Origin of the sequence: Priestia megaterium (assembly GCF_046599315.1) — a bacterium.
Lineage (GTDB): Bacteria > Bacillota > Bacilli > Bacillales > Bacillaceae_H > Priestia > Priestia megaterium_F.
The window spans coordinates 288,358-403,700 of sequence record NZ_JBKIKC010000004.1; the positions used below are offsets into that span (position 1 = coordinate 288,358).

Sequence of the window (115,343 nt, forward strand, 5' to 3'; positions counted from 1 at the left end):
TCCTAAAAAAATGAAATTTATCTATCATACAAATGCCGGAAAGAACTATTCAGGCGCTCAAATTAGCTCAAATGCAGTGGCTAAAATCAATGATCAGATTAAAGAAGCGGTCACAAAGCAGTATGCTGAAACGGTATTTGACAGTTTTAAGCAAGTAGCGGACGGTCTTCAAAAAGCAAGTGACGGTGCAGGAGAGCTAGAAAACGGCTCAAAAACGCTGCGAGATAACATGAAGAAATTAGCAGACAGCACGGTTACGTTTGAAGACGGTACAGCTAAATTGGCAAACGGATTAACAGATGCACGAAAAGGAGCAACAGATTTAAATGCTGGTGCAGCTAAGCTACTAAACGGTGCGGATAAAATTAATGAAAACTTAGGCAGCCTAAACAGCGGTTTAGGGAAGTTAGAGAGTGGAAGCGGGCAGCTGTACGCGGCTTCCAAAGAACTTGAAACAGGTGCAGGAAAGCTTAGCACTGGATTAGGGCAATTACAAGATGGGACTGCAAAACTGCAAGGCGCGACACAACAGCTCAATGAAGGAACAAAGACACTTCAAGGGAAATTACCGCAGTTTACAAGCGGTTTAAATCAAGTAGACGCTGAAGTGAGCAGCGTTACGCAGCAAATCAATCAAGCAGAGCAGGAAATTACGCAGATTAAACAGCAGGTCGATTCAAAAAAATCAGAGTTTGAACAGCAGCAACAAGCTCTCATTGACAGCATTAACAGCAACGAGTCCATTCCTGATGAGCAAAAACAAACGCTGATTACAGGAATTAAAAAGTTGACGTCACAGCAGTTTATGGATGAACAGCAGCAAAAAGCAGAACAGTTAAAAGCAAAAGTAGATAAAGTGCAAGAGCTATCTGCGGCTCTTCAAAAGCTTTCTAAAGGCGGGGAAGATATTCAAAGCGCCATTAATAAAATTGCTGATGGGCAAAGTCAGCTGTACAATGGTCAAACAAAACTATATAACGCCCAAACTCAATTATACAACGGTGCTGTGAAATTAGCAGAAGGAGAAAAGCAGTTCAATAATAAATTTGCAGAGCTAAACAGCGGTATTGCTGACGCTCATGCAGGAGCTGGAAAGCTTGCTGACGGGCAGCAGCAAATTGTAGATGGACTTAAGAAGTCTGAGCAAGGAAGCGCAGCGCTAGCAAATGGTTTAACACAGCTAGAAAACGGAGCAACTAAGCTAGCAAATGGTTCTAAAGAGTTAACGAATGGTTCGTCCAAACTATATGATGGTTCATCTAAATTATCAGATGGAACAAGCGAGCTTCATTCCTCTTTAGCAGATGGTGCAAAAGACGCAAAAGATGTTAAAGCGGATGATAAAACATATAGTATGTTTTCAAATCCAACGGATTTAAAATCAGATAAACAAAACAACGTAGATAAGTACGGTGTCGGGCTGGCTCCATATATCTTATGTATTGGTTTATTTGCAGGAACGTTAATGTTCTCATCTGTTTATTCTTTAAAAGAACCGTCTATTCAACCAACTTCAGGAATTTCATGGTTCTTAAGTAAGTTTAGCGTTATTACTATCGTAGGTATACTACAGGCAGCGATTGCGGTTACAGCTCTTTTATGGGGCTTGCATTTAAACGTAACAAGCGTTTGGCACTTCTATATCTTTACGATGATAACAGGTGTGACGTTCTTTACGCTTATCTTGTTCTTAACAACAGCGTTAGGAAAAGTAGGGCAGTATTTAGCCTTTATTATTCTGCTGCTTCAAATTGGCGGCAGTGCAGGTACATTCCCTAAAGCACTTGTGCCGGAATTCTTCCAAGCAATCAATCCATACTTGCCTATGACCTATGCAATTCGCGGGTTCCGTGAAATCATTTCAATTGGTGATGATTTCGGCTATGTATGGCATCAAGCTGGCGTCCTTGGAATCTTTGCAGCAATCTTTATTGTTCTTTCATTAATAATGTTTTATGTTAATGCAAGAAAAGAGCAGCACTATACAAAAGAAGAGTCAGCAGCATAATTTATTTAATAGAAAAAGAGAGTTCCAGTTTAAAAAAGAACTCTCTTTTTCTTTATGTTAGTATAGGTTTACGTATAAAAGAGGGGAATGTGAATGCATGCAGCTTACAAAATTTTCGGTATATGAAAGTGATCAGGTGAAAAAGTGGCAGGAAGGGCTAAAAGAGTGGGACGGTTCAATATCGGAACGGATGATAAATGACCGAGCTGAAGATGAGTTTTGGCAGCAGTATTTAGAAAAAAAGTCTTTTAGTTCAGAAAACGATCCTGTAGTAAAACAGCTTCAACAAGAACTTCTTGCTTTTTTGAATCCAAGTGACTCTGTTATGGAAATTGGCCCTGGGTGGGGAAATTATACGTTTTCGATTGCTGATTATGTAAAAGAACTTACGTGCATGGATTGTTCGCCAAGCATCATTCGCTATTTACGAAAACAATCGGGTGCTCGCACTAATCTAAGGTTTATAGAAGGAAAATGGGAACACGAGCGTCTAATGGATAACTATGATGCAGTAGTAGGGATAAACTGCTTTTACCGTATGCATAATATTGTTGAAGGTCTCCTAAATATGAATAATTCGGCTAATCGCTTGGCTGTTATTGGCATGACAACAGGTCCAGAAAAGCCTCATTACCTAGAGCTACATAGAAAACTTGGGTACGAGATTAAATGGCGCCGTAAGGAATATATTGACTTATTAAATATTTTATATGAACTGGGCATCTACGCAGACTGCAAGCTGATTCCTGTAACCAAAACGGTAACGTATGAGACATACGAAGATCTCATCAGGAAGAACTCGACAAAGGTGCTTTCTAAACAGATTGACAGGCTAGAAACTGAGAAGATTATTTTACAGCATGTAAAGAAAGTGAATGATACATATGAATATACGTATCAGTATCATATGGCTTTTATTTATTGGAAACCCATAAAAAGAACCCGTTGATTTTTATTCAACGGGTTCTTTTTAGCAGTGATAAAGTTGTGGTTTAGGATAAGTAATATTAAAATCGTCGCCTCTTAGAAGAACTTTCAATTCCTGTTTCTTCACGGTATTTAGCTACTGTTCTTCTTGAAATTTGAATCCCTTCGTTGGAAAGAAGCGACATGAGCTTTTGATCTGAAAGAGGCTTTAATTTATTTTCTTCGGCAATTAATGTTTTAATTTTTTCTTTTATAAAGGCAGTAGAATGGCTTTGTTCACCATCGGTTCTTTCTAAAGAATTGATGAAAAAGTATTTTAATTCAAACAGTCCCCGTGGCGTTTGAATATACTTTCCGTTGGTCGCACGGCTTACCGTTGATTCGTGACAGTCTAATTTTTGAGCAATATCTTTTAAGGTAAGCGGCTTTAGCCCTGAGATACCTACTTCGAAAAAATCCTGCTGATGTTCCACAATGGCCTTAGACACGTTGTAAATCGTTGCATTACGCTGCTCAATACTATTGATTAGCCAAGTAGCTTCATTCATTTTTTCCTGCACGTATCGATCGGTTGTTACGCATGCAGAGCGATGAACAAGCTTTTGGTAGGTGCTGTTAATTTTGATGGGCGGAAGTAACTCGCTATGAAGAATGACATGGTAACGGCTATCAATTTTTTGTACCGTTATATCAGGTGAAATGTACTTCGTAAGCGGGATGTGGAAATTTCCTGCTGGACGAGGATTTAATGTCCGGAGGCAGTCCACAATTTCTTGTACTTCACGCATTGAAATAGAGTATTTTTTTGAAATGTTCCGATATTTTTTGCTGGCAATATCTTCAATATCATGTTTTACCACATCGTATAAAAAAGGAGGCTTCGACTTTTTGGCCTTAATTTGAATAAGCAGTGAATCGACAAAGTTTTGGGCGCCCACTCCAATCGGATCAAAGCTTTGTAAAACGTGGATCATATCGTTGACTTCGTCAATTGAAGCGTTCAGCAGTTCGGCTGCCAGCTTTGGCTCAATTGCTAAAAAGCCGTTTTTATTTAAGTTTCCAATTAGAAATTGAACGATATGTTTTTGGTGTGAGTGTAAATGATTTAACATAGAAAGTTGCTCCAATAAATGGCTTTCTAACGTCACAGTTTGATCAGATATATAATTAAACGGATTATACTCGTCATCAGTATGACCTTTGGAATACGAACGCTGCTCCCGATTATAAAATGAATCTTTTTGCTGAGAGTCGCTAGCAGACAGTTTAATTACAGGGTTTTCATTGACTTGCTGATGAAGATAATAAACTAAATCGGCCGTAGAATAATTTAAAATGTTGATAGACTGACGTAATTCAGGTGTCATGGCCAATTTTAATAGTTGTTTTTGGGATAAATCTAAACCTAATTGCATCATTGAATCACCTATCATTCTTGAGTTTTATTCCGACAATTCTGGCTGCATCATTCGACATCATCATATCTGAAAATGTCAAAGAATTCTATAGTGTTGTCAGATGTTCTTACACAGGGGCAAATCGCAAGAAAGAGTAGGAAAATAGATAAAACAAAAACGAATAGCTCCTCACAACAGCTATTCGTTTGTTTCGGCAGAGCCGCTAGGAGAAATTAGTTGCAACTTGAGTTGTTTCCCATTCTTCTATCTCCCCATGCGCACATCATGTTTAAAATTTCTCGTAAGGTTTCGCCTTCTTCACTGAGTGAGTACTCTACTTTAGGCGGAACTTCATTGTATACTTTTCTATTAACTATACCATCTTTTTCTAATTCCTTCAGCTGTTGGGAAAGCATTTTTTTTGTAATAGCAGGCATAGCTCGCTGAAGTTCACTGAAGCGCTTTTCGCCTTCTTTTAATAGGCATAAAATAACGACTTTCCACTTCCCGCCGATTACTTCAAGCGTTGCTTCAACAGGTATATTATATTGGGTTGCTTTCAACGTTAATCCTCCATTCATAAACAGGTATGAAATATGGATATAATAATTTGGTATCCATATACCTAGGTTACCGAGACGGTACCTGGTTACACGAAAGTGCCGTTTTTGTATATAACTTGTATTTATTATACTGAAAAAGAACTTTTAATTGAAGGAAGAAATTTAAAAGGGGAGATCTTGATGAAAGCTTGGGAAGGATCTTGCTTTTAATGATCAAATTGCATTTATCGCAGGACCGCCTAATGTAAACGATGCGATTTCGTTTGCGCATCCGCTATCGTTTCATCAAGTTGCATTAGGGAGTGTACATCAGTCTAATAGCGTAAAAGAATAGCAAAAACTTGCTGACATGGGAGATAGAATGCTTTTGCTTTTACAAGAAAATAAGCTAAATGCTCTCGTGGAAAAAGTTATTTCACTAGACGAAGTGCCGGCAGCATTAGATGAACTGGCGACTCGTCGAGTAAAGGGGAAAATTGTAGCTGTGATAGATAAATAATAGAATGAAAAAGGCAAACACAATGAATGTGTTTGCCTTTTAAATGGTAAACTGCTGCGTGTAAAGCTTGTGGTAAAAGCCTTGTTGCTCTAGAAGCTCGTGATGGTTTCCTTCTTCAATGATTTGTCCGTCTTTTAAAACAAGAATTTGGTCCGCATTTTCAATCGTTTTGAGGCGATGGGCAATCACAAAACTTGTTTTTCCTTTTAATAGATTACTCATTCCTCTTTGAATATCAATTTCTGTTTTTGTATCAATATTGGAAGTAGCTTCGTCTAAAATTAAGATATCGCAGTCAGAAAGCATGGCTCGAGCAATTGATAAAAGCTGCTTTTGGCCTTCACTTAAATTTCCTCCGCCGGCTGAAATAACGGTGTCGTATTGCTGCGGCAGGTGCTTGATAAAAGAATGAGCATTTGCCATTTTTGCTGCGCTTTTAACTTCTTCATCACTGGCATTCAACCTGCCAAATCGAATGTTATCTGCAATCGTACCAGAAAATAAATAGGTATCTTGGAGAACAATGCCGATTCGGTTTCTTAAATCATGGATTTTATAGTCACTAATGGAGCGGCCGTCAATTTTAATTTCTCCGTTTGCGATGTCATAAAATCGTGTGAGTAAATTAATGATCGTTGTTTTACCGGAGCCTGTTGGACCGACTAACGCAACCATTTCACCTTTTTTTGCTGCAAGTGTAACATTTTTTAAAATCATTTTTTCATCGGTATAGCCAAATGATACGTTCTCAAAAGCGACGTCCCCTATAAATTTTGTAACAGAAAGAGCGTTTGGCTTGTTTGTAACGTCCGGCTGCTCATCCATGATTGCAAACACGCGCTCTGCGCCGGCAATAGCCGAAAGAATGGTGTTTACTAAGTTTGCCATTTGACTGATTGGGCGAGAGAACTGACGTGAGTAGTTAACAAATGAAGCGATCATCCCAACTGTAACGCTACCTTGAACAGCCATAAATGCTCCTGCCCCAATCACTAGCGCTAAACCTAAGTTATTAATGAAGTTTGTGACAGGACCTAAAAAGCCTGAAAATGTTTCTGCTTTTGTTGCTGAACTTCTTAGCTGTTCGTTTCGTTCATTAAAAACAGTTAAAAAATCTTTTTCCTTACTAAAAAGCGTGACAACTTCTCCTCCAGAGATTGTTTCTTCTACAAAGCCGTTTAGCTCACCTAAGTCTTTTTGTCGTTTGACAAAATTTTCACTGCTTCTTTTTAATATTTGTCGAACAATTATAACCATTAATGGAATAACAATTAGCGTGATAATTGCAAGAATCCAGTTGAGCGAGAACATTGCGATGGTAATGCCAATTAAAGACAAAATAGAAGACAGAGCTTGAATAACACTTTGACTCAGAGCGTTGTTTAGATTATCAATATCATTCGTGACTCTGCTCATTAACTCTCCGTGAGCTCGCTTGTCAAAGAAGCGGAGGGAGAGAGTCTGAAGCTTTGCAAACAAATCTTGGCGGAGCATTCCAATAGTCGTAAACGAAACGTTCACCATTAAATAGGTTTGTAGCCATGTTAATAAAGATGTTGTAATGTAAATTCCTGCTAGAGTGAGTGACATTCGTACCGTTCCGCTGATATCTTTAGGAATAATATGCTCATCAATAATAACCCCAATTAAATAAGGGCCTAATAAATTAAGCAGGGAAGTCACAATGACTAAGATAATCGCCGCCACAAGCGGAGGTTTTCGTTTCCCCATATATGACCAAATTCTGTGCAGTGTTTTTTTAGCATTCTTTGGCTTAACTACAGGGCCTTTCACCATTCCTCTGGGACCGCGAATAGAGCTCATTTGATTTTTGCCTTGATTATTCACTAGGCAACACCTCTTTTCCGCCTTGTGCAAGATAAATGTCGTAATAAAGAGAGCGATGGCGAAGCAGTTCTTCATGAGTCCCTTGTTCAGCAATTTTTCCTTCATCCATGACGATAATATGATCAGCGTGGAGAAGAGACGAAATTTTAGATGCAATGATAATGACGGTCGCATCAGCAAACTCTTCTTTTAAATGTTTTAGTACCTGCGCTTCTGAGACAGCATCCAACGCCGAAGTTGCATCATCAATGACGAGAATAGCAGGCTTTCTAACAAATGCACGAGCGATTGAAAGGCGCTGCTTTTGCCCTCCTGATAAATTGGTAGCTCCTCGCGTTAAAGGATACTCATATTTCTCTGGGAGTTTTTCAATAAACTCCGTTGCGCATGCAAAAGCCGCAGCATCTTCAATTTCTGAGGAAGAAGCATGATCTTTTCCCATTCGAATATTCATATCAATCGTACCGGTAAACAGCGTAGCTTTTTGAGGAATAAACCCAATGGATGAGCGAAGCTCTTTTACGTCATAGTCCGTAATGTTTTTTCTATCTACGAAGATTTGGCCGTCATCAGGATCATATAAGCGAGAAATAAGCTTTGCAAGCGTGGATTTTCCGCTCCCAGTAGAGCCGATAATGCCAATGGTTTCCCCATGTCTAGCAGTAAATGAAATATCTTTTAAAACGTTTTCGCCATTTTTACTGTAGCTGTATGTAACGTTTTGAAACGATAGATCACCTTTAAGTCTGTTGATTTGAGCAGCAGAGTTTGCTGGAGGAATGTCTATCTTTGTCTTTAAAACATGATCGATTCGTTCAGCTGAAGGGAATGCACGTGTAATTTGCATCAACACCATGCTGCTTGACATAAGTCCGTTTAAAATAATCGTTAGGTAATTGATAAAAGCTAAAATCACACCTGCTTCAATTTTGTCTGCCTCAACTTGAAGTCCTCCGAGCCATAGAGTAGCTACCATTCCGATATTTACCACAAATAAAATAACGGGGATTAAAAGAGAGATAAGTTGAACAGCACTCATATTAGCTCGTGTCAAGGAGTTGTTTGCTTCTTTAAACTGATTGATTTCATATGATTCTCTTACATACGCTTTTACTACACGCATCCCTGATAAATTCTCTTGAACTTTTGTGTTTACACGATCAACTCTTTGCTGAACTTTTTTGAAAAGTCTTCCAGATTTCGTGATTACAAACCAAATGCATAAAAATAAAATAGGCACGACCACGACAATGATAGGAAACAAAGAACGAGCGGTTAATAATACAATAACGATACTTCCTGCAAAAAGTAGAGGACCTCTAACTAATACTTTTAGCGTCATATTCAATGCGTTTTGAACACTCGTTACATCATTTGTCATGACAGTAATTAAGTGACCAGTCCCTAGTTTGTCTCTGTTGCTGTTAGAGAGGTTTTCAATCTTTTCAAAAAGCGATTTGCGAATATCAGTAGAAAAGTTTACTGCCGCTTTTGTACTAAAGATGGCGCAGGCGATACCAGCAGCTAAGCCGACTATAGCTAACATGAGCATAAGGATGCTTCGAGTAATAACATAAGTTTGATTGTTGTTTGCAATGCCATAATCAATGATATGCTGCATGATAGTAGGCTGAAGAAGGTCAGCTAACACTTCAATTACCATCAATAGCGGGGCAAAAAGCGCGAGCCATTTGTAAGGTTTCAAGTAAGGGTACAAAGATTTAATTGTATTCACACATTGTGGCACTCCTTTCTGTAAAAAATATGGTAACATAGAATAAGTTTAAAAGTTTGTTTCAAGCACCATTAATTATACGCCAGTGCAAGCAGAAATCCACTTTTTGAGAGGGTCAGATATGCAATGAGTCAAACATTACGAGTACACCATCCACTTTTTGGATCTTTGTTATATGACTCGGGCTGGGTTGGAGAAAAACAGGTCACTTTCTTTGGACAAAAACAACACGTGTTGTTGACAATTGATGGAGATAAAGAGAAGCCATTTCAAAAACAACAAGAAGAGGCCTTTAAAGGATTTTGGCTTCAAGGTGAATTATTGTTAAAGAGGACAGAAAAAGCTCTTTTTGATTATTACCAACAGGTACGAGATGAGTACAGAACTCAAGTTGAAAAAGACGTGGTAGACTTACTAGTTCCGAATGTTGAAAATCGAAAAGACATCGGTGTTTTGGTTGAGTGTATTCAAATTTTTGTACCTGAAGTACCTCATGATACAAGAGAACTTGGGCTGTTTTTTGAATGCACGTGGGAAGAAGAGCATATGTTAGCTGTAAAGTTTAGAAATGAACAAATTGCCGCTGCTGGCTTGCAAGAGGATTTATTCTAGTAAAAAAAGCCTTGAAGCAAACTGCTTCAAGGCTTTTTCGCAATTAATGTTTAACGGGCTTTTCGATTCCCATACCTGTATTTGCTTTTACTAAAATCTCATCAAATTTCTTTTCGTCTGCTTTTTTAGAGGAAAGAAGTGTTCCTATAAAAGCAGCTAAGAAGCCTAGAGGAATAGAGATAATACCAGGATTTGTTAGCGTGATGAGCGGTTCACCTACAAAGATAGCGGCTCCCGGCTCAGGTGCCCACACATTTGGACTAATGGCGACTAAAAACAATGAGCTGAATAGCCCAACTAACATGCCGGTAACTGCTCCTGCTGTATTAAAGCGTTTCCAAAAAATAGTGAGGAGAATAATTGGCAAGTTAGCGCTCGCTGCTACTGCAAACGCAAGTGCCACTAAAAATGCCACGTTCATGTTTTGAGCAAATAATGCAAGAATAATAGATAGGATGGATACCCCAATAGAAGCCCATCGTGCCGCTACTACTTGTTCTTTTTCAGTAGCAGCTCCTTTACGCAAAATATGGCTATAGAAGTCATGCGCGAATGCTGAAGCTGCTGAGAGCACTAGTCCAGCTACAACAGCTAGAATCGTGGCAAATGCTACAGCTGAGACAAATGCAAAAAGAAAATCTCCACCAAGAACTTGAGCGAGAAGAGGAGCTGCCATATTTCCTGCTGCATTTGCTTTGATAATATCATCGTATCCTACGAATGCAGCAGCTCCGAATCCTAAAAAGATCGTCATAATGTAAAAGGCGCCAATGATCCACGTTGCATAAATAACAGACTTTCGTGCAGTGATGGCATCTTTTACTGTAAAGAAACGAATAAGAATATGAGGCAAGCCTGCTGTACCAAGAACAAGAGCTAAATTCAATGAAATCATGTCTAGCGGATTTTTGAATTTATTGCCCGGGTTTAAAAAGCCGTCACCAAGAGGAGTTGCGGTTTTCATCTCCGAAAACATTTTTGCTAAGCTAAAGTCAAATTTTGAAAATACAATAATGGAAATAATGAACGTGCCAACCATAAGAAGCAAGGCTTTGACAATCTGTACCCAGCTAGTCGCCGTCATTCCTCCAAATACAACGTAAACCGTCATCAGAACGCCAACGATCAAGACAGAGTACACATAATCTAGACCAAGTAATAAATGAATTAATGCTCCTGCTCCAACAAGCTGCGCAATCATGTAAAAAATGGAAATGGTAATCGTGTTTAATGCAGCAACTCCCCGAACTTTCTTTTCGTTAAAACGGGCTGCTATCATGTCTGCCATCGTGTACTTTCCTAAGTTGCGGAGTGGTTCAGCTACAATGTATAACACAACCAAATAGGCAACTAAAAAGCCAATGCTGTAAAAAAAACCGTCAAATCCAGAAAGCGCTACCATTCCTGCTATACCTAAAAATGATGCAGCAGACATATAATCTCCAGCAATCGCCATTCCGTTTTGCCAGCCGCTTAAACTTCCGTCTGCTGTATAAAAATCACTGGTCGTTTTTGTCCGCTTTGATGCCATATACGTAATAATTAGTGTAAGACCTACGATGGCTAAAAAAAGTGAAAAAGCTAGTACGTTCATTCGTTCAACCTCCTATTCAATTTGCGGCTTCTTTTTTAATTGTGTTAACAAGTTCATCAAATTTTGCGGCTCTTTTTGTGTACAAGATGCATAGGGTCCAAGTCATTACAAACTGTGCAAAAGCAAATACCCATGCCCAAGTCATAGAAGCAAAAGCTGGTTTGTTTAAGACAGTTGTGTAAGCCGTTAAGATAGGCAGAGTAAAATAAAAAGCAAGAAAAAACAGAGAGAGCGGTAAAATAAAATTGCGCTTTTGTTTCAAAAGCTTTTGAAAAGAAGCAGACTGTACAATTTCTGTGTAATCAGGAGAGGAAGAAGCAGTGTTTACCTTCTTTAAAGAATTTTCATTCATCGCCAAGCGAAATTCCCCCTTTGATAATAAATAGATGAAGCTAAATGCTTCATGTCACTTGAATTATATTATTTTCGGAATAAAAAGTAAATTCTGTCTTTTTACGAGAATGGTAACGTTGGAAGTTTTTTAATTTACTAAAGGTTCAAACTAAATAAATACTACCATAATAAAAAACGAACAGCATTCAATATAAAAGAAAAATCATTTAAAAAAGGAATGTTTAAATTAATTCTTAGTTTCTTCTACATATAAGGCTTCTCGTTATTATCTAAAGGTTATTTTTTTATTTAGTCTTTTGAAAAGTAAGAGAAGATGATGATAAAATCATAAGCACCCAATAATGTTAGATAGGAAATGAGTAGAGAAAATCCAGTGTTCTTTTAAAATGGTTATAAATAGACAAGGTATTATGAAAGATTTTCATATGGATATCATTTACAATAAACAAACGATGTGACTACTTATATAAAAGAGAAAAGGTGAAATAATGGCATTTGGAATCAAACGCTCAGAACTAAACGCATGGAAAGCAGCTGTTAAGCGAGGAGAGATTGCATTTTTAACTCATTACTGGCTTGATGAGCGTTTTCCAAATGCAACTACTGTAACAAAAGTAGGTTGCGGTGACTTAAATAAGCTGATTAAGTGGGGAGAAAAGTATGATATTCCCGCTAAGTATATCGATAATCGATCCGGCTACCCTCATTTCGATCTACTGGGTGAGCGTCAGAAAGAAATTATGAAAAAGGAAAATCAGCTGGAGCAGCTGAAGCGATTTGAAGAAGTTAACGAGTGATATACAAGGAAATGTAAAAAAATTCTATTGTTAATTTTTTTTTATGTTTAAATAGAAAAAACAGTGGAATAGATTAGAAAGAACAATTACGTCATATATTCTCTCATATAGGGAAATGAACTTAAAAAAGATTCCTTATTTGATACAATAAAAAGCTCTGTTTTATAATAAAATTGTTGTTCGGATAAAAGGAGGAAGAAGGGCATGTCCGAGGTTGGAACTTTAAAAAAAGGATTAGATATCTTCTCTTTGCTTTTAAACCGTCCGAATATGACTATTCCAGAAATGATGGAAGCGCTCGGTTTTAATAAGAGTACGATGTATCGTCTAGTAAGCACGCTCGAACAAAACGGATTTATTGTAAGAAACCCGTCTAACCGCTATACGGTTTCACCACAATTGGTATTGACACTCGTACAAAATACGATGCATACGAACTATGAAATGAATTGGCTCTCTGTCCCTGCTATGCAGAAGCTGAGTGAAGAGACCAATGAGACTATTTACGCGGGAATTCTCCATCATAAACAAATGGTTACAACTCAGGTGGTGAATGGGCAATATAGCACTCGTACGCATTCTGAAGTAGGAAATAAAAAGCCGCTTCATGCAAATGCTATTGGTAAGTGTATTCTTGCTTATCAAGAGGGCAGCGTGCAAAAATCTATTCTTAACGAACTTTCGCTTGAAGCATATACCAATCGAACAATCACCGAATTGGACGAGCTGGAAGCTGACTTAGCTTTAAGTAAGGAAAGAGGCTATGCGATCGACAATGAGGAAAGGGAACTTGGCGTTCGCTGTATTGCAGCCCCTATTTTCAAAAAAGGAAAAATAATGGCCGCTATTGCTTTATCAGGTCCATCTGTTCGTATTTCACAAGAGAAAGACGAAGAACATGCTGCACTTGTTAAACAATGCGCAGAACAAATTTCACAAGCAATTACTCTTTATGAATAATTCAATAATAAAAAAGGAGCTGAACAGTAACATGGAAAACTTACAGTCAACCACGACTTTAGCAAACGGCGTTAAAATGCCTTGGTTAGGTCTAGGCGTTTATAAAGTAGAAGATGGTCAAGAAGTTGTAGATTCAGTTAAATATGCAATCAAAGCTGGATACAAAAGCATTGATACGGCTAAAATTTATGAAAATGAAGAAGGCGTTGGACAAGCCATCAAAGAATCAGGCGTTTCTCGCGAAGAATTATTTATTACATCAAAAGTGTGGAATGCAGATCAAGGATATGACACGACTCTCCAAGCGTTTGAAACAAGCTTAAATAAATTAGGTCTTGATTATTTAGATTTATACTTAATTCACTGGCCGGTTGAAGGTCAATATAAAGATACGTGGAAAGCACTTGAAAAGCTTTATAAAGATGGGAAAATTCGTGCAATTGGGGTGTCGAACTTCCAAGTTCATCATTTAGAAGACTTAATTGCAGACGCAGAAATTAAGCCGATGGTAAACCAAATTGAATTTCATCCACTTTTAACCCAAACAGAAGTGCGTGAATACTGTAAAAAACAAGGAATTCAAGTGGAAGCTTGGTCACCGCTTGCACAAGGTGAGCTACTTGATAATGAAGTGTTAACTCAAATTGCTGAAAAACACGGAAAATCAACTGCTCAAGTTATTTTACGTTGGGACTTGCAAAACGAAGTAGTAACCATTCCTAAATCAACAAAAGAACATCGTATTATCCAAAATGCAGACGTATTTGATTTTGAATTAAATGCAGAAGAAGTTGAAAGAATTAACGCATTAAATCAAAACCATCGCGTAGGTCCAGATCCGGATAACTTTGACTTTTAATTTTAAAACAAGAGTAAAACGTTTCATAAGATAAATAATAAACAAAGCGCTATTGTTACTCATGCAGTAGCGTTTTGTTTATTAAAAAAGTAAATGTGATGGTTGAATGAGGAGGAAGAGTAATGAAAATGTCAGGAAACACCATTCTAATTACGGGCGGAGCGTCAGGGATTGGGCTGGCGCTCGCAGAACGGTTTTTAAATGAAGGAAATCAAGTTATTATTTGTGGCAGACGAGAATCAAAGCTCCAAGAAGCAAAAGAAAAATTCCCTTCACTACATACAAAAGTGTGTGACGTATCAATAGAAGAAAGCAGAGTGGAGTTAGTAAAATGGGCGACCGAAACATTCCCAAAATTAAATGTTATCGTTAATAATGCAGGTATTCAGCAGCGCGTAAATCTTTTACGCATGCAGGAAGAGTGGCAGTACTATGAAAAAGAACTAATGAGTAATGTGAGTGCACCTATTCATTTGACTTCGTTATTGCTTCCTCATTTCGTTCAACAAGAACGTGCAGCGGTTATTAACGTAACGTCCGGGCTGTCTCTAACACCTGGAGTATGGGTGCCAATCTACAGCGCAACAAAAGCGGCGTTAAGGTCGTTTACGATTAGTTTAAGACATCAAGTAGAAGAAACAAATACTGATGTAATAGAAATTCTTCCTCCAGCCGTGAACACGGATTTAGGAGGACCGGGACTTCATACATTTGGAGCACCTCTTGCTGACTTTGCTGATTCAATATTTGAAGAACTGAAACAGGGTAAGGTCGAAATTGGCTATGGAGATAGCGCTAAGAGGCTTCATGCTTCCAAAGAGGAAATTGAGAAAGCTACAGCACAGGCTTGGAGAGGATTTTTGAAAAATAATCCTGAATTTTAAAGGTAGGAAACAATCAGGGTTTTAAACCCGTCAGTAGCAGGTAATAAAAAGCGTGCGTCCATAAAATAAATGAACACACGCTTTTTATCATTAATGATCCATAGTTTGTCTAATTCGTTTTTCCATTTTTTCAAGCATGCGAAGGTACTCATCCTGTTCTTCAGGAGTTAGAGCAAAAAGCATGTCTTGCCAAAATAAATTTCGCTGCTCAATTACATAGTTCACTAATGTTTCGCCAGCATTTGTTAATGATATCCATACAATTCGGCGGTCTTTTTGGTCGCGCACGCGCTTAATGAGTGCATCATCTTCTAATTGATTTAATAAAATGGTAGTAGCGCCCGAGGTTAGCTTTAGATTGGAAGAAATTTCGGCTACCATACGTTTAGAGCTGACTCCGATAAATTTTAGAATTAAAAATTTGGTAATGGTTAAATTATAGGGCTGCTCACTGATTTTATCTTCCAAGAGCTTTCGCTTGAGTTCAAATAATGAGGTTTTAACCTGGTCAAGCTTTTCTAGTTTATCTATTAACTGCTGATCCATCATAATCACCTTTTCTTTTTCATTATAGGTGTTAAACAATTACTGCTAGTTACCTATTGTGGTTTATGTATATAGGGAGTTTGTTCCAAAAAAAGAGCTGTTTTTGCGTATAACCCTATGCTTATATATCTAACTTTAAAGTAAAGTAAAGTACTTGTAAAGAAACCAAAACTTTTAAGTTGTATTTCAGTTAAATATGTAGTAAAGTATTCAGTCGGGAAAACTTTATGAAACATAAATGTTTAGTTTTTAAAATAAATTAAATTCAAAGTTATTTACAATTAAATATCTTTGTGATAAAGTTATCTAGCGTAATACTTAACTGAATGAAATATTAAGGAGGTAAAATAAATGTCAAGAGGACGTTTAATTTTAATGAACTTTATCGGAATTATTGTGGTATTAGCTTTAATTATTGGTGGGGGATACTATTATATTCAAAAATCTAATTATGTATCCACAGACAATGCAAAAGTGTCCGGCGACCTTTATACAGTAGTATCGCCAGCGGCAGGTAAAGTAGCAAGCTGGAATATTGAAGAAGGTAAAGATGTTTCAAAAGACGATGAAGTAGCTAAAATCCAATCAGAAGATGGAGAAAAAACAGTTACAGTACCAGAAGACGGTAAAATCATCAAAACACAGGTGAAAGAAAATCAAATGGTTCAAGCTGGTCAACAAATTGCTAGCGAAGTAGATATGAATAACTTATTTATCATTGCAAACATTAAAGAAGACAAATTAAAAGATATTGAAGCTGGTGATGACGTTGATGTAACAGTTGACGGAGATACTAAAACAACAATCGATGGAAAAGTAGAAGAAATCGGTTATGCAACAAACTCAATTTTCTCATTAATGCCAAGCTCTAATTCAGACGGCAACTATACAAAAGTATCACAAACAGTTCCTGTTAAAATCTCTATTTCTAACTACTCTGAGAACGTACTACCAGGTATGAATGCGGAAGTGAAAATCTCTAAAAACTAATCACGTATATGGTGAAGAAGAGAAGAAAGGAGGAAGGAACTGATGTCAGCAAACACGATACAAACAGAGGAAAGCTCAGTTAAAAAGCATATCCCGCTGCTAATCGTACTTATGCTTGGATTATTCTTAGCAATTTTAAACCAAACGCTGCTAAACGTTGCGATTCCGCATCTGATTACAGAATTTGGCGTTACGGCTAATACGGCACAGTGGTTGCTTACAGGGTATATGCTTGTAAATGGTGCACTTATTCCATTGTCAGCCTATTTAATTGAACGTTTTGGCGTTCGTCGCTTATTCTTATTTGCAATGGCCTGCTTTACTATCGGGGCACTTGTCTGCGGAATTGCGCCTACTTTCTCGATTATGCTAATCGGACGTCTTGTCCAAGCAGTCGGAGGCGGCGTACTAGCACCTCTAGTTATGACCATTATCGTATTTATTTTCCCTCCTCATATGCGCGGAAAAGGAATGGGTATCTTTGGTTTAGCCATGATGTTCGCTCCGGCAATTGGACCGACGCTTTCAGGATGGGTTATTCAAAATTATGACTGGCACATTTTATTTACGGGAATGGTGCCACTAGGCGCGCTCGTACTTATTATTGCAGCTTTTAAATTAAAAGATATTAAACCACCTCAACATGTAAAAGTAGATCTAATTTCTGTAATTACATCTCTTGTAGGTATGGCTTTACTTTTATACGGCTTCAGTGAAGCTGGAAATGATGGTTGGACGGATTCAGTTGTATTATCAACGATGATTGGCGGTATCGTCTTATTAATCATTTTTGTTATTCAACAGCTTCGACTTAAGAGTCCTTTACTTGATGTGAGGGTATTCAAATACAATATTTTCTCATTATCTAACATCATTAGTATTGCCATTACAATTAGCATGTATGCTGGTATGTTCTTATTGCCAATTTACTTACAAAACATTCGTGGCTATTCAGCGTTTGACTCAGGTTTATTAATCTTGCCTGGTGCACTTGTTATGTTAGTCATGTCACCAATTTCTGGTACGCTGTTTGATAAATTAGGACCGCGTCCACTAGGGATTGTTGGGATGTTGATTACGGTTGTAACAACATTTGAATTTACAAAATTAACGCTAGAAACACCATTTAGCCATATTGTTATTATTTATATGATCCGTGCATTCGGTATGTCATTATTGATGATGCCAATTATGACAGCTGGTTTAAATCAGCTGCCGGCAAAATTAAGCAGCCACGGTACATCAATGTCGAACACGCTTCGTCAGGTTAGTGGTTCAATCGGTATCAGTTTAATGACTACAATCTTTACAAATCGCACAACATATCATGTAAATGAAATGAGCAGTTCAATGAATACATCTGATCCATTCTTTATGAATAACTTCCAGGTATTTGTTCAAAAGATTGCTCAAACGCTTCACCTTTCTCAAACAGAGGCGCAAAAACAAGCTTTAACAACTTTAGCTGGAAAAGTTCAAGCACAAGCAACTGTACAAGGAATTAACGACGCGTTTTATTGGACAGTTATTATTGCCATTATTGGATTGATTTTAAGTTTCTTCCTACGTGATGTTCGTAAAGATGCGGTAGTAGAAGTAGAAGAGACAGAAAAAGAAAAAACAGACGATATTCGTATGTTACCGGCACCAAAAGATATGAACTCATAAGCAACGGAGGGATAAAGGATGAAAATTTGTATCGTATATGATAGTGAAGGCGGACATACAGAGGCATTAGCAAAAGCAATTGCTTCTGGCGCTGAGCTGTCTGGAGAAGCAACCGTATATGTAAAGCATGTAGAAGAAGCAGATGTACGTGAACTGCCTGAAATGGATGCTATTATTTGGGGCTGCCCAGGGCATTTTGGGACAATTAGTTCAGGGTTGAAAACGTGGATTGATAAATTAGGTTATCTATGGGCAGAAGGTAAATTAATTAATAAAGTAGGTGCGGTGTTCTGTACAACAGCTACAACGCACGGTGGCTTAGAAGCGACGCTTTTAAATTTAATTACACCGATGCTTCATCAAGGTATGATTATTGCCGGCTTACCAGGTAACATTCCAGAAAATGCGCTGTACGGTACTTATTACGGTGTTGGAATTACTTGTCCAATCGAAGGTGACGAATTATTAACAGAGAACGACCAAGCGCTGGGTAAAGCGTTAGGAGAACGTGTTGTTCAAGTGACTAAACGAATGACACAAGGACAGTAGGTGACGGTATGTTAGGTATTTTACTGATCGTTGTAGCTGTGATTCTGGTTGTACTAATTATTACAATGAATGCCAAAGCATCATCTTCTAAGCGGCAGCGTACAGTTCCACCTAAAAAAGAAGCGGCTGCTTCAAATGCTCCTAAAGAGTCAAAAGTAGAAGAGAAAAAAGCAGCAGAAAAACCTGCAGCACCAAGAGAAGAGCCAAAAGAGCCGCAGGCGAAGACGGAAACAAGAACATCTAGACATAAGAGAGAAAAAGGTGTCATGAATGATGATATGTATCGTCAAGTGCTACAAAAGTTTAGAGAAGGCGAAAAAGACGACACGGTTTTTACAAAAGAAGAACGTGACGTTATGAATGATGACGCTTTTCGTAAAGCTTTAAGATCGTTTAAGAAAAACGATAATGAATGAGTTTCTTCTATTATAACAGTACGGAATAAAATAGATAGAAAATAGGTTATAAGCATTCTGCGAAACCAGCCGCTCTCCCCAGGTTCGGTTTCGCTTGGAGTGCAACAGGGGGCTGACATGTTACAATCGACTCCCTGATTATAAGAAAGGGGACGTCAAAACATGGAACAGCTCACATTTATTGAAGAGGTCCAGAGAATTTCGATATCCCTTAACAAAAAGGTAATGGCAGAGATAAAAGAAAGGTTACTTTCACAAGGGATTACACCTTTTCAATATCATATCTTATTAATTATCGGTAAATGCAGTCACATTGGAGTAACCAAGCTGGCAGAAGAGATGCGCGTAAAGCCTAGCGCAATTACTCCTGTTATTAATCGTTTAATAGACTTGGAGTTAGTTTCACGCTATCACTCTAAAGAAGATCGCCGTAAAGTAAACATTGAGTTAACAGCTAAAGGTGAACAAGTGATTGAAGAAGCAAATGAAATTGTGCAAAAGATGATTGCTCATTTCTTTTCTTGCTATGAACCGAAAGATCAAGAGCAATTTTTGAAATTATTTAAGAAACTAGACGCTAATATCTAATGAAAGAAAAATCACTTCTTAATGGAGTGATTTTTTTTTGATAAAAAGATTGTCAACTTCATTTTTCCATGTTATTATTTGTGTAAACGGTTACATACATAAAAGGAGGGAAATAAAGTGGTAACAATTCGCGATGTAGCAAAAGAAGCAGGCGTGTCCGTTGCGACCGTTTCACGCGTTTTAAACAGTACAGGATATGTAAAAGAAGACACGCGTGTGCGAGTAATGAATACAATTCAAAAATTAAACTACAGCCCTAACGAAGTAGCCCGTTCTCTTTATACACGTGAATCACGTTTGATTGGTCTCCTCCTTCCAGACATTACAAACCCTTTTTTCCCTCAGCTTGCACGAGGAATAGAAGATGAAGTACATAGCCATGGATTTCGTTTAATTCTTGGCAATAGTGATGAGCAGTTAGAGAAAGAGTTAACCTATCTCCAAACGTTTACGCAAAATCATGTAGTAGGAATGATTACGGCAACGACAAGTCTAGCTCAAAAACTATATGAAGGTCTTACGTTTCCCGTAGTATTTTTAGATAGAAGTTCTAATCAGTATCCATCTGTTTATGCTGATGGTTTTGAAGGTGGGAAACTTGCTGCAGAAGAAATAATCAAAAGAGGAAGTAAAAGAATTACACTTATCAAAGGTCCAGTAAATGTAAAGCCTGCCCAGGAACGTTTTCAAGGTTCTCTGTCTGTTTTGAGTCAGTCTGATGCAGACTTTTACGTATTAAATACAAATTCTCTAGCGTTTGACGATGCGCAGAAATGGGCAAAGGAGATCTTTCAAAAGTATCCTGAAACAGACGGAATAATTGCAAGTAATGACATTGTGGCCACAGCTGTTTTACACGAAGCGTTTCGATTAGAAAAAAGCGTGCCTGATGATCTACAAGTGATTGGTTTTGATGATATTCCGCAAAGCCGCTTTTCGTTTCCAGCGTTGTCTACAATTCGTCAGCCTGCTTATGAAATGGGCAAGCAAGCAGCAGGGTTGTTAATGAAGTGCATTAAAAAAGAACCTTTAATTCAAAAGCAAGTACAATTACCCGTTACGTTTATTGAACGAAATACGACACGAAAGGTTGAGGAACATGGCTAAAGTAACTGTGATTGGGAGTTCATCAATGGATTTAGTAGTAACATCAAATATTCGTCCTGGAGCTGGAGAAACAGTATTAGGAGAATCATTCAAAACTGTTCCAGGAGGAAAAGGAGCCAACCAAGCTGTTGCAGCAGCCCGTCTTGGAGCTGATGTAAGTATGATCGGGTGTGTGGGCGAAGATCATTATGGAAAAGCAATTGTAGATAATTTTAAATCAAACGGTGTATCTATAGAAAATATGAAACCGGTTACAGGTTCGGATAGCGGAACAGCCCACATTATACTTGCTGAAGGTGATAATAGCATTGTAGTTGTCAAAGGTGCAAACGATTATATTACGCCCGATTACGTAGAAAAAGCAAAAGAAAAAATTAAAGAAGCCGATATCGTGCTTATTCAGCAAGAAATTCCAGAAGAAACGGTTGAATATGTTGCTCAGCTGTGTAAGGAATTAAACGTACCGCTTTTATTAAATCCAGCCCCTGCAAGACCATTAAAAGCAGAAGTGATTGAACAAGTTTCTTACATCACTCCAAATGAACATGAAGCAGCCCTTTTATTTGAAGGAAAAGAAAAAGTAGAAATGTTAAAACAGTATCCAAATAAATTGTTCATTACAGAAGGAAAACAAGGTGTACGCTATTTTAACGGCGAGAAAGAAGTGTTGGTTCCTTCTTATCAAGTAGAAGCGGTTGATACAACAGGAGCAGGAGATACATTTAACGCAGCGCTTGCTGTGGCACTTGCCGAAGGAATGGGTTTTGAAAAAGGAATTCAATTTGCCAATCGCGCAGCTTCGCTATCTGTCACTAAATTTGGTGCTCAAGGCGGCATGCCGACTCGAAAAGAAGTGGAGGAGAGCCTGTAAATGAAACGACATGGAATGATTAACAGTCATATTACAAAGATACTAACAGATTTAGGTCATACAGACACAATTGTCATTGCGGATGCAGGGTTACCTGTTCCTAGTAATGTACCTAAAATTGATTTGTCTTTAAAGTTAGGAGTGCCTAGCTTTGAAGATGTAGTAATGGCTGTATTAGAAGATATGGCTACAGAAAAAATAGTGATTGCAGCTGAAATGAAAGAAAGAAATCAAAAGGCTTACGAGTTAATGGAAAAGCAAAACATCTTAGTAGAAGAAGTATCGCATGAACAATTAAAAATGCTAACAAGCAAAGCAAAAGTGGTAATTCGTACAGGAGAAGCAACTCCTTATGCAAACTGCATTTTACAAGCGGGAGTTATTTTTTAAAAGAGGTGAACAGCATGCATATTGCAATGAGAGGGATTCATAAAGCCTTTGGAGCAAACCGTGTACTACGGGGTGTGGATTTTGAATTACATGAAGGTGAAGTTCACGCACTAATGGGGGAGAATGGAGCAGGAAAATCTACGCTGATGAATATTTTAACCGGCCTTCATAAAAAAGATGAAGGGCAGATTCTGATTGATGGCAAAGAAACATATTTCCAAAATCCAAAAGAAGCAGAACAAAATGGAATTACTTTCATTCATCAAGAGCTAAACGTTTGGCCTGAAATGACGGTGCTTGAGAATTTATTTATCGGCAAAGAATTAAAAACATCTTTAGGTTTTTTAAAAACAAAAGAAATGAAAGCGTTAGCAAAGGAGCAGTTTGAAAAATTAGCGGTTACCATTCCTCTTGATCAAGAAGCGGGACTTTGTTCGGTCGGACAGCAGCAAATGATTGAGATAGCCAAAGCGCTGATGACGAATGCAAAAGTCATTATCATGGATGAGCCAACAGCAGCGCTTACTGAAAGAGAAATTCAAAAGTTATTTGACGTGATTAATGCATTGCGAAAACAAGGTGTATCGATTGTCTATATTTCACATCGTATGGAAGAGATCTTCGCTATTTGTGATTCCATTACGGTCATGCGTGACGGACAGACAGTGGATAAAAAGCCGATTCCAGAAACCAGCTTCGATGATGTCGTTCGTAAAATGGTAGGAAGAGAATTAACGGATCGATTTCCTGCTAGGACTTCTACTAAAGGAGACGTTGTATTTGAAGCAAAAGGCCTGGAGAGAAAAGGTGTATTTCAAGACATTCATTTTTCAGTGCGATCAGGAGAAATTGTTGGCGTTGCAGGGTTGATGGGAGCTGGCAGAACGGAAATTATGCGAGCTATCTTCGGACTTGATCCGTTAGAAAAAGGTGAAATTATATTAAATGGCAAACGGGTCAACATCACAAAGCCCGATCAAGCCATTAAATTGGGTCTCGGGTTCATTACAGAAGACCGTAAAACAGAAGGGCTCGTCCTAGATTTTTCTATTCGAGAAAATATTGCGCTTCCAAGTCTATTCAGCTTTTCGCCTAAAGGCTTTATTGAACAAAAAAGCGAACAGCAATTTGTAGATTTGCTTATTAAACGCTTAACGATCAAAACCGAGTCGTCTGAGACGAGTGCAGCTAACTTATCGGGAGGAAATCAGCAAAAAGTAGTTATCGCCAAGTGGATTGGCATTGGACCAAAAGTGCTGATTTTAGATGAACCAACTCGAGGAGTAGACGTTGGAGCGAAGCGTGAAATTTATCAGCTTATGAATGAACTCACAGACAGAGGCGTGGCCATCATTATGGTGTCTTCAGAGCTTCCGGAAATACTCGGTATGAGCGATCGCATTCTTGTTGTGCATGAAGGAAAAATAACAGGTGGACTGACAAATGAAGAAGCAACTCAAGAAAAAATTATGACATTTGCAACAGGAGGTCAGTAAAATGAAAGCAAACACAGCGATAAAAGAAAGTCGTGTTGATAACATGATGCAAAAGCTAGGTCCATTACTAGGTCTATTTATTCTTATTGTTATTGTATCGATTTTAAATCCAAGCTTTTTAGAACCTTTAAATATTTTAAACTTGCTGCGTCAAGTAGCCATTAATGCCTTAATTGCATTCGGTATGACATTTGTCATTTTAACAGGCGGAATTGATTTGTCAGTTGGCTCTATACTTGCTCTATCAAGTGCTTTAATGGCAGGTATGATTGTGTCAGGTGTAGATCCTATTTTAGCTATTTTAATAGGGTGTGTGTTAGGAGCTGTAATGGGTATGATTAACGGTTTACTTATTACAAAAGGCAAAATGGCGCCGTTTATTGCGACGCTAGCTACGATGACAATTTTTAGAGGGTTAACGCTTGTTTATACAGATGGAAATCCAATTACCGGCTTGGGTGAAAATTATTACTTCCAATTATTTGGTCGCGGCTATTTTCTAGGTATCCCTGTTCCGGCGATTACGATGGTACTAGCATTTGCTGTCCTATGGGTGATTTTGCATAAGACGCCGTTTGGCCGTAGAACATATGCAATCGGGGGAAATGAAAAAGCGGCATTTATTTCAGGAATCAAAGTGCCAAAAGTTAAGGTTATGATCTACTCACTAGCAGGATTATTGGCAGCGCTATCAGGAGCGATTCTGACTTCTCGTTTGAACTCTGCTCAGCCAACTGCAGGTACATCTTATGAGTTAGATGCTATTGCTGCAGTAGTACTAGGTGGAACAAGTCTTTCTGGAGGACGTGGACGCATTGTTGGAACATTAATTGGTGCGTTGATTATCGGAACGTTAAACAATGGCTTAAACTTACTTGGCGTTTCGTCATTTTATCAAATGGTCGTAAAAGGAATTGTTATTTTAATCGCGGTATTAATCGATCGCAAGAAATCAGCTTAGGAGGGGAAAACATGAAGAAAATTTGGCTCGTGCTATTATCATTTTCATTATTACTGTTAGGGGCTTGTTCACTTCAGCCTCCTGAGTGGGCGAAACCATCTCAAAGTAAAAATTTAAAAGATATTAAAATTGGTTTATCTGTTTCTACATTAAATAATCCGTTCTTTGTCTCGCTAAAAGAAGGAGTACAAAAAGAAGCAAAAAAACTAGGTATGGAAGTAGTTGTAGTAGATGCTCAAAATGATTCAGCAAAACAAATTAACGATGTAGAAGATTTAATGCAGCAAGGTGTTAACATTCTGCTTATTAACCCAACGGATTCAGCTGCTATTTCAACAGCAGTACAATCCGCTAATAATGTAGGTATTCCAGTTATTACGCTAGATCGTTCAGCAGAAAAAGGGAAAGTGGAAACATTGGTAGCTTCAGATAATGTAAAAGGTGGTCAAATGGCTGCTGATTACATTGTGAAAAAAGTGGGGGAAAAAGCTCAAGTAGCAGAACTTGAAGGCGTGCCGGGAGCTTCAGCAACTCGTGAACGAGGAAAAGGGTTCCACAACGTTGCAGATCAAAAGCTAGATATTACAGCTAAACAATCAGCTGACTTTGACCGTACAAAAGGGTTAAACGTCATGGAGAATGTTCTTCAAGGAAATCCTGGTATCAAAGCCGTATTTGCCCATAATGACGAAATGGCATTAGGAGCTATTCAAGCTATTAACAGCTCAGGAAAAGATGTGTTAGTAGTAGGGTTTGATGGAAACGACGATGCAATTAAAGCAGTAAAAGAAGGGAAACTAGGAGCAACTGTAGCTCAGCAGCCTGTTTTAATTGGTAAACTTGCCGTAAAGTCTGCTAAAAATGTTCTTCAAGGCAAAAAAGTAGATAAACAAATTCCTGTACCTTTAAAACTAGTAACCTCTGAAAAATAACGTAGTTATACGTGTTGAGAAAAAGACGCTCATTCGATTTATGGGCGTCTTTTTGTTTATATAAGGTGTGAAAAAGAAGTGAAAAAGTCACACCTTTATAAATAGTATAGGAATTACGTATGTGGAATTTATGTAATAAAAAGTAAAAAACACCGAAAAAAGACGGAAAAAGACATAACTTTCTGTGAAAAATTTGTAATATATCTGTAATAATGAGCGCTTATTTCTATTTTTGAAGGGGGATTTTGCTTTGTTTATGACAAAAATATATCTTTTTCAATAAACAGTAAACCTCTCTATCAAAGCATTATGGTGGTAAATTCCCAGAAAGAGATTCTTGGTTATACAGATTATGGGAAATTTTTAACTGTATTGTAACATAAACAGGTAGTTTTTTATGGTATAACTATGTCTATGAGGAAAGGGGACTATTACTTTATGAAAATTTTTAAGCGTATGACTCTTGCAGCAGTCACAGGAATTTTCTTCATGACCGGCATTACAGAGACTCACGCCCAATCGAATGAAGAAGCGCTCCAGAGTACTGAGAATAAAATTAAAGAAGCAGAAAAGGCTGTTCAACAAAAAGAGAAAGAGAAACAGTCTATCAATTCAGATGTTCAAAACATTCAATCACAATTAAATTCATTACATACGGTAATTTCTAACAATAAAAAAGAGTTGGCATCAACTGAAAAGCAAATCTCAGAAGCGAACAAAATGATTGAGAAAAAGAAAAAAGAGATCGTTGTGCTTCAGGAGAAAGTGTTAAGTCGTAAAGATATTATTGAACATCGACTAGTTGCTTTACAGCAGGATGATAAAACAAGCGTTGTTATTGATACATTAATGAATGCTGATAACTTTGGAGATTTTGTTGCACGTATGGGTGCTGTAACCACTCTATTGTCAGCAGATAATGATATTCTAAAGCAGCATCAAAATGACTTAAATCAAATTGAAAAAGATAAAAAAGAAATTGATAAGCAAGAAAAAGTACTAGAAGCAGCAAAAGGTAGCTTAGCGGCTAAGCAAGCTGAATTAGATAAAAACGTTGCAAAACAAACAGCAACGTTAACAACTATGCAAGAAAAATACAGCACGGTCGTAAATGAAATTGATGCAGCTTCTTCAGAAAAAGCAAATCTTCAGTCTGAATTAACAGGCATTCAAGATAAGATTGCAAAAGAAAAAGAAGCAGCTCAAAAGCAAGCTGAGCAAGTGGCAAAACAGCAGGCAGTTGAAAAGGCTGAGGCTGATGCAGAAGCAAAGCGTCAAGCTGAGCTAGCGACAGCTAAAAAAGAAGTAAAAGCAGAGCCAAAACTAGAAGTAAAAACAGCTGCAGCTACAGAGAAGAAAGCAGCCGTTTCTTCAGAAGCAAAAGAAACGAAAAAAGAAGAAAGCACACAAAAACATTCTGGAAAAGAAATGTATGTAGAAGCAACAGCTTATACAGCTAATTGTGCAGGTTGTAGCGGCGTAACAGCTACTGGACAAAATGTAAGTTCAGGTACCCATAAAATTATTGCTGTAGATCCATCGGTTATTCCATTGGGCTCAAAAGTATATGTAGAAGGATATGGAGTGGCAACAGCAGGTGATACGGGCGGTGCGATTAAAGGATATCGAATCGACGTATTAGTACCTTCTGAATCAGCTGCAAAAGCATTCGGACGTCGTACAGTGAAAATTACGGTGTTAAATTAAAGAAAAGCAGATACGTATGTATCTGCTTTTTTGCATGTTGGTGAGCAAGTTGCTAGCTAATCTATGCTCTTTTCGTTACCATACAATAAAGTAAGTGGAAGAAAAGGAGTGAGGAAGATGAAAGTAGTCGATCCGGCCGTACAAAGTGCAAAAGACAATTATCATTTACTAACAGGTGTCGTCATTCCTCGGCCTATTGCGTTTATTACAAGTCAAAATGACGACGGTGTAGTAAATGCCGCGCCGTTTAGTTTCTTTAATGTAGTTGCAGCAGAGCCTCCGCTGATTGCCGTTTCCGTTTCGAGAAGTGAAGGTCAAATGACCAAAGATACAGCCAACAATATTAGTATGTCTAAGGAATTTGTGGTCCACCTTGTAGACGAAAACTTAGTGGAGCAGGTGAATCAAGCAGCCTCTTCTTATCCTTCTTCCGTGAGTGAAGTTGAAGAAACGGGTTTAACACTAGCACCAAGTAAAAAAGTGCAGGTTCCAGGAATTCAAGAAGCCAGTATTCGAATGGAATGTAAACTTCACCAAATTGTTCCATTAGGAACGGACCAGGCATACAGTTCAGATTTGTTTATTGGTGAAGTTGTGATGTTTCACATTAGTGAAAGAGTAATAGAAAACGATCGAGTTTCTGCAGAAAGAGTAAAGCCAGTCAGCCGACTTGCGGGTTCTAATTATAGTAAACTAGGGCAATTATTTTCCTTAGAACGTCCCAAATAAGCAAGAAAGTGTTACTTATGTAGCAAAAAAATAGTATGCATTGGATTTTTTTAATAAGCGGATGTATTCTGTTTCAACAACGAGAGTACATTCGCTTTTTTTCGTGAACGAAAAAGTTAATAGAAACCATAATAACAAAATCAATTTAGAAAAAGGCAAAAATGTAAGGCTTTTGCCTTTTATATTTACCATTGAGTAAAAGGATATTCATTCATATAATTTAGATTAAGTAAAATGTATGCGCTTTCAATATACAGAATTATTTTTCAATAATTCTCTCGAGAGAGAAAGAGATATGAGCGTTTACAAAAAAACTTGCCACACTAGGAGACGAGATTATAGGAGGGGTATTCATTGAAACGTTGGTTTAGTTTAATCAGTTTTGCACTCATTTTAACCCTAGTACTTGCAGGATGCGGAGGAAAGTCCGCTAATGAAACAAGTGGTAGCGGTGGAAAAGAAGTTGTTGCGTGGGCTTGGAATATTAACGTACCGGTATTAAAGAAAGCAGCAGCAGAATATCAAAAAGAGAATCCAGGTTTTAAATTAAAAGTAGTGGATATGGGACGTGAAGACGTTTATTCAAAACTAACAACAGGGTTGCAAGCTGGTGGAAAAGGCCTTCCTGATATTGTCTTAGTAGAAGACGATCGTTTCCAAGGATATTTGGATGCATTTCCAAAAGCGTTTCTAAACCTATCTAAAAAAGGGTTTGATAAACAAGAAGATAAGTTTCCAGAGTTTAAGAGAGCCCTTTTATCAAAGGATGGGGATATGTACGGCTTCCCGTTTGATGCAGGTCCAACCGGCGTTTTCTATCGCACAGATTACTTTGAAAAAGCAGGCGTAGACCTAAACAGTATTAAAACATGGGATGATTACATTGCGGCTGGTAAGAAAATTAAAGAAAAAGTTGGCGTTGATTTACTAGGTTTAGATTTTAACAACGACGATGGCCTATTCCGAATAGCGCTGACACAGCAAGGTACCTTCTATTTTAATAACAAAGGAAAGCTAAATTTAACTTCTAAAGAAGCGAAAAAGGCAATGGAATTAAATAAGAAGTTAAAAGAAGCAGGTATTGTTAAAAATACAGTCGGCTGGGATGCTTCAATCAGTGCTTTAGCAGAAGGAAAAGTAGCAAGCTCACCATCCGGTGCTTGGCTATCCGGTTCAATTACACAGCAGGCTCCGGATTTAAAAGGAAAATGGGGAGTATTTTTATTACCTTCGTTTGAAGAAGGAGGCAACCGTGCTTCTAACTTAGGAGGAAGCAACTATGTGATTTCAGCAAATAGTCAAAAAGTAGATGAAGCATACAAATTTATGGAGTATTTCTCAACAACGGATAAAGTTCAAGAAGAAGCGATGAAGGGCGGATTATTTCCATCATTAAATACCGTATATTCTTCAGAATTATTTACTGCACAAGATGAGTACTTCAGCAATCAGACGATTTGGAAAACATTTGCAGATGAAATGAAAGATATTAAACCAGTTAACTATACAGGCAATTACTCAGTTGCAAACAGTGAAGCAGTCAAAGCTGTTTCAGAAGTAACGAATGGTAAGGGCGTTACAGAATCGCTTGAAGCAGCTCAAAAACGCTTAGAAAATCGTATTAAAAAATAATTAAGAAGCATAGAGAAGGTGATTTCTAGAAAATTGCCTTCTATCTCTTCTTCTTGCGGTACTAGGAGGTCATCATGAAGACAAATAAATCGTTGCCTTACTTATTTATTGCTCCAGCACTTTTGCTGTTCGCGCTGTTTACGATCTACCCTATTTTTTCATCATTTTTTCTAAGCTTTCAGAGTATGGAAGGCGGAAAGTATGAATTTACTGGCTTATCCAACTACACACGGTTGTTTGGAGATGATATTTTCTGGAAAGCGCTTGGAAATACGGGTATTATTTTAATCGTTCAAGTGCCCGTTATGATTTTGTTAGCACTTGTACTAGCTAATGCATTAAACAGTCAGCTTTTAAGATTAAAAGGTTTTTTCCGAGTTTCATTTTTCTTGCCGGCTGTAACGTCACTAGTTGCCTATTCTATTTTGTTTTCAATCATTCTTCAAGATGAAGGAATTATGAATACTATTTTAGAGTTTTTCGGTATAGATGCTATTCAGTGGCTGGGGGATCCTTTTTGGGCTAAAGTCTCGATTATTGTTGCAATGACTTGGAGATGGACAGGCTATAACATGGTTATTTTTCTAGCAGCTCTTCAAAGTTTATCTCATGAAGTTTACGAAGCAGCTGATTTAGACGGGGCAAATCGTATTCAAAAGTTTTTCCACGTAACGGTTCCACAATTAAAACCTGTTATCTTGTTTGCTACTATTTTATCAACAATTGGCACGCTTCAATTGTTTGACGAACCTTTTAACTTAACAAAAGGTGGCCCTGCTGATTCCACGATGACGCTAGGCTTATATATTTATCAAAATGGCTTTGAATATTTTGATTTTGGATATGCTTCAGCCATTGCGTACGTTGTTGTATTATTAGTTGGTATTTTAACGTTCTTCCAATTTAAATTTACGGGTGATAAATCATGAGTGTATTAGAGAGAGTAGAAACAACGGCAGTAGCTACCGTTCCTAAGTTCAAAAAGAAACGTCACATCATGCGTAAAATAGGATTATACAGCTTGCTTGGACTGTTTACGATTATCTCCATTTTTCCTTTTTACTGGATGTTTATCGGCGCTACGAATGAATCAGGGAAAATGTTTACAAACCCTCCAACACTGAAGCCTGGCGATCAGTTTATGACAAATCTACAAAACTTAAATGCGTCAATTGATTTAGGGCGCGTCTTCTTTAACTCAGTATTTGTTTCAGCAGTGTACGTAATTGTAGCTTTAATGGTCTGTTCTACAGCGGCATATGCACTATCTAAATTTGAATTCAAAGGCCGTAACGCAATTTTTACTACGCTTTTATTGTCCATGATGATTCCATATCAAGCAACGCTCATTCCGCTTTTTCAGCTGATGTCTAATTTTAATTTGCTTGATACGTATTTTGCTCTTATTGTTCCGCAGCTGTGCTTTCCGTTTGCTATCTTTTTATTACGTCAGAACTTTTTAGCTTTTCCAACGGAGCTTATTGAAGCAGCTCGTTTAGATGGAGCTGGAGAAATGAGAATCTTTTTAACCATTGTGCTTCCTTCTATGAAGCCTGCTATGGCTGCAGCGGCTATTTTCTTATTTATGACACAGTGGAATAACTTTATGTGGCCGTTAGTTGCGACTACATCAAACGAAATGGCTACACTGCCGGTTGCTCTTTCAAGCTTAATTGGTCTATCGATTATTGATTACGGTCAAGTAATGATGGGGGTAACGATTGCGACCATCCCAATTATTGTCTTCTTCCTAGCGCTTCAGCGTCATTTTATTTCCGGAATGCTTGGAAGTGCAGTAAAATAAAAGGCAGAAGCTCCTATTATAGGAGCTTTCTTAATGAATAGGGGGAGAGAAGATGAGAGAAATACCTGTAGGAGTTCAGCTTTATACATTACGCGAAGAAACGAAAAAAGACTTCAAAGGAACTCTTCAAAAAGTAGCAGCATTAGGATATCAAGGGGTAGAGTTTGCAGGTTATGAAGGACATACAGCGCCAGAAGTAAGAGCATGGTTAACTGATTTACAGCTGCAACCAGCTTCTAGTCATGTTCCGCTTGAACAATTAGAATCTAATTTAGAACAGGTAATTCACTTTGAACAGCAAGTTGGAAATTCACATATCGTTTGTCCTTTTTTAATTCCTGAGCGACAAACTGAAAAAGGATATTACGAACTTATTGACTCTTTAAATGATATTTATACTTATTGTAAAAAAGAAGGCATGTCGTTTAGCTATCATCATCATGATTTCGAGCTGAAGAAATTGTCAGCTGGAAAGTCCCCTCTCCAGACAATCTTAGAAGAAACTGAGGTAAACGTAGAGTTGGACATTTATTGGCTGACCAAAGCGGGTGAAGACCCAGTGGAGTGGATGAAGCATTATCGAAATCGTACGCCTTTTATCCATTTAAAAGATATGACTACAGATGGCGAGCAATTTTTTGCTCCTCTTGGTACCGGAGGAGTAGATGTAAAGGCTGTAATGCAAGAAGGAAATAAAACAGGTGTAAAATGGTGGATTGTTGAACAAGACCAGTGCAAAGAAAATCCTTTCAGCAGCATTGAAAAAAGCTTAGCGTATATAAAATAAAAAACGAACAGACGCTGTCTGTTCGTTTTTTATTGATAAGCTGGAGTCCATTCAATCTCTCCGCACTTATTCGTATAATCAATATTTACCTCAAAGTTATGTTTTTCGTAAAAATGAATTAATCTTTCGAGATGATCCCAGTCACGCTCAGCGATATCTCCTTTAATGAGATGAACATTTTGATCGACTGCTACTTCTTTTAGATAATTCATACATACAGAGCCATATCCTTTATTAGCAGGACCTTTAATGTCACCAATAAAAATAGTGTGATTATCTTCATATACGCCATCGATGGCAAAATCCCAAGCGCCTTTATAAGCTTTCGTACATTCATTTAGCATAATTTTACATGCATTTCCGTCATTTTGTGCCGATACAATAACTAACTGATTGTCTTCAGGCTGATCGACTCCAATAACTTCATACTTTTTAGCAATTTCTTTTACATTATCCTGCATGCGAAATAGCTGAAACTCTAAATCATCAAGTGTTTCTTTTATTTCTTCTGCATTGTGCTTTTTTTCTGTAAGCTGAGTAAACATTTTATACTCCTTTCCGTCTGTTTTCGGTCTAAGTGCGCCTATGACAAAGAGGACACGGTGTATAAAGCGAAACTTTATTTGGTAAAGTATCTACCTTAGTAAAAATATAAAAAGGAAAGAACCTGATTTGATTGGTTGTTCATCAAAACGGCCGCTTTCCTTATCATTCACTTTTAAGTTTTTCACAACGTGTATAAGGGTAACAAAGACTCACTAACCTTGTCAATAAGGTTGTGGCTCTATTCATGAAAGAACCGATGAGTCATTTTGCTTAGTGTAGAGAAAAATAATAGGTGGAAAAAGAATCATTTTAAAGTAAAATCATTTAAGGAAAAATATGGTTAAAGAATAATTACTTTTCATTTGGAAAAAACATAATTAAAATACAATCGGGAAAATATTCCATTTGCTTACGAAATATTATATAAACTGGATGGAGTAATATGGGATTAGTGTTAACTATATCGAACAAAAGGTGTATAAGATGGATAAATACCAAATTGCATTATTTAGGAGATCGTTCCCGCGAGTTAATGGAAGCTGTTGAAAAAAACAGAAAAAAACCTGGGATTATACAGAGTTGAATACTTTTTTATTAGATATTATTAAAATTTCTTATCAAGATGAAATTCAATCGGTAGAAGATATAAATAAACCGATCGAAGTCAGTGAAAAAACAGCTAATATTTTACTTGTGGACGATGATCTTTCAATGCTGATGTATTTAAAAGAACAGTTTGAAAAACAAGGCTGGTACGTATTAGCAACAGCCTCTAAAGAAAAAGTAATTACGGCTTTTTACGAATTAAAGCCGGATTGTTTCGTTGTAGATGTACATATGAAAGACTGTACGGGCTTTGACATTCTTTCATTTTTGCGTGATAAAACAAAGCAAATGGTTCGTTCCGGTTGTCATGATAAGTGTTGATAATCAAAGGGAGAGACGTTTGCAGGCGTTTAAATTAGGGGCTGATGACTTCTTTGTTAAACCTCTTGATATGGAAGAAAGCCTACTGCAAATTGGGCACCATATTGAGCGAAAGAGGATGTTTAACTCTTTTTCAATGTTTGATGAATTACCAGGAGCCTATAACCGGACGTATTTAAAAGAAATTTATAGTCAGCAGTTATCTAGCTACGCCCGCTCAAAAGAGTCTTTTTGTTTAGCTCTTTTAGATCTAGATTTATTTAAGGGAATAAATGATCAATACGGGCATCTTATGGGAGACCAGGTGCTGCAAGCATTTGTAGAGTATATGAAGCGTGAAATTCGTCCAACAGATCACATCTTTAGATATGGAGGCGAAGAGTTTATTCTTTTGCTACCAAAAACCAATGTAAAAGAGGCAGAAACGGTATTAAACAGACTGTTGGAGTCTTTTTCGAAAAAAATGTTCACACACAAAAAGAGTTCCTTTTATTGTAGCTCTTCCGGTGGAGTTGTAGAAGTTCATAACAATGAATGGCTGTTAAACAAAGCGCTTCATCAGGCGGATGAAGCATTATATGTGGCGAAGGAGTTAGGACGCAAAAAAATTGTCGCTTCTTCTCAAAGTAAGCTGGTTAAGAGGCGAACACTTCGTATGGCCATTATTGATGATGATTCTATCATTCGAACGATGTTGAAAGAGCTTTTAAGTAAGATTGATGTAGGAGATCGTTATGAAGTGAAGATAGAAGTGTTTAAAGATGGCATCGAATTTTTTGAATCTGAATGGATTCACTCTAGCGATCAGTACTTTGTTATTTTAGACGGAATGATGCCTAAAATGGATGGCTTGGAAGTTCTGCAAAAATTGCGCCAGCAGAAACGTCATGATCAGTACACGGTTATTATGCTTACATCGCGAAACAGCGAATAAGATATTCAAAGAGCATTAGAGCTTGGAGCAGACGATTACATGACAAAGCCATTTAAATTAATGGAGCTTGAAGCTCGCGTACGTCATTTAATGAAGAAGGTGAAGTAAGTGGCGATATCAATTCAAGTGGTATATGTCTTATTTGGCGGATTGCTATTGCTTTTAGTCTGTTTTTTAAGTTATTTACTTATCCAAAAAGCGCGTTTAAATGCTTTTCGAGCAAAAGTAGAATCCTATAAAGATAGTATGAAAGAATCCTTTTCATTTACTTATACAGAAAAGATGAAGGACATCGGGTCGAGCCTAAAAATAAAAGAGAGCGGTTTTCACGTTCGGTATTTTAACAACGGAGAAGACGCATTAAACTCTATTCATCAGCAAAAGCCGGAAGTCGTTGTTCTAGATATCATGCTAGGAGAAAATAAGTTGGACGGCTGGGATGTTTTAAGACATCTGAAAGAAAATACTGAGACAGAAAAAATTCCTATTTTAATCTCATCTGCTTTAGATGAAAGAAGCAAAGGATTAGAGCTTGGCGTGTGTGAGTTTCTTATCAAACCCTATCAGCTAGTAAATTATCTAAAACGATTCTCCAGCTGCTTTTGAAAAAACAAGAGCATGAAGGAGAAATTATGATTCCTTCGGATAAAGAAGAGTAGAAATTTAGTGGGGCTTCGTTATTTCTACGGAGTCTCATGAAATGAAAAATTAGTAAAGTAATATAAAAAAATATTGAAAACGTTATCAAAATATGGTTTTATAGAAAGTAGGCATAACATGATGACCTTAGAATTACCTTTTTCCACCTCCTTACATGCGTAAGGAGGCTTTTTTGTATAAATATAGTAAGATAAGATAACAAAAGCCGACACAGAATCGTTAATTGGATTTAAGCAGGCTAGGAAGCTGCTCAAGAACGTTTGATACTGAAAGGCATGGAGGTCTGGCAATTATTTTGCAAAGGGAAGGTGATCTAGCTAAGAAGTGATGGTAGTTCAATTTTTACAATCATAGTATAATAAAAAATACGGTTGTAAAAGCTGTGTTTGTTATACATCTTTTACATAGAAGGTAAAATTGAATTTTATATTTCCTTAAAGGAGGCCTTTCCTTGGATATTGCGTATATAATTGCTGAAGAAAGAATTCGACAAGCAATAAAAGACGGTGACTTTGATAAGCTGCCTGGAGAAGGAAAACCATTAAAGTTAGAAGATTTATCACATATACCTGAAGAACTGCGCCAAGCGTATAGGATGTTAAAAAATGCAAATATGATAACTGATGAACAAGAGCTGAAACGAGATATGGCGACAATAGAGGAATTAATCTCTGCATGCGCGGATAGCAGTGAAGAACAAAAGCTAACAGAGATGCTTACGGAAAAGCGTTTGCGCTTTGAGCAGCTCGTAGACAAGAAAAAGATGACAAGTTCTGCAGCTTACAGGACGTATCAGAATAAAATTCACTCCAAATTTTTTTATTGATGGGTGTAATAGACGAGACGATCGGAGGGTGAGAACTTGCGGTTATTGATTTTATTGATTAGTATCATATTATTTATTTCACTTTGTTTTTATATTTTTGCCCCACAAACAAAACGAGGTGCCCAATCGAAAAATGTGCCGGTTCTATTTATTCATGGCTATTTAGGAAGTCAGAAAAGTTTAGGAAAAATGATTAAACGATTTGAACAAAACGGATGGGGAACTAAAGTAGCTTACTGTGTCGTTCAAAAGAATGGAGCTATTCAGTGGAAGCATATTATGAAAGCAAAAGATGGAAAGCTTCCGCTTGTTCATATTGTCTTTAAAAAGCCAGATGCCAGTATTGCACAGCAGCAAAAATGGATCGAAGCTATTATTCAAGATGTACGTGATACATATAAAACATCTTCTGTTGATTTAGTTGGGCATAGTATGGGAGGAGTAACAGCTGCAGCTGTTAGTTTGTCTAACCCTCGGTATATTCAAAAATTAGTTACGCTAGGGTCGCCAATTCAAGGGTTAGATTATAAGGAATTAATGGAGATGTACCCTCATGCACGCAATCACATTGAATCTATAGGCGCTCGTGATTTAGCTTTTCACTCTACAGCGTTGAACAGCCTATATGAAAGTCGTCAAGATTTCTCAAAAGAAATCGACGTTTTTTCAGGAGCAGGAGACGTGGGAGATAAGACCGATGGAGTGGTAACAGTAGAAAGTGCATACGGGCTGCAAGAGTTTACCGAACATATTCATCTCCAAACGTTTCATGAAGCCCATTCGGATTTACACGAAAGCCCAGAGGTTGATAAAGCTGTTTATCAATTTTTAAAACGAGATTAAAGGGGGATTACGATGCTTTACTTAATTAGACACGGTCAAACAGATTGGAATAAAAACAAACTCATTCAAGGACACGCCGATATTCCGCTCAACGAGGCGGGAAGGCAACAGGCCAAACGCGTAGCGGAACGTTTTCGAGATATCCATATTGATGTAGTCTACACAAGCGATTTGCTCCGTGCGCAGGAGACGGCTAGGGAAATTGCAACAGTTGCTAAAGTAGATAAAATCGAGGTTTGTGAGCAGCTGCGTGAGCGCTCTTTTGGAGAACTAGAATCAAAAAATGTAAAAGTGCTGCATGAACTTGTACCAAGCTATGCGACAAATTGGGGAGAAGAACCTTTATATAATATCGAAACGCTCGAAGCCGCTCAAGAACGAATGGTTCGACGGTTAACGGAAATTATGAAGGAGTCTATCGGAAAGAAAGTAGCAGTTGTTAGTCACGGGGCGGCAATTAATACATTCATCCATCATGTAACAAGCGGAGAACAAGGAACAGGGACTACTAGTTTGCAAAATACATCCATTACAACGTTTGCTTATGAAAACGGAAAATGGCGTCTCGAAACAATCAATGATGCCAAACATCTTGAATAAATATACTTAAAGAGGCTGGGACAGTAGTATTTTAGTTGAAGAAAGATCCGAACGATGAATCGAGATTCTTGATTGAGAATCCAACTCGTTCGGATTTTTTTATGGTTATCGTGAACGTAGGTTTCATGTATGCAGCTGCTTCTAGCTGTTGATTGGAGGGCAAGGAGAAGACTCCAGCGGGAAAAGCGGAATAGGTGAGACATCGCAGGGACGTAAGCGGAGAGGAGGCTTATGGGCTGTCCGCGGAAAGCGAAGTCTTGCACGGAAATCAACAGCGATGTAATAAGTGATCCCCACTAGCTTATGTATCCAATTTGTTCGTCTTTAGGTTGGATTGATTTAGTTATGTCTCAATCTCGATTTTTATGATAAATAAACAAAAAGTAGGGGAGATGAAAAGACAATATATTAATTTCAAATATAAATATTTATACAATTGATTTTAATAAAAATGCATAGTAAAATAAGTTTTATTACTATTCTATTAAAGCGTTTAGTATAACTGGATTTCCTAATATTGTTTAATAAGTAACTATATTTCAGAATAAGATTAATTGATTTGGATAATTTCAAGGAGGATGTAGTATGTCAAAAGATTGGAGTCATTTATTTGAAAGAATGCCTGAATTGCTAGCACCGACGATGGCTAAAGACCATCCGAATTTGCCCGTTGTGAAAGAAGAAGGATGCTATTATTACGGGCTGGATGGTAAGGAATATCTCGATTTTACTTCCGGAATTGCTACGACAAATGTAGGACATAGACATCCGAAAGTAGTAAAAGCCATTAAAGATGGAGCAGATCAATTATTACATGGTCCTTCAGGTGTTATTATGTACGAATCGATATTAAAGTTAGCTGATGAGTTAGGGAAGGTAACACCGGGCGATTTAGACTGTTTTTTCTTTGGGAATAGTGGCACGGAAGCAATTGAAGGAGCCTTGAAATTAGCGAGACATGTGACTAAGCGTCCGTACGTTATTTCTTTTTTAGGTTGTTTTCATGGCCGTTCCATGGGAGCTTTAAGTGTTACAACATCCAAAAGCAAATATAGACAATTTCAGCAGCCATCGGGACTGACTTATCAAATTCCATATGCAAATCCAAAAGAGTGTCCTGCAGAGCTAGATAGCGATATATACTTTACTGAAAAGCTTGAAAAAGATTTTGAAACCCTGTTTAAGCACCAAGTGACGCCTGAAGAAGTGGCTGCGGTTATTTTGGAACCAGTATTAGGAGAAGGCGGCTATATTATTCCTCCTAAAAGTTGGATGAATAAGTTAAGAGAAATTTGTGATCGACATGGAATATTACTTATTTTTGATGAAGTGCAAACGGGTTTTGGACGCACCGGCGAATGGTTTGCTGGACAAACGTTCGATGTCGTACCAGATATCATGGCTATAGCAAAAGGAATTGCTTCTGGAATTCCACTTAGTGCAACGGTAGCTTCTCAAGAATTAATGAAGCAGTGGCCGCTTGGCACACATAGTACAACATTTGGAGGGAATCCTATTGGATGTTCAGCAGCGCTTGCAACCCTTGAAGTAATGAAAGAAGAACAACTGCTGGATAATACGAAAAAAATGGGTGCTTATGCGTTAGAAAAGCTACATCTTTTAAAGGAAAAACATTCAGTGATTGGTGATATCCGTGGTTTAGGACTTATGATTGGAATTGAAATTGTTGATCCTTATACGGGAGAAGGAGATGGAGACGCCTTATTTGAGATTTTAGATCTAGCTTTAGAAAAAGGCGTGTTATTTTATTTTTGCGGAAATGCAAGTGAAGTTATTCGTATGGTACCTCCGCTTACTGTAACAAAAGAACAGATAGATGATGGCATTCGCATGTTAGATGAAGCTATTACTTCTTTTGAAAAAAAGTCAGTTGTAAAGGCATGATTACAAAAATATAAAAAAATTATATATTTGTAACCTAGTTGTCATAGTAATGGTAGCGATATCATAGTTTTAGAGGGAAAACAATTTTCTGAAAAGTAGTTGACATCTGTTTGTGCAGCATGTAACATAATACTTATCTTATCAACAATTATCAACAAAATTCGACAAACTTCTTATCAAGAGAGGTGGAGGGATAGGCCCTGTGAAACCTCGGCAACGGACTTTATAGAACCGTGCCAACTCCCACAAGCAGTGCTTGAAAGATAAGAAGAGACCAGGCTTACTAACAATTGTGATCCCAACCTCTTCTTACAGGCACTTAGACACTGTAAGTGGAGGTTTTAATTTTATGACAAGAGTATGACATTAGATAAAAAACAGCAGGTAATTTCGCCTGCTGTTTTTATATGCTGTAAAACGATAAATAACCTACCAGAATTCCTAGTAAAAGTACTCCGATTGTAATACCAACAATCCACCATATCATTTTTTTCATCATTTATTCCTCTTTATCAATTAACTGTAGTTGTAGATCCGCCGGAGGCGCCGGAAGCTGTACCGTATGCAGTTTGTCTTTTGATTCCGGCATCTTTAGCCGCAACTTTCCACTGCCAGTCAATGCGCCCGTAGGCTCGGTTATTTTGCACCCAAGATTTTGAATTTTTTTTTGAAATAGATACAAGGGGATTTACATTTTTCGTTACGACGCCTCGTGCATTTTTGACTGAAGTCACCGATGAGTTTTTCGTGTAATAATCTACATATACAGTTAGTTTTGTGGTTGTAAATCCAGCTGCTTTATAAGAAGCCGTGTAAGCTGCTGTTTTGAATAAAGGCGAAGCCGTTTTTGCTTTATATGCTGCTGTACTTGCAGCTTCAACCGTGCCGCTGCTCTCTTCAATATCCAATTTTAATAAAGATGGATTGTTTAGGGATTGTACAACTTTTTGTTTTTGTTGACGTGACAGTTTAGAAAATTCATACAGTGTACTTTTATCACTTTGCGCTTTCAAGAACTGAGTGTAAGAAACAACTGTTAAACGGGCAGGTTTTTCACTAGCTAGAACAGAGTTTGGTACGACTAATATGCAAAACAGTGCACTTATCAGAAAAAAAGAAAAAAACGTTCTTTTTGTAGCCATATTTATATAAATCCTTTCTATTATTCTATCTTTATAAGCAAATTAAGAAGTAATTTATCGTTTTGAAGAAGGACTATGTGCTGCCATATTAACCGTCATCACGACACGAGCTTGCTGCACAGATTCAATAAAACATTCGTATAAAGAAGAGAATACTTTTTCCACATCTCCTTCTAAAGCTGTTGCAAAAGGCACGGTTTCCGCAAATACTTCCTGTTGTTTAACTGCGCTAATTCCGCTTTTAATGATGTCTACATAATGCGGCGTATCTAATGGATACAAAGAAAATTGAGTGGATACAGGGAATGAAGCACAAAGCTGGTGGTTTGAAGACATGTTTTCTTTTGGTTTCACTTTTTCTTCTTCGAAATATTCTTCGTGACATCCTGTTGAAAAGGTGGCATTTAACACAATATGCTTTCCTGATTTTCCAGCACTTTTATAAATAGCTTGTACAACTTCAAACACGTCTTTGGCAGTTCCTTCAATAAACGTACTAACACGGTCTGTTTTTCGCTGAACTTTAGACATGTCCACTTCGTTTAGTGCGCCTAAAATAATATCGATGAAGTTATCACTCATAACGGAAAGTGTAAAACGACAGCCAACATTTGTTTTTTCCAAACTAATCACTCCTAAAATATAGATTTGTAGTTTTTTTATCATACAAATCATAAAATAACTTTTCTGTTTTGTATAGAAACAGAAGATGAATTCTATACTTTTAGGAAATATTACATAGAAGAAACGAAAATAAATTGCATAACATGAAAAATAAGGGTGTTAAGAAAAGTCACATAATGAGAAATAATAAAAAAACAATGTTAGAACTTCTGACAAAAAGCTGGTGTATAGACTGAAAACACCATATTATATATACAAGATCACATTATTCTCCTGCGATTTCGTATAACCTCTTGAAAAAGGGACTTGGGATTTTATCATAAATCCAACCTCCTAGCTGTATAATCAGCTAGGAATTTTTTTTACCCAAAGTCTCTATAGCGTATGAGGTTACCTACACTTATTCAACTCAGAGCGCGCATCATATATATATAAGGACAGTGTAAGAAAGATTGCTTGAAGATGGTAGTGTTCGGCTTGAGCTAGAAATAGATAGATGTTACGAAAGAGGGGAAAGAAGGTATGACGCACACATTAATTAAAAATGCAGAGATTATTACGATGAATAAAAAGAATAATATTATTTACGGTGACCTTTATATTGTAGGAAATCGTATTGCAGCTATTGGGAAAAATCTGCATCCGGAAAAGGTAGATAAAGTCATTGATGCGGCAAATAAAACGATTGTGCCTGGCTTTATACATACTCATATTCATTTATGTCAAACGCTTTTTAGAGGGCAAGCAGATGATTTAGAACTGCTAGACTGGCTTAAAAAGAAAATATGGCCGCTTGAAGCTTCGCATGATGAAGAATCTATTTATTATTCAGCATTGTTAGGGATCGGCGAACTCATTCAAAGCGGGACTACAACGATTGTAGATATGGAAACTGTCCATCACACGGATTCTGCTTTTCAAGCTATATCTCAAAGCGGAATCCGAGCTCTTGCAGGAAAAGTAATGATGGATAAAAAGGGAGATGATCTGCCAAAAGCCCTGCAGGAGACAACGGCTGACTCTATTAAAGAAAGTGTAGAATTACTTGAAAAATGGCATGATTCAAATAACGGTCGTATTCGATATGCATTCTCCCCAAGATTTGTGCTGTCGTGTACGGAAGATTTGCTCCGTGAAGTGAGCCATTTATCAGCTGCATATAATGTCCATGTACATACTCATGCTTCTGAGAATCAGGAAGAAATTCGCATCGTAGAAGCAGAAACGGGTATGAGAAATATCATGTATTTAGATCATTTAGGATTAGCCAATGAGCGTCTTATTTTAGCGCACTGTGTTTGGCTAAATGATCAAGAGAAGCAAATTATTAAGAATCAAGGAGTAAAAGTCAGTCATTGCCCAGGCTCAAACTTAAAACTAGCATCGGGAATCGCAGATGTGCCAAATTTATTAGAGCAAGGTGTATTTTTAAGTCTTGGCGCTGACGGTGCTCCTTGTAATAACAATTTAGATATGTTCAACGAAATGAGGCTGGCTGCTACGATTCATAAACCAGCGTACGGACCAACCGCCATGAATGCAAAGCACGTGCTAGAAATGGCCACAATCGGCGGAGCGAAGGCGGTTGGGCTCGAAAAAGAAATTGGAAGTTTAGAGGTTGGGAAAAAAGCGGATCTTGCTATCTTAAATTTAAATCAGCTTCATACCTTTCCATCCTACGGCGTAGACCCTATTTCTAGAGTCGTGTATTCAGCAACACGAGGAGATGTAGAACTAACGATGATTGATGGTGAAATTGTGATGGAAAATCGTCTGCTGAAAACAATTGATCAGGGAATTGTGCTGAAAGAGGCAAATCATTCGATTGATCGTCTTCTAAAAAGAATCCCGCTTTTAATTTCATAAGATGTAAAACGAAGAAAAGAATGCTTTTTCAGCATTCTTTTTTTATACGAATGATTAAAAAGAGCACTCTTGCAACAGACTAAAAAGCTAAAAGAAATAAATTTTTAAAATTCCAAACTAACGGAAGATAAAAATTTTTATAATGATAGCGTTTTCTACCTTTGCATATCTGTAAATTAAGACTATAATAGGACAAAAGATTTTACTTTGCAACGTAAAATCCTCCTAAATCGTGTCCTTTTTAGGACATTTGAATAGGTAGGATTTTTTATTTTTTTTAGAAGTAGGGAGGCGCGCGTGTTGGAGCGTAATGGAATATTAGAGCGCTTGTTTAAACTATCAGAGCGCAACACAACACCAAAACAAGAAATACTAGCAGGACTTACAACGTTTATGACGGTCAGTTATATGGTAATCGTCAATCCCATTATCATGTCTGACGCGGGTATCCCCCGAGAAGCTGCTCTTGCAGCCACAATTTATGCCATTGTATTTAGTACACTACTTATGGCCCTGTGGGCAAACTTCCCAATTGTAACCGGACCAGGCATGGGTTTAAATGCGTTTTTTACGTATTCAGTAGTATTAGGACAAGGATTATCATGGCAAACGGCCCTTGGAGCGGTTTTTATATCCGGCGTATTGTTTTTTGTGTTAACAGTAACCGGAATACGTGGAAAGATTATTGATGCCATTCCCAATGTATTAAAGTCTTCAATAGCAGTTGGAATTGGTCTTTTTGTTGCGTTTATCGGCTTGAAAAACGCTGGATTAGTTGTGGCAAATGAGTCGACTTTTGTAGGGCTTGGAAATGTCATGGATAAAGGGCCTTTACTTGCTATTTTCGGTCTGATATTAGCAGCTGTATTGATGGCTAAAAATGTAAAAGGTGCTCTCATTATAAGTATTTTTGCTACTACAATATTGGCGATGATTGTAGGAGTACAAGCAGTTCCTCATTCGGTGAAAGACGTCTTTTCAGCTACGCCGCCAAGCGTCGGAGAAACATTCTTTCAAATGGATTTAAAAGGTGCAGTTGCCTACGGCATTTTTTCAGTTGTATTTTCTTTTACCATCGTAGAATTATTTGATACGTTAGCGACACTGATTGGACTATCTAAAAAAGCAAACTTAGTAGATAAAAACGGTAAAATTCCAGGTTTAAATCGTGCGCTTGCAGCGGATTCAATCGGTACAATGGCGAGTGCTATTTTTGGAAGCACGGCATTAAATACGTATATTGAAAATGCAACAGGTATTGCAGAAGGAGGCCGTACCGGCTTAAAGGCATTAACGGTTGCCATCTTGTTTATATTTACCCTGTTTTTTGCACCGCTTATTCAGTTTATCCCAAGCGTTGCTACTGCTCCAGCACTCATTATTATTGGTTCCCTTATGCTAAGTGACATTCGAAACGTCAACTTCGACGATTTTACTGAGGTTGTTCCAGCTTTCTTAACGATTGTCATGATGCCGTTAACTTACAGTATTGCAGAAGGTTTAGCATTTGGCTTTATTTCATACACAGCAATTAAACTGTTTACAGGGCGACATCGCGAAATTCATTGGATGATGTATGTGATCACCGTTGCCTTTTTTATCAATTTTTATATGAGTTCGCATTAAGAAAAAAAGACGTAGCGTGAGGCTGCGTCTTTTTTGTTACTGGGCCTTGTCAGTAAACATCGTGAAAGAATGAAGCTTTTCTTTTATTTTAGATAATTGTAAAATAATTATAAAAGGTGTGTTATAAAGGGTTGGTGGAATAAATTGAAACAAAGTAAACGCAAACGTGTAACCTTACAAGAAGTGGCGGAACACGCAGGAGTATCTCGAGCTACCGCTTCGCTTATTGTACGAAATAGTCCAAGTGTTTCTGAAAAAACAAGGAAAAAAGTTTTAGCTTCGATGAAAGAGCTAGGATACGTATATGACCGTATTGCTGCAAATTTAAGGTCTCAAACTTCATCAACAATCGGAGTTATTATTACGGACATATCTAATACGTTTTTTACAGAATTGTTAATCGGAGTGCACGAGGAGCTTGAGAAAGACGGATATACGGTGTTTTTAGGTACGACGTTTGATTCGGATAATCGACAGGATCAGTTGCTTTCTACGATGCTAGAGCATCGGGTAGGAGGCATTATTTTATGTCCTGTAGCGGGTACATCGGAAGATACGATAAGAAAAATTCAGCATTTAGATGTTCCTTCAGTACTAGCAGTACGGGAATTGCCTGAAGTGGAGTCAGATTATGTGGGGGTAGATTATAACTTAGGCGTTCAAAAAGCGGTTCAACACTTACTAGAACAGGGACACAAAAGAATCGCATTTTTAGGAGGAACAACTGGTTCTACAACGTGGAAAGAAAGAATGGAAGGTTACCGTTCGGCTCTAAAGAACGCAGGGATTTCTATAGATGAAGACCTTATCATTCCTAGCGGTCCTACAAGAAGCGGAGGTGTAGAAGCTGCACATCAAGTATTGGACATTTCTGAGCCTCCAACAGCAGTTTTTTGTTTTAGCGACCTAGTGGCATTTGGTGTTATGCAAGGCTTAAAAGAGAAAGGGATAGTTCCGGGAGAAGATATAGCGGTAGTGGGATTTGACAATGTTATGGAATCATCCATATGCCACCCTACTCTAACAACCGTCTCTTCTTTTGCAAGACAAATAGGAAAGGATGCTGCAAGATGTCTTCATAACCAAATTGTTGATAAAAAAGAACATCATCATCGCATTATTTTAACGCCTCAGTTAGTTGTTCGAGAATCGTCATCAAAGAAAAGAAGCAGTTAATTAACTGCTTCTTTTCTTTGTAGATTATTTAGACGGTTCGTAGATATCCCAAGCCATCTTTAAGGAATCAACAATGTAATTTGCTACTTCTTCAATATCCAAATTGTCAGTTTCTACTTTGGAGTGGTGGTTGGAATAAATTGCTTGGCGCGTATAAAATAATTCTTCTATATCCTCTAGACTTCGACCTTGTAAAACAGGGCGACTATCAATAATTAGGCTGATGCGCTCTTTCCATGAATTCCATGAAAGGTCTAAAAAGAATACAATACAATTTGATAAGCAAATTTTTTGAATTTCTTCTTGAAGAAATGCGCCTCCACCAACGGATATAATTTTTAAGCGCTGCTGAGATAACTGGCTAATTACTTCTTTTTCTTTATTTCGGAAAAACTCTTCACCAAACTCTTTAAAGATTTGTGATGTAGGCATTTGAAACATTTTTTCAATTTCTTGGTCTATATCGACAAAATCTCTGTATAATTTTTTAGCGACTAGTTCGCCGATTGTTGTTTTACCTACGCCCATAAAGCCAATAAATACAATGCTTTTTTCTCTAAGAGACATCTCGCTGTAATTCATTTTTCAAAGCCTCTTTCTGTTTTTAACAATAAAAAACTTATTATTTTGTATTTTAGTTATTAGAATTATAATACAAATTTTACTGTTTGTAAAAACCGTGAAATGTATATTATGTCTTAAGAAGTAAGTATCAGCTCACATTTATAAAATTTCTGTTAGTCAACAGATGGTGATACGTTTTAACTAAAACAAATAAGCAATAGTTAAGCTCGATCATAATAATAAACCTTTGTTATACTGATAGTTCTGCCATCTTTGATACTTCTACAGTGTATGTAAGAAAAAAAGGGAAGTGAATGTGAAGTTACGTAAGAGAATATAAGCAAACTATATCAGTATTAATGAATATTTTTAGAAAATTCGTTAATTTACTATTGCTAGATTAAAATTTCTGTTGTAGGATTATGATAACGTTTACAAAACGAGTTGTAACTTCAAATCAATAAGATTTATAGAGAACCATCTTGAATTTTAGATCGATCTAAATACAAAATTAGATCGATCTAAAACAGATAGGTCAATTGTTAAAAGGAGAGATAACAATGAGTTTTAGACGAGCAAGGCCTTATGTAAATAAAGAATGGCTTGAAGGTAATCGATCAGTAGTAAGTATTAAAAGTCCGTATTCGCAGGAAGTAATTGGTGAGCAAATTATAGCAACGTCAGAAGATGTTGAAAGAGCTCTATCAGCAGCCTATGAAGCAAAAAAAACAATTGCGAGCTTGTCTTCTTACGAAAGGGCCAAAATTTTAAAAGAGGCAGCAAGACTCTTGGAAAAGCAAAAAGAAAAATTTGCTTCTCTCATTTCAAATGAGTTAGGAAAACCGTTGAAGAATACGTTGGATGAAGTATCTCGATCAGTAGAAACATTAGAGCAATCTGCGGAAGAAGCAAAAAGGCTTATCGGTGAAACGATACCAGGAGATGCTTCAGAACGAGGAGGAAAAGCGATAGCTTCCACATTCCGCGTGCCTGTCGGAGTTGTTGCTGCCATTACTCCTTTTAATGCACCTTTAAATTTAGTATGTCACAAAATTGGACCAGCTTTTGCCGCTGGCAACAGTGTTATTTTAAAACCGGCTCCGCAAACAACCTTAGTTGCTTCAGAATTTATCTCTCTCTTATTAGAAGCTGGAATGCCTGAGTGCGCTATCAATATGGTTTTAGGGGGAGTAGAAACAGGACAGCAAATCGTAAAAGATGATCGTGTAAATGTAATTTCATTTACCGGTGGAACAGTAGCAAGCAGAAATATATGTGAACTGGCTGGAATGAAAAAAGTACTACTAGAATTAGGAGGGAATGCTTCAACGATCGTTCATGAAGATGCAGACATTAAAAAAGCTGCGGAGCTATGTGGGAGAACAGGGTTTAGTAACTCTGGTCAAAGCTGTATTTCAGTTCAGCGTATTTATGTACATGACACAGTTGTTTCTGAATTTACAGAGCTTCTGAAGAATGAGGTAAAGTCTTTAAAAGTTGGAGATCCTCTGTTGCCGCAGACAGATGTTGGATGTTTAGTAGATGAAAAAGCAGCAAACCGAGTCTTGGCTTGGATTGAAGAAGCAGTCGGCTTAGGTGCAAAGTTGATATGTGGGGGCAAGAAGACAGGGGCTTCTATAGAACCTACCGTTCTATTAAATCCTCCTAAACAAAGCAAAGTAGTATGTCAAGAAGTATTTGGACCTGTGGTGAGTATCATTCCTTATCAAGATATTGAAGAGGCTATTGAGGAAACAAATGATTCATCTTTCGGTTTGCAAGCAGGACTTTTTACAAATCAAATGGACCTAGCTTACCGTGTTGCTGAATCTTTAGAAGTGGGGGGAGTTGTGATTAATGGCACCTCTAATTTTCGACTCGACCATTGGCCGTACGGTGGGATAAAAGACAGCGGTGTTGGTAGAGAAGGACCTCGATTTGCAATTGAAGATATGACAGAAACAAAAATGATTGTTCTGCAGCTATCGTAGCTGAGTTTATTACCTGACAAAATATATATTGAATTTAAAGGAGGATATACAATGGAAAAATTAATATCACATCAATTAGTAAAGTATCTTGAGGAGCGAGGAATCGAGCATATTTTTGGTTTGTGCGGTCATACCAATATAGCTGTACTAACAGCTTTAGAAGAAAGCAAGATTAAATTTATCAACGTTCGTCATGAACAAATTGCAGCGCATGCAGCTGATGGCTATGCGCGTGTGACAAAAAAAGCAGCAGTAGTATTAAGTCACTTAGGTCCTGGTTTAACAAATGCTGCCACAGGAGTAGCTAATGCAGCGTTAGATTCCATTCCAATGGTTGTCATCGCTGGTGATGTTCCCACTCATTACTATGGAAAGCATCCTCATCAAGAGGTAAACTTACATGCTGACGCTTCGCAATATGAAATTTATCGTCCATTTGTTAAGCGTGCATGGAGAGTTGACCGTCCAGATTTATTTCCGGAAATATTAGAGAAAGCATTTTTACTAGCGGAAAGTGGAAATCCTGGACCTGTATTAGTATCCGTACCTATGGACATCTTCTCAAAAAAGATCGACGTTTCTTTATTTGATCGATTGCATCGTCAAACGAAATCTTTGCAAAAACCTTCTATTGATGATGAAACGGCAAAAAGTATTATGCAAAAATTAATCAATGCCAAAAATCCAGTGTTATATGTAGGCGGAGGTATCATATTAGCAGATGCAGCAAGCGAATTAAAAGAGCTTGTGGATCACTTAAACATTCCGGTAGCCCACTCCTTAATGGGAAAAGGAGCACTTCCAGATGATCATGATTTGACTCTAGGGATGACAGGGTTTTGGGGTACAAAGTTTATTAATGAGAAGTGTCGCACTGCGGATTATATTTTAGCATTAGGAACACGGTTTGCAGAAGCAGATTCTAGCTCATGGGAGCCAGAATATACGTTTGATTTTTCACAAACAAAATTGATCCATATTGATATTGACCCTAGTGAGATAGGGCGTAATTATCCTGCTGAAATTGGTGTAGTGGCTGATTTAAAACAAGCCCTTAAAGTCTTAAATCGTGTGGCTAAACAGCTTATTCCGGAAGGGGTAAAAAACGAAACATTAATAAAAGAGATTGCTTCTTATCGTGAAGAGTTTAAAGCTAGTAATGAAGAGTATATTCATGACAATTCATTCCCAATGCAGCCGCAGCGAATCTTAAATGAGGTTCGTGAAGTACTTCCAAAAGATGCCTATATTACTACTGATGTAGGCTGGAATAAGAATGGGGTAGGACAGCAGTTTCCAATCTATGAAGCTGGAAGTATATTAACTCCAGGAGGTTTTGCCACAATGGGATTTGGAGCGCCGGCAGCTTTAGGGGCAAAGGTAGCTCAGCCTGATAAAGTAGTTGTTTCTCTAGTAGGAGACGGAGGGTTCGGCCAAAATCCAGCTGTGCTTGCGACGGCAGCCGAAGAGAATATTCCTGTTGTTTGGATCATCATGAATAACTTTGCGTTTGGTACGATCGCTGGATTGCAAAAAGCACATTTCGGAACCACTCTAGGCACACTATTTAAAAAAGATGGAGAGGTATATTCCCCTGATTTTGCAAGTATCGCTAAAGCTTATGGAGTAGAAGGTATAAAAATTCAATCAGCCGAAGAGTTCAAACCGGCACTGCAAAGAGCTATTGCTTCTAATAAACCAGTTGTAATTGATGTAGCGATGTTAAACAATCCAGTACCAACATCAGGTCATTGGAACATCATGGATATTTATTCGCCAGATAAGAAAGTACACCATGTATCTGTGTAAAACGTATTAAACAAATCCTGAAATGAAAACGGAAACATTTAACTTTAATAAAGAGGAGCTGTTCGCATGTTAGAAAGAGGAGAAGGAACTGATTCTCCATATATTTGTACGCCTTTAGTAAGTGAAAATCACAAAGAGCTTTTAACAGAGCTAGCAGATATTCTATTAAAAAAGCCGGACATAATTGAATGGCGCTTGGATTTTTACGAAGAAATTCAAGATATAAACAGCATCCTTTCTGCAGCTAAAGATATATATGAAAATAGTGAGAGCACTCCTATTTTGCTTACTATACGTTCTCAAAAAGAAGGGGGCAGCCTATTTCCTTGTCAGAAAAGGAAGTGGTAGCCATACTTGCAGAGGTATGTAAACACCCGTACGTAGCAATTATTGATTTTGAAGTATCAAATCAGCCAGAGCATATCCGCTATTTGCGCAAAGTTTCCAAGGAAAATAAAAAGAAACTTGTGCTTTCTTATCATAATTTTTCTTTTACTCCTCCTAAGGCAGAAATTTTTAAAAGGCTATTTCTAGCTGAATTTTATGGAGCAGATGCAGCAAAAGCAGCTGTTATGCCCCAGAGCAATCAAGATGTTTTAACTTTATTAGAAGCTACAAGGGAGGCTGAAAAGGAGCTCAGCATTCCTCTCATTACCATGTCAATGGGAGGGGTAGGAGCTATTAGCCGAATCGTAGGGTGGATCTATGGCTCTTCTGTTACTTTTGCAGTAGGAAAAAGAAGTTCAGCTCCTGGGCAGGTTCCAATTGATGAATTGCGAAAAATAATTCAGTTAACAAAAAAAGTTACGGATCCTGAAAAATATCATTCCCATCAAATTGTTTCGATATAAAATAAAAAGAACAAGAGCATGCATGCTCTTGTTCTTTTTATTTATCCTTTAAATGCATTGAAAGATACACGCGAATATCTTTTTTACGTTCATACTTCGGATTAGCGCTTCGCATATATTCTTTTGACTGATGTTCTATATGGTAGTTCTGTTCAAATTGTTTGATCGCTTTATTAATTTCTTCTTGTTTTCCCATTAATCTTACTTGCAGCATTGTAACGTCTCCTTCCATACACTTTGCTTTTTGACTATATCATGAAATGAAAAAGAAGTAATTTTATTTTTGTTGACGAACCTGTATATACAGGTTAGAATAAAGATGTAAAACTTGTATATACAAGTTTCTGATAGTGAGATTTATATAGGGGATAGGAAATACAGGAGTAAAATGAAAACGGAAACAAGGGGGAAAAGACATGAATCGAGAATCTGTTGAACGCATTGTAGAAGCTGTTGGAGGAAAAGAAAATATCTCTGCTGCTACGCATTGTGTGACGCGTCTTCGACTCGTTTTAAAAGATGAAGATAAAGTTAATCAAAGTATGCTAGACGAGCATGAGTTAGTAAAAGGATCTTTTTCTACAAACGGCCAGTTTCAAGTTGTTATTGGTCAAGGCACGGTTGATAAAGTATATAAAGAAATGGTGACGCTTACAGGGATAGGCGAGCTATCAAAAGAAGAAGTGAAAAATGAGGCAGCTAAAAACTTAAACCCGCTGCAGCGCGCAATAAAAACATTAGCTGATATCTTTATTCCCATTTTACCGGCAATCGTAACAGCAGGTTTATTAATGGGAATCAATAATGTATTAACAGGAGCGGGAATTTTTTACGACGATAAATCGATTGTAGATGTTCATACACAGTGGAAAGACTTCGCGGGTATGATTAATTTAATTGCCAATACGGCTTTTGCCTTTTTGCCAGCTCTCATTGGATGGTCAGCTGTTACTCGTTTTGGAGGAAGTCCTTTATTTGGAATTGTCCTTGGGCTCATGCTTGTACACCCTGACTTGTTAAATGCCTGGTCTTATGGAGAGGCATTAAAAAAAGGAAGTATCGATACGTGGAATTTATTTGGCCTGCACGTTGAGAAAGTCGGCTATCAAGGGCAGGTTTTACCTGTGTTAGCCGCTTCATTTGTACTGGCAAAAATCGAATTATTCTTACGAAAACGAATACCAGATGGTTTTCAACTTTTAATTGTAGCGCCTGTAGCTCTTTTAGTGACAGGGTTTCTCGCTTTTATTGTAATTGGTCCGATTACATTTGCAATAGGAAATGTCATTACAGATGCAGTTGTATGGTTATTTAAAACGGCTCCATTTATTGGAGGGCTTGTGTACGGAGGCTTATATGCTCCGCTTGTTATTACGGGTATGCACCATACATTTTTGGCGGTAGATTTACAGCTGATTGGAAGTGTGGGAAGTACTTTCTTATGGCCAATGGTAGCATTATCTAATATTGCACAAGGCTCTGCGGCTTTTGCGATAATGGTTCTTTCAAAAGACGATGAGAAATTAAAAGGATTGTCCTTAACGTCAGGGGTTTCGGCTTGGCTTGGCATTACGGAACCTGCAATGTTTGGTGTGAATTTGCGCTTTAGATTTGCTTTTATTTCTGCAGTGATTGGTTCAGCTATTGCGGGTGTCGTCATATCCGTAGCGGGAGTGAAAGCGGCATCGGTAGGAATTGGTGGTATCCCAGCTCCATTATCAATTGTTCCAGAGAGCTGGTCGCCTTTTATTATTGGAATGGTAATTGTAATCGTTGTGCCATTTCTTTTAACGTTAACGCTTGGAAAGCTTCAGAAAAAATCAACCGTTACATCAACGGTTACGGGTACAGACTCGCTTCAACATAATTCTAAGAATTAAATGGTGGTGTTAAAAATGCAAGAACCTTGGTGGAAAAAATCTGTGGTCTATCAAATTTATCCCAAAAGCTTTTATGATACGACTGGAAACGGCGTTGGTGATATAGCTGGTATTATTGAAAAGCTAGATTATTTAAAAAATCTCGGTGTAGATGTCGTGTGGCTAACGCCAATTTATAAATCGCCTCAGCGAGATAACGGATATGATATAAGTAATTATTTTGCAATTCAAGAAGAGTACGGAACAATGGAGGACTTCGATCGCTTAGTAACAGAAGCGCATAAGCGGGAGCTTAAAATCATCATGGATATTGTTGTGAATCATACATCAACTGAACATGAATGGTTTCAAGAAGCTAAAAAATCGAAAGATAACCCGTACAGAGATTTTTATATCTGGAGAGATCAAAAAGAAGATGGGAGTGCTCCGACGAATTGGGTTTCAAAATTTGGAGGCTCGGCGTGGGAACATGATAAACTGACAGAACAATCGTATCTGCATTTGTTTGATGTTACGCAAGCGGATTTGAATTGGGAAAATGAGCATGTGCGCCGCAGCGTGTATGATATGATGACATTTTGGCTTGAAAAAGGTGTAGATGGATTTCGTCTAGACGTCATTAACTTAATTTCAAAAGATCAGCGCTTCTTAGATGATGATGGTTCTGTTGAGCCAGGAGATGGCCGAAAATTCTACACCGACGGTCCTCGCGTGCACGAATATATGCGGGAAATGAATCAAGAAGTTTTTTCAAAATATGATAGTATGACCGTTGGAGAAATGTCATCCACAACTGTTGACCACTGTATTCAGTACTCTCATCCGGACCGACGCGAGCTTAGCATGACGTTTAATTTTCATCATTTGAAAGTCGATTACCCGAATGGAGAAAAGTGGGCGCTAGCAGATTTTGATTTTATTAAGTTAAAAGAGATTCTATCAACTTGGCAAACGGAGATGAATAAAGGAGGGGGATGGAATGCACTATTTTGGTGCAACCATGATCAGCCTCGCGTTGTTTCCCGTTATGGAAACGACGAACTCTATCATAATAAATCTGCCAAAATGCTCGCTGCAACGATTCATCTGATGCAGGGAACACCTTACATCTATCAAGGCGAAGAAATAGGTATGACAAATCCGAAGTTTTCCTCTATTGATGAATATAGAGATGTGGAGTCATTAAATGTGTATGAAATAAAACGTGCACAAGGAATGGATGAAAGTGAAATTTTGGAGATTTTAAAACATAAATCAAGAGATAACTCCCGTACACCGGTGCAATGGAACGATGAGCCGAACGCAGGCTTTACAAAAGGAAAGCCATGGATTAACCCGGCCGATAACTACCGTGAAATTAATGTAGAAAAAGCGTTAGATAACGAAGATTCGACTTTTTATTTTTATCAAAAGCTTATTGCCTTACGCAAGCAGTACGACATTATCACCTACGGAAACTATGAATTGATTCTTGGAGAAGACAAGAAGATTTTTGCTTATATCCGAAATGGAGCAGATGAAAAGCTGTTGGTGATAAACAATTTCTACGGCAGTGAAACGACCTTTGAACTGCCAGAAGATATAACTTTTGAAGGATATCATAGTGAAATATTGCTGTCTAACTACGAAGATTCATCAAAGGAATTCCAGAGAGTCTTACTTCGTCCTTATGAATCAATCGTGTATCATTTAAAAAAATAGAGAAAAAAGTAAAAAGGACGATGGGTGACAATCTATCGTTCTTTTTATACAATTGGGTATATATAGAAAGCAAAATAGGTGATGGCAATTGAAAGAAAATAAATTTATCAGTATTTACGAACAGTTAGTCGATAAAATTAAACGTGGTGAATGGCGCCCTAATACAAAACTTCCTTCTGAAAATGAGCTTGTTGAACATTATCAAACTTCTCGTGAAACGATACGGAAAGCGTTAAATTTACTTTCACAAAATGGATATATTCAAAAAATGAAAGGAAAAGGCTCTTTTGTATTAGACGTATCACGCTTTGATTTTCCAGTATCAGGACTTGTTAGCTTCAAAGAAGTGGCAGAAAAGCTAGGACATACATCGACTACTATTGTAAAAGAGTTTGAGTTAATCAAGGCTGATCAAGATCTGTGCACACAGCTTGGGGCAACGAAAAAAGATCTCATATGGAAAGTAGTTCGAGCACGTGAAATCGATGGAGAAAAAATTATTTTAGATAAAGATTTTTTTTATAAAAAGTATGTTCCTCACCTTACAAAAGACATATGCGAAGGCTCTATTTATGAATACTTAGAAAAAGATCTTGGACTGAAAATTAGCTTTGCAAAAAAAGAAATATCCGTTGACGAGCTGACGGAAGAAGATAAGTGTTACTTAGATTTGAAAGACTATGAACATATTGTGGTAGTAAGAAACTATGTATATCTAGAAGATGCAAGCCTTTTTCAATATACTGAATCACGTCATCGTCTTGATAAATTCCGTTTTGTGGATTTTGCTCGCAGAGGTATATAAGGTTCCACTGCTCATGAGTTTTTCCTTTTAATAGATACTTACACAAAAAACTGCTTTGGTACAGGAAACGAAGCAGTTTTTTTATTTGGAAAAATTGAAAAAACATCAACCTTTTGATGATGAAATTCTAAAAAGGTTGAATTTTTCTTTGGAGTTTGTTTTAGGAAAATATAAGATTATTTTATATTTGTATAATGTTATCCATATAGGAAATAGATGTAGTGTTCTTTTTTTATTAGGTATATAAGAAAATGTTATTCAATAAAAATGATGCCACTGGTAATTCTAATGAACGTATTTATCTACAGCATTAAAGGAAGCAGCTCAAACAATACTAAGTACAAAGGAGGAGATGGAATGAGTAATGATTACCGACTTTATCCTCTTGGTGATAGCGGCATTGTTGTTTCATTTGGAGATGAAATTAATTTTGACATACATAAGCGTATTCAGCAATTTACTCAGGTGCTAGAGCAATCATTATGTAAGGGAATGATTGAATATGTACCAGCTTTTACAACAGTTACAATCTATTACGATCCTTGGATAATGGGTGAAAAAGGAAGAAGAAATCCTTACAAAGCAATATCTACATATATTGAAAAAATGCTTCTCCATCAGGAAGAACAATCTGAAGCGGTCGCTAGACAAATTGAAATTCCAGTGTGCTACGGAGGCAAGTACGGTCCCGACTTAGAGAAAGTAGCTGCTTTTCATTCATTGACGCCTGAAGAAGTTATCCGCATTCATACAAACGGAGAATATTTGGTGTATATGATAGGCTTTGCACCTGGTTTTCCTTACTTGGGGGGGATGAGCGAAGAAATTGCGACCCCGAGAAAAGAATCACCGAGAAACAGCATCCCAAAAGGGTCAGTTGGCATCGCAGGAATGCAAACCGGCGTGTATCCAATTGAGACTCCTGGAGGGTGGCAGTTAATCGGGCGTACTCCTCTGGCGCTATTTAACCCTAAAAAAGATTCGCCAAGCTTGCTTCAAGCAGGTGATCGTATCCGTTTTGTTTCCATTTCTGAAACAGAATATGAAGCACAAAAGGAGGTGGATGAAGATGAGTATTAAAGTAATACGTCCTGGTTTACTAACGACGATTCAAGACATCGGCAGACATGGGTATCAAAAGGACGGTATGATTGTCAGCGGGGCAATGGATAAAGTTGCTTTAAGGATTGCCAACTTATTAGTAGGAAATCAAGAAAATCAGCCGGTTATTGAAATTACGTTAATGGGACCCAAAATTGAATTTCAGCAAGATACTTTGATTGCACTGACCGGAGGGGATTTATCACCAACTGTTAATGATGAAGCCGTAAAGATGTGGCGGCCTCTATATGTGAAAAAAGGGAGCGTGCTACAGTTTGGCGTTCCAACTTTAGGATGCCGTTCGTACTTATCGGTTTCCGGTGCTTTTAATATTCCTGCAGTTATGGGAAGTACATCTACTTCACTGCGCGCTCGCATAGGCGGGTTGCACGGTAAAGCATTACAGTCAGGAGACGAAGTATTAAGCCACCCTCCTACAGAAATAGGGGAAGCAATTATAAAGAAACTGGTGAAAAAGCAAACAGACCGCTCTTTTCAGCAGGCTTTTTGGACGATTCATCCTAAACTTCTTCCTTCATACGAGACACCTATTATGCGCGCGATGAAAGGTGCGGAATTTGATTGGTTTACGAAAGAAAGTCAACAATATTTCTTTCAGCAAGAATTTGACGTTACACCGCAATCTGACCGAATGGGCTATAGGCTAAAAGGGAAGAAGCTAGTCCTTGGTGAAGAAAAAGAGCTGATCTCTAGCGCTGTGACGTTCGGTACAATTCAAGTACCAAAAGAAGGACAGCCCATTGTTTTATTAGCAGATCATCAAACGACAGGAGGATATCCTAGAATCGGGCAGGTAGCAACTGCCGATTTTTCGGCGTTAGCGCAAGTTTCTCCAGGGAAAAAGGTTTCTTTTCAACTAGTTTCACTGGATGAAGCGCAGCATTTATATATGGAGCAGGAAAAGAAGATAAATCATATTAAAAGAGCACTTCGAATGAAAATATAAGGGGGAAGAAGATGGCTACCGTTGATTTGAACTGTGACTTAGGGGAGAGTTTTGGGAACTATAGATTAGGAAATGATAAAGAAGAACAAATCATTATTCAACCACAATGAGGTGACATCGTGAAAAAAGAACGCAACTGGAGCGTGCTGCTCGGAGCTGCATTTTTAATGGCTACTTCAGCAGTGGGGCCAGGTTTTTTAACTCAAACAACGGTCTTTACACAAGCTCTCGCCGCAAGTTTTGGTTTTGTTATTTTACTGTCGATTTTATTAGACATTGGCGTTCAGCTAAACGTATGGCGTATTATTGCCGTTTCAGAAAAAAGAGCACAGGATATCGCTAACAGTGTTTTGCCAGGTCTCGGCTTATTTATTGCTATTCTAATTGTAATCGGAGGCTTAGCATTTAATATTGGAAACGTAGGAGGCGCGGGTCTTGGCTTCAATGTGCTATTTGATATTTCTCCTAAAGCAGGTGCAGTCATTACAGCTATCATTTCTATCGCAATCTTTTTAGTTAAAGAAGCCGGAAAATTAATGGATCGTTTTGCTCAATTAATGGGTGGAATATTAATTATTTTAATGGTGTATGTTGCTGTTTCTTCCGCTCCGCCAGTAGGAGAAGCGGTATCTAAAACATTTTGGCCAGATAAAATTGACGTAATGGCGATTGTTACTCTCGTAGGAGGAACGGTAGGGGGATATATTACATTTGCAGGAGGCCATCGGTTATTAGATGCAGGAATCAAAGGAAAAGCCGCGATTCCTGAAGTAACAAGAGGAGCAGTATCGGGCATTACGATTGCTTCTATCATTCGGATTTTTTTGTTTTTAGCGACATTAGGTGTATTGAGTCAAGGGTTAAAGCTAAACCCTGATAATCCACCTGCCTCTGTTTTTCAATTAGCTGCAGGGGATATTGGCTATAAATTATTCGGTATCGTCATGGCAGCAGCGGCTATCACTTCAGTTATTGGGTCTGCGTATACATCGGTATCGTTTATTAAATCCTTCAGCAAAAGGATTGAGAGGTATGAAAACTGGATTATTATCGTATTTATTACGATTTCAACTTTGATTTTCTTAACGATTGGTCAGCCGGTCACTCTGCTTATTTTAGCTGGAGCATTGAATGGTTTAATTTTGCCGATTACGCTCGGAACAATGCTTATAGCAGCGTATAAAAAGAAAATAGTAGGCGATTACAAGCATCCGACTTGGCTTACCGTTTTTGGCGGTTTTGTGGTCGTTATTATGGCTGTGCTGGGGGTTTATACGCTTGTTACTCAAATTTCAAAACTGTGGTAAGTAAATTCTATAACCAATTAAAAAAGGGCCAGAAGGCCCTTTTTTAATTGGTTATAGGCAAAACATACAAAATGATCGCTAAAAAGTGTAGTACGGTTCCTCCAAGGACGAAAATATGCCAAATCATATGATGAAAACGAAAGCCTCGCCATACGTAAAAAACAGCTCCGATTGTATACAACACACCGCCAACTACGAGAAGGACAATTCCTTGATGGGCAATGTTTTGAGTTAACGAATCCCACGCGAACACAATCATCCATCCCATAAATACGTAAAGAATAGTAGAGATAAAAAGGAATTTTTTTACAAAAAAAGCTTTGAATACAATTCCTGCAAGAGCGATGCCCCATACGATTCCAAAAAGTGTCCAGCCGATAGTTCCTTTTACTGCGATAAATAAAAATGGAGTATACGTACCGGCAATAAACAAATAAATAGAAGAGTGGTCGAATATCTCAAAAAGATCTTTTGCCTTCCCTTCCGGAAAGCTATGGACAAGCGTAGAGGAGACGTAGAGAAGCAGCATGGTTACTCCGTAAATAGTAAAACTGATAACATGCCAAGGCGTTCCTTCTAAGGAAGAAAGTACGATTAAAAGTGTTAATCCAACAATACTAAGTACGGCTCCAATGCCGTGTGTAATCGCATTTGCAATTTCTTCTCCTCTTGTAAATGTGTGTGTAGTAGCCATTTACAAAATCCTTTCTTTACACAAATTTATCTTCTATTTTCTCAGAGGATAAGTTTTGAACATACCTGCTGAGGAAAAATCCGTAACTATCAAAAACATGAGCAAAAAAGTCATTCGATCTTTTTTTATTATAGACCATTCTTTTAATTTTATCTATTTTGACTGGTGACTTGAAAAGATGAAGGGTCTATATGTGAATGTTCACTAGCTGTAAAAAGCATGTATAGAAGAAAAAAATGCTTTTTGAAAAAATGGAAGAAAAGTTGTCATGAAGACATGATTTTGAAATACATATAAAATAAAACTTTTAACAGTCAAGGTTACGATTACTGCTTAGCTCATTTGCAATAGATAAGTAACAAGATTGTAAGAAGGCAGGGGGATGGAAGCAGTGAAAAAAGAAGTTATTTTTGATGAAACAGGCACATACAAGTACTCTCTATTATGCAAATGGAGTGAAGTAAACGAACGTAAACTTACGTTTATCTTGTCATTTCCAGAAAATACGTATGAATACAGCGATGATACAGCTGTATCCAAATGCATAGAACTAGCGCAAAAGTGGGGATTTGGAGTCTTAGAAATCGTTTATTTATTCAGCTATCAAACCGATCATGTTTCGTTTTTACGCATGCTTTCAAAAGAAGAAGCTGTTGGAACAAGAACAGGTGAATATATTCAAAAAGCAGTAGAAGATGCTGAACTGGTTGTGGTAGCTTGGGGTGATCATGGAAGCATTTACAACCGGCAAGAAGAAGTAGAACGCTGTCTGAAACATAAACCGGTATATTGTTTTGGAAAAACGAAACAGCAATTTCCACGCCACATTTTATCTGTTGTGCACCGTACAGAACTACAGAAATATGAAGTACCGGCTAATCTTGAAGATTTGAAAGAAGCATCGTCGTTTATTGAAGATATAGATCAAAGTTTTGGCGGAGAGGATTATTCTCCAATTGAACAATTAACAGAAGAAGAACCGCTTATGTTTATTGAAGACATTGCTAGTATGTATCGATAAAGAGAAAAAGCGAGGTTTATATTCCTCGCTTTTTCGTTAGTATAAAACACCAAGTTTTGTCATATGGTTGTATCAAGAAGCGTGTGTAAAGGGGGAACTTTATGAAGTTGAATGAAGTGTTGCACCGCATCACAACTATTTATAATGAGTTAGAAAAAGAGTGTTTTCAATATATAGGGGCTGTGATTAATGAAGATGCAGAGCTGGACATTTCTCGTCTAGAAGAATTAAGCACGCTATTAAACTTCGTATATGAATGCTCGCAGGATGTATTAGTAGGGTCTATCTTAACAAAATTGGATTATGGACAACCCATTTATCAATTTGCTATGTTAAAGCCTATTTCCCTTGAAGGAAATGAAGATAAGTTAGATATTTTATACGAAGAAAAGGTAAAGGTAGAAAGAGCTATCCTAGATGTGTATACAGCTCAGCGAAAGAAGTTATTGACTCAAGCAGCTGATGACTTGAAAGAACTGCACTATGAGCTGCAAACCTATGTGTATGCTTGCAACATATAAATGGATCTGTTGAAATGACAAGGAACATATTAGGATAGATAAAAAGAACTCCTGATTAAAGAGCTCTTTTTATTGCAAAATATATGATTTTGAACTAGTGAAGCATAAAGATGGTGGTAATGGCAGTTACCCTTTCCTTTGTGCTTTTTTTATCCCATTGTGTTGATGGTACTGCGTTAAATAAGTTCATTAAAACGTCGTTGAACATGTTTGCAACCTCCTTTATGATAGATTCATATAGTAATATGAGAAAACGTAAAGCTTGAATCACATTTTTAACTATTTTTTTAGAAAAATAATTAAAAAGAGAGTTTAATGGAGGTTGAAAAAGATGCACTCGTTTACAAATGACGAAAAGCAAGCGGTATATAAAGCGATTTACGGAAGAAGAGATGTACGAACATTTTTGTCTGATGAGATTCCTAATGAAACAGTTTATAATATCTTACAGGCTGCCCACAGCGGTCCTTCTGTTGGGTTTATGCAGCCTTGGAATTTTATATTAGTATCTGATACGGACGTGAAAAATAAACTTGCTTGGGCAGCAGATAAAGAAAGAAGAGCACTAGCTATTCATTATGAAGGTGAAAAAAAAGAAGATTTTTTAGAGCTGAAGATTCAGGGATTAAAAGAAGCACCCTTAACTATTTGTGTAACGTGTGACCCAACAAGAGGAGGCTCTCATGTTCTCGGAAGAAACTCAATTCCAGAAACCGATATGATGTCAACTGCATGTGCGATTCAAAATATGTGGCTTGCTTCATATGCAGAAGGACTGGCAATGGGGTGGGTGAGCTTTTATAAGAAAAATGATGTACGGGACATTTTACATATTCCCCCTCATATTGATCCTGTAGCGCTCATCTCAATTGGCTATACAGATAATTACCCTGAGAAACCAATCTTAGAACAAGCTAACTGGGAAAAAAGAAGGGATTTAGACAAGCTAATTTATCATAATATGTGGAAAAACGAAAAAGAATAGCGAAAAGAAAATAAAGACATACTAAAAAGCGCGGAAATATAGTAAAATTTGAAGATGAAATGATACACTATATATAGCGAAAGCGGATATGAGCGTCTAGCGTATCCGTTTTATTTATATTTACACAAATGACTTGTGAAAAAGAGAGATAGGAGAATCGAAGGTTTCATGAATATTGCAAGAAGTTGGCTTCACAACAAACTTACTGTTCGCATTATTACGCTCATTATCATTACAGTTTTACTCATCAGCATTAGAAGTATGCTTCAGCTGCTGTTATTTACGTTTATTTTTACCTTTTTAATTGGTCGTCTTCAACAAACGTTAAGAAGAAAGCTTCCCCTTAACTCAACGCTTATACTCATCGTCATTTATATCACACTAATTGGGGCCCTCGGTATTGTTGGGTATGTATATATTCCTGTTATCATGACGCAAATTACCGAGCTTGTACAGAAGCTAATGTATTTTTATAAGCACCCGCCTGATAATACATTCGTCACCTATATTATCGATAATCTAAAGAGATTTAAATCACCAGAAAATATTCAGCAGAATATTGATCTAGTATACAGCTATTTATCTAATATTGGAAAAGTAAGTGCACAAGTTTTCTTAGCACTATTGTTAAGCCTATTCTTTTTGCTTGAAAAGTCGCGAATTCACCGATTATTTGTCCAATTGGAACAATCTAGACTGGGCTGGTTTTTCAAAGAAGCGGGCTATTTGGGGAGGAAATTTGTTAATTCCTTCGGTAAGGTAATAGAAGTGCAGTTTATTATCGCTTTTGTAAACAGCATTTTATCCGTTATTGCGCTGTGGGTGTTAGGTTTTCCTAACCTGCTAGCCCTAGGTGTTATGATCTTTTTACTAGGGCTAGTTCCGGTTCTTGGGGTATTTGTTTCACTTATTCCACTTTGTACAATCGCTTACAGTTTAGGAGGCGGTGTGAAAGTGCTATCTGTGTTAATTATGGTGGTAGTACTTCACGCACTTGAAAGCTATGTATTAAATCCAAAACTCATGTCATCTAAAACAAACTTGCCAACGTTCATTACGTTTATCATTTTAGTGTTTGGTGAACACTTCTTGGGCGTATGGGGGCTAATTCTTGGTATTCCTATTTTTATTTTCTTTTTAGATTTAGTAGGAGTGGATTCAGCTCAACAAATGTCAAAAAAAGAAACCTCCGCAGATTAGTTTGCAGAGGCTTCTTTTTTTAAGGAACGTATCGTTTTTTGAATGATGGGATGATCTCGGTGCTTAAGTTTATAGGCAAGGTAGATTTGATTTTTTACTGCTAAATGTTCAATTTTCACTTTTCTTTCTTGAAGCGCTTCTTGAACTAAATAGCGAGGAAGCAGGCTGATTCCCATGTGATGCTGAATGGCTTTTAACACCGTTTGAAGATTTGGAATCACATGATGAGGCTGAATTTCAGGTTGTTTTTTAAAATGCTGCCGCCAAAACCTCCTGATAATAGGAAGTTCAAGACCATAGCTAATCCACCGCTGATTGTATAAAACATCTTCTATGTCTTTACTAGCTTTTATTTCAAAAGAAGGAGGGACAGTTAAGACAAATTCTTCTTCTTCAATGACCGTATATTCAATTCCTGGTATTTGCAATTATTGCTAAAATTAAATAATAGCAGAAAAAAACTCTTTTATTGCATCTAATAAAAGAGTTTTTTTCTGCTATTTTCTTTTTTTGCGCTACTTCACTGATGAACTGCATATGATAGAAGATAATCAAATATAGCAAACCAGTGCACATGAGCTTTTTTTACTAGTAAAATTGGTTTGAAATCGTGAAATTTTGAATAGTTTGAGTTATGATGAAAGAACGTGAAATTTGTATGATTGAAAGGAGAAAAAAGGTGCAAGGGTTTATTGATTTTGTACAAAACTTGGGTATAGTGGGCATCTTTATTGCTACAGCAATAGAAGCTGCAGCAATTCCTTTTCCGTGTACGTTATCTATCTTGCTCATTGGCTCGGTGCTGCAGCTTTCAATATGGAAAATCCTTATGGTTTCAGCTGTCAATACCGTTATTTATATTGCATTCAACTATGTTCCGTTCGTGATGGGATACAGGTTTGAATCTATTACCAAGCGCTGGTTTGGTGAAAAAAATATAAAGCGTGCCCAAAAGTGGTTTCACAAGTATGGAAAATGGAGTATTACGATTTCTCGGCCCATCAGTATCGCAAACTATATAACCTATTTAGCAGGTCTTAGTAAAATTAAATCCAGGGACTTTGTTGTATACAGTACTATAGGCATTTTTCCTTGGTTTGTTTTTTTGCTTTATGTAGGAGGACTTGGAGATATTGAAAAGATCCAAAAATATTTGCATGATGTTGATCGTTTAATATTTGTTATTCTTATAGTCGGAGTAATGGTTGGTGCAGGCTGGTGGTTGAGAAGGAGAAAAGAAAGACACGATCAAAAATAAAGCTATAACCATAAGTATAGCTTTATTTTTGATATAGATAAATAAACTAAATAAAAACATTTTTCTGAAAAATTACAAAAAAACATTTTTCCTTTCGAAAAAATGTGATACTATGATACATAAGGTGGCTAAGAATTGTTTTGGTTCACTCAGTGCTTACTGCAGTTGTTTTATAAAAAAGCTAAGTATAGGTAGGTAAAAGTTTTGTTTCTTTTCTAGTAATTTCGAGAAGTGATACCTTTTGGAGGGAGGTAAGAAGTGTAGTACGTGTGAAACGTATTTTATTAAAATAGCAAATTTGTAAGCGGTTTCCCTTTTCTTTCTATATGTAAGCACAACATTTTTGGTCATAAATGTAGCTTTTCGAGGTTTTGTTAAATAAAAATTAGATCGATCTAATACTAAGTGTTATGTAAACGTAAACTAGTCTTGATCGCAGCTTAAAATAAGCCTTAAAAAGTACAGCTTGGGTTCCACAGTTACATCTGGAATTTTAATAAAACAGGAGGTAAAATCATGAAAAGCGTAGGGCGCATTAACGGTAAAACTCAGCTCATTGGCCTTTTAGCAACTCCAATCGGACATTCATTATCACCATCTATGCATAATATGGCCTTTAAAAAATTGGGATTGAATTATGCTTATTTAGCTTTTGAGGTAGGAAATGCCTCATTAGAAGATGCCATTAAAGGGCTGAGAGCATTAAATGCTAGAGGCTTTAATGTATCAATGCCAAATAAGACAAAAATTCTCCCATTTCTCGATGAATTAGCAGACAGCGCAAGATTTTCAGGAGCTGTAAATACAGTCGTAAACGATAATGGCATATTGACTGGGCATAGCACAGACGGTATGGGCTACATTCGAAATTTAAAAGAGCACGGTGTCGATATCAAGGGGAAAAAAATGACGTTGATCGGTTCGGGTGGAGCAGCTACGCCTATTGCTATTCAAGCAGCCTTAGAAGGGCTTGAAGAATTAACAATCTTTGCTCGTCATGATGAGTTTTATTCAAAAGCTGTAGAAAATGTGAAAATTATTAATGAAGAAATGAAACATGTTTCGTGTATAGCGAAGCTGTATTCTCTTGAGAATACAGACAGGCTAAGAGAAGAAATTAGAACGAGCGATATTTTAACCAACGGAACAGGAGTGGGAATGAAACCGTTAGAAGAATTCAGCATTATTGAAGATATATCCATGCTACGTCCGGATTTAATTGTAACAGATGTCGTGTATATGCCTATGAGATCAAAACTGTTAGAACAAGCCGAATCAGTTGGATGTCAAACAATTAATGGAATAGGAATGATGATCTGGCAAGGAGCCATGGCGTTTGAATTGTGGACAGGAAAAGAGATGCCTGTTGAATATATTAAACAACAAATGTTTGAACCTAGCTTACAATATTAAAACGCATATTCTTTAACTTTGCTAGAAAGTTGTACGAATGAAATGTCTGTATGTTCTATTTTTTTAATAATTGTAAAATTAATATGGCTATTTTTAAATTTATTATATTTAAAAAGTATATATTCAAATTTTCTAAAAATTTAAAAAATATATTGCGTAGGCAAATGTAATTCAGTATACTAAAACTCAAGTTTGAATTGATTGGATATTAGTCTGTACACAAAGAACACTCTCAGCAAAGAAAGGCAGGTGCTAGAATGAGAAATTAGAAAGCAAGCGTTGATTATCATGTTCGGATATTTGAGTAGACCATAAAATATATATCATCGTTCCGCAATATGTGAAGAGATTTCCACTAAAATTAGATCGTTCTAATTAAAATTTTCTATTAATCTTTTTAATTCCACTAATAAAATGTTTTTGCAAAAGGATACGAGAACAATTAAATAGCTAGAGGATTAGGTTTTCAGCGTTGCAATCTTTCAACTTTAGTTCAGACTGGCTCTATTTAAGCAAGTAATTATAAATTAGATCTGAGCAAAGAAACATTCCTTAGAAATGAAAGCGCATACTTAAAATCTTATGAGTGAGGGAAAAGAATGAAAAAACATCGTTGGTCGATTGTATTCTTGATTGCGGTTGGTGTAGTTGTAAACTATTTTGATCGAATCAATATGTCCATTGCTATGCCATTGTTACAAAAAGAATTTAACTTAACAGCAGGTCAGATGGGAATTTTCCTATCAGCATTTGCGTGGTCTTACGCTTTACTTCAGCTTCCTATAGGGCCTTTGCTAGATAAAATAGGCGTAAAATGGGTAACGCGTGTAGCGACCGTAATATGGACAGTAGCTTGTCTTTTAACTGCAGTAGCAAATGGATGGGGGTTAATTATTTTATCTCGGGTGCTGTTAGGAATTGGGGAAGCGCCATTCTTTCCATCTGCTGCTAAAGCAGTTAGCCATTGGGTTCCTCGTCAGGAGCGTGGGAAAGCTATCGCAGCTTACGATTCTCAGTCCAAACTTTCCAACGCCATTGGGGCGCCTATATTAGCACTAATTGTCACAGAGTGGGGCTGGCGCGGTGGTTTCTTAGCAACTGCTATTCTTAGTTTTGTATATGCTGTTGTCTATTGGATCTGGTACCGTGAACCTCATGAAGATGAGCGTTTGACAAAAGAAGAATATGACTACATTGTTCAAGGCGGCTCTCAAAGTTCAGAAGAAGCTAAAGGCAGTGCAATGGAGAACATTAGATATTTGCTAACTAAAAGAAAAGTCTGGGCTGTATTCATCGGGTTTGCGGCATATGGCTATTCATGGTTTTTGTTCTTGACTTGGCTTCCGGGATATTTAGCAACAGAAATGAATATGTCTATCTTAAAATCAGGCTGGTACTCCGCTATACCTTGGATTGTAGGTACTATTACTGAAGTGATAATTGGGGGCTGGCTTGTTGATCGTCTTATTAACAAAGGGTATGACCGGACGCGTGTCAGCAAATTTTTTCTAGTAATAGGTATGGTATTTGGTTTATCAATTATTGGCGCAGCGTTTACTCACAGTGCGAACGTAGCTGTATTTTGGATTTCAACAGCACTTGGAGGTCTTGTTGTTACATCTGCTGTTGCCTACAGTATTCCTACATTTATTGCACCAAAAGGCACGGTGGGAACATTAACTGGACTTTTAACATTTGGGAATAACTCGATGGCTATTGTTGCACCTATTACGACGGGGTTTATTGTTCAGGCCACGGGTTCATTCATGTATGCTTTCCTTTTAGCAGCTGCTTTTTTAATTATTGGAATTTTAAGCTATACGTTCTTATTAACAGATCTAGAGCCAATTGAAAGCAAAGAATCTACCCTGCTAGAGAAAAAGGAGTTAACCTTGTAAAAGTAAAAAACAGAATATTTTTACTATTAATATTCATTTTTAGCATATCAAAGAAACTATACTAATCAACTATCTTAATTAAGCATGCAAACAGTTATTAACGGAGGGGATTCAATGTGTTAACCAAAAATTACGGACCTTTAACAGGAGTTCAAATACTAGATATCTCTACTATGATTGCCGCGCCCTTTGGAGCTACTTTACTAGCAGACTTAGGAGCGGAAGTAACCAAAATTGAGCTTCCGGGAAAAGGAGATACGCTTCGGACCGTAGGGCCTTGGAAAGGGAATGAGCCCTTAAGATGGCCGGGACTAGCTCGCAATAAAAAGTCTGTTACATTGGACATTCGGTCTGAGGAAGGAGCAGAGATTTTCAAAAAGCTAATTAGTCAAGTAGATGTTTTAATTGAAAATTTTCGCCCGGGTACACTGGAAAAGTGGAACTTAGGATATGAAGAGCTTAAAAAAGTTAATTCTAAGCTAGTAATGGTGCGCGTATCAGGTTATGGACAAACAGGTCCTTATCGAGAAAAAGCTGGGTTCGGTACACCAGGCACAGCATTTAGTGGCCATACTTATTTGCAGGGTTATTCAGATCGTCCGCCAGTCAGTCCTTCTTACTCTCTACTAGATTATGTAACTGGCATATATACTGCGTTTGCTTGTGTAAGCGCTATCTATCATAGAGATGTACACGAGCAGCCGGAAGGTCAAGTAGTGGAAATGGGATTATATGAATCTATTTTTCGAATGATGGAATTTTTGATCGCTGAATATGATCAAAACGGCAAAGTAAGAGAGAGAAGTCCTGGACTTGCAGGTCATTCAAGCCCTGCAGGCACATATGAAACAAAAGATGGAAAATTTGTTGTATTAGTGTGCAGTACAGACTCTACCTTTGATCGTCTTGCAGAAGCAATGGAAAGAAAAGATATGTTACAGGACCCACGATACTATACAAATGTAGAACGTCTAAAGCATGATCATGAAGTTCAGGAAATCGTGTCGAGCTGGATTAAGTGCTTCACTCAAGACGAGTTACAGAAAAAGTTAGATTCATTTGGTGTGCCAGTTAGTCCTATCTACAGCATTGAAGATATATTTAATGATCCTCAGTATAGGGAACGAGAAAACATTGTGGAAGTAGAACACCCCCGCTTAGGGAAAATCAAGATTCCGGGAGTAGTACCAAAGTTTTCTCATACACCGGGAGCCATTCGTCATCGTGCGCCTGAATTAGGAGAACACAATGAAGAAATTCTAGGGGGAAAACTAGGGTTATCAAGTGAAGAATTAGCGGCGTTGAAAGAAAAGGGGGTTATTTAATGAATACTATTCAAAAAATAGAATTCCCGGAAAAAGTCATAATCTGTGAAGTAGCTCCAAGGGATGGGTTTCAAGCTGAAAATGAGTGGATTCCTACAGAAGAAAAAATATCTATTATCCGTCAACTCGCCAAAACAGGCATTCAATCAATGGAAATTACGTCTTTTGTACACCCGAGAGCAATTCCCCAGTTAAAGGATGCCGAGCAGGTTGTAGCAGGAGTTCAGGATTTAACAAACATCAAATTTCGGGCTTTGGTTCCGAATGTAAAAGGTGCACAACGAGCCATTAATGCCGGAGTAAAAAAATTAAAACTTATGCTTTCAGCTACAGATTCTCACAGCTTATCTAATGCAAATTGTTCTGTAGAAGAAGCTCAAAAAGGTTTTTATCCTATTATCGAATTAGCGGAAAAGCACAACGTTAAAGTGGGTGGTTCAATTTCGGTAGCTTTTGGCTGTCCTTATGAAGGAAAAGTTGCTATTGAGCGCATTTCTTCTATTGTAGAACGATACGAAATGATGGGAGTTGAAGAAATTTCTTTAGCGGATACAACGGGGATGGCAAATCCTCAGCAAGTGTATCGTATGCTAGGATTTCTTAAACAAAATTATCCCGACATCATTTTCTCCATGCATTTGCACAATACGAGAGGAATGGCATTTTCTAATGTAGTGGCTGCTCTTCAGCAGGGTATTATTCATTTTGATAGTTCCATTATCGGTTTGGGAGGATGTCCTTACGCCCCAGGTGCCACAGGAAATATAGCTACAGAGGATCTGGTTCATGGATTAAGTGAAATGGGAATTCAAACAGGTATTGACCTTGACAAGCTTATCGAAGTAGCAAAAGGGGTGAAGCAAGTAATTGGTCATGACGGTGGAAGCTATATGCTGCAAGCAGGTCCTTGCTCAGAACTTCATGCCAAGCCAAAGGTTCAAGAGAAGTTAGTATAAATAATCTATAAACATGGACAAGCAAGATAGCCTTTTAGGAGGTGATGTAGGCGTTTAGATAAAAATAAATTAGATCGATCTATATGCGTCGTCCAAATAATATTTAAGATTTACTTTATATAAAAGTTTGTTCAGTAGAAGCATGGTTAGTACGTGAAAAGACAAAATAGACTTTGTTAAATAAAAATGAAAAGTTGGTGGTAAATATGATAGAAACTATCGAAAAGAAATCACAGCCTTATATTAACGGTGAATGGATCGTTGAAGATCGTGAAGTTGCTTTAATAAAAAACCCCTATTCAGGAGAAGTCATAGGTGAGCAGTTATTAGCAAATGAAGAAGATGTTGAAAAAGCATTAGCGTCAGCATATGAAGCAAAAAAAAGAGTTGCTGCACTTTCTTCTTACAAGAGGTCCAAAATTTTAAAGAAGGCAGCTATATTACTAGAACAAGAGAAAGAAAAATTTGCTCGACTTATTTCTTTAGAATTAGGAAAGCCTTTGAAGAATACGCTGGATGAAGTGGCCCGCTCAATCGAAACATTGGAATTATCAGGAGAAGAGGCGAAAAGATTGATAGGTGAAACATTGCCTGGCGACGTTTCAGAACGCGGTGCACAAGCTATCGCATCTACTTTCCGAGTACCGGTTGGTGTTGTAGCAGCTATCACACCGTTTAATGCCCCTTTAAATCTTGTATGCCATAAAATTGGACCGGCATTTGCTGCTGGAAATAGCGTTATTTTAAAGCCATCTTCACAAACAACTTTAATTGCAACAGAGCTCTTAAAGTTGTTGCTGCGGGCGGGATTCCCTAAAGATGCTGTAAATATGGTGCTTGGTCGAAGACAGGTTGCACAGCAAATTGTAAAAGATGATCGTGTGAATATTATTTCATTTACCGGTGGAACAGTAGCCAGTAAAAATATATGTGAGTTAGCTGGAATGAAAAAAGTATTGCTCGAATTAGGCGGAAATGCTGCAACTATCGTTCATAACGATGCAGACTTAAATCGTGCTGCCACTATGTGTGCCAAAACGGGATTTAGCAATTCCGGTCAGAGCTGTATCTCTGTTCAGCGAATTTATGTACATCAATCTGTGGTCTCTGAGTTTACCAACCTTTTAAAAGATGAAGTACTGAAGCTTAAAATCGGAGATCCCTTATTGTCTGATACGGATGTAGGATGTGTAGTAGATGTCCATGCAGCTGCACGAGTGACGAACTGGATTGAAGAGGCCGTACAGTCAGGGGCAAAAGTGATATGTGGAGGAAAACGCAGCGGAGCTACGGTGGAACCTACAGTTCTGCTAAATCCTTCTAAAGAGAGTAAAGTTATTTGTGAAGAAGTATTTGGCCCCATCATCAGTATTATCCCGTACGGTACGATTGAAGAAGCTATTGAAGAGACAAATAATTCTGCTTTTGGTCTTCAAGCAGGGATTTTTACCAACAAAATGGATTTGGCTTATAAAGTGGCCCATTCTCTTGAAATGGGGGGTGTGGTTATTAATGGGACGTCCAATTTTAGATTAGATCATTGGCCATATGGCGGAGTGAAAAACAGCGGTATTGGCAGAGAAGGTCCACGTTACGCTGTTGAAGAAATGACTGAAACAAAGATGATTGTATTAAGATTACCCATAGAAAAATAAAAGCAAATCTATATGTAAAACGTTCATAAATATATCGCCGCTTTTATTTAGATCGATCTAGATAAATTTGAATAAAGGAGGATTTATAAAATGTCCAACCAATTTTCCCTTGCTTATCTTACTGTTCTTGGATGTTCACCGCCTGAAATGACCTATATGGCTGCGAAGGCAGGATATGATTTTGTTAGTTTGAGGCCTATTTACATGGGGTTGCCTGGAGAGCCTAATTATGCGTTAGCTGAAAATAAGCAGCTGATGCGAGAAACAAAATCTGCTATGTCAGAGACAGGAGTGAAGCTTCTCGATATAGAGTTAGCACGTATTTACAAAGGAGTTGATCCAAAACGTTACTTACCTGCAATGGAAGCAGCGGCTGAACTTGGAGGTCGTCACGTCCTTAGTAGTATATGGACTGATGATCGCAATTTTGGTATTGAATGCTTTGCTGAACTTTGTGATCTAGCTAAGCCTTTTGGTTTAACCATTGAATTAGAATTTGTTCCTATTGCCAGCGTATACAACCTTAAAGGGGCACTGGATGTTCTTCATACAGTTAACCATGAAAATGCAGGTCTTATGATTGATATTCACCATTTTCATCGATCAGGAGATAAAATGGAAGATTTGGATCAAGTACCTCGTGAGTGGTTTCGCTATCTTCATCTTTGCAACGCCTCTGCGGAAATTCCAGCTTCAAAGGAAGAGATGACTCGAGTTCTTAGGGAAGAGCGATTGTATTTAAATGAAGAAGGTATTGATGTTGCTAGTATTATCAATCGTATCCCGCAGGTTCCTTATTCCATAGAATTGCCAAATGTGAAACGGGCCAACGAATTAGGATATGAAGAGTTTGCGCGCCAGTGTTTACAAACTGCTAAGCAATATCTAGATAAGCATCCGCGCCAAAAGTATGTTTCTCATGAAACTATGGGACAAGGTCAGCTGCGCTTTCATTCTACACAATAGGTGATTTAGGAATTGTTATGTAGCTTTTAGGTCTAACTAATTGAAAGACCCCCACTTAGCAAGCTTGAAGTGGGGGTTTTTTTTTCGGTTAAAATGAATAAACATAAAAATATTGATTTATTAGTAATTTGGGAGAGCCCGCCAGCTTCTATAAGACGTAATATCCTCCGCATCTTCCGTCGCATGAGCTTCACAAAGAAAACCCGCTACTTCGCTTCCGTCTTGAAGAGTGATTTTGCCTAATCCAAGAGGGGAAGGGATAGAATCGGCAAAAGAGCCGAGTAATGATAAAGGCATTTCCCAAATTTCAACTTCGATTTTTTCTCCCAGGCTTTTATCCCTCCGTGTATACGGAACATTCCGTACGCTCTCTCGGACCAATCTTTAACACATGTTAAACGGAACCCTAGATTGCTTTTTTGTCTTCAACAGAGTGAAGACCTTTATGGGTAATGTAAGTAGTTCGAAGTATAAGCAGGATTATAGGAAGATTCAACTACTGTGTTAGAAGATTTAACAAACTTTTAAAAAAGTAAACTTTTGTAAAATACGAACTATATATAATTTCATTGAAAAGATTATTCGTTTATAGTTGACTTATAGAAAGACCTATAGTATATTTGTAAACAAGAAAAAGCTAAATACGGTTCACTCATATATGTTTGAGAATATGGCTCAGACGTTTCTACCTTATCACCGTAAATGATAGGACTATGAGTAAAAAGTGAATCTAGGTTCCCATTTTCACGTTAGTGGAAAGTTTGGTCCAAGCGATTCACATATTCATTTTTGAAAAAGAGTGGATATGACACCGAAGGGATAAAAGCCCAGGCGGGTAGGTTTTTGCTCATTGTATTTGAGAGACCTGCCTTTGTTTGGGCTTTTTCTTATGTGTCTATTTACAGTATGAGCGAGTGATAGAAATTTCTTGCTTGTATCTGCATTGCTTTCTGGGGAGAATAGCGATGCAAAGCATGAAATCACTCACTGAAGCTTTATCTGTAAGCCCTCATTTAACCATGGGAAGTACATTCTATCTATTTTCTAGCATTTTTTCTTTGCTGAGCAGCGTGGGGACGCTGCTCCTTTTTTTGTTCTCGCTTTTTTCTCTACAAATAAAGATCTCTAAAGAGAAGGTGATTCGCGAAATTTGGCGAATTAATGCTTTAAACAATAAATGATAAATAAGATAAAGAGATCTATGAAAAATGAAGAAGTTGAAAAATTGAGGAGGGAATTATATTGCTTCACTTAATTAATGTTCGTTTGCCACTTATGCACGATCACGCTCTTTTTGAAGTGAAAATTTCAAATGGAATGTATACTTCTATCGTTTTACAAAACGGTTATCTTGAAGGTGACGAGTTTTTTCCGCTACACGCAGCCGTGTTAGGAAAAGAAACTTCACTTGATGCACAGGGGCGTGTGCTATTACCGGGATTTGTAGATATGCATATGCATTTAGATAAAGCTCATTCGCTTCCTCAAGTGCCCAATATATCTGGAACTCTTCAAGAAGCCATTGAAAATTACAGCAGCAGCCTGCCGGTATTTCCAGAAGAAGAAATTAAGCAGCGAATGTTAAAAACGGCTTTGCAGGCATTAGCTAACGGTACGACTACGATTCGAACGCATATTGACTTTGACTGTAGCATGGAAGAAGATATTTTATTTCGCAGTTTACAAGCAGCGGTCGAGGTGAGAGATGAATTAAGCCCGTATATGGATGTGCAGGTTGTTCCGCTATTCTCTAACCTAGACATTGATGATGTGAATAAAATGAATAAAATTGAACGAGTATTCGACCATGAAATTGATGCGATTGGAGGTTGCCCTCATTTAGCTACAAATCCAGAAAAAGAGATTGATGCTCTGTTCTCGCTGGCTCAAGCTTATAATAGATCTCTTGACTTACATGTAGATGAAAGTGATGATCCGTCTGTTGATACAATAATTAATATTGCTCACAGAACAATTGAATTGAATATGGAAGGAAAAGTGGTGGTGGGGCACCTTTGCTCGCTTGCAGGAATGGCTGATGCAAAAGTGAAAGAAATCTTAAGCCTTTTGAAACAGGCGAAAATTGGAGTTGTCACATTACCTGCTTCTAATTTATATCTACAAGGAAGAGAGGATAAAGGAATTGTAAGACGAGGCGTAACGCGCATTCGCGACATACAAAAAGCAGCTATTCCGATTGCTACTGCATCAGATAACGTAAACGACCCTTTTCACCCGTTTGGAAAAGCAGACTTGCTGCAAATAGGATTACTGACTGCATATGCTGCACATATGGGGAGTCCGGATGATCAGCGGCAGTTGCTTCGAATGATTACAAGTATACCAGCTCGGCAGATTGGAAAAGAAAAGTATGGAGTAGAAGAAGGGAACGAAGCAAATTTTGTTCTATTAAACGTGCAGTCTGTGCAGGAAATATGGACTGAACTTCCAGAAACCCGCTTTGTTTTTAACAAGCATCGTTGGCTTAGCGTAAAAGAAACGCATCAAAGGCTCGCTGATACGAACTTGACCAACCTTTGGCAGGAAAATCAAATTTTAATTGGTTAAATAGACATAAAAAGAAGCTGTCACTAAAGTGACAGCTTCTTAATTAATTACTTTTGAACGTTAGCAGCTTGTGGTCCACGAGCTCCATCTTCGATTTCAAATGTAACTTCTTGACCTTCTTCAAGTGATTTGAAACCTTCGCCTTGGATAGCTGAGAAGTGTACGAATACGTCGTCTTGACCTTCTACTTCGATGAATCCAAAACCTTTTTCTGCATTAAACCATTTTACTTTACCTTGTACCATTGTAGTACCTCCTGTGTGGAAAATCCACGAATATATTACTATCTCTGCTCAATTTCAATAAGAATCACTTTAAAGAAAGTCTTTCTATTTGTTAACACCGAACAAGAAATAATATACCTATTATAACACTTTTTTATAAAAAAGAAACCTTTTTTCATAAAAAAGTACTCTCAGATAAAAATAAGTTGAAAATATGGATATATTTGAAAGTGGAATTAGCTATTATTTTGTGGATCTTTAACAATTACTAAAATCTTTTATCGTGTAAAAAAATGAAGAGCGAGGTTGACAAATTGAAAGTTATGTAACTATAATGGTTACAACGAGCTAAAAAGAAATAGCAATGCTATAAAAAAGCTCAAATTTTTTGTATTTGATGTAACTGTATTGGTTACAACTAAAAAAGGAGAGAATCAAAATGAAAATTGGTGTTATTGGAGCAACAGGAAAAGCAGGTCAATTAATTATGGAAGAAGCAAAAAAGAGAGGACATGAAGTAACAGCCATTGTTCGAAATGCTTCTAAACTAAAAGATCAAACAAACGTACTTGAAAAAGATATTTTTGATATTACTTCAAAAGATCTTGAACAGTTCGATGCTGTAGTAGATGCATTTAATGCACCTCCCGGAAGCGAACAGCTGCACGTTGAGTCTGTACAATCACTTATTAAAGCATTTCAAGGTGTTCAAACGCGACTAGCAGTAGTGGGCGGAGCAGGAAGCTTATTTGTAGATGCAGAAAAAACAACGCCTTTAATGAGCACAGAAGGATTTCCAGCCGCTTATTATCCAACGGCTTCAAACATGGGTAAAGGTTTAAAAGAACTTGAAAAATCGACTATAAATTGGACCTATCTAAGCCCGGCAGCCTTTTTTGACGCAGAAGGTGTTCGCACTGGGGGCTACCAGCTAGGAAAAGATCACGTGATCACAAATAGTCAAAATGAAAGCTATATTAGCTATGCTGATTATGCGATTGCTTTAATAGATGAGTTAGAGAATGAAAACCACGTGAATGAACGCTTTGCTGTAGTGGGCGAGAAAGCATAAGCTTACGTTTGAGGCATATTGAAAAACAGCTTACATTTGTTGTGAGCTGTTTTTTATATGGAACAAAATAGATATAAAGCAATGGAAACCGGTATAGATTTTTTATTATTTCTTCGTTTTTCTTTCTAAAAACGATACAATACAACATAGATAACAAAAAGGAGATGAAAAGATGATTCGTTTTGGCGTAATAGGAACAAACTGGATAACAGATCGACTGTTAGAATCAGCTCAGTATGTAAACGACTTTCAGCTTGCAGCTGTTTATTCTCGAACCATTAAAAAAGCAGAAGAATTTGCAGATAAATATGATATTCCTCATGTATTTACTGATTTAGAGGAAATGGCAACGAGTTCTGAAATTGATGCAGTGTATATCGCTACTCCAAATGCTTATCATGCGGAACAAGCTATCTTATTTTTGAAAAATAACAAGCATGTACTGTGTGAAAAGCCGCTGGCAGCAAATGCAGCAGAAGTAACTCGCATGATTCAAACAGCCAAAAATCACAATGTGTTACTAATGGAAGCGATGAAATCAACACTTCTTCCCAACTTCAAAATTATTCAAGAGAACTTACATAAAATTGGTCCAATTCGAAAATACGTTGCGTCTTACTGTCAGTATTCTTCTCGTTATGATAAATACAAAGAAGGTATCGTGCTTAATGCCTTTAAGCCAGAGCTTGCCAACGGCTCCCTGATGGATTTAGGTGTATATTGTCTTTATCCTTTGGTTACGTTGTTTGGAGGGCCTCGTAACATCAAAGCAACGGCGTTTATGCTAGAATCTGGAGTAGACGGAGAAGGGTCAGTTGCTTTAGAATACGAAGATCGAGACGCAGTCATCATGTATTCTAAAATTACAAATTCGTATTTACCAAGTGAAATTCAAGGTGAAAAAGGCAGTATGATTGTTGACAAAATACATACAGCTGAAAAGGTAGAAATTCGATATAATGACGGACATGTAGAAGAGTTAACCGTGGATCAGCCTTATCCTGCTATGTACTATGAAATAAATGAATTTGTAGAGCTGTTAAAGCAAGGAAAGATGGAATCGGACACAAATTCTTATGAAAATTCGTATCTAACAATGCACGTAATGGATAAAGTACGAGAGCAAATCGGTCTTGTATATCCAAACGATAAGAGGTGAACAAAAGAGAATGCTATCTAAGCATTCTCTTTTATTATGTTTATAAAGAGCATAATTGAGATTCAAACTCTTGCTACAGCACACTTAAAAAGCAAAATTATTGAAATAAGTGAAGGCTTTTAGTGTCATTTGTCTTTACTCAACCTTAAATACATAGGGTTGGTCAAGCTAGAAAATAAAAAAGTGAAAAATATTCGATAATCAATCCTAGATTAAAATGATTATAAAAAAGTATTGACTATAATAATAGCTCGTGTATAATAAAGAATGTAATCGATAGTTATTACTAGTTTATAATGAAACTAATAATCATTATCAAATAGTAAATAACGCTGATTGCATTAAAAATAATACATACGAGCATAAGCTTGTGAAATACATTGTACAAGGAGAGATTTTGACATGGCAGAACGTATGGTAGGAAAACAAGCACCACGCTTCGAAATGGAAGCTGTACTTGCAAATAAGGAATTTGGAAAAGTAAGTTTAGAAGAAAATATGAAAAACGGTAAATGGACAGTATTATTCTTCTATCCAATGGACTTCACATTCGTATGTCCGACAGAAATTACAGCTCTATCGGATCACTATGAAGAGTTTGAAGACCTAGACGCTGAAGTTGTAGGTGTTTCTACGGATACAATTCATACTCACTTAGCTTGGATTAACACAGATCGTAAAGATAATGGACTGGGAGATTTGAATTATCCATTAGCTGCAGATCCAACGCATACAGTAGCACGTGATTACGGCGTGTTAATTGAAGAAGAAGGTGTAGCGCTTCGCGGATTATTTATTATTAATCCAGAAGGTGAATTACAATACGCAGTTGTAAACCATAACAACATCGGTCGCAGCGTAGAAGAAACCCTACGTGTACTTCAAGCACTTCAAACTGGCGGACTTTGTCCAGCTAACTGGAAGCCAGGTCAAAAAACACTTTAATAAATAGAGGTAGGGTAGAGGAGAAATTCCTCTACTGCTGCCATTAAAAGAGAGAAGATAGTTTTCTATCTGCAAAATACAGAATATTCAGTTTGATAAATGTAGAGGAGGATTTTAAGATGAAATTACGTGAACAAATGCCCGAATTAACTGGAGCAACAGCTTGGATTAACGACGAAGTAACAAAGGAAGATTTAGTAGGTGATAAAGCAACGCTTATTCACTTTTGGTCAGTAAGCTGCCATTTATGTAAAGAAGCGATGCCTGAAGTTAACGATCTGCGTGATGAGTATGATGATCAATTGAATGTTGTGGCGGTTCATATGCCTCGTTCGGAAGATGACTTAGATATGGGAGTTATTGAGGCAATGGCAATGGGGCACGATATTACTCAGCCAATCTATGTAGACAGTGAGCATAAGTTAACAGACGCCTTTGAAAATAAATACGTACCAGCATACTATGTGTTTGATAAGGAAGGTAAGCTTCGCCATTTCCAAGCGGGTGGAAATGGGATGCCGATGCTTCGCAAACGTATCAACCGCGTCTTAGGCGAAGAATAATTTATATATGAGGAAGCAAAAGCATTTCTGCTTGCAGAAATGCTTTTTTTTTATTTTTTACTGAGTCGTGTCTATCATTAGTAAGCCTTTCATCATATTGACATAAAAAACCTAATATAGTTAAATTTATATAAGAACAAACGTTCGTTTTTGTGTTGTTATTTTACTCTTTTCTCCCTTTTTAATAAATATAAGAAAAAAAGGAGGAGATTTGCACAATGACTCAGCTCTATTCGCAGCAAGAAAAGCAGCACGACACAGAATGTATCTTTCATACATTTCTTACAAACCACAGCGCAACTCTTCAGACTCATCTAATGAATACATTTTTGACAACAGAACGCTATGAGAGATTACAAAAAGCGATTGTTAAAAATGATACAAAAGAACAAAAGCTTCTAAACGAAGAATTTCATCAGTTTTATAGCGAAGTTAGATTGCTTCATTATATTAACAGGCTTTGCAGACATTACTCCAGAGATGCCGTGCGTGTAAAAGAAAAAGAGCGTTCTTATATTCCTCTTCGCCTGCAGCAGCCGGCTGCTCGAGATGGAAATCGAACAGTTGAAGATATGGTAGGGATACAGGATGGAGCTGTATGGGAGCATGAATTTTTAGCGAATCAACTGGAAAATCATATTCTACATCATGCATTTCGACAGTTAACGGACAAGCAGCAGTGTATGTTGCACTTAATTATTGTCGAACGCTGGACTCATAAAGAAATCGCTGCTTATTTTTCTGTCTCTCAGCAAGCGGTTTCTAACCATTATCAACGTGCGCTAAGCAAGTTGAAAAAATTTATGAAAGTGAGTGATAGATATGTTTGATCCTCAGTGGATTCAACTTGTTGGAAACGTAGGATTTCCCGCTGTCCTTTCTTTTTACTTATTAATGCGTGTAGAAAACAATATAAAACGACTTGAAGAAAAAGTAGAAGAATTAACAACTGATTTAAGAAAGAAGTGAAGAGATGGAAACTCTATATGAGCTTGTAAATAAAGTAAAAGCCGGAGATGAAGAGGCGTCAAAGCGTTTATTAACAAAGCTGGAACCAAAAATAAATAAAGCTGTTCAAAGTTTTGCACTACATGATAGAGAAGACGTAAAGCAAGATTTAAAGATTAAAATTCTGTCTGCTGTTAAAACGTTCGATTTTTCCAAAACGCCAGGACTTTGGGAATTTTTACGTCAAAAAGAAAATGGATAAATATTAAAAAAAGGATAATAATCTCTCTTTTGACGTAAGGAATTGTCTGCAGCGAATATAGTATAAAAGAGTTTTATTTAATGAAGAAAAAATAGTGCTGTTCGATAAATCAAACATTTTCAACAGCACTATTTATGAAAAGAAGCCTCACTACAAAGAAGCTGACTCAAACATTTGAGTCAAGCTTTTACAATAGGTATAAGCCTCTTATTTGGGAGGTGCTTTTTCTTTTTTGTCTTCTTCCATAATTCCTTTTGTAGCGTTTTTAAACTCTTTTAACGTTTTTCCAGCAGCTTTGCCTAGTTCCGGCAGTTTCTTTGGACCAAAAAGCAATAGAGCGACAAATACAATTAAGGCAATTTCTCCAAACCCAAGGTTCATTGTCATCGTCTCCTATTTTTTGAAAGTGTTTACAAGTTTAGTATAGCATGAAAAGAGAGGAAGTAGTACACCATTATCCAGTGATCTTAAGTCCGATTACACCTGCGACAATACAAAAAATAAATAGAATTCGACGCATATCTTTTGCTTCACGAAAGAAAAGCATGCCAAGAAGTACACTTCCCGCAGCTCCTACTCCCGTCCATATGCCGTAGGCTGTTCCAAGAGGTATTTCCTTTAATGCTAAGGAGAGGAAGTAAAAACTTCCTGCACCGAAAAGTATAAATCCAATCGAAGGAAACAGTCGCTTAAATCCATCTGAAAGTTTTAAAAAAATTACAAATCCCACTTCGCAAAAACCAGCAGCTATTAATGCAATCCAAGCCATGTTAAGATTCCTCTCTTTCTGTTTCTTCAGTAGAAATTAACTTTAAACCGATGATTCCAACAATCATTAATCCTAAAAATAAAATCTTTCCAATATTTGCTCCTTCGTCTAAAACGGTCATACCGAGTATCGCTGTGCCGGCAGCTCCTATACCTGTGAACACTGCATAAGCTGTTCCGACAGCAATTTTTTTTAAGGCATTTGAAAAGAAATAAAAGCTGATGACAATTGTTACGATCGTAATGATTGTGGGAGTTAATTCAGTAAATCCGTGTGAATATTTTAAGCCGATTGCCCATACAATCTCGAGTAAACCAGCGATAATAAGATAAATCCAAGCCATTATACTTCCTCCTTACATAATAATAAGCCCTTTTTACAGGGCCTATTTAGCACGTATGCCTTCCCAAAATATCGTCCAAGCATCGTGGATTTTTTGATCATAATGTTCTGGTTCGTAATAAAAGCGCTGAATAAACAGTCCGTCGGTTAAACAATAGAAGCTATTGATATACAAATCAATGGGACGTTCAACTATTTCACCTTCATCCATTCCCTGTGTAAAAATAGCATGCAAGATTTGATCAGACAATCGTTCGCTTCTTAAGAAAATAGATTTTACTTCGGACTGCAAATGTTCAGGTGGAAACAAAATAAGCCGACGATACATCTGTCCAAAAGAATCTTTTTCAATCATCGTGCAAAAATCTACAACAAAGCAGTGAAGCTGTTCTTTAGCAGACTTCGTTTTATGCTGTTCGTATATAACAGATAACTTTGTTAAAAATAAATTCATTAAATCATGCACGGTTAGTAAAAATAAGTCGTCTTTATTCTTAAAATGAGCGTACAGGGAAGGTTTTTTTATCCCTACTTTTGATGAGATATCAGCAAGGGAAGTTTCTGTATAGCCTTTTTCTCCAAAGAGTTCCATCGCTGCAGCTCTAATTTTTTCTACAGTTGATAATTCACTCAAGAAAAGCTCCTCCTCTATCTAACTAACGGTCGTTAGGTAAAAGATATCAAATATAAAAAAAAGAATCAAGGGAATCGCTTCTTTTTAATGTATATTTACTAAATGACGCTGAGTTAAAAATAAAGAGAAGATAAAAATAAGCTCAAACGTATTTGTTACGGCTGTGCTTGGTATAGGAATTGGTACGGCATTTCCTACAATCATCACGGCTACTCCAATCATCATGCTGCTCCATCGCGTCTTACGAAATAAGGAGATTCCAACAAAAAGCAAGATAATCGCCACAATGAGAACCATAAGAGGAGGACCGGATGACCCCACTAATGTATAGCGAAGAATGCCATATTCACGTATAGCTTCCATACGCTGACTAATCGTCTCGATGATTTCATAGCCAATTAAGGCAAACGTAGTTAGCAAAAAAAGAATGCCGACTACAGGTTTTTTAGCCCATGTAATTGTCGAGTATTTTGCTACGCCATAAGCAAAGAGCACCAGAGTAGGGGTAAATAAAGCGTGAAACCAAAAGCGAAACGTGCTGAGTGAACGTAAAGTATCGCCTTCACCGATAAATGAACCAATCCCGATCATTATATTATCGTAAATTAGTCCAGCTATTACCAAAGGAAGAAAAAGCATGTAAAACGGAGCAGTGTTTTTTCGTACTACATATATGCTAAAGAAAAACAGGACGGTGTAGCAAAAAGAAAATAGAAAATAAAGGATTGTATCAACCATTGTTTCCCTCCTTTTGATGACGCCTCTTCTTTTTATGATAACATCATATGCCAAAAAAGTGAGAAATCATGCATTTTTATAGGCAATCTTATCGGACAAAAGCTATCTTTATCGGTATAAAGATTCAGAAAATATTGAAATAAAAATAGGCAAAGAGGCCATAGTCAATAGATTTAGATTTACTAAATCTATTATTAAATAAAGGAAATCTATAAAACAACAACCAAAGAACTAGTATTGTGTGCAGTCTAAATGCTTATATAATTAGAAAAAAATATTTAATGTCCTTTCTATTTAAGTAAATTAAATGTAAGCAGAAAATGATAATAAAATGTATTTTTTTTGCTTTTATATCTATCTATAATCCTTTCAGGTACGGTTGTTAGACAAATTTAATTGGTATATACATAAATTTGAATTAATGGAATAAAATATTTTTTATTCCGCCTTTATATTACAAAACGTTTTCTAAAGTTAAGAAATTTTTAATTACGTAATATTTCGTTGTGTTAATTGTAAGAGTAATGTATAAAATATTCCTGTTATTATAGTAAAAAAAGGTATATATGGAATTTTTATAGGTAAATAAACTTTAGACCTATGCTGTAAAACTCAAATAAAATGATGGGTTTTTAATTCTTTAAATAGACAATCGGAATTGTAAGAATATATAACATTTGAGCTATTGACCATCAATGAGCGCAGATGATAGTTTTAGAGCTGTTGAAATTGGTACTCGAGTCCATTTTTCAAAGCAGGTGTTTTAGCAGCATGCTAGCGCTGCTAATCGATTAGCTCCCATACATATATAAAGGGAGTAAGACTATGAAATCGTATATCTATTATTATGAATCAAAAGCATTCATAACGTATCCAACATGAGAAGTTTGGAAGGAGAAGAATGAAACATGACCTTAATTATCCTATGCTGCCTATTTTTAGTAGGGTATGGCGTTTGGGAGTATCGCAGACATTTACGCAAGCTGCATTCAATTCCTGTACGAGTGAATGTTAATGGTATTCGCGGAAAATCGACCGTTACACGATTGATTACAGGTATTGTAAAAGAAGCAGGCTACAAAACAGTAGGGAAAACGACAGGAACACAAGCGCGTATGATCTACTGGCATACAAGTGAAGAAGAACCAATTATTCGTCGTAAAGAAGGTCCGAACATTGGAGAACAGCGACGAGTGGTAAATGAAGTTGCCGATATTGGCGCGGAAGCTCTTATTTGTGAATGTATGGCGGTACAGCCTGATTATCAAATCACATTCCAAAATCAGCTGATTCAAGCCAAAGTAGGCGTTATTGTAAACGTTCTAGAAGACCACATGGATGTAATGGGGCCAACGCTAGATGAAGTTGCTCAAGCGTTCACTGCTACTATTCCATATGACGGCCACCTTGTCACAATTGAAGGTCCATATTTGGAATACTATAAAAAAATAGCCGAAGAGCGTAACACGAAGGTTATTGTAGCTGATAATGATAAAGTATCTGAAGCGTATTTACGTGAATTTGATTATATGGTTTTTCCTGATAATGCTTCCATCGGTTTAGCAGTAGCAGAAGCACTTGGTATCGATGCTGAAACAGCGATGAGAGGAATGTTAAACGCTCAGCCTGACCCAGGAGCTATGAGAATTACAGCGTTTGGTGATGAAAAGAATCCAGCCTTTTTAGTAAATGGATTTGCTGCCAACGACGCTTCTTCTACGCTTCGTATTTGGGAACGTGTAGATTCAATGAACTATAGCGAAAAGCTTCCTATTGTCATTATGAACTGCCGTCCGGACCGTGTAGATCGCACGGAGCAATTTGCTGAAGATGTAATGCCATACATTGAAGCAGATATAATGATTGCAATTGGTCAAACGACCTCACCAATCGCTGCTGCATATCAAAGAGGTGAATTGCCAACAAAAGAATTCTGGGATATGGAAGGCGCTTCTACAGAAGAAATTTTAGAGCGGATGAAGCCTTATTTAAAAGATCGTATCGTATACGGTGTCGGAAATATCCACGGTTCAGCCGAGCCGCTTGTTGAAGCTATTATTGAAATGAAAAAGATGAGAAAAGCAGTTTAATCTAGGAGGCCATTTCATGTTCGGATCAGATTTATATATCGCCCTTGTGTTAGGGGTTACACTAAGCTTAATTTTTACAGAAAAAACAGGCGTGTTGCCAGCCGGTCTTATCGTACCAGGCTACTTAGCTCTTGTATTTGATCAGCCAATTACAATTTTAATGATTTTCTTAATTAGTATTTTAACGTACGTTATCGTCGTGTACGGAATCTCAAAAGTAGTTATTTTATATGGGCGTCGCAAATTTACAGCGATGTTAATTACGGGTATTGTGATTAAAGTTGCATTTGATTATTTCTTCCCGATCTTGCCGTTTGAAGTGTTTGAATTACGCGGAATTGGTATCATTGTACCGGGCTTAATTGCAAATACAATGCAAAAGCAAGGTCTTCCTTTAACAGTTGGAACAACGGTTTTATTAAGTGGTGTAACATTTGGAATTATGCAAGTTTATTATTTATTTTAGTACACAAACAAACCGCAGCTAGTAAAGGAAGGTGAAAGCGTTGAAAGAGAAAAAATTAAACTTTCAAGAAAAAGTATTGATGTTTATAAAGAAAACAAAGCCTACAACTGGCAAGCAAGCTCTTATCCTAACGCCAATTTTAATCGTAATTTTAGCTCTTTCAGGATGGATGGAGCGTTCGGATGCTCTTGAAAACCCTGAGATTGCTAACCCAGAGGCCAATAATGATTTAACGATGACCATGGTTGGAGACATTATGATGGGTCGCCATGTAAGAGAAGTAACTGAACGCTACGGAGAAGATTTTGTATTCCGCAACGTAGAGCCGTTCTTTAAAAATTCGGATTACGTAAGCGGAAACTATGAAACACCGATTTTAACAAATGACGTAGATTCATATAAAGCAGTGGAAAAAGGTATTCATTTATATAGTAAGCCTGCTGATCTAGCGACTGTTAAAAATGCAGGTTTCGATGTATTAAACCTAGCAAACAATCACTCAATGGACTACAGTGCAAAAGGGTTAGAAGATACGATCTCTACTTTTGAAGCAAACAAATTAGATTTTGTGGGTGCTGGACGCAATTCCGAAGAAGCGAAACATATTTCGTATAAAGATGCTGACGGTATCCGAATTGCAACCGTAGGTTTTACGGACGTATATACAGATGGAACGCAGGCTGGAAAAAACAATCCAGGTATTTTAAAAGCAGACCCGGATCTTATTTTCAGCACGATTCAGCAGGCGAAAGCAAATGCTGATTTAGTTGTAGTGAATGCCCACTGGGGTGAAGAATACGATGCACAACCAAGTCCTCGTCAAGAAGGACTAGCAAAAGCGATGGTAGACGCTGGTGCGGACATTATCATTGGTCACCATCCGCACGTTCTACAGTCATATGACGTATATAAAGGTTCGGTTATTTTCTATAGCTTAGGAAACTTTATTTTTGACCAAGGGTGGTCAAGTACGAAAAATACAGCGATGGTTCAGTACCATTTAAACAAGAAGGGCCAAGCTAAAATTGACGTTATTCCAATGGTTATTAAAGCAGGTACACCAACTCCAACAGATAACCCTTGGCGTATGAAGCGTATTTATAACGATTTAAACAAGTTTTCTTCAAACCCTGAATTGTTAGAAAAAGAACGAAACAAATTTGAATTAAACTTAGATCATTCTCGCATTATAAAACATGCAGAGGAGCGCAAAAAGAACGAAGCGCAAGCTAACTAATAGCCGTCATACACAGAGGAGGTAAAAGATGATAAATAAACGTAATACGATTATTGTTTCCATTGTCATCTTTTCACTCATAGTAGGTGTATGTGTTTATCAATTTATGTTTCCAAAACAAGAATATGCAGTAAGTACTTCAGATCCTCGCGCCACAAAAGTAGGTATGGAAATTCTTAAACAAGGCGGTACAGCAGTTGATGCGGCTATTGCCATTTCCTATACGCTTGGTGTTGTGGAACCGTATGGATCAGGACTTGGGGGAGGCGGCGGAATGCTGATTGATCCAGCAGATGCCTCTCCAACATTTATTGACTACAGAGAGATTGCACCTAAGAATGATAAAGAAGATGAGATTGGCGTACCAGGATTCGTCGCTGGTATGGATTATATTCAGCACCACTACGGATCTCTGTCGATGAGCAAACTAATCGACCCGGCCATTAACTATGCCGAGAATGGATACAAAGTGGACAAAGATTTGCATGATAGGCTGGTTTCATACAAAGGTAACGTAAATGAAGATGAAATTCCTAGCTTTTATCCAGATGAGGATGCCATTAACACAGGTGAAATCGTCAAACAGCATGAATTAGCGAACACGCTGCAAAAGATTAAGGAAGAAGGACCAAATGCTTTTTATAGAGGAGAAATTGCAGACGATATTACAGGAGAAACAAAAGTAAGTCACAAAGACTTGCGAAAGTATGAGCCTGTTGAGCGCAAACCTCTATCGACTAATTACAAAGGCCATCAAATTATTTCAGCACCTCCTCCTTTTGCTGGTGCTACGCTTATTCAAATGTTAAAGATGACGGATCAAGAAGATATTTGGACGCTGAAGGAATCGCATCCTAGTCTTTATTATCATTTTCTTGGTCAAATTTCAAAAGTAGCTTATCAAGACCGCTTGAAAAAAATTGCCGATCCGGCTTTTATAAAAGAAACACCAAATGATTGGATCGACGATCATTACGTGCATTTACTTCGTAATAAATTAAATAATACTGAAACAGATCATACCAAAGTAAGCGACGTCGAAGAGCATGAAAGTACTACTCATTTTGTTGTCATGGACGGTGAAGGAACTGTTGTATCGACAACGAATACGCTGAGCAATTTCTTCGGCAGCGGTGAATATGTAGATGGATTCTTTTTGAATAATACGCTCAATACGTTTGGGGAAGGAATTAACAAGCGTGAACCTGGTAAGCGGCCAAGAACATTTACAGCCCCTACCGTTATTCGTGAAGGTGACGAGTGGGTAATGTCCATTGGCACACCGGGAGGAAATCGCATTCCGCAAGTGTTAACGCAGGTAATTGGGGATTATTTTGAAGGTAAAGATGCCATTAAAAAAGCAGTAGAAAACAAGCGTGTAATTTTTGATTCTCATAAGTTTTATTCAGAAGCTAAGCTGAAACAGTCGACTAAAGATGGTTTAAAAACGTACGGATATGACTTAAAAAACAATAATAACGCTATGTTTTACGGAGGCGTTCAGGCTCTTGTGAAAGACTTAAAGGAAAATAAAATTCAAGGTGACGCTGATCCGCGCCGCCATGGTTTATGGGAAAAAAGTACAGACTAACTTAATTGGAGGAATAAACAATGATCGCAAAACGAATCGTAGGGATTGTAGGACCAATTGCTATTGTAGCAGGAGTAGTGGCAGGACTTGGAGCTTTAAAACATCCAGCTACTCTTTCAACAGATGAACAGCAAAAAATTGAAAATAATGTAAAAATGATTGAACAAACAAAATCTGCTGCTACCGATGCAGTAAATGATGCTGCAGCAGCTGCTGGTAAATAAATCTTGTATAGTAATAGAAAGGCATCGTCCTAGACGATGTCTTTTTTGTGTTCAATGTAATATATGGATAAAAATGAAAGCGCTTCACAAAATACACATATGAGTAAAAATGGAGGAGAATATGTGAATAAAAAATTACTGCTATTTAATATTGTTGCTTTTTTATTATTAATTTGCGTTATAGCCGCTTTTTTTATGACTCAATCGAGTACAGAACTTAACCCTAAAAAGCTGCTCAAAAGAAATAATGATCATGCTTATGGTGTGAGTTCATCTAATTCTCTAGCAGCAGATGTAGGGATGGATATATTAAAAAAAGGCGGGAATGCAGTGGATGCAGCCATCGCTATTTCATATGCCCTGAACGTAGTTGAACCTTTTGGATCTGGGATTGGCGGGGGTGGAGGTATGCTGATTGCTAAAAAAGATCAGCCCGCTACCTTTATAGATTACCGGGAAACCGCTCCCACCTCTATGAACGGTAAAAATGGCGTACCTGGATTCGTCGCTGGTATGGAATATATTCAGCAGAAGTATGGTTCAAAGTCAATGAGTGATTTGATTCAGCCAGCTGTTGAATATGCTGAAAAAGGGTTTGAAGTAGACTCTCTTTTATCTTCTCGACTGTATTACTCTAGAGGAAGGATGGATGTAGATGATTTATCCGCTTTTTATCCGAATGGAGAAGCAATCGAAGAAGGAGAAACGCTGTCGCAGCCAGCTTTGGCTAAAACGTTAATTAAGATTCAGCGAGAAGGTGCCTCTGCTTTTTATAAAGGAGATTTGGCACAAGATCTTGCTGATGCAACGCCTATTTCTAAAAAAGATTTATCTTCTTATCAAGTAACAGAAACCAAGCCGGCTGTTTCTACTTACGATGGAACGGAAGTTATCTCAGCGCCTCCGCCTTTTTCTGGAATTACACTTATTCAAATGTTAAAAATGGCAGAGGCAGAAAATCTTGAAACAATGCCTGACAAAGAATATTACGAAACGATGAACAAAATTAAAAAAGCAGCTTACTCCGATCGGTTAAAAAAAATCGGAGATCCAGCCTTTCATAGTCAAAACTCAAGTGAGTTAGTTAGTGATGATTACATAACAGGCTTAGTCAATCACCCGACACGCTCTTCAGGCGAAGGAGATGAAGAACATGAAAGTACAACACATTTTGTTGTTATTGATTCAGAAGGAACCGTCGTATCTACAACCAATACGTTGAGTAACTTTTTTGGTACAGGCGAACAAGTTGACGGTTTTTTTCTTAATAACAACGCCGATACATTTGGAAGCACAGAACCAAATAATCGTGAGCCAGGAAAAAGAGCAAGAACCTTTACGGCTCCAACTATTATAAGAGAAAAAGGCGAGTGGGCGATGGGAATAGGTTCTCCGGGTGGAACTCGGATTCCTCAAATCTTAACTCAAGTTCTTTCTAAAAATCTTGAAGGAAATGAACCACTTCAAGAAGCTGTAAATGAACCAAGATTTATTTTTGACGACTCGACCATTTATGTAGAGCCTGATTTAAATACGAAAAATATTCCTTCTGCATTCCGAGTGCAAACAAAGGAAAGCGACGTATTTTATGGCGGTATCCAAGCATTAACAGTTAATTTTCAAGATAAACAGATGGAAGGAGCAGGCGATCCTAGAAGAAATGGAATTTGGAAAACAGGAGATTAATGAAGTAAAGGCCCCTTCTCATATGCTCAGGCATAATGAGAAGGCGTTTGAAAATATCGAATGGAATGAAAGTCTTTGTCGCTGGAATGAAAATGTACATAAATGGGTGAGCGGTCCAAGGCAGGATGGGCATTAAAAAACGTGGCATCACCGTAGCGCAATGCTTTTAGCAAGTAAGGCATTTCCTGTTTGAAAATAGCATACCGTATGGCTTGAATGGACTTTTCTGTCTGTTCATTTCCAATAAATACGTATACATACAGCGTATCGACACCGTCTTTGTGGAGCCATTCGGCAAAAAGCTCATTTCGCTGCTCGTTTAATTGATCAACAGCAAATTTTTCATCAATCCAAAGAAATAAATCGTCTGTTTGTTCAGAGTGAGTGAGCGTATAGCGGCGCCCAATAAAAGGAAAGGTGGGCGTGCTTCCTTGCCGGTATGTGACGCTAAATTGCTGAGGGTTAAAAGCAGACAAACGGCATCTTCCTTTCACGCTTTTAACTAGTTTATGCATAAAAAAAAGAAATTTCACACATTCGTCAAAAATTTCAAGTTGTTTTTCTTATATGCATACTTATTAAAAAGTTGTTACACTGAAGAAAAGAAATAGTGGGTGATAAAAGATGGAGCCACTGTATATTGTCTTGTCAATTTTCTTAGCAGCAATGCTATCGTATGATATTGCTAAATTTGTTAGAGGCGACCGGCCAGATTGGAAAGAGGGTCTCGTGACGGGTCTTGTGTTCGTCGGCTTTTTAGCAGCCATGCAAATGGCTTTTCACATTGTATAGCGACGAAAGAGGCTGGGACAAAAGCAGTTTAGTTGAAGGAAGATCCGAACGATTAATCTTTTTGGCAGAGAATCAAACTCGTTCGGATTTTTTCATTGGTATGGTAAACATAGGTTTCATGTATGCAGTTGCTTCTAGCTGTTGATTGGAGGGCAAGGCGAAGACTCCTGCGGCAAAAGCGGAATAGGTGAGACCCCGCAGGAGCGTAAGCGACGAGGAGGCTCATCGGCCGCCCGCGGAAAGCGAAGTCTTGCACGGAAATCAACAGCGGTGTAATAAATAATCCATACGAGCTTCTTTATCCCATTTGTTCGTCTTTAAATTGGATTGATGTAGTTATGTCTCAATCTCTCATTTTGAGGATATGCCGGATAAGTTTACATCGGCAAGACTAAAAAGCTCGGATATCGAATAAGCTGTTGTATACTGCATTTTTGATAAAGGGGCTTTTTACTTGTATAGAAAAAAAACACTGCTTTTGAAGCGAAGTTTGGGAGTAGCTGTGTTTCTTTCTGTTATTGTGTTAGGAATTTGGATGTTTCAATTTACATTCTTTTCTCCGAGTCATCAAGCTAGATCTGCCGTAAAAGAATTTTATACGCTAGAACAGGAAGGGAACTTTTCGGAATCATGGAACCTTTTTCATTCATCCATGAAAAAGAAGTGGACAAAAGGTGCGTACATACAAGATCGAGCACACGTATTTCTTAATCATTTTGGGGTAGACACATTTACGTATTCCATTGAAGATGTTGAAAAAAGAAAGAACTGGAAGATGGAAAATGATCTTAAGGCGTTCCCTGTTGTTTACGAAATGACCGTTATACAAGCATATAAGGGAAAATACGGAAACTTTGATTTGGTGCAGAAAGTATATGCTGTTCGTGAAAAAGGAGAATGGAAAGTGGTATGGGATTATAAACAGTAGGAGAGCCTACTGTTTTTTTCTTCCCATAAGAAATGAGCATACCTCGGTTGGTAATACGGCTCTTTTTTTAACAGAAAAACGTTATGTTTATTTACGAGTGGGTAAAATGAAAAAAGGAGGCGAACACAGATGAAATTTAAAACGATTTTATTTGATGCATATGGAACGCTGTTTGATGTACATACCGTTATTGAAACGTGTGATAAGCTGTATCCGGAACGAGGGGAAAGCCTTAGCCATTTATGGCGTTTGAAACAAATTGAATATGCAATGCAATATCAACTGATGGGACGATACGTTGACTTTTATACATTAACAAATCAATCCTTGAAATATGCAGCAGAAGCGAATAATATTGATTTAACGGAACGCGAAGAAAAAATGCTGATGAGTGCTTACATGAAGCTGAATGTCTATGATGAGGTCAAAGAGGTGCTTGCCTATTTAAAAGAAAAAGGATACAGGCTGGCTATTTTTACAAATGGTCCGAAGTACATGATTGATCCGCTTGTTTCTTATCACAACATGAATCATTTATTTGAAGACGTAATTTCCATAGATGAAATCAAACAGTACAAGCCTACGATGGCAAGCTATCATTATGCCAAAAATAAAATGAACGCAAAAAGAGAAGAAGTGTTGTTTTTGTCATCGAATGCATGGGATATCGCCGGTGCTAAAAACTACGGGTTCGCAACAGCTTGGGTCAACCGAAAAGAAAATGTAGCCGAGCATAAAGAATTGCAGCCAAACGTAATCATTAAAAGCTTAAATCAGCTCATTAAATAAAAAAGGAGCGAGCACTAAGCTCGTCCCTTCTTTATTTATTGCTAAATGTATCTTTTGTTTCGCCTACTGCCTTTTGAGCATTTCCTTTTGTTTTTTCAGCTTTTCCTTCACGCTGAAGGTCGCGGTTATTCGTTGCATTTCCCACTTGATCTTTTACTTCACCTTTAGCTTTTGATACATTTCCTTTAATTTTATCTCCTAAACCTTTACTCATTTTAATCTTCCTTTCTATTAGTGATTAAGTAGTGTTACTTGTCTGTTCCACCATTAGAAAGAAATTAAACATACCTACTAATTTTGACTTAAATTGAAGCTAAGCGTACGATATTCACAAGTAATGTTTAGGCACTATCATCATTATTGTTCGGAGGTTTTAAGCTCCCATTCATCATAAATTTGAGGCTCGTAAGGCCATGATACTAAGCTTAAAGATTCCACTGCTTTTAGAACAAGAGGAGAAGCATTACCGATGTTGAGATCTTGTGGTGCAATCCACAATGCTTCCGACGAATCTTGTCCTTCAAACTGTACGGGGTGGGAAACAAGCTCACCGCCGGCAATGTCTACGTAATAAAAAACGGCAATGTGATGCACGTGGGTAAATTCTTTCCACTTACAAGGATATTGAAAATCTGTTGTACCCGCTTGAGAAACAATGTTAATCTCAAAGCCCGTTTCTTCGCTAAACTCCCTTTTCATTGCGTTTGTTAATGTTTCACCGTGCTCTAGCTGTCCGCCCGGCAAATCGAAGCGATAAATATACGGACCTCTATTTTTTCGAATAACAAGCAGCTTGCCATCTCGCATGCAAATGCCATATACGCCAAAGGCGCGATCATAGTTTGGTTCCATCTTTTTCTTTTCACTACTTTCTATAACAGAATGGCTTGATAAAAGCATAGTTGTATTTCTTTATCCTACCATACATTTTGCTATAGAAACTTTTTTACCGAGGTGCTTTTACAGTAAACGTACGGGAAGCAGCACTTTCGTTATGCAAACGGTCAACAGAGGTTACAACATATGTGTATGTTTGATTTTGTATTGCATTTTGATCTACAAACAATTGTTTTTCTCCTGTTTTTCGAACGGTCGCCAGCAAGTTTTCTGCGTTGTTGATATCGCCTCTTTTATTGCCTTGGAATCGATAAATGGCATAATAAGCGGAATCATTCTGTTGGTGATCTCGAATTTCAAACGCCGTTTCTTTTGTATGAGGTCCCACATTTTTTAATTTTGGTGCTTTTGGTGCCGTATTATCAAGCCAAGGCATTGATGGAATAAGAGCAGGGTGCTTATAAATATCGTTTTGCAGCTTTTCCTTTATTCCTAGAGGGTTTCGATTCAAATCTTTCAGGCTAAAATGCATGCTCCCGTGTACTTCTGGAAATTGGTGGTTAAGAGCAATTTGCCTTGGATACTCATCAGGATCAGACCAAGCCTCCACCGCGTTGTTATTAATTTTATAAGCAGCTTGTCCAATATAAAGGTGAACTGGCTTTCCGCGAACTTCATCTCTCCACCAGTTGAGCAGCGTATCGTAAGCAGCGGGTTCAAATCCAATATTCCAATAAATTTGCGGAGTGATGTAATCAATGTAACCATTTTGAATCCACGTACGTGTATCTGCATACAAATCATCGTAATTTGTTTGTCCAGCAGTAGTCTCAGAGCCAGTTGGATCATTAGCGATGTTTCGCCATACGCCGAACGGACTGATACCGAACTTTACGTATGGTTTTGTCTTTTTAATAGATGTGTTTAAATCTCGGACAAGCTGATTAACATTGTCGCGTCGCCAGTCTTCAATATTTGAAAACGTTTGAGCACCGTAGGTTTGATACGTTTTTTGGTCTGGGAACGTTTGACCTGCAATTTTATAAGGGTAAAAATAGTCGTCCATATGAACAGCATCAATATCATAGTTTCTTACGACTTCTAGCGCTTCTTCAATAATAAAGTTTTTTACTTCTGGAATACCTGGATTGTAGTAGAGTTGTTTTCCGTAGGAGACGACCCAATCAGGATGTTGTTTGGCAGGATGATTATCGGCTAATTTGTTTAAATCAGTATGATTCATTGTAATGCGGTAAGGGTTAAACCATGCGTGGAATTCTAAGTTGCGCTTGTGTGCTTCGTCAACCATAAAGGCTAGAGGATCATAGCCGGGATCTTTTCCTTGTATACCGGTTAAATATTCTGACCAAGGGCCATATTTTGACGGATAAAAGGAATCAGCAGTGGGTTTAATTTGAACGACCACAGCATTCATCCCCATCTTTTTTACTTCATCTAGCAAATAAGTAAACTCTTTTTTCTGCTGCTCAACGGGAAGACCAGGCTGAGAAGGCCAGTCAATATTGTATACGCTTGCAATCCAAGCGGCTCGAATCTCCCGCTTTTGATACGTGGTAGCTACCTCTGCTTTAGCAGGTAATGTGCTCAAACAAAACAGCAGCAAAAACAAGATGCTTCCTATCCATTTTTTAACATGCATGTTCATTCCTCCTTCTTTTTTGGTTGAGATAAAATTTCTTTCATAATATAGCATGTGGTCGTTATATTCACAATAGATTTTAATAAAATATTCCGAAAAATAAAATAAAATTTTAAAAATATCAGAAAAACATTGAAATTAAACTTCATAAAAAATATAATAATGGTAATTTAAAGAATATTTTAGAAATACATTACTAAATGAATGATGGAGGAATTCATGCGCCAATTTTCCGTACTTACTTTAATCGAGGCACAAATGAATCATTACAGTCCTGCTGAAGGAAGAGTAGCTGATTACGTGTTAGAGAATCCCACGACCACTTTGAACTTAACGACCAAACAGCTAGCTAAGCAGTGTCAGTGCAGTGAAGCTACGATTATTCGCTTTTGTCAGCGTGTAGGGATTAATAGTTTTAAAGAGTTAAAGATTGAATTAGCAAAAGATGCTCATAAGGTGAATGCCGAGCAGCTGCCGAATCTTTCAGTTAATTTTGAAGATGAAACTGATGCTGTGCTTGAAAAAGTCATGAGCAAAAGTATGAGCGCACTTATGAATACAAGTCGATTAGTGAGCTCTTCTTCAATTGATGCAGCCGCAGAAGCTATACATGGAGCGAAACGAGTATTTTTATACGGAGCAGGGGGATCATCTGTGGTCGCACTAGATGCTCAGTATAAACTGCTTCGAATTGATATTTCGGCGCTGTTTTCATTAGATAGTCATGTTCAAATGATGATGGCTACGAATATGACAAAAGATGATGTGCTGTTTGTAGTATCCACTTCCGGTCAAACAAAAGAAGTGGTGGAGCTGATGCAAATAGCCAAAGATAAAGGGGCAGCCGTTATTTTGCTGACGCAGCACGGGTCATCGCCAGCTTCTAGATTAGCTGATATTCTGCTGGCTATTTCGGTAGAAGAACAGCATATTCGAATTGGAACGATGAGCGCTCGTATTGCTCAGCTAGCAATTGTAGACGCGATGTTTATACGATTATGTATTCAAAAAGGCAATCAAGTGTTTGAACGCATAATCGATACACATAATGTAATTCAAAAAATAAAGAGGTAGGGGGAAACGAGAAAATGAAGGTATTGTTTGTATGTTCTGGAGGAATGTCAAGTGCGATTGTAGTAAAAGCATTAAAAACGGAAGCGCAAAAGCACGGTACGGATATGGAAGTACTGGCAATTGGAACAAATGAAGTGGCAGAGGAAATTCAAAAGGGCTGGGACGTTGTAATGGTTGCACCGCAGATTCGTCACCGGTTTAACGCAGTTAAAGCGGAGGCGGATAAAGCTTCTGTTCCGTGCGGGCCTATTCCGCCGCAGGCTTATACGCCGCTTGGAGGTCCGACGCTTTTTAAAACGGTTCAACAGCTCGTTAGCTGAGGAAAGCAGGTATATTCCTGCTTTTTAAACATACAAGGGATTTAGTTTACACAAGGGGAGAATATAGAGGGGGAAAGGGTATATGAGCAAATTTGTTTCGTTTTTAGAGAACAATTTATCGGGACCTATGGCCAGGTTATCAGAACAGCGGCATCTTCAAGCCATTCGTGATGGTGTTATTTCCGCTTTGCCCTTTATTATTATCGGAAGTTTTTTCTTGATTCTAGCATTTCCGCCTGTTCCGCAGGATAGCACGATTGCGAAATGGGCAGCTGACAACAGCGCCAACATTTTAATACCATACCGAGTAACGATGTTTATTATGTCTTTATATATAGCCTTTGGAATAGGATATAACTTGTCTAAAAGCTATAATCTCGATCCGCTATCGGGAGCGCAAATTGCAGTAGCTGCATTGCTTCTTACGCTGACTCCAAAGCTTATTGAAGGAGAAGGTTTTATGCTTCCGATGACCAATCTTGGAGGCCATGGCTTATTTGTAACGATGATTGTATCGATTTTATCCGTCGAGATTCTCAGGTTTTGTAAAGCAAAAAATGTCACCATTAAAATGCCGGAGCAAGTGCCTCCTTCAGTATCGAGGTCTTTTGAAGCATTAATTCCAGTTGCGATTGTTGTTGTTCTTATGACGATTATTACGATTGTTTTAGGGATCGATCTTCACCATTTAGTCGATAAACTAGTTGCTCCGCTTGTAGAGGCCGGAGATAGTTTAGCAGGAGTGTTAATACCGGTTTTCTTAATTACATTTTTCTGGTCATTTGGAATTCACGGCGTCTCTGTTGTTGGTACAGTGGCACGGCCTGTATGGGAAGTTTATTTAGCGAAAAATGCTGAAGCGGTAGCAGACGGGGCTTCAACGCTTCCGTATATTGCACCGGAAACGTTCTTTCAGTGGTTTGTTTGGATTGGAGGATCTGGAGCGACCCTAGGCCTTGCTTTGGCAATGCTGTTTTTCTCAAAATCCAAATATTCGAAAGCGCTTTCTAGAACGTCTTTTATTCCAGCGGTTTTTAATATTAATGAACCAATTATTTTTGGTTTGCCAATTGTCTTAAATCCTATTTTGATTATTCCATTTATCATTATTCCAGTTATTACAACGATCATTTCGTATGTAGCAACGGCGACAGGTCTTATTACTCCAACCTACGTAATGGTTCCTTGGACGCTTCCCGCGCCAATTGGAGCTTATCTATCAACGGGGGGAGACTGGAGGGCGGTTGTGCTAGTCGTTATTAATATTGCTATTTCTGTTATCATTTATCTTCCGTTCTTTAAGATGTACGACAGAAAGATGGTCGAAATGGAAAAAAGCGATGAAGCAACGGTTACATCACCCGATGGCTCAGTTCAAATGTAAAGAAAGAGGGGCCAACTTGTTTGGCTCCTATCCTTTTAATAGGAGTGAGGATCAATGTTTGTTCGGTTTCGATATAAAACCGTGTTTTTATTTCTGTTAACCATGATTCTTTGTAACGTTATCTTTACACCTTTGCTACAGTACGCTGGTTTGTCAGCGGAGCATAGTTTATTTGCCATTACAAGTCTATCGGCAGCGCTGCTTACAACATTCATTTCCATTCGACTTTCAACAGCAGCTTTATCTAAAACCGCCGTTTGTATACGCTTTGTTTTGCTTGGAGCAGGGTGCACAGTTGTTACATATTTAGCCGTTTTTTAACAAGGAGGGGCAAGGAATGAAAGTAGTGACAATAGGGGGAGGATCAAGTTACACACCTGAATTGGTCGAGGGGTTTATTAAACGGTACGATGAGCTTCCAATTCGAGAGCTGTGGCTTGTAGACGTTGAAGAAGGAAAAAAGAAACTTGAGATCGTAGGGGCACTTGCAAGAAGAATGGTCAAAAAAGCAGGTGTTAACATGAAAATCTATTTAACTCTTGATCGAAAAAAAGCACTGATGAATGCCGATTTTGTAACTACACAGCTTAGAGTAGGTCAGCTGAAAGCGCGTATTTATGATGAACGTATTCCTCTTAAGTATGGAATGATTGGTCAAGAGACAAACGGGGCAGGGGGATTATTCAAAGGTTTGCGGACGATACCGGTTTTGTTGAAAATTGCCGAGGAAATACACGAAGTTTGTCCAAACGCCTGGCTTATTAATTTTACGAATCCTGCGGGGATGGTAACTGAGGCGCTGCTTCGTTACGGAAAGCATTCTAAAGTGGTAGGAGTCTGTAACCTGCCTGTACATATGACAAACTCCATCGCTAACCTGCTCGAAATAGAAAAAGAAGATGTTCGTATTGAATTTGCAGGGTTAAATCACTTGGTATATGGGCTGCATGTGTATGCAAAAGGGGAAGAAGTAACGCAGGAAGTAATTCGGCGTTTAAGTGATCCACAGTCTCAACTAACAATGAAAAACATAGCTCCTATTCCGTGGCAAGCGGATTTTCTGGAAGCTCTTGGCGTAATTTTATGTCCTTATCATCGCTACTACTACAAAACAAAAGAAATACTAGCAGAAGAGCTTCTGGACTTTCAATCAGGTACCACGCGCGCTGAGGTTGTCAAAGTGCTAGAAGCTGAGCTTTTTGAACTCTATAAAAATCCAAATCTAGAAGTTAAACCCTCGCAGCTGGAAAAACGAGGAGGCGCTTATTACAGCGATGCCGCATGTAATTTGATTTCATCTATTTATAACGATAAAGGGGATATTCAAACATTAAATGTAAAAAACAATGGCGCTATTTCCTCGCTCCCAAACGAATCGGCGGTTGAAGTAAACTGTGTAGTAACAAAACAAGGGCCAGCACCAATCGCTGTCGGTGAACTTCCTGTGGAAGTAAATGGACTGGTACAGCAAATTAAATCGTTTGAACGGGTAGGAGCAGAAGCCGCGGTTACAGGATCTTACGAAAAAGCGCTGGTTGCATTAACCATTAATCCGCTTGTTCCAAGTGACGAATTGGCTAAGTCGGTCTTAGATGAACTTCTTCAAGCTCATCGCAAGTATTTACCTGCCTTTTTTAAGGAAGTGAATGCGTAGTATGTATGCTGTTGGACTTATGTCAGGAACGTCACTCGACGGAATTGATGCAGCTCTTGTTAACATTGAAGGAAGCGGCTATGAAAGTAAAGTCAAGCTTCTTCATTTCATTACTATACCGTTTTCATCTCAGTTAAAAAAAGAAATTGAACAGGCGCTTTCTTTTGAACATTCAAATGTGCAGCTGATTTGCAGCTTAAATTTTAAACTTGGCTATGCATTTGCGGATGCAGTGAAAAGAGTGTGCCGAGAAGCCGGGTTTTCTCTTGAACAAGTAGATGTGATTGGATCGCATGGTCAAACCATTTTTCATCAGCCTTATGCTTTGGGAAATACAGCGATGTCTACGCTTCAAATTGGAGAGCCGGCTGTTATTGCCTATGAAACAAAGACGAAGGTAGTAGCAAACTTCAGAGTGATGGACATGGCAGCAGGCGGGCAAGGTGCTCCATTAGTTCCTCATACGGAGCGGATTTTGTACAGCCACAATAACTATACAAGGCTGCTTCAAAACATTGGAGGTATTGGAAATGTAACGTTGATTCCTCCAAAACACTCTAGTATACCCATAGTGGCGTTTGATACGGGTCCGGGAAATATGGTGATAGATGAAGCATGTCAACAGCTTTTTAGTGTTTCATTTGATGAAAGCGGGCGTTTAGCAGCTGGTGGAAATATTATTTCAGAGCTTTTAGAAGAATGTATAAATCATGATTATATGAATCTTCCCCCGCCTAAATCCACGGGAAGAGAGTTGTTCGGTACACAGTACACAAGTAGACTGCTAGAGAAATATAGCAAACATAGAAAAGAAGATCTCCTAGCCACGATTACCATGTTCACAGCATCATCCATTGTGCATCACTATGAAACATTTATTTTTCCTGCTTACTCTATTGACGAAGTTATTATTGGAGGAGGCGGAAGTTATAACGAAACGCTGATAAATATGATTAAAGCGCAGCTTGGGAAGCGCTGCAGCGTATATACTCAAGAAGAGATAGGGATGTCTTCAGAAGCAAAAGAAGCCGTAGCTTTTGCGGTGCTCGCAAATGAAACAATTTCAGGTTATCCAAGCAATGTACCAAGTGCAACCGGCGCCTTGGATTCCGTAATATTAGGAAACATTACGCCTGTACCATTATGAAAAAGGGGATGGAAGAAATGACAGAAGCAGAAAATATGGAAAATGAAATTTTTGAACTGATTGCATATGGAGGAAACGCTAGATCACTGGCATATGAAGCGTTAGAAGCAGCTGAAGATTATGATTTTAATAAAGCTGATGAACTTTTAAGGCAGTCTCAAGAGGAGCTCAGTCAGGCTCATAAAACGCAAACTACGCTTATTCAACGTGAATTGAATGGAAAAACAATTGAAAAGTCGCTCCTTTTGATTCACGCACAAGATCATTTGATGACGGCTATTTCAGAGCAAAAATTAATTGAACATATGATTAAGCTTATTAAGAAATTTAAAAAAGAAGGCGAAAATCAATGAAAAAGCTAGGTATTGCGATTTACCCGGAACATTCGACTGTCGAAAAAGATAAAGCATATATAGCACTTGCGCATCAATACGGATTTACACGTATTTTTACGTGTTTGCTTTCTGTTGAAGGCGATCAGGAAAAGGTAATGGCGAATTTTAAAGAAATCATTGAGTTTGCCAATGAGTTAGAAATGGAAGTAGTAGTTGATATCGCTCCTCGCGTATTTGGAGCGCTTGGCATTTCTTATGATGACCTATCCTTTTTTCGCGAATTAGGGGCTTATGCTATTCGGCTGGATTTAGGCTATACGGGAAATGAAGAGTCCATTATGACATTTAATCCATACGGCTTAAAAATTGAAATTAATATGAGCAATGCAACGAAGTATGTGGATAATATTTTAAGTTATCGGCCGAACCAAAAGCAGCTGCTCGGGTCGCATAATTTCTATCCTCATCGATATGCAGGATTGTCGTATGACCACTTTATGAAGTGCTCAAGATTGTTTAAAGAACATAACCTTGAAACGGCTGCTTTTATTAATTCACCAAGCGCTGCTTTTGGACCTTGGCCTGTTACCGAAGGACTTTGTACGCTTGAGATGCACCGTACGCTTCCAATTGATGTGCAGGCTAAGCACCTTTTTAAAACGGAATTAATTGACTGTGCAATTATTGCGAATGCTTATGCATCCGAAGAAGAAATGAAGGCGCTTCGTAAGGTTGTTCAGCAAGAGCGATTTACCTTTAATGTGACGCTTTGTGATACAATTACTGAACTTGAGAAGAAAATTGTGTTAGAGGAGTTTCATTTTTACCGCGGAGACGTATCAGATTATTTAATTCGCTCTACACAAAGCCGAGTGAAATATAAAAAAGAAGAATTCAAGCCTACGCACACTCCTTCAATTCGAAGAGGCGATATTTTAATTGAAAATGAACTTTACGGACAGTACAAAGGAGAGCTGCAAATTGCACTGTTAGACATGGAAAACTCGGGGAAAACAAACGTAGTAGGGCGCATTGCGGAAGAGGAAATTTTCTTATTAAATGAACTGCAGCCATGGGACAAATTTGCTTTTTGTGAGCGGTGATAAAATGGACTATATTATTGGTATTGACGGTGGCGGAACAAAAACAGAAGCCGTTGCTTACAGCTTAGACGGTCAAGAGCTGGCTACTTCAAAAAGCGGTTATGGAAATCTGCTAATCAATTATAAAACAGCCCTTACTCATATTGATAAATGTATTATAGGGTGCAAAACCGCGCTTGCTGATCATACATGTAAAGGGATTTCACTAGGCCTTGCTGGAAGTAAAGCATTATCTAAAGAAGAAGTAAAAAAGTATTTTTATGATCGTTATCAGGTAGAAATAGGTTTATACGATGACGCAATGATTGCGCATGAAGCACTTTTACATGGAAAAGATGGGATTTTAACCATTGCAGGAACCGGAGCCGTCAGCATTGGAAAAAAAGACGGCGTGTACGAGTACGAAGGAGGGTGGGGGCACCTTCTTGGAGATGAAGGAAGCGGATATTGGATTGGGCTTCAAGCGCTTATTTTGCTTACGAAAGAGCATGATCAAAGCCGTCCTTACAGCAGCCTTAGTCAGACAATCTTGCAATATTTAAAAGCAGATACAATACACGATATAAAAAAGATTGTCTATTCATCTCCTAAATCAAAAGTTGCTTCACTTACTCCACTTGTTGTAAATCAAGCAAGAAATCATAAACAGGAAGCAAGTGAAATTCTTCACCAAGCTGGAAAGAATCTTGCAAACATGACCCTTCAGTTGTATAAAAAACAGCAGTTTGAAGGGGGCTGCTTGTTGGCGTGCAAAGGCAGCATTTTAACGGAAGTTCCAGAAGTATTTAATGTGTATAAAAAAGCATGTGAAGGAGAAATAAAGCATACGCAGTGGGCAATGCAGCAGATATCATCTGCTAAAGGAGCTTATCAGCTGTTCATGAACGAAGATAAATAGAAAAAAAGATGGTGGAAAAGGCAGGGGATCACAGTGAACTTGAATCATATCTTAACAGAGAAGCGCAATCCGCAAACCTTAAACATTGATGAATTATCAAGCCTGGAGATTGTGAAAAAAATTAATTCAGAAGATCATCAAGTGCCTCACGCAATCAATAAGGTGCTGCCTGTTATTGCTTTATTGGTAGATGAAATTGTCAGCGCTTTTAAACAAGGTGGCCGTCTTATTTATATCGGAGCAGGTACAAGCGGACGTTTAGGTGTGTTAGATGCATCTGAATGCGTACCAACATTTGGTACACCTGCCGAACAAGTAATCGGTATCATAGCCGGGGGAGACAAAGCGCTTCGGCATGCATTAGAAGGAGCAGAAGATAATAAGAAACAAGCGATAGAAGATTTGAAAGCGATTAATTTATCAAATAAAGACATTCTTGTAGGGGTAGCTGCAAGTGGAAGAACCCCCTATACATTATCAGCGCTTGCATATGCAAACAGCTTAGGGACAGTAACCGGCTGCGTTGTCAATTCCCCTCAATCAGCTATGGAGCAAGAAGCAAAGTATGCAATAGTAGTAGAATCAGGGCCGGAAGTTGTAACAGGTTCAACAAGAATGAAAGCTGGAACTGCTCAAAAGCTTGTTCTTAATATGCTGACAACCGCTTCTATGATTCAAATTGGTAAGGTCTACAGCAATCTAATGGTAGATGTACAGCCGACTAATGATAAACTCATCCAGCGTGCTAAAAATATTATTGCGGAACTTACAGGCGTCTCATCAGAAGAGGCAGCAGAAAGTTTGCAGACATACAAAACACCAAAAGCAGCCATCTTTGCACTTCTTACTTCTATAGAAGGGGATGATGTGCATCGGCTGCTTGATAAACATGACGGACATTTAAAAAAAGCCATTGCAGAAGCAAAGGAACAGCAGACTAGAGATTAACCGAAAAAAGAAGTGCATGCAGCACTTCTTTTTTTTATTGAGTACATATTTTGCACAATGTATGTGGGTGAATTCGGTCTAATCATTTTGCAAGACCCGTAGTATAGTAGAAGCATAAAGCATGGTAAGTATTTCAATTTGTGCACGAATTGGACTGAAGGTGATTCATTTGTTAGACAAACGCAGTACGGCCGTATTGCAAGTTTTGCTTCAAGCTGCAACATTTATATCAGTACAAGAGTTAATGAAACAGTTTCAAGTTTCAAGACGAACTATCTATTACGATATTGAGAAAATTAATGATTGGCTCTGTCAGCAAGAATTAGAGTTTGTTCAGTACACATATGGAAAAGGTTTTTTTCTACACGATAAAGCGAAGGACCAAGTTGCTAAGCGATTTTCTCATATTATGCCCTCTGCTTACTTATCAGTTGAGGACCGGCAAATATACGTTGCTTTGATGTGTATACTTCGAGGAGGGAAAATCGGAACTCAGCAGCTGATGGAAGAAACAGACGTTAGCCGCAATACGGTGCTACAAGATATTAAAGACTTAAAAAACAAGTGGGCAAAGAAAGGTATATCTTTAATATACAGTTATAAAGATGGATACGAAGCACAGGGATCTGAAAGCGTCATTCGGAATTTGCTTTATATACACATCACGGAATTAATTAGTCAACACCAAGAAAAGTTGTTGAAGAGAGTCATGAAAGCAGATGACGAATATTCCATGATTTATAACTGGCTTGTAGAGTGTGAAGATAAACTAGGGATGGCGTTTACAGACAAGATGCTGACGCAATTAGCCTATATGCTTACATGCTGTATTCAGCGCATCCAAAGTAAGTGCTATGTAGACACCTTAATTAAGAGAAAAGACGAATTGGAAAAAACTAAGCAATATAAAGCGCTGCAAGAAATTGAAAGCGTTTTAGGATTTGAACTACCACCACAAGAAAAACATTATCTTGCCACTGTTTTACTAAGTGCAAAAGTAAATGTAGTAAATCAAGCAGATAGTGATGATTGGATGAGAAGCATTGTCAAAGAAATGGTATCACGGTTTCAAGCATATGCCTGTGTAGTATTTGAAGATCGAAATCACCTTGAACAAAATTTATATATTCACTTGAAGACGGCTTATTATAGGCTTCTCTATAATATTCATCTTCCTAATCCAATGCTTTTAGCTATTCAAACAAAATATCAGGAGATAGTGGAACTGACAAAAAAAGCATTGCTTCCTTTGGAAAACAGCCTTCAAACACGTATTAATGAAGATGAAATTTCTTATTTTGCTCTTCATTTTGGAGGATGGATGAAAAAACAAGCGGGAAGGCAAAAACAAAAGCGTATTGTTATTGTTTGTGCCAATGGAATTGGAACATCTCGTATGCTTCGGTATCAGCTTGAACAACTATTAACAGACGCTGAATTGATAGGGCCGATGACGGTAAGGGATTATGAACAATTTAAGGAAAGCTATGATTTAGTTATTACAACTACGCCGTTAAAAAATCGAATGAATGTAATGCTTGTGAATCCTATTTTAACAGATGATGAAAAGCAGAGATTAATCGATTTAGTTGAACCAGCTTCTTCTCAGCTAACGACTCAAGCCATCATGGGTATTATCAAGCAGCATGCGGATATACAAGATGAAAAAGCTCTGTTAGCTAATTTAAAACTAGTTATACAGCAGTCTAAAAAAATGGTAAGAGAGGATAAAAAGCCAATGTTGCATGAAGTATTGCAAGAGCCATTTTTGCAGCTTATAGATTCAGCAGATGACTGGAAAGCAGCTGTTAGGCTGGCTGCCAAACCTTTGCTGAGCTATGAATATATTGAACCTTCTTATGTAGAAGCAATGATCAAAAGTGTAGAACAGTTAGGCCCTTATATTGTTATTGCGCCAAAAGTCGCGCTCCCTCACGCAAGACCAGAACAAGGTGTAAACCGAGTGGGCATGAGTATGCTTCGCCTAAAGGAGCCCGTCTATTTTTCTACTGAAAAACAGCACGGAGCGCAGCTGATTATTGTACTTGCTGCTACTGATAATGAAACACACTTAAAAGCACTGTCTCAGCTTTCAATGATGCTATCTGAAAACGATAATATTGATAAACTTATTGCTATGAGAACAAAACAAGAAATGCTTGCGTTAATTGAAGCTTACTCAAATTAAAAGGAGAGATGGAAAATGAAAAAGATTTTAGTTGTATGCGGAAACGGTTTAGGAAGCAGTTTTATTGTGGAAATGAACGTAAAGAAAATTTTAGTAGAACTTGGTGTTGAAGCAGAGGTATCTCATACGGATTTAACAACTAGTAAAACGGAGCAGGCAGATATCTATTTAGGATCTGCAGATATTGTAAATCAATTGGATGATGGCACTCGAACGGTCGTGGCACTGCAAAATATTTTAAATCAAGCGGAAATTAAAGGAGCACTGCAAAAATACTTCGTGGAGGCGTAAGCCATGTTTGATTTAATTATGAAAGATATATTAGGAACACCTGCTATTCTAGTAGGATTGTTTGCCCTAATCGGTTTGTTGCTTCAAAAGAAAAAAAGTGCAGATATTGTATCAGGTACCTTAAAAACTATTATGGGTTTTCTTATATTAGGGGCAGGAGCTAACATATTAATTGCTTCACTTGAAGCGTTTGGGAAAATGTTTAATAAAGCGTTTTCTGTTGAAGGCATCATTCCTAATAATGAAGCAATTGTAGCTGTAGCTCAACAAACATTTGGTACGGAAACAGCGATGATTATGCTCCTAGGTATGATTGTAAATATCATCATCGCGCGTATCACGAAATTTAAATATATCTTTTTAACTGGGCATCATACCATGTTTATGGCTTGTTTGATTGCAGCTATCTTATCTACAGGCGGATTAACGGGAGCACCTTTGGTTTTTATCGGTGCACTATTATTAGGTATTTTAATGGTTTTATTTCCTGCACTTCTTCAGCCGTATGTGCGTGAAATTACAGGTTCAAACGATATTGCCGTTGGTCATTTTGGTTCCTTAGGTTACTTAGTAGCAGGGTTTATCGGCAAGCGAGTAGGGAATCGTGAAAAAACAACAGAAGAAATTAAAGTTCCTCAATCCATAGGGTTTCTTCGGGATACGTCCGTTTCTGTCTCGCTGACCATGACCGTTTTATATATTGTGGTTGCACTTTTTGCTGGACCTGCATTTATTGAAACAAAATTAAGCGGTGGTCAAAATTTTATTGTGTACTCGCTAATTCAAGCCATTACGTTTGCAGCAGGGGTATATGTCGTATTAGCTGGTGTTCGTATGCTTTTAGCAGAGATTGTACCCGCATTTAAAGGAATTGCTGACAAAGCGGTACCAAATGCCATTCCAGCTCTAGATTGTCCAACTGTGTTTCCCTTTGCTCCTAATGCAGTGGTCATCGGATTCTTTTCAAGCTTTATCGCAGGCCTTATTTCAATGTTCTTTTTGCCTTTATTTGGACTAAGTATTATTGTGCCAGGCCTCGTTCCACACTTTTTCACCGGAGCCGCTGCGGGCGTGTTTGGAAATGCGACCGGGGGAAGAAGAGGAGCAGTGGTCGGGTCATTCGCCAATGGAATCTTAATTAGTTTTTTACCAGCTGTTTTACTGCCTGTTCTTGCATCGTTAGGATTTAAAGGCACAACATTTGGAGATTCGGACTTTAGTGCGGTAGGTATTCTTCTCAGCATGCTAATTAAATTATTTACGTAAAGATAAAAAACTCATGTTACGCTAGTAGCATGAGTTTTTTTATGATATTGGAAGTGGAGGGGTAACGAATGAAAATTGGGTTAGCGCAAGTGAGATTTCCAAAGTCAGCCGCAGACGGTGTAGAAACGGTAGGAAATTGTATGAAACAAGCAGCAGAAGAAGGGTGCAACCTCGTATGTTTTCCAGAATCAATTGTGCCGGGCCTTAGAGGAGTAGGATTTGAAGTTGAGACATACAGTCACGAATTTCAACAAAATACTCTTTACAAAATGAGGTTGCTTGCCAAACAGTTAAAGCTCAACGTGATTTTACCAATGGAATGGCGCGACGAACTTGGTATGCATTTAACTGCTTTTGTAATTGATGAAAATGGAAAAGAACTAGGGTATCAAACTAAAAATCAAATTGATCCAGGAGAAGATCAATTTGGTTATAAACCTGGAGATGGTCGCCGATTGTTTGAAATAAATGGCGTGAAATTCGGTATTGTTATTTGCCATGAGGGATGGCGCTATCCTGAAACTGTCCGGTGGGCTGCTGTAAGAGGAGCAAGCATTATATTTCATCCGCAGTTTACTGGTGAAGTACCAGATCCAGCTTTTTATGATTATGCAATGGTTGCAAGAAGCACGGAAAATGGTATTTACTTTGCAAGCGTAAACTATGCCTTAGAGAACCAAAAAAGCACGACTTCTCTTCTTTCTCCAACGGGTGAATGTTTGATAAGAGCGGAAGCTGAAAAGCAGGAACTAATAACATATACAATCCAGCCCGGCAAGGCTAACCGGTTATTAGCTCAGCGCTTGTTATCAAATTTACTATTGTAAAAAAATTTATATTCTCTAGTTAAATTAGCATGTGCGTTCGGGTAACCCTTTGGTTATTTCTCCTTATGACGATATAAACGTCGATATGGTAATATCGAAAGTTAAAGGGGTATTAAAAGGTGTGTGGAAACAATGGATCGAAAAAAAGCTGCATCAGTAGCTGGAGCATTGGTTATTGCCGTAGGAATTTGGCTATTTCAAAGCGGGAAATTTAAAAGTGAAGCGCAGGCAGATAAGTTTACGAGTACATTTTTGGTCGATCATGAACAAACAGACAATGGATTTGAATTATTTACTTCGGATACCAATCAATATAGGATGTGGTTTCCGCTTCAGTATGTTATTCATAAATCTTCTTATAAAAGCAGTGAAGATGAAAGTGAATTATGGACAGCATCAACGAAGGAAAATAATTCATACAATGCTGGGAAAATAACGGCTTTATTTTCTAAGAAAAAAAGCAAAGCAGCTCAAAATAAAATGGATGCGTTTCAGCCTGATTACATGTTAAAAGGTAAAGATGCAACGATTTATGTGAAAAAACAAACAAGAGATGGAAATCATAGCATTTATCATGCTTATGTGAATGATGATTATTCAAACAGGTATATTTACTATACGTTTGAACTAAAAAGCAATGAGCAGACAAACAGTACAAAACAGCAGTATTGGATAGAAAAAATTCTTCTAAATACACAGTTTCAAAAAAACTCAGCTGAATAATCAGCTGAGTTTTTTCGTAAGGAGTCATAATGCTTTTGCTTTTTTATGTAAACGGGTACAATATGAGTAAGGAGGCCTTTCTATGATTGAAAAACAAGCAGTTGGTGAAAAAGCAGCACAATTTGTTGAAGATGGAATGATTGTAGGACTAGGGACAGGTTCAACAGCTTATTATACAATTGTAAAACTAGGTGAACGAGTAAAAAATGGATTAAACATCAAAGCGGTTCCTACTTCTCAAAACACAGAAGAGCTGGCAAGGAAACTAGGTATTCCCATTGTTACCTTAGCGGATGTTGAATATATTGATATAGCAATTGACGGAGCGGATGAAGTGGATAGCGAGCTTTCTTTAATTAAAGGAGGAGGAGGCGCGCTGCTTCGAGAAAAAATGATTGCGTACGCAGCGAAGCGGTTTATCGTGATAGCGGATTCTAAGAAAATAGTTGAGACACTAGGAGCTTTTCCTCTTCCTGTTGAAGTTACACGTTTTGGCTGGGAAATGACGGCGAAGCATATTCGCAGTGCAGGCTGTGTACCGCAGCTTAGGCTTTTAGATGATCATACGCCGTTTATCACCGATAACGGAAATTACATTCTAGACTGCCATTTTTCTCAAATTGAAAATCCTGCTGAGTTGGAAAAACAGCTTACAATGATTCCAGGCGTAGTGGAAAGCGGATTGTTTGTAGGAATGACGGAGGAAGTCATTACCGTACAAAATGAGGATATTTATATCATAAAAAAATAGAAGCTTTGGCGTCTGGCCTAGGCTTCTATTTTTTAGTTGGAAAGAACGTTCCAATTTTTCTCTAATTGATATATGTATTGAGACGCATTCAGTACATTTGGATGAACGAAGGTATTAATCGTTTTTTGCGGACAAGCAGAGCCGTATAGTGAAAAAATGACGAGCTTGCTATGCTCAATTGGTGATACAACATGAGATAAACAGCGATAAGAAGGGTTTACCAAGCTTTTTACCATCTCATAGATATCTTCTTTGTCGTAAAAATCCACTTCAATTTCTGTTCTTACTAAATAGCGACTTTCAATGGCACTGCTTCTATAATAATTGTATCGCGCCCCTATAAAGTAGGACGGATCTGATGTTGAAACGTCCAAATTTGTATATGTTTGATCTTGCTTGCTTTTATAAAAAATAGAATCATGAGTATGCTTCATGAATTCTTGATAAGTTGTTCCATCTTCCCACAGGGCTAAAATACAAGCATCTGTTTCATCTTCCACGTTCCAACCCCCTAATTGGCCAATGAAACCATTTACGTGTGCAAGAGCAGCCCAATGCTGTTGCGTATACGAAAAAGATGCTTTTTTATCAGTCGGTATGCTGCATTTCACAATTTTTGTCAACATTCTCTCATCACCTCAATTAATTATTTCGATAAGTGCAAGAAAAATCCTTCTAAAAAGAGGAAAATGATAGACATATCCCTCATTTAAAAGCCATACATTTCAAATAGGACAATGTTAGGGAAAGAAGGGGAAATCAATGAAAGTTTTTCGTGCTAAAGCCTGTCAATCTCCTACGCGAAAAGGCTGGTCAATTATGTTTCAGCATCCGTTTAAAAAAGATGAAAGAGGAAGGTCGCACCCTTTTGTCAAACGGTTTATGCATACAGAGCAACACGATGAAATTGACATTCTTGTTGAAGAGATGAATGAACTGCTGAGGGTGCAGGATTTTTGGACAAGTACTGCAAAAGGAAGAGCAAAAGCAAGGTATGATGAACGAGTAGTTAATGCTTTTTATAATGATATTGAAAAAAGAACGAACGAACAAAATGACAGCGAGTATAAGTACGTTCATGTAATTGGAGAACAAGGGAGCGGCAAAACATCTTTAATCCGTCAGCTTCTTGGTATAAAAAAGGAATGTGGATTTCCAGGAATAGGCAGTAAAGGCACTTATTCTGTTACGTATAAGGTGAAGGATTCTCAAGACTATGAAGCTGTTGTCTCATTTTTTACGCGAAGTGAAGTGCAAAGAAAAGTAGAGACTATTCTATTAAAAAGCGCTGAAGTGTATGCTGAAGGAGGCACAGATTATGACTTGGTCTTTGAGTTATTACACGGAAATTCCTCTTTTAATCTACGCGCTCTTTTAGGAGATATCCCATACAAAGCCCGTTATTTTAATGATGATGTTCCCTTAAGAATGAGCGACGAAAATAGTTCATTCAAGCAATTTGTAGATGCAATTAAACGAGAAAGTGAAATGGTAAAAGACGTGGTTGACCAAGAAGGTAAAGATTTTGCAGAGGTATGGCACAAGCGGTTTGAATGTAGAAAGATTACCGAGCAAATGCTTCTGGCAATTGAATCACGGTTGAAAGAATACAAGGAAGGAACATGGGAAATAGGCGAAGATGACTGGCCAATATTCTGCCGTCTCACAGCAAAAGAATTGTCTTCCTTTGACTTATTAACAAATGAAGAGGAAGAAAGTAACGGACGCCTTATTTATCCATTGTTTCGTAGAATTGAAATTTCCGGCCCGTTTTCTTTTCAAAAAGGGATAGCGATTTGCGAGCATCCATATGTTGAATATACGAGCACAGTCCATGATTCTTTAAAAAAAGCAGCCTCTATTTTATACGTACATCATGCGCTTAAAGAATTAGATATTCAATTTCTTCAACGGCTTATCGTACATGGTCACGGTGCTAAAGTAAACGTTTGTGTTACACACGGAGAGTTGCTTACCTCTCCAAGCTGCCGTACGGACTATGCTAAAAAACATGCCATGGCTAAAATGATAGATCACGCGCTTAAAAGTGTTTCACCGCTCATGCAAAAGCAGCTTCACTATTACTTAACAGTAGGGAATACTTCTATTTTGGAACGTGTACATGAGGAAGCCAAAGAGAGTCATATCCTATATAAAGACTTAAGTGCAGCCTTAGTATCAGAAAGGAAAAAAAAGCAGCAAGAACTTCATCCTATTTATTTAAACTTAACTGTCTCCCAGGCTTTTTATGAAGCGGTGGAGTCATTGAACATTCCTTGTATGGACAGAGAAACGTGTTTAAACATTGCTTTAGGAGAGCATGAAGGACCGGTGCCAGTTATTGCGTCCGCCTTTATTTCATCTGTGTATGAGCATTTTTTAATTCAGCCGTCTGGGTGGTCGAGTACTTATCATTCCGTCACGGAACGACAGCAGGTTATTCAAGAATTAGCAGGGGAATTCGCAAGCGTTGTTTATTCATATTTCAACGAACAGTTACTTGAAAATTCTAGAAATGACTGGCTCGCTCTTTATAAAGAACCAGAAGACGATCAACGCTATAAATATAGCAGGATGATAGAAAGTGTGGTTCCTGCCAAAAACCATATCTATCAGCAGCAAATTCTTATGAGAACTGTTTATCAATTAATTAAGTATGTGATAGAAAAGAAAGACGGCGTAATGGTTCATTAAGGAGAGTCAATGGACAAAAAGAGGTGTATCAATAAAAAACAGAGCCTGGTTTCAGGCTCTATTAGCGTTTAGAAATAGCAGTTAAAGTATTGGGTCCGGCAACACCGTCAACTGCTAGCTTATTGTCTTTTTGAAACTTACGTACAGCAGCTTCTGTATTAGCACCGAAGATACCGTCCGTACCTTTTGTATTATAGCCAAGCGCCGTTAATTTCTTTTGAAGAGCTTGAACATTGCTGCCTTTGCTCCCTTTTTTAAGCGTTTGTTTTGTGTTAATTGTTGTATCTGCTGGTGGATTTGTTGGCTTTGGATTTGTCGGATTTGTTGGTGTCGGATTCGGATTCGTTCCTGAACTTCCTAAAGCTTTATATGTTGATGGACCAACAATGCCGTCAGCCGTTAAGCCGTGGTCTTTTTGGAACTTCCGAACAGCTGAATCTGTATTGGCACCGAAAACACCGTCCGTACCTTTTGTGTTATAGCCAAGCGAAGTTAGTTTCTGTTGAAGTTCTTTAACTGCATTTCCTTTACTGCCTTTCTTTAAAACAGTTCCTGTAGAAGGAGCCGGAGTGGAGCCTGAGTTTCCAGAAACGTTGTACCCGTTTGCTGCTGCAATGTCATTAAATGATTTAGAAGAAGTTGTAATCACTACTGGTGTACCGACGGTCACTTTATTAAATAACCATTCCACTTCTTCATCGTACATACGAACGCATCCGCTGCTTACATATTTGCCGATGGAAGCAGGATTATTATTTCCATGAATAGCATACGTCGTGCCGTATGTACCTCTAGCATTTAGACCTAGCCAGCGATTGCCAAGAGGATTTCTAGGATCGCCACCAGGAATGTTCCCTTTGTAATAAGGGCGATTGACGATTTTATTTACTACTTTGAAATGGCCTTCTGGTGTAAGAGACTGTGTACGTCCTGTTCCTACTGAAAACGTTCGGACAAGTGACCCATTCTGATAGTAAGCGAGCTTATTCGTCGCTTTGTTAATAACAATTAAATGAGATGGTGTTGAAGCAGCTTCTGTTCTTGGAACACCTACAAACAAGCAGGCTAGAGCTAAAATAGCCGCTATGAGTATGATTGTTGTTCTTGATATTCTATTTGCCATGTGCTGCGCCTCCTTAGGCTGCATTAATGAAAAACGTATAATGCTTTGTGCTGTGGTATAAATTCTTCACTAATAAAATAAAAGACGAATAGCTGCATCTTCTATACCTGTATGTATGCGCTTAATAAGAAAATCATTAAGTAGAAAGACTTTACTAGCGGGAATTTATAATAATAAGAATAACAAGGTTTTTCTTGATGTTTTGCATAACTTTACGAATACAAGTTTACCAATCTAGCGGATTTATATGTATATAAGCACCACACCCTTTCCAGTTCTTCATCTTTGTGTAAAGAAATGAAAGCGTTACATAGATTGTTTTGTAATCATATTGTAACATAGTTGTATTTTTTGTACCATAAAAAGACATAAAATAGTATAAAAATACTTTATATGGGTTTTATGTACAAAAAATCAAAAGTTCAAAAGAACAAAGATATTATTAGATATACGAAACTGGAAAAGAAGTATGCGTAGTTTTATGGAAAAAGATAAATATTCTTATTGGAATATAGGGAGGGGAGGAGTAAAAAAACTACTTGCAAAGAGACAAGTAGTTTTTAAACCGTTATTTTTGTGCATACATCACAACAAAATTAAAAAACTTATAAATACAATCTACCGTGCCGAACCCGCTAGCTGTTAACCAATTTAACTGATCATGTAAAGTTGCCATTTTATCTAACTTCGTACGTTCATAAGCAGCTTCAATCTGCTCATGAGTTAATCCGCTTGAAGCAATTCTTTCACTCCAGTCCTTTTTATATAACTCTTCAATAATAGAAGAATGGCCTAATACTTGATCCGCATTGATAAATATTCCGCCTGTATGCAGCAAGTCATAAATTTGCCCATACAGCTTTTTCTTTTGTTCGTCTTCTAAATGATGAATAGCAAGTGAAGAAATTACAATGTCAAATGAATGCTCAAATTTGTAGCTTGTTATATCTGATACGATAAATTCCATATGCTGTTCGTTTTTAAAGCGCTGCTTGGCTTTTTCAAGCATTTGGTCCGATACGTCAATGAGCGTGAAATGAGCATCTGGGTATTTTTCTTTGACAAAAGAAGAAAACAGCCCTGTGCCTGCTCCGATATCAAGTACGCGAAGCGGCTTTTTTGAAAAATCAAGAAGCGAAACGGGAATAGAATAAAAATCAAAAAAACAAGGAATTAGTTTGCGGCGCTGCTCATCATACTGAGAGGCATGGGCATTAAATTTTTCTTTGACATTATTTTTCATTTTTATAACTCCTTTATTTGGTAATATTGTTATATATATCGTATAGAAGTTTGATAGAAAAGAAAATAAACAAAAATGAGCAGTATTGATTCCAAAA

Annotated in this window: 119 protein-coding genes, 2 pseudogenes and 3 riboswitches (1 of these 124 running past the window's edge); of the genes and pseudogenes, 93 read left to right on the forward strand and 28 right to left on the reverse strand. The window is 37.8% G+C overall.

The window, feature by feature from the left end:
- Both ACLHDF_RS15805 and ACLHDF_RS15810 read left to right on the forward strand, forming a co-directional pair.
- On the forward strand, nucleotides 1-2,008 hold the 3' portion of the coding sequence (locus ACLHDF_RS15805; RefSeq protein WP_413919676.1) for a YhgE/Pip family protein. 368 nt of this gene lie to the left of the window's left edge; the window shows 2,008 of its 2,376 coding nt (coding positions 369-2,376); its start codon lies off the left edge, out of view; the stop codon is at nucleotides 2,006-2,008.
- Between the two features lie 97 nt (nucleotides 2,009-2,105).
- Nucleotides 2,106-2,957 (forward strand): class I SAM-dependent methyltransferase, encoded by an 852-nt coding sequence (locus tag ACLHDF_RS15810; RefSeq protein ID WP_413919677.1) that lies wholly within the window; start codon nucleotides 2,106-2,108, stop codon nucleotides 2,955-2,957.
- Between the two features lie 58 nt (nucleotides 2,958-3,015).
- Here the strand turns inward: ACLHDF_RS15810 and rpoN are convergent, their stop codons facing one another.
- Both rpoN and ACLHDF_RS15820 read right to left on the reverse strand, forming a co-directional pair.
- Nucleotides 3,016-4,350 (reverse strand): RNA polymerase factor sigma-54, encoded by a 1,335-nt coding sequence (gene rpoN, locus ACLHDF_RS15815; RefSeq protein ID WP_413919678.1) that lies wholly within the window; start codon nucleotides 4,348-4,350, stop codon nucleotides 3,016-3,018.
- A 215-nt stretch (nucleotides 4,351-4,565) separates the two neighbouring features.
- Complete coding sequence (locus ACLHDF_RS15820) at nucleotides 4,566-4,913, reverse strand: winged helix-turn-helix transcriptional regulator (RefSeq protein WP_413919679.1); 348 nt, start codon at nucleotides 4,911-4,913, stop codon at nucleotides 4,566-4,568.
- Between the two features lie 343 nt (nucleotides 4,914-5,256).
- Between ACLHDF_RS15820 and ACLHDF_RS15825 the strand changes: the two genes are divergently transcribed.
- Complete coding sequence (locus ACLHDF_RS15825) at nucleotides 5,257-5,394, forward strand: zinc-binding dehydrogenase (RefSeq protein WP_413919680.1); 138 nt, start codon at nucleotides 5,257-5,259, stop codon at nucleotides 5,392-5,394.
- Between the two features lie 39 nt (nucleotides 5,395-5,433).
- Here the strand turns inward: ACLHDF_RS15825 and ACLHDF_RS15830 are convergent, their stop codons facing one another.
- Both ACLHDF_RS15830 and ACLHDF_RS15835 read right to left on the reverse strand, forming a co-directional pair.
- Nucleotides 5,434-7,218 (reverse strand): ABC transporter ATP-binding protein, encoded by a 1,785-nt coding sequence (locus tag ACLHDF_RS15830; RefSeq protein ID WP_413919807.1) that lies wholly within the window; start codon nucleotides 7,216-7,218, stop codon nucleotides 5,434-5,436.
- Between the two features lie 16 nt (nucleotides 7,219-7,234).
- The gene (locus ACLHDF_RS15835; protein ID WP_413919681.1) at nucleotides 7,235-8,977 is read right to left on the reverse strand and encodes an ABC transporter ATP-binding protein; all 1,743 of its coding nucleotides are present in this window, start codon (nucleotides 8,975-8,977) and stop codon (nucleotides 7,235-7,237) included.
- A gap of 126 nt (nucleotides 8,978-9,103) precedes the next feature.
- Here ACLHDF_RS15835 and ACLHDF_RS15840 point away from each other — a divergent pair, with 126 nt between their 5' ends.
- The gene (locus tag ACLHDF_RS15840) at nucleotides 9,104-9,589 is read left to right on the forward strand and encodes a DUF6985 domain-containing protein (RefSeq protein ID WP_413919682.1); all 486 of its coding nucleotides are present in this window, start codon (nucleotides 9,104-9,106) and stop codon (nucleotides 9,587-9,589) included.
- Between the two features lie 43 nt (nucleotides 9,590-9,632).
- On the opposite strand, the gene ACLHDF_RS15845 is transcribed toward ACLHDF_RS15840, so the two are convergent.
- Together ACLHDF_RS15845 and ACLHDF_RS15850 are read right to left on the reverse strand one after the other, a co-directional pair.
- Entirely contained in the window at nucleotides 9,633-11,183 is a 1,551-nt protein-coding gene (locus tag ACLHDF_RS15845; protein ID WP_413919683.1) for a cation acetate symporter, read from the reverse strand.
- A 16-nt stretch (nucleotides 11,184-11,199) separates the two neighbouring features.
- Nucleotides 11,200-11,535 carry a DUF485 domain-containing protein gene (locus tag ACLHDF_RS15850; RefSeq protein ID WP_413919808.1) on the reverse strand — a complete coding sequence of 112 codons (336 nt, stop codon included), beginning with the start codon at nucleotides 11,533-11,535 and terminating at the stop codon, nucleotides 11,200-11,202.
- A 490-nt stretch (nucleotides 11,536-12,025) separates the two neighbouring features.
- Here ACLHDF_RS15850 and ACLHDF_RS15855 point away from each other — a divergent pair, with 490 nt between their 5' ends.
- The 4 genes from ACLHDF_RS15855 (at nucleotide 12,026) to ACLHDF_RS15870 (ending at nucleotide 15,037) form a co-directional block, all read left to right on the forward strand.
- The gene (locus ACLHDF_RS15855; protein ID WP_413919684.1) at nucleotides 12,026-12,334 is read left to right on the forward strand and encodes a hypothetical protein; all 309 of its coding nucleotides are present in this window, start codon (nucleotides 12,026-12,028) and stop codon (nucleotides 12,332-12,334) included.
- Between the two features lie 204 nt (nucleotides 12,335-12,538).
- Nucleotides 12,539-13,294: an IclR family transcriptional regulator gene (locus ACLHDF_RS15860; protein WP_413919685.1), complete on the forward strand. Its 756-nt coding sequence runs from the start codon at nucleotides 12,539-12,541 to the stop codon at nucleotides 13,292-13,294.
- 31 nt (nucleotides 13,295-13,325) lie between these two features.
- Nucleotides 13,326-14,153, forward strand: coding sequence for an aldo/keto reductase (locus ACLHDF_RS15865; protein ID WP_413919686.1), 828 nt, complete (start codon nucleotides 13,326-13,328; stop codon nucleotides 14,151-14,153).
- A gap of 122 nt (nucleotides 14,154-14,275) precedes the next feature.
- A complete protein-coding gene (locus ACLHDF_RS15870) occupies nucleotides 14,276-15,037 on the forward strand; it encodes an SDR family oxidoreductase (protein WP_413919687.1) in 762 nt (253 codons plus the stop codon).
- Nucleotides 15,038-15,127: 90 nt separating this feature from the next.
- Here the strand turns inward: ACLHDF_RS15870 and ACLHDF_RS15875 are convergent, their stop codons facing one another.
- A complete protein-coding gene (locus ACLHDF_RS15875) occupies nucleotides 15,128-15,583 on the reverse strand; it encodes a MarR family winged helix-turn-helix transcriptional regulator (RefSeq protein ID WP_413919688.1) in 456 nt (151 codons plus the stop codon).
- Between the two features lie 351 nt (nucleotides 15,584-15,934).
- On the opposite strand from ACLHDF_RS15875, the gene ACLHDF_RS15880 reads away from it, so the two are divergent.
- The 17 genes from ACLHDF_RS15880 to ACLHDF_RS15960 all read left to right on the forward strand — a co-directional run bounded on the left by ACLHDF_RS15880 (nucleotide 15,935) and on the right by ACLHDF_RS15960 (nucleotide 32,210).
- Complete coding sequence (locus ACLHDF_RS15880; RefSeq protein WP_413919689.1) at nucleotides 15,935-16,573, forward strand: HlyD family efflux transporter periplasmic adaptor subunit; 639 nt, start codon at nucleotides 15,935-15,937, stop codon at nucleotides 16,571-16,573.
- Nucleotides 16,574-16,615: 42 nt separating this feature from the next.
- Nucleotides 16,616-18,241 carry a DHA2 family efflux MFS transporter permease subunit gene (locus ACLHDF_RS15885; protein ID WP_413919690.1) on the forward strand — a complete coding sequence of 542 codons (1,626 nt, stop codon included), beginning with the start codon at nucleotides 16,616-16,618 and terminating at the stop codon, nucleotides 18,239-18,241.
- A gap of 18 nt (nucleotides 18,242-18,259) precedes the next feature.
- On the forward strand, nucleotides 18,260-18,790 hold the full coding sequence (locus ACLHDF_RS15890) for an NAD(P)H-dependent oxidoreductase (RefSeq protein ID WP_303531228.1): 531 nt from the start codon (nucleotides 18,260-18,262) through the stop codon (nucleotides 18,788-18,790).
- 8 nt (nucleotides 18,791-18,798) lie between these two features.
- Nucleotides 18,799-19,206, forward strand: coding sequence for a hypothetical protein (locus ACLHDF_RS15895; protein WP_413919691.1), 408 nt, complete (start codon nucleotides 18,799-18,801; stop codon nucleotides 19,204-19,206).
- Between the two features lie 162 nt (nucleotides 19,207-19,368).
- The gene (locus ACLHDF_RS15900) at nucleotides 19,369-19,794 is read left to right on the forward strand and encodes a MarR family winged helix-turn-helix transcriptional regulator (protein WP_251394755.1); all 426 of its coding nucleotides are present in this window, start codon (nucleotides 19,369-19,371) and stop codon (nucleotides 19,792-19,794) included.
- A 117-nt stretch (nucleotides 19,795-19,911) separates the two neighbouring features.
- Nucleotides 19,912-20,901 carry a LacI family DNA-binding transcriptional regulator gene (locus tag ACLHDF_RS15905; protein WP_413919692.1) on the forward strand — a complete coding sequence of 330 codons (990 nt, stop codon included), beginning with the start codon at nucleotides 19,912-19,914 and terminating at the stop codon, nucleotides 20,899-20,901.
- A complete protein-coding gene (gene rbsK, locus ACLHDF_RS15910) occupies nucleotides 20,894-21,772 on the forward strand; it encodes a ribokinase (protein WP_413919693.1) in 879 nt (292 codons plus the stop codon). The genes ACLHDF_RS15905 and rbsK overlap by 8 nt, the downstream gene beginning before the upstream one ends.
- Complete coding sequence (gene rbsD / locus ACLHDF_RS15915; protein ID WP_320518250.1) at nucleotides 21,773-22,162, forward strand: D-ribose pyranase; 390 nt, start codon at nucleotides 21,773-21,775, stop codon at nucleotides 22,160-22,162.
- Between the two features lie 14 nt (nucleotides 22,163-22,176).
- Nucleotides 22,177-23,658: a sugar ABC transporter ATP-binding protein gene (locus tag ACLHDF_RS15920; RefSeq protein ID WP_413919694.1), complete on the forward strand. Its 1,482-nt coding sequence runs from the start codon at nucleotides 22,177-22,179 to the stop codon at nucleotides 23,656-23,658.
- A gap of 1 nt (nucleotide 23,659) precedes the next feature.
- A complete protein-coding gene (gene rbsC, locus ACLHDF_RS15925) occupies nucleotides 23,660-24,619 on the forward strand; it encodes a ribose ABC transporter permease RbsC (protein WP_413919695.1) in 960 nt (319 codons plus the stop codon).
- An 11-nt stretch (nucleotides 24,620-24,630) separates the two neighbouring features.
- Entirely contained in the window at nucleotides 24,631-25,551 is a 921-nt protein-coding gene (gene rbsB / locus ACLHDF_RS15930; RefSeq protein ID WP_251394765.1) for a ribose ABC transporter substrate-binding protein RbsB, read from the forward strand.
- A gap of 438 nt (nucleotides 25,552-25,989) precedes the next feature.
- Nucleotides 25,990-27,258: a 3D domain-containing protein gene (locus tag ACLHDF_RS15935; protein WP_413919696.1), complete on the forward strand. Its 1,269-nt coding sequence runs from the start codon at nucleotides 25,990-25,992 to the stop codon at nucleotides 27,256-27,258.
- A gap of 117 nt (nucleotides 27,259-27,375) precedes the next feature.
- Complete coding sequence (locus ACLHDF_RS15940; protein ID WP_413919697.1) at nucleotides 27,376-27,987, forward strand: flavin reductase family protein; 612 nt, start codon at nucleotides 27,376-27,378, stop codon at nucleotides 27,985-27,987.
- A gap of 354 nt (nucleotides 27,988-28,341) precedes the next feature.
- Nucleotides 28,342-29,619 carry an ABC transporter substrate-binding protein gene (locus ACLHDF_RS15945; protein WP_413919698.1) on the forward strand — a complete coding sequence of 426 codons (1,278 nt, stop codon included), beginning with the start codon at nucleotides 28,342-28,344 and terminating at the stop codon, nucleotides 29,617-29,619.
- Between the two features lie 74 nt (nucleotides 29,620-29,693).
- Nucleotides 29,694-30,548 carry a carbohydrate ABC transporter permease gene (locus ACLHDF_RS15950; RefSeq protein WP_413919699.1) on the forward strand — a complete coding sequence of 285 codons (855 nt, stop codon included), beginning with the start codon at nucleotides 29,694-29,696 and terminating at the stop codon, nucleotides 30,546-30,548.
- A gap of 68 nt (nucleotides 30,549-30,616) precedes the next feature.
- On the forward strand, nucleotides 30,617-31,423 hold the full coding sequence (locus ACLHDF_RS15955; RefSeq protein WP_413919809.1) for a carbohydrate ABC transporter permease: 807 nt from the start codon (nucleotides 30,617-30,619) through the stop codon (nucleotides 31,421-31,423).
- Between the two features lie 52 nt (nucleotides 31,424-31,475).
- Entirely contained in the window at nucleotides 31,476-32,210 is a 735-nt protein-coding gene (locus tag ACLHDF_RS15960; protein ID WP_413919700.1) for a sugar phosphate isomerase/epimerase family protein, read from the forward strand.
- A gap of 29 nt (nucleotides 32,211-32,239) precedes the next feature.
- Here the strand turns inward: ACLHDF_RS15960 and ACLHDF_RS15965 are convergent, their stop codons facing one another.
- Nucleotides 32,240-32,755 carry a hypothetical protein gene (locus ACLHDF_RS15965; RefSeq protein WP_413919701.1) on the reverse strand — a complete coding sequence of 172 codons (516 nt, stop codon included), beginning with the start codon at nucleotides 32,753-32,755 and terminating at the stop codon, nucleotides 32,240-32,242.
- Nucleotides 32,756-33,335: 580 nt separating this feature from the next.
- On the opposite strand from ACLHDF_RS15965, the gene ACLHDF_RS15970 reads away from it, so the two are divergent.
- From ACLHDF_RS15970 to ACLHDF_RS16005, 8 genes are all read left to right on the forward strand, one after another.
- Nucleotides 33,336-33,683 carry a response regulator gene (locus tag ACLHDF_RS15970; RefSeq protein ID WP_413919702.1) on the forward strand — a complete coding sequence of 116 codons (348 nt, stop codon included), beginning with the start codon at nucleotides 33,336-33,338 and terminating at the stop codon, nucleotides 33,681-33,683.
- A 19-nt stretch (nucleotides 33,684-33,702) separates the two neighbouring features.
- Nucleotides 33,703-34,617: a diguanylate cyclase gene (locus ACLHDF_RS15975; protein WP_413919703.1), complete on the forward strand. Its 915-nt coding sequence runs from the start codon at nucleotides 33,703-33,705 to the stop codon at nucleotides 34,615-34,617.
- Nucleotides 34,618-34,725: 108 nt separating this feature from the next.
- Nucleotides 34,726-35,223 (forward strand): response regulator, encoded by a 498-nt coding sequence (locus ACLHDF_RS15980; protein ID WP_413919704.1) that lies wholly within the window; start codon nucleotides 34,726-34,728, stop codon nucleotides 35,221-35,223.
- A gap of 505 nt (nucleotides 35,224-35,728) precedes the next feature.
- A complete protein-coding gene (locus ACLHDF_RS15985) occupies nucleotides 35,729-36,103 on the forward strand; it encodes a DUF1992 domain-containing protein (protein WP_413919705.1) in 375 nt (124 codons plus the stop codon).
- Nucleotides 36,104-36,139: 36 nt separating this feature from the next.
- A complete protein-coding gene (locus tag ACLHDF_RS15990; RefSeq protein ID WP_413919706.1) occupies nucleotides 36,140-36,946 on the forward strand; it encodes an alpha/beta fold hydrolase in 807 nt (268 codons plus the stop codon).
- Between the two features lie 12 nt (nucleotides 36,947-36,958).
- Nucleotides 36,959-37,546, forward strand: a complete 588-nt coding sequence (locus tag ACLHDF_RS15995; protein WP_413919707.1) for a histidine phosphatase family protein — start codon at nucleotides 36,959-36,961, stop codon at nucleotides 37,544-37,546.
- Nucleotides 37,547-37,694: 148 nt separating this feature from the next.
- A complete protein-coding gene (locus ACLHDF_RS16000; protein ID WP_413919708.1) occupies nucleotides 37,695-37,829 on the forward strand; it encodes a hypothetical protein in 135 nt (44 codons plus the stop codon).
- Nucleotides 37,830-38,131: 302 nt separating this feature from the next.
- Nucleotides 38,132-39,451: an aspartate aminotransferase family protein gene (locus ACLHDF_RS16005; protein WP_413919709.1), complete on the forward strand. Its 1,320-nt coding sequence runs from the start codon at nucleotides 38,132-38,134 to the stop codon at nucleotides 39,449-39,451.
- A gap of 170 nt (nucleotides 39,452-39,621) precedes the next feature.
- Nucleotides 39,622-39,721, forward strand: a riboswitch (SAM riboswitch).
- Between the two features lie 242 nt (nucleotides 39,722-39,963).
- Here ACLHDF_RS16005 and ACLHDF_RS16010 read toward each other — a convergent pair.
- On the reverse strand, nucleotides 39,964-40,593 hold the full coding sequence (locus ACLHDF_RS16010; protein WP_413919710.1) for a hypothetical protein: 630 nt from the start codon (nucleotides 40,591-40,593) through the stop codon (nucleotides 39,964-39,966).
- A gap of 54 nt (nucleotides 40,594-40,647) precedes the next feature.
- Nucleotides 40,648-41,217, reverse strand: coding sequence for a YkoF family thiamine/hydroxymethylpyrimidine-binding protein (locus ACLHDF_RS16015; RefSeq protein ID WP_413919711.1), 570 nt, complete (start codon nucleotides 41,215-41,217; stop codon nucleotides 40,648-40,650).
- 522 nt (nucleotides 41,218-41,739) lie between these two features.
- On the opposite strand from ACLHDF_RS16015, the gene ACLHDF_RS16020 reads away from it, so the two are divergent.
- From ACLHDF_RS16020 to ACLHDF_RS16030, 3 genes are all read left to right on the forward strand, one after another.
- A complete protein-coding gene (locus ACLHDF_RS16020) occupies nucleotides 41,740-43,083 on the forward strand; it encodes a 5'-deoxyadenosine deaminase (protein WP_413919712.1) in 1,344 nt (447 codons plus the stop codon).
- A 300-nt stretch (nucleotides 43,084-43,383) separates the two neighbouring features.
- Entirely contained in the window at nucleotides 43,384-44,709 is a 1,326-nt protein-coding gene (locus ACLHDF_RS16025; RefSeq protein ID WP_413919713.1) for an NCS2 family permease, read from the forward strand.
- 144 nt (nucleotides 44,710-44,853) lie between these two features.
- On the forward strand, nucleotides 44,854-45,885 hold the full coding sequence (locus ACLHDF_RS16030) for a LacI family DNA-binding transcriptional regulator (protein ID WP_413919714.1): 1,032 nt from the start codon (nucleotides 44,854-44,856) through the stop codon (nucleotides 45,883-45,885).
- A 24-nt stretch (nucleotides 45,886-45,909) separates the two neighbouring features.
- Here ACLHDF_RS16030 and ACLHDF_RS16035 read toward each other — a convergent pair whose 3' ends face one another.
- Nucleotides 45,910-46,467 (reverse strand): shikimate kinase, encoded by a 558-nt coding sequence (locus ACLHDF_RS16035; protein ID WP_413919715.1) that lies wholly within the window; start codon nucleotides 46,465-46,467, stop codon nucleotides 45,910-45,912.
- A gap of 542 nt (nucleotides 46,468-47,009) precedes the next feature.
- On the opposite strand from ACLHDF_RS16035, the gene ACLHDF_RS16040 reads away from it, so the two are divergent.
- From ACLHDF_RS16040 to aroD, 3 genes and pseudogenes are all read left to right on the forward strand, one after another.
- Nucleotides 47,010-48,440: an aldehyde dehydrogenase family protein gene (locus ACLHDF_RS16040; protein ID WP_413919716.1), complete on the forward strand. Its 1,431-nt coding sequence runs from the start codon at nucleotides 47,010-47,012 to the stop codon at nucleotides 48,438-48,440.
- A 51-nt stretch (nucleotides 48,441-48,491) separates the two neighbouring features.
- Nucleotides 48,492-50,249, forward strand: a complete 1,758-nt coding sequence (locus tag ACLHDF_RS16045; protein WP_413919717.1) for a thiamine pyrophosphate-binding protein — start codon at nucleotides 48,492-48,494, stop codon at nucleotides 50,247-50,249.
- Nucleotides 50,250-50,315: 66 nt separating this feature from the next.
- Nucleotides 50,316-51,100 (forward strand): annotated as a pseudogene (aroD, locus tag ACLHDF_RS16050) (type I 3-dehydroquinate dehydratase).
- Nucleotides 51,101-51,137: 37 nt separating this feature from the next.
- On the opposite strand, the gene ACLHDF_RS16055 reads toward aroD, so the two are convergent.
- Nucleotides 51,138-51,314, reverse strand: a complete 177-nt coding sequence (locus tag ACLHDF_RS16055) for a YvzF family protein (RefSeq protein ID WP_413919718.1) — start codon at nucleotides 51,312-51,314, stop codon at nucleotides 51,138-51,140.
- Between the two features lie 202 nt (nucleotides 51,315-51,516).
- On the opposite strand from ACLHDF_RS16055, the gene treP reads away from it, so the two are divergent.
- The 7 genes from treP to ACLHDF_RS16090 all read left to right on the forward strand — a co-directional run bounded on the left by treP (nucleotide 51,517) and on the right by ACLHDF_RS16090 (nucleotide 58,861).
- Nucleotides 51,517-52,980, forward strand: coding sequence for a PTS system trehalose-specific EIIBC component (treP, locus tag ACLHDF_RS16060; RefSeq protein ID WP_413919719.1), 1,464 nt, complete (start codon nucleotides 51,517-51,519; stop codon nucleotides 52,978-52,980).
- Nucleotides 52,981-52,995: 15 nt separating this feature from the next.
- A complete protein-coding gene (gene treC, locus ACLHDF_RS16065; RefSeq protein ID WP_413919720.1) occupies nucleotides 52,996-54,681 on the forward strand; it encodes an alpha,alpha-phosphotrehalase in 1,686 nt (561 codons plus the stop codon).
- Between the two features lie 88 nt (nucleotides 54,682-54,769).
- Nucleotides 54,770-55,486: a trehalose operon repressor gene (gene treR / locus ACLHDF_RS16070; RefSeq protein ID WP_413919721.1), complete on the forward strand. Its 717-nt coding sequence runs from the start codon at nucleotides 54,770-54,772 to the stop codon at nucleotides 55,484-55,486.
- A gap of 357 nt (nucleotides 55,487-55,843) precedes the next feature.
- Complete coding sequence (pxpB, locus tag ACLHDF_RS16075; protein WP_413919722.1) at nucleotides 55,844-56,566, forward strand: 5-oxoprolinase subunit PxpB; 723 nt, start codon at nucleotides 55,844-55,846, stop codon at nucleotides 56,564-56,566.
- Complete coding sequence (locus ACLHDF_RS16080; RefSeq protein WP_413919723.1) at nucleotides 56,556-57,554, forward strand: biotin-dependent carboxyltransferase family protein; 999 nt, start codon at nucleotides 56,556-56,558, stop codon at nucleotides 57,552-57,554. Before pxpB ends, ACLHDF_RS16080 begins: the two co-directional genes overlap by 11 nt.
- Before the next feature lie 11 nt (nucleotides 57,555-57,565).
- Entirely contained in the window at nucleotides 57,566-57,664 is a 99-nt protein-coding gene (locus ACLHDF_RS16085; RefSeq protein WP_413919724.1) for a LamB/YcsF family protein, read from the forward strand.
- A gap of 9 nt (nucleotides 57,665-57,673) precedes the next feature.
- Nucleotides 57,674-58,861, forward strand: a complete 1,188-nt coding sequence (locus ACLHDF_RS16090) for an NRAMP family divalent metal transporter (RefSeq protein ID WP_413919725.1) — start codon at nucleotides 57,674-57,676, stop codon at nucleotides 58,859-58,861.
- Nucleotides 58,862-58,904: 43 nt separating this feature from the next.
- Here the strand turns inward: ACLHDF_RS16090 and trhA are convergent, their stop codons facing one another.
- Nucleotides 58,905-59,555 (reverse strand): PAQR family membrane homeostasis protein TrhA, encoded by a 651-nt coding sequence (gene trhA / locus ACLHDF_RS16095; RefSeq protein ID WP_413919726.1) that lies wholly within the window; start codon nucleotides 59,553-59,555, stop codon nucleotides 58,905-58,907.
- Between the two features lie 382 nt (nucleotides 59,556-59,937).
- Between trhA and ACLHDF_RS16100 the strand changes: the two genes are divergently transcribed.
- The 4 genes from ACLHDF_RS16100 to ACLHDF_RS16115 all read left to right on the forward strand — a co-directional run bounded on the left by ACLHDF_RS16100 (nucleotide 59,938) and on the right by ACLHDF_RS16115 (nucleotide 63,282).
- Nucleotides 59,938-60,576, forward strand: a complete 639-nt coding sequence (locus tag ACLHDF_RS16100) for a DUF1643 domain-containing protein (protein ID WP_413919727.1) — start codon at nucleotides 59,938-59,940, stop codon at nucleotides 60,574-60,576.
- Nucleotides 60,577-60,677: 101 nt separating this feature from the next.
- On the forward strand, nucleotides 60,678-61,097 hold the full coding sequence (locus ACLHDF_RS16105) for a hypothetical protein (RefSeq protein WP_413919728.1): 420 nt from the start codon (nucleotides 60,678-60,680) through the stop codon (nucleotides 61,095-61,097).
- A 331-nt stretch (nucleotides 61,098-61,428) separates the two neighbouring features.
- Complete coding sequence (gene bluB / locus ACLHDF_RS16110; RefSeq protein ID WP_413919729.1) at nucleotides 61,429-62,082, forward strand: 5,6-dimethylbenzimidazole synthase; 654 nt, start codon at nucleotides 61,429-61,431, stop codon at nucleotides 62,080-62,082.
- A 168-nt stretch (nucleotides 62,083-62,250) separates the two neighbouring features.
- Nucleotides 62,251-63,282, forward strand: a complete 1,032-nt coding sequence (locus ACLHDF_RS16115; protein ID WP_413919730.1) for an AI-2E family transporter — start codon at nucleotides 62,251-62,253, stop codon at nucleotides 63,280-63,282.
- On the opposite strand, the gene ACLHDF_RS16120 is transcribed toward ACLHDF_RS16115, so the two are convergent.
- On the reverse strand, nucleotides 63,279-63,710 hold the full coding sequence (locus ACLHDF_RS16120) for a substrate-binding domain-containing protein (protein WP_413919731.1): 432 nt from the start codon (nucleotides 63,708-63,710) through the stop codon (nucleotides 63,279-63,281). The two genes, ACLHDF_RS16115 and ACLHDF_RS16120, sit on opposite strands and share 4 nt — an antisense overlap.
- A gap of 251 nt (nucleotides 63,711-63,961) precedes the next feature.
- On the opposite strand from ACLHDF_RS16120, the gene ACLHDF_RS16125 reads away from it, so the two are divergent.
- The 7 genes from ACLHDF_RS16125 (at nucleotide 63,962) to ACLHDF_RS16155 (ending at nucleotide 72,753) form a co-directional block, all read left to right on the forward strand.
- Nucleotides 63,962-64,540 (forward strand): DedA family protein, encoded by a 579-nt coding sequence (locus tag ACLHDF_RS16125; protein WP_413919732.1) that lies wholly within the window; start codon nucleotides 63,962-63,964, stop codon nucleotides 64,538-64,540.
- Nucleotides 64,541-65,056: 516 nt separating this feature from the next.
- Entirely contained in the window at nucleotides 65,057-65,953 is an 897-nt protein-coding gene (locus tag ACLHDF_RS16130; protein ID WP_413919733.1) for a shikimate dehydrogenase, read from the forward strand.
- A 599-nt stretch (nucleotides 65,954-66,552) separates the two neighbouring features.
- Nucleotides 66,553-67,851, forward strand: coding sequence for an MFS transporter (locus ACLHDF_RS16135; protein ID WP_413919734.1), 1,299 nt, complete (start codon nucleotides 66,553-66,555; stop codon nucleotides 67,849-67,851).
- A gap of 116 nt (nucleotides 67,852-67,967) precedes the next feature.
- Entirely contained in the window at nucleotides 67,968-69,176 is a 1,209-nt protein-coding gene (locus ACLHDF_RS16140; protein WP_413919735.1) for a CaiB/BaiF CoA transferase family protein, read from the forward strand.
- Nucleotides 69,176-70,132 (forward strand): hydroxymethylglutaryl-CoA lyase, encoded by a 957-nt coding sequence (locus ACLHDF_RS16145; RefSeq protein ID WP_413919736.1) that lies wholly within the window; start codon nucleotides 69,176-69,178, stop codon nucleotides 70,130-70,132. Before ACLHDF_RS16140 ends, ACLHDF_RS16145 begins: the two co-directional genes overlap by 1 nt.
- A 206-nt stretch (nucleotides 70,133-70,338) precedes the next feature.
- On the forward strand, nucleotides 70,339-71,787 hold the full coding sequence (locus ACLHDF_RS16150; protein ID WP_413919737.1) for an aldehyde dehydrogenase family protein: 1,449 nt from the start codon (nucleotides 70,339-70,341) through the stop codon (nucleotides 71,785-71,787).
- A 90-nt stretch (nucleotides 71,788-71,877) separates the two neighbouring features.
- The gene (locus ACLHDF_RS16155; RefSeq protein ID WP_413919738.1) at nucleotides 71,878-72,753 is read left to right on the forward strand and encodes a sugar phosphate isomerase/epimerase family protein; all 876 of its coding nucleotides are present in this window, start codon (nucleotides 71,878-71,880) and stop codon (nucleotides 72,751-72,753) included.
- A gap of 120 nt (nucleotides 72,754-72,873) precedes the next feature.
- Here the strand turns inward: ACLHDF_RS16155 and ACLHDF_RS16160 are convergent.
- Nucleotides 72,874-73,089 (reverse strand): annotated as a pseudogene (locus tag ACLHDF_RS16160) (allophanate hydrolase); the annotation flags it as partial.
- Nucleotides 73,075-73,174, reverse strand: a riboswitch (guanidine-I (ykkC/yxkD leader). Its footprint overlaps the pseudogene before it by 15 nt.
- A 211-nt stretch (nucleotides 73,175-73,385) precedes the next feature.
- Nucleotides 73,386-73,487, forward strand: a riboswitch (purine riboswitch).
- Between the two features lie 231 nt (nucleotides 73,488-73,718).
- Between ACLHDF_RS16160 and ACLHDF_RS16165 the strand changes: the two are divergent.
- Nucleotides 73,719-73,934, forward strand: coding sequence for a hypothetical protein (locus ACLHDF_RS16165; protein ID WP_413919739.1), 216 nt, complete (start codon nucleotides 73,719-73,721; stop codon nucleotides 73,932-73,934).
- A gap of 61 nt (nucleotides 73,935-73,995) precedes the next feature.
- Nucleotides 73,996-75,321 carry an amidohydrolase family protein gene (locus tag ACLHDF_RS16170; protein WP_413919740.1) on the forward strand — a complete coding sequence of 442 codons (1,326 nt, stop codon included), beginning with the start codon at nucleotides 73,996-73,998 and terminating at the stop codon, nucleotides 75,319-75,321.
- Between the two features lie 47 nt (nucleotides 75,322-75,368).
- Here the strand turns inward: ACLHDF_RS16170 and ACLHDF_RS16175 are convergent, their stop codons facing one another.
- Complete coding sequence (locus tag ACLHDF_RS16175; protein WP_013055689.1) at nucleotides 75,369-75,566, reverse strand: cold-shock protein; 198 nt, start codon at nucleotides 75,564-75,566, stop codon at nucleotides 75,369-75,371.
- Between the two features lie 418 nt (nucleotides 75,567-75,984).
- On the opposite strand from ACLHDF_RS16175, the gene ACLHDF_RS16180 reads away from it, so the two are divergent.
- The 7 genes from ACLHDF_RS16180 (at nucleotide 75,985) to ACLHDF_RS16210 (ending at nucleotide 80,494) form a co-directional block, all read left to right on the forward strand.
- Nucleotides 75,985-76,617 (forward strand): NAD(P)-dependent oxidoreductase, encoded by a 633-nt coding sequence (locus ACLHDF_RS16180; protein ID WP_413919741.1) that lies wholly within the window; start codon nucleotides 75,985-75,987, stop codon nucleotides 76,615-76,617.
- Nucleotides 76,618-76,789: 172 nt separating this feature from the next.
- A complete protein-coding gene (locus ACLHDF_RS16185; protein WP_413919742.1) occupies nucleotides 76,790-77,776 on the forward strand; it encodes a Gfo/Idh/MocA family protein in 987 nt (328 codons plus the stop codon).
- 402 nt (nucleotides 77,777-78,178) lie between these two features.
- Entirely contained in the window at nucleotides 78,179-78,721 is a 543-nt protein-coding gene (locus tag ACLHDF_RS16190; protein WP_195781013.1) for a peroxiredoxin, read from the forward strand.
- A gap of 119 nt (nucleotides 78,722-78,840) precedes the next feature.
- A complete protein-coding gene (locus ACLHDF_RS16195) occupies nucleotides 78,841-79,284 on the forward strand; it encodes a TlpA family protein disulfide reductase (protein WP_413919743.1) in 444 nt (147 codons plus the stop codon).
- A 218-nt stretch (nucleotides 79,285-79,502) separates the two neighbouring features.
- Complete coding sequence (locus ACLHDF_RS16200) at nucleotides 79,503-80,114, forward strand: sigma-70 family RNA polymerase sigma factor (protein ID WP_413919744.1); 612 nt, start codon at nucleotides 79,503-79,505, stop codon at nucleotides 80,112-80,114.
- Nucleotides 80,107-80,253 (forward strand): YvrJ family protein, encoded by a 147-nt coding sequence (locus ACLHDF_RS16205; RefSeq protein WP_413919745.1) that lies wholly within the window; start codon nucleotides 80,107-80,109, stop codon nucleotides 80,251-80,253. Before ACLHDF_RS16200 ends, ACLHDF_RS16205 begins: the two co-directional genes overlap by 8 nt.
- 4 nt (nucleotides 80,254-80,257) lie before the next feature.
- Nucleotides 80,258-80,494, forward strand: coding sequence for a helix-turn-helix domain-containing protein (locus ACLHDF_RS16210; RefSeq protein WP_413919746.1), 237 nt, complete (start codon nucleotides 80,258-80,260; stop codon nucleotides 80,492-80,494).
- Between the two features lie 207 nt (nucleotides 80,495-80,701).
- On the opposite strand, the gene tatA is transcribed toward ACLHDF_RS16210, so the two are convergent.
- From tatA to ACLHDF_RS16235, 5 genes are all read right to left on the reverse strand, one after another.
- On the reverse strand, nucleotides 80,702-80,875 hold the full coding sequence (gene tatA / locus ACLHDF_RS16215) for a twin-arginine translocase TatA/TatE family subunit (RefSeq protein WP_413919747.1): 174 nt from the start codon (nucleotides 80,873-80,875) through the stop codon (nucleotides 80,702-80,704).
- A 73-nt stretch (nucleotides 80,876-80,948) separates the two neighbouring features.
- Nucleotides 80,949-81,263: a DMT family transporter gene (locus ACLHDF_RS16220; protein ID WP_013055702.1), complete on the reverse strand. Its 315-nt coding sequence runs from the start codon at nucleotides 81,261-81,263 to the stop codon at nucleotides 80,949-80,951.
- A 1-nt stretch (nucleotide 81,264) separates the two neighbouring features.
- On the reverse strand, nucleotides 81,265-81,606 hold the full coding sequence (sugE, locus tag ACLHDF_RS16225) for a quaternary ammonium compound efflux SMR transporter SugE (RefSeq protein WP_413919748.1): 342 nt from the start codon (nucleotides 81,604-81,606) through the stop codon (nucleotides 81,265-81,267).
- Between the two features lie 42 nt (nucleotides 81,607-81,648).
- Nucleotides 81,649-82,239, reverse strand: a complete 591-nt coding sequence (locus tag ACLHDF_RS16230) for a TetR/AcrR family transcriptional regulator (RefSeq protein WP_413919749.1) — start codon at nucleotides 82,237-82,239, stop codon at nucleotides 81,649-81,651.
- Between the two features lie 84 nt (nucleotides 82,240-82,323).
- Nucleotides 82,324-82,977 (reverse strand): hypothetical protein, encoded by a 654-nt coding sequence (locus tag ACLHDF_RS16235; RefSeq protein ID WP_413919750.1) that lies wholly within the window; start codon nucleotides 82,975-82,977, stop codon nucleotides 82,324-82,326.
- Nucleotides 82,978-83,885: 908 nt separating this feature from the next.
- Between ACLHDF_RS16235 and pgsB the strand changes: the two genes are divergently transcribed.
- The 6 genes from pgsB to ACLHDF_RS16265 all read left to right on the forward strand — a co-directional run bounded on the left by pgsB (nucleotide 83,886) and on the right by ACLHDF_RS16265 (nucleotide 90,271).
- On the forward strand, nucleotides 83,886-85,067 hold the full coding sequence (pgsB, locus tag ACLHDF_RS16240) for a poly-gamma-glutamate synthase PgsB (RefSeq protein WP_413919751.1): 1,182 nt from the start codon (nucleotides 83,886-83,888) through the stop codon (nucleotides 85,065-85,067).
- Nucleotides 85,068-85,083: 16 nt separating this feature from the next.
- Nucleotides 85,084-85,533 carry a poly-gamma-glutamate biosynthesis protein PgsC gene (pgsC, locus tag ACLHDF_RS16245; RefSeq protein ID WP_013055707.1) on the forward strand — a complete coding sequence of 150 codons (450 nt, stop codon included), beginning with the start codon at nucleotides 85,084-85,086 and terminating at the stop codon, nucleotides 85,531-85,533.
- A 40-nt stretch (nucleotides 85,534-85,573) separates the two neighbouring features.
- Nucleotides 85,574-86,770: a CapA family protein gene (locus ACLHDF_RS16250; RefSeq protein ID WP_413919752.1), complete on the forward strand. Its 1,197-nt coding sequence runs from the start codon at nucleotides 85,574-85,576 to the stop codon at nucleotides 86,768-86,770.
- Nucleotides 86,771-86,798: 28 nt separating this feature from the next.
- Nucleotides 86,799-88,361, forward strand: coding sequence for a gamma-glutamyltransferase family protein (locus tag ACLHDF_RS16255; RefSeq protein WP_413919753.1), 1,563 nt, complete (start codon nucleotides 86,799-86,801; stop codon nucleotides 88,359-88,361).
- A 20-nt stretch (nucleotides 88,362-88,381) separates the two neighbouring features.
- The gene (locus ACLHDF_RS16260; RefSeq protein ID WP_013082014.1) at nucleotides 88,382-88,585 is read left to right on the forward strand and encodes a CapE family protein; all 204 of its coding nucleotides are present in this window, start codon (nucleotides 88,382-88,384) and stop codon (nucleotides 88,583-88,585) included.
- Nucleotides 88,586-88,708: 123 nt separating this feature from the next.
- On the forward strand, nucleotides 88,709-90,271 hold the full coding sequence (locus tag ACLHDF_RS16265; protein WP_413919754.1) for a gamma-glutamyltransferase family protein: 1,563 nt from the start codon (nucleotides 88,709-88,711) through the stop codon (nucleotides 90,269-90,271).
- A gap of 26 nt (nucleotides 90,272-90,297) precedes the next feature.
- Here ACLHDF_RS16265 and ACLHDF_RS16270 read toward each other — a convergent pair whose 3' ends face one another.
- The gene (locus ACLHDF_RS16270; RefSeq protein ID WP_413919755.1) at nucleotides 90,298-90,747 is read right to left on the reverse strand and encodes a staygreen family protein; all 450 of its coding nucleotides are present in this window, start codon (nucleotides 90,745-90,747) and stop codon (nucleotides 90,298-90,300) included.
- A gap of 148 nt (nucleotides 90,748-90,895) precedes the next feature.
- On the opposite strand from ACLHDF_RS16270, the gene ACLHDF_RS16275 reads away from it, so the two are divergent.
- The 4 genes from ACLHDF_RS16275 to ACLHDF_RS16290 all read left to right on the forward strand — a co-directional run bounded on the left by ACLHDF_RS16275 (nucleotide 90,896) and on the right by ACLHDF_RS16290 (nucleotide 92,780).
- A complete protein-coding gene (locus ACLHDF_RS16275; protein WP_013055713.1) occupies nucleotides 90,896-91,063 on the forward strand; it encodes a hypothetical protein in 168 nt (55 codons plus the stop codon).
- Between the two features lie 141 nt (nucleotides 91,064-91,204).
- Nucleotides 91,205-91,339, forward strand: coding sequence for a hypothetical protein (locus tag ACLHDF_RS16280; protein WP_285885380.1), 135 nt, complete (start codon nucleotides 91,205-91,207; stop codon nucleotides 91,337-91,339).
- A gap of 178 nt (nucleotides 91,340-91,517) precedes the next feature.
- Nucleotides 91,518-91,991, forward strand: coding sequence for a hypothetical protein (locus tag ACLHDF_RS16285; protein WP_413919756.1), 474 nt, complete (start codon nucleotides 91,518-91,520; stop codon nucleotides 91,989-91,991).
- Nucleotides 91,992-92,120: 129 nt separating this feature from the next.
- Nucleotides 92,121-92,780, forward strand: a complete 660-nt coding sequence (locus ACLHDF_RS16290) for a haloacid dehalogenase type II (protein WP_413919757.1) — start codon at nucleotides 92,121-92,123, stop codon at nucleotides 92,778-92,780.
- Between the two features lie 31 nt (nucleotides 92,781-92,811).
- Here ACLHDF_RS16290 and ACLHDF_RS16295 read toward each other — a convergent pair whose 3' ends face one another.
- From ACLHDF_RS16295 to ACLHDF_RS16305, 3 genes are all read right to left on the reverse strand, one after another.
- A complete protein-coding gene (locus tag ACLHDF_RS16295; RefSeq protein ID WP_013055716.1) occupies nucleotides 92,812-92,994 on the reverse strand; it encodes a CsbD family protein in 183 nt (60 codons plus the stop codon).
- Nucleotides 92,995-93,137: 143 nt separating this feature from the next.
- On the reverse strand, nucleotides 93,138-93,632 hold the full coding sequence (locus tag ACLHDF_RS16300) for an NUDIX hydrolase (RefSeq protein WP_413919810.1): 495 nt from the start codon (nucleotides 93,630-93,632) through the stop codon (nucleotides 93,138-93,140).
- A 94-nt stretch (nucleotides 93,633-93,726) separates the two neighbouring features.
- Complete coding sequence (locus ACLHDF_RS16305) at nucleotides 93,727-95,277, reverse strand: glycoside hydrolase family 10 protein (protein ID WP_413919758.1); 1,551 nt, start codon at nucleotides 95,275-95,277, stop codon at nucleotides 93,727-93,729.
- 219 nt (nucleotides 95,278-95,496) lie between these two features.
- Here ACLHDF_RS16305 and ACLHDF_RS16310 point away from each other — a divergent pair, with 219 nt between their 5' ends.
- The 16 genes from ACLHDF_RS16310 to rpiA all read left to right on the forward strand — a co-directional run bounded on the left by ACLHDF_RS16310 (nucleotide 95,497) and on the right by rpiA (nucleotide 110,186).
- Nucleotides 95,497-96,351 (forward strand): MurR/RpiR family transcriptional regulator, encoded by an 855-nt coding sequence (locus ACLHDF_RS16310; protein ID WP_413919759.1) that lies wholly within the window; start codon nucleotides 95,497-95,499, stop codon nucleotides 96,349-96,351.
- A 14-nt stretch (nucleotides 96,352-96,365) separates the two neighbouring features.
- The gene (locus ACLHDF_RS16315) at nucleotides 96,366-96,671 is read left to right on the forward strand and encodes a PTS sugar transporter subunit IIB (RefSeq protein ID WP_013055720.1); all 306 of its coding nucleotides are present in this window, start codon (nucleotides 96,366-96,368) and stop codon (nucleotides 96,669-96,671) included.
- A gap of 82 nt (nucleotides 96,672-96,753) precedes the next feature.
- A complete protein-coding gene (locus ACLHDF_RS16320) occupies nucleotides 96,754-98,055 on the forward strand; it encodes a PTS sugar transporter subunit IIC (protein ID WP_413919760.1) in 1,302 nt (433 codons plus the stop codon).
- Between the two features lie 54 nt (nucleotides 98,056-98,109).
- Complete coding sequence (locus tag ACLHDF_RS16325) at nucleotides 98,110-98,376, forward strand: hypothetical protein (protein WP_413919761.1); 267 nt, start codon at nucleotides 98,110-98,112, stop codon at nucleotides 98,374-98,376.
- Nucleotides 98,377-98,392: 16 nt separating this feature from the next.
- On the forward strand, nucleotides 98,393-99,709 hold the full coding sequence (locus tag ACLHDF_RS16330) for a 6-phospho-beta-glucosidase (protein WP_413919762.1): 1,317 nt from the start codon (nucleotides 98,393-98,395) through the stop codon (nucleotides 99,707-99,709).
- Nucleotide 99,710: 1 nt separating this feature from the next.
- On the forward strand, nucleotides 99,711-100,856 hold the full coding sequence (anmK, locus tag ACLHDF_RS16335) for an anhydro-N-acetylmuramic acid kinase AnmK (RefSeq protein ID WP_413919811.1): 1,146 nt from the start codon (nucleotides 99,711-99,713) through the stop codon (nucleotides 100,854-100,856).
- Nucleotides 100,857-100,873: 17 nt separating this feature from the next.
- Nucleotides 100,874-101,209: a PTS lactose/cellobiose transporter subunit IIA gene (locus ACLHDF_RS16340; RefSeq protein WP_413919763.1), complete on the forward strand. Its 336-nt coding sequence runs from the start codon at nucleotides 100,874-100,876 to the stop codon at nucleotides 101,207-101,209.
- Nucleotides 101,206-102,294, forward strand: coding sequence for a DUF871 domain-containing protein (locus ACLHDF_RS16345; protein WP_413919764.1), 1,089 nt, complete (start codon nucleotides 101,206-101,208; stop codon nucleotides 102,292-102,294). The genes ACLHDF_RS16340 and ACLHDF_RS16345 overlap by 4 nt, the downstream gene beginning before the upstream one ends.
- Before the next feature lie 4 nt (nucleotides 102,295-102,298).
- Nucleotides 102,299-103,192, forward strand: coding sequence for a BadF/BadG/BcrA/BcrD ATPase family protein (locus ACLHDF_RS16350; RefSeq protein ID WP_413919765.1), 894 nt, complete (start codon nucleotides 102,299-102,301; stop codon nucleotides 103,190-103,192).
- 33 nt (nucleotides 103,193-103,225) lie between these two features.
- Nucleotides 103,226-104,140 (forward strand): N-acetylmuramic acid 6-phosphate etherase, encoded by a 915-nt coding sequence (gene murQ, locus ACLHDF_RS16355; RefSeq protein ID WP_413919766.1) that lies wholly within the window; start codon nucleotides 103,226-103,228, stop codon nucleotides 104,138-104,140.
- 121 nt (nucleotides 104,141-104,261) lie between these two features.
- On the forward strand, nucleotides 104,262-106,328 hold the full coding sequence (locus tag ACLHDF_RS16360) for a BglG family transcription antiterminator (protein ID WP_413919767.1): 2,067 nt from the start codon (nucleotides 104,262-104,264) through the stop codon (nucleotides 106,326-106,328).
- Nucleotides 106,329-106,343: 15 nt separating this feature from the next.
- Complete coding sequence (locus tag ACLHDF_RS16365) at nucleotides 106,344-106,619, forward strand: PTS sugar transporter subunit IIB (protein ID WP_413919768.1); 276 nt, start codon at nucleotides 106,344-106,346, stop codon at nucleotides 106,617-106,619.
- A 3-nt stretch (nucleotides 106,620-106,622) separates the two neighbouring features.
- Nucleotides 106,623-107,885: a PTS ascorbate transporter subunit IIC gene (locus ACLHDF_RS16370; RefSeq protein WP_413919769.1), complete on the forward strand. Its 1,263-nt coding sequence runs from the start codon at nucleotides 106,623-106,625 to the stop codon at nucleotides 107,883-107,885.
- Between the two features lie 68 nt (nucleotides 107,886-107,953).
- Complete coding sequence (locus ACLHDF_RS16375; RefSeq protein WP_413919770.1) at nucleotides 107,954-108,712, forward strand: carbon-nitrogen hydrolase family protein; 759 nt, start codon at nucleotides 107,954-107,956, stop codon at nucleotides 108,710-108,712.
- A gap of 132 nt (nucleotides 108,713-108,844) precedes the next feature.
- Complete coding sequence (locus ACLHDF_RS16380) at nucleotides 108,845-109,435, forward strand: hypothetical protein (protein ID WP_413919771.1); 591 nt, start codon at nucleotides 108,845-108,847, stop codon at nucleotides 109,433-109,435.
- Between the two features lie 82 nt (nucleotides 109,436-109,517).
- On the forward strand, nucleotides 109,518-110,186 hold the full coding sequence (rpiA, locus tag ACLHDF_RS16385; protein WP_413919772.1) for a ribose-5-phosphate isomerase RpiA: 669 nt from the start codon (nucleotides 109,518-109,520) through the stop codon (nucleotides 110,184-110,186).
- A 32-nt stretch (nucleotides 110,187-110,218) separates the two neighbouring features.
- Here the strand turns inward: rpiA and ACLHDF_RS16390 are convergent, their stop codons facing one another.
- Entirely contained in the window at nucleotides 110,219-110,812 is a 594-nt protein-coding gene (locus ACLHDF_RS16390; RefSeq protein WP_413919773.1) for a YdbC family protein, read from the reverse strand.
- 136 nt (nucleotides 110,813-110,948) lie between these two features.
- On the opposite strand from ACLHDF_RS16390, the gene ACLHDF_RS16395 reads away from it, so the two are divergent.
- On the forward strand, nucleotides 110,949-112,880 hold the full coding sequence (locus ACLHDF_RS16395) for a hypothetical protein (RefSeq protein ID WP_413919774.1): 1,932 nt from the start codon (nucleotides 110,949-110,951) through the stop codon (nucleotides 112,878-112,880).
- A 61-nt stretch (nucleotides 112,881-112,941) separates the two neighbouring features.
- Here the strand turns inward: ACLHDF_RS16395 and ACLHDF_RS16400 are convergent, their stop codons facing one another.
- Together ACLHDF_RS16400 and ACLHDF_RS16405 are read right to left on the reverse strand one after the other, a co-directional pair.
- Nucleotides 112,942-114,003 carry a L,D-transpeptidase family protein gene (locus tag ACLHDF_RS16400; protein WP_413919775.1) on the reverse strand — a complete coding sequence of 354 codons (1,062 nt, stop codon included), beginning with the start codon at nucleotides 114,001-114,003 and terminating at the stop codon, nucleotides 112,942-112,944.
- Nucleotides 114,004-114,571: 568 nt separating this feature from the next.
- Nucleotides 114,572-115,246, reverse strand: coding sequence for a class I SAM-dependent methyltransferase (locus ACLHDF_RS16405; RefSeq protein ID WP_413919776.1), 675 nt, complete (start codon nucleotides 115,244-115,246; stop codon nucleotides 114,572-114,574).
- Nucleotides 115,247-115,343: the final 97 nt, after the last annotated feature.

Coding starts and splice junctions, on each gene's coding strand:
- ACLHDF_RS15810 (WP_413919677.1), top strand. CDS start 2,106: ATGCAGCTTACAAAATTTTCGGTATATGAAAGTGATCAGGTGAAAAAG.
- rpoN (WP_413919678.1), bottom strand. CDS start 4,350: ATGCAATTAGGTTTAGATTTATCCCAAAAACAACTATTAAAATTGGCC.
- ACLHDF_RS15820 (WP_413919679.1), bottom strand. CDS start 4,913: ATGAATGGAGGATTAACGTTGAAAGCAACCCAATATAATATACCTGTT.
- ACLHDF_RS15825 (WP_413919680.1), top strand. CDS start 5,257: ATGCTTTTGCTTTTACAAGAAAATAAGCTAAATGCTCTCGTGGAAAAA.
- ACLHDF_RS15830 (WP_413919807.1), bottom strand. CDS start 7,218: ATGAGCTCTATTCGCGGTCCCAGAGGAATGGTGAAAGGCCCTGTAGTT.
- ACLHDF_RS15840 (WP_413919682.1), top strand. CDS start 9,104: ATGAGTCAAACATTACGAGTACACCATCCACTTTTTGGATCTTTGTTA.
- ACLHDF_RS15845 (WP_413919683.1), bottom strand. CDS start 11,183: ATGAACGTACTAGCTTTTTCACTTTTTTTAGCCATCGTAGGTCTTACA.
- ACLHDF_RS15850 (WP_413919808.1), bottom strand. CDS start 11,535: ATGAATGAAAATTCTTTAAAGAAGGTAAACACTGCTTCTTCCTCTCCT.
- ACLHDF_RS15855 (WP_413919684.1), top strand. CDS start 12,026: ATGGCATTTGGAATCAAACGCTCAGAACTAAACGCATGGAAAGCAGCT.
- ACLHDF_RS15860 (WP_413919685.1), top strand. CDS start 12,539: ATGTCCGAGGTTGGAACTTTAAAAAAAGGATTAGATATCTTCTCTTTG.
- ACLHDF_RS15865 (WP_413919686.1), top strand. CDS start 13,326: ATGGAAAACTTACAGTCAACCACGACTTTAGCAAACGGCGTTAAAATG.
- ACLHDF_RS15870 (WP_413919687.1), top strand. CDS start 14,276: ATGAAAATGTCAGGAAACACCATTCTAATTACGGGCGGAGCGTCAGGG.
- ACLHDF_RS15875 (WP_413919688.1), bottom strand. CDS start 15,583: ATGGATCAGCAGTTAATAGATAAACTAGAAAAGCTTGACCAGGTTAAA.
- ACLHDF_RS15880 (WP_413919689.1), top strand. CDS start 15,935: ATGTCAAGAGGACGTTTAATTTTAATGAACTTTATCGGAATTATTGTG.
- ACLHDF_RS15885 (WP_413919690.1), top strand. CDS start 16,616: ATGTCAGCAAACACGATACAAACAGAGGAAAGCTCAGTTAAAAAGCAT.
- ACLHDF_RS15890 (WP_303531228.1), top strand. CDS start 18,260: ATGAAAATTTGTATCGTATATGATAGTGAAGGCGGACATACAGAGGCA.
- ACLHDF_RS15895 (WP_413919691.1), top strand. CDS start 18,799: ATGTTAGGTATTTTACTGATCGTTGTAGCTGTGATTCTGGTTGTACTA.
- ACLHDF_RS15900 (WP_251394755.1), top strand. CDS start 19,369: ATGGAACAGCTCACATTTATTGAAGAGGTCCAGAGAATTTCGATATCC.
- rbsK (WP_413919693.1), top strand. CDS start 20,894: ATGGCTAAAGTAACTGTGATTGGGAGTTCATCAATGGATTTAGTAGTA.
- rbsD (WP_320518250.1), top strand. CDS start 21,773: ATGAAACGACATGGAATGATTAACAGTCATATTACAAAGATACTAACA.
- ACLHDF_RS15920 (WP_413919694.1), top strand. CDS start 22,177: ATGCATATTGCAATGAGAGGGATTCATAAAGCCTTTGGAGCAAACCGT.
- rbsC (WP_413919695.1), top strand. CDS start 23,660: ATGAAAGCAAACACAGCGATAAAAGAAAGTCGTGTTGATAACATGATG.
- rbsB (WP_251394765.1), top strand. CDS start 24,631: ATGAAGAAAATTTGGCTCGTGCTATTATCATTTTCATTATTACTGTTA.
- ACLHDF_RS15935 (WP_413919696.1), top strand. CDS start 25,990: ATGAAAATTTTTAAGCGTATGACTCTTGCAGCAGTCACAGGAATTTTC.
- ACLHDF_RS15940 (WP_413919697.1), top strand. CDS start 27,376: ATGAAAGTAGTCGATCCGGCCGTACAAAGTGCAAAAGACAATTATCAT.
- ACLHDF_RS15950 (WP_413919699.1), top strand. CDS start 29,694: ATGAAGACAAATAAATCGTTGCCTTACTTATTTATTGCTCCAGCACTT.
- ACLHDF_RS15955 (WP_413919809.1), top strand. CDS start 30,617: ATGCGTAAAATAGGATTATACAGCTTGCTTGGACTGTTTACGATTATC.
- ACLHDF_RS15960 (WP_413919700.1), top strand. CDS start 31,476: ATGAGAGAAATACCTGTAGGAGTTCAGCTTTATACATTACGCGAAGAA.
- ACLHDF_RS15965 (WP_413919701.1), bottom strand. CDS start 32,755: ATGTTTACTCAGCTTACAGAAAAAAAGCACAATGCAGAAGAAATAAAA.
- ACLHDF_RS15995 (WP_413919707.1), top strand. CDS start 36,959: ATGCTTTACTTAATTAGACACGGTCAAACAGATTGGAATAAAAACAAA.
- ACLHDF_RS16005 (WP_413919709.1), top strand. CDS start 38,132: ATGTCAAAAGATTGGAGTCATTTATTTGAAAGAATGCCTGAATTGCTA.
- ACLHDF_RS16010 (WP_413919710.1), bottom strand. CDS start 40,593: ATGGCTACAAAAAGAACGTTTTTTTCTTTTTTTCTGATAAGTGCACTG.
- ACLHDF_RS16020 (WP_413919712.1), top strand. CDS start 41,740: ATGACGCACACATTAATTAAAAATGCAGAGATTATTACGATGAATAAA.
- ACLHDF_RS16035 (WP_413919715.1), bottom strand. CDS start 46,467: ATGAATTACAGCGAGATGTCTCTTAGAGAAAAAAGCATTGTATTTATT.
- ACLHDF_RS16040 (WP_413919716.1), top strand. CDS start 47,010: ATGAGTTTTAGACGAGCAAGGCCTTATGTAAATAAAGAATGGCTTGAA.
- ACLHDF_RS16045 (WP_413919717.1), top strand. CDS start 48,492: ATGGAAAAATTAATATCACATCAATTAGTAAAGTATCTTGAGGAGCGA.
- ACLHDF_RS16055 (WP_413919718.1), bottom strand. CDS start 51,314: ATGCTGCAAGTAAGATTAATGGGAAAACAAGAAGAAATTAATAAAGCG.
- treP (WP_413919719.1), top strand. CDS start 51,517: ATGAATCGAGAATCTGTTGAACGCATTGTAGAAGCTGTTGGAGGAAAA.
- treC (WP_413919720.1), top strand. CDS start 52,996: ATGCAAGAACCTTGGTGGAAAAAATCTGTGGTCTATCAAATTTATCCC.
- pxpB (WP_413919722.1), top strand. CDS start 55,844: ATGAGTAATGATTACCGACTTTATCCTCTTGGTGATAGCGGCATTGTT.
- ACLHDF_RS16080 (WP_413919723.1), top strand. CDS start 56,556: ATGAGTATTAAAGTAATACGTCCTGGTTTACTAACGACGATTCAAGAC.
- ACLHDF_RS16085 (WP_413919724.1), top strand. CDS start 57,566: ATGGCTACCGTTGATTTGAACTGTGACTTAGGGGAGAGTTTTGGGAAC.
- trhA (WP_413919726.1), bottom strand. CDS start 59,555: ATGGCTACTACACACACATTTACAAGAGGAGAAGAAATTGCAAATGCG.
- ACLHDF_RS16100 (WP_413919727.1), top strand. CDS start 59,938: ATGGAAGCAGTGAAAAAAGAAGTTATTTTTGATGAAACAGGCACATAC.
- ACLHDF_RS16105 (WP_413919728.1), top strand. CDS start 60,678: ATGAAGTTGAATGAAGTGTTGCACCGCATCACAACTATTTATAATGAG.
- bluB (WP_413919729.1), top strand. CDS start 61,429: ATGCACTCGTTTACAAATGACGAAAAGCAAGCGGTATATAAAGCGATT.
- ACLHDF_RS16115 (WP_413919730.1), top strand. CDS start 62,251: ATGAATATTGCAAGAAGTTGGCTTCACAACAAACTTACTGTTCGCATT.
- ACLHDF_RS16130 (WP_413919733.1), top strand. CDS start 65,057: ATGAAAAGCGTAGGGCGCATTAACGGTAAAACTCAGCTCATTGGCCTT.
- ACLHDF_RS16135 (WP_413919734.1), top strand. CDS start 66,553: ATGAAAAAACATCGTTGGTCGATTGTATTCTTGATTGCGGTTGGTGTA.
- ACLHDF_RS16145 (WP_413919736.1), top strand. CDS start 69,176: ATGAATACTATTCAAAAAATAGAATTCCCGGAAAAAGTCATAATCTGT.
- ACLHDF_RS16150 (WP_413919737.1), top strand. CDS start 70,339: ATGATAGAAACTATCGAAAAGAAATCACAGCCTTATATTAACGGTGAA.
- ACLHDF_RS16155 (WP_413919738.1), top strand. CDS start 71,878: ATGTCCAACCAATTTTCCCTTGCTTATCTTACTGTTCTTGGATGTTCA.
- ACLHDF_RS16165 (WP_413919739.1), top strand. CDS start 73,719: ATGCAAAGCATGAAATCACTCACTGAAGCTTTATCTGTAAGCCCTCAT.
- ACLHDF_RS16175 (WP_013055689.1), bottom strand. CDS start 75,566: ATGGTACAAGGTAAAGTAAAATGGTTTAATGCAGAAAAAGGTTTTGGA.
- ACLHDF_RS16180 (WP_413919741.1), top strand. CDS start 75,985: ATGAAAATTGGTGTTATTGGAGCAACAGGAAAAGCAGGTCAATTAATT.
- ACLHDF_RS16185 (WP_413919742.1), top strand. CDS start 76,790: ATGATTCGTTTTGGCGTAATAGGAACAAACTGGATAACAGATCGACTG.
- ACLHDF_RS16190 (WP_195781013.1), top strand. CDS start 78,179: ATGGCAGAACGTATGGTAGGAAAACAAGCACCACGCTTCGAAATGGAA.
- ACLHDF_RS16195 (WP_413919743.1), top strand. CDS start 78,841: ATGAAATTACGTGAACAAATGCCCGAATTAACTGGAGCAACAGCTTGG.
- ACLHDF_RS16200 (WP_413919744.1), top strand. CDS start 79,503: ATGACTCAGCTCTATTCGCAGCAAGAAAAGCAGCACGACACAGAATGT.
- ACLHDF_RS16205 (WP_413919745.1), top strand. CDS start 80,107: ATGTTTGATCCTCAGTGGATTCAACTTGTTGGAAACGTAGGATTTCCC.
- ACLHDF_RS16210 (WP_413919746.1), top strand. CDS start 80,258: ATGGAAACTCTATATGAGCTTGTAAATAAAGTAAAAGCCGGAGATGAA.
- tatA (WP_413919747.1), bottom strand. CDS start 80,875: ATGAACCTTGGGTTTGGAGAAATTGCCTTAATTGTATTTGTCGCTCTA.
- ACLHDF_RS16220 (WP_013055702.1), bottom strand. CDS start 81,263: ATGGCTTGGATTGCATTAATAGCTGCTGGTTTTTGCGAAGTGGGATTT.
- sugE (WP_413919748.1), bottom strand. CDS start 81,606: ATGGCTTGGATTTATCTTATTATCGCTGGTTTACTCGAGATTGTATGG.
- ACLHDF_RS16235 (WP_413919750.1), bottom strand. CDS start 82,977: ATGGTTGATACAATCCTTTATTTTCTATTTTCTTTTTGCTACACCGTC.
- pgsB (WP_413919751.1), top strand. CDS start 83,886: ATGACCTTAATTATCCTATGCTGCCTATTTTTAGTAGGGTATGGCGTT.
- pgsC (WP_013055707.1), top strand. CDS start 85,084: ATGTTCGGATCAGATTTATATATCGCCCTTGTGTTAGGGGTTACACTA.
- ACLHDF_RS16255 (WP_413919753.1), top strand. CDS start 86,799: ATGATAAATAAACGTAATACGATTATTGTTTCCATTGTCATCTTTTCA.
- ACLHDF_RS16260 (WP_013082014.1), top strand. CDS start 88,382: ATGATCGCAAAACGAATCGTAGGGATTGTAGGACCAATTGCTATTGTA.
- ACLHDF_RS16275 (WP_013055713.1), top strand. CDS start 90,896: ATGGAGCCACTGTATATTGTCTTGTCAATTTTCTTAGCAGCAATGCTA.
- ACLHDF_RS16290 (WP_413919757.1), top strand. CDS start 92,121: ATGAAATTTAAAACGATTTTATTTGATGCATATGGAACGCTGTTTGAT.
- ACLHDF_RS16295 (WP_013055716.1), bottom strand. CDS start 92,994: ATGAGTAAAGGTTTAGGAGATAAAATTAAAGGAAATGTATCAAAAGCT.
- ACLHDF_RS16300 (WP_413919810.1), bottom strand. CDS start 93,632: ATGGAACCAAACTATGATCGCGCCTTTGGCGTATATGGCATTTGCATG.
- ACLHDF_RS16305 (WP_413919758.1), bottom strand. CDS start 95,277: ATGCATGTTAAAAAATGGATAGGAAGCATCTTGTTTTTGCTGCTGTTT.
- ACLHDF_RS16310 (WP_413919759.1), top strand. CDS start 95,497: ATGCGCCAATTTTCCGTACTTACTTTAATCGAGGCACAAATGAATCAT.
- ACLHDF_RS16315 (WP_013055720.1), top strand. CDS start 96,366: ATGAAGGTATTGTTTGTATGTTCTGGAGGAATGTCAAGTGCGATTGTA.
- ACLHDF_RS16320 (WP_413919760.1), top strand. CDS start 96,754: ATGAGCAAATTTGTTTCGTTTTTAGAGAACAATTTATCGGGACCTATG.
- ACLHDF_RS16325 (WP_413919761.1), top strand. CDS start 98,110: ATGTTTGTTCGGTTTCGATATAAAACCGTGTTTTTATTTCTGTTAACC.
- ACLHDF_RS16330 (WP_413919762.1), top strand. CDS start 98,393: ATGAAAGTAGTGACAATAGGGGGAGGATCAAGTTACACACCTGAATTG.
- anmK (WP_413919811.1), top strand. CDS start 99,711: ATGTATGCTGTTGGACTTATGTCAGGAACGTCACTCGACGGAATTGAT.
- ACLHDF_RS16340 (WP_413919763.1), top strand. CDS start 100,874: ATGACAGAAGCAGAAAATATGGAAAATGAAATTTTTGAACTGATTGCA.
- ACLHDF_RS16345 (WP_413919764.1), top strand. CDS start 101,206: ATGAAAAAGCTAGGTATTGCGATTTACCCGGAACATTCGACTGTCGAA.
- ACLHDF_RS16350 (WP_413919765.1), top strand. CDS start 102,299: ATGGACTATATTATTGGTATTGACGGTGGCGGAACAAAAACAGAAGCC.
- ACLHDF_RS16360 (WP_413919767.1), top strand. CDS start 104,262: ATGGTAAGTATTTCAATTTGTGCACGAATTGGACTGAAGGTGATTCAT.
- ACLHDF_RS16365 (WP_413919768.1), top strand. CDS start 106,344: ATGAAAAAGATTTTAGTTGTATGCGGAAACGGTTTAGGAAGCAGTTTT.
- ACLHDF_RS16370 (WP_413919769.1), top strand. CDS start 106,623: ATGTTTGATTTAATTATGAAAGATATATTAGGAACACCTGCTATTCTA.
- ACLHDF_RS16375 (WP_413919770.1), top strand. CDS start 107,954: ATGAAAATTGGGTTAGCGCAAGTGAGATTTCCAAAGTCAGCCGCAGAC.
- ACLHDF_RS16380 (WP_413919771.1), top strand. CDS start 108,845: ATGGATCGAAAAAAAGCTGCATCAGTAGCTGGAGCATTGGTTATTGCC.
- rpiA (WP_413919772.1), top strand. CDS start 109,518: ATGATTGAAAAACAAGCAGTTGGTGAAAAAGCAGCACAATTTGTTGAA.
- ACLHDF_RS16390 (WP_413919773.1), bottom strand. CDS start 110,812: ATGTTGACAAAAATTGTGAAATGCAGCATACCGACTGATAAAAAAGCA.
- ACLHDF_RS16395 (WP_413919774.1), top strand. CDS start 110,949: ATGAAAGTTTTTCGTGCTAAAGCCTGTCAATCTCCTACGCGAAAAGGC.
- ACLHDF_RS16400 (WP_413919775.1), bottom strand. CDS start 114,003: ATGGCAAATAGAATATCAAGAACAACAATCATACTCATAGCGGCTATT.
- ACLHDF_RS16405 (WP_413919776.1), bottom strand. CDS start 115,246: ATGAAAAATAATGTCAAAGAAAAATTTAATGCCCATGCCTCTCAGTAT.